This window comes from Pseudomonas sp. R4-84 (assembly GCF_054130985.1).
Genome location: NZ_CP096390.1, coordinates 567,798 through 680,425 on the forward strand (window position 1 = coordinate 567,798; position 112,628 = coordinate 680,425).

Below are 112,628 nucleotides of genomic sequence, written 5' to 3' on the forward strand. Positions count from 1 at the left end.
TTTCTGGGACACCAAGCAGTTCCCGGGCAAGCGTGGCCTGCGCAAGGGCGCGAAGTACACCTTGGAATTTGCCTTGATGGCCGACGGCGTGGCGCCCAAAGACGTCTACAAAGTGCTGGCTGGTAAAGATGGCCAGGACCGCGCCTTCAAGAAGCTGGACGAACTCAAGCCGAACATCCAATGGTGGGAAGCTGGCGCCCAACCGCCGCAATACCTCGCTTCCGGTGACGTTGTCATGAGCTCGGCCTACAACGGCCGGATCGCCGCGGTGCAGAAAGAAAGCAACCTGAAAGTGGTGTGGAACGGCGGCATCTACGACTTCGACGCCTGGGCTATTCCTCGTGGCCTGGACAAGACGCGCGCAGAAGCGGCGAAGAAATTCATCGCCTTCTCTGTGGCGCCACAGCAGCAGAAGACCTATTCGGAAAACATCGCCTACGGCCCGGCCAACACCCAGGCTGTTCCGTTGCTGGCCAAGGATGTCCTGAAAGACATGCCGACCACTCCGGAGAACATTGCCAACCAAGTGCAGATCGACGTGAGCTTCTGGGCTGACAACGGCGAGCAACTGGAACAGCGCTTCAACTCCTGGGCGGCGAAGTAACCCACGTCTTCCTGGGAGGCGAGGCTTTTTGTGGCGAGGGAGCTTGCTCCCGCTTGAGTGCGCAGCACTCACGAGATAGGCATTGCCGACATTTTTGGGGCCGCTTCGCGGCCCAGCGGGAGCAAGCTCCCTCGCCACGATCACGCGTACGTCCAGGTTGTGGTTTCAAAAGAACAGAGGCGGCCCGCCGCCCCTGTAACGATAAAAAGATTTGCGGAGTTCGCCATGGCCATCGCCGTTCCACTGAACGCGGGCACCAGCCCCACCCTAAAGCAGCGGCTCAAGCGCGCCGAGCGGGTCAACCGCTGGAAGGCCCAGGCCTTGATCGCGCCGTTGGTGCTGTTTCTGTTGCTGGTGTTCCTGGTGCCCATCGTCGCGCTGTTGTTCAAAAGCGTCAGCAACCCGGAAGTGGTCAACGCAATGCCGCGCACCGTGGCTGCGGTCGCCGCCTGGGATGGACGTGGATTGCCAGGCGAGCCTGTTTACAAGGCAGCCAGCGAGGACCTGGCCGAAGCCCGGAAAAATCAGACTTTGGGCGACCTGTCCAAACGATTGAACATGGAACTGGCCGGCTATCGCAGCCTCCTGACCAAGACTGCCAGGGCGCTGCCGTTCGCTGCCGAACCGGCTTCCTATAAAGAAGCGCTCGAAGGCCTCGACGAACGTTGGGGTGACCCGGCCTATTGGCAGGTGATCCGCCGCAACACCAGCGACGTCACGCCGTACTACCTGCTCGCGGCGGTCGACCATCGCATCGACGATCTCGGTGAACTCGCGCCGGCCACTCCCGACCAGGCGATCTACCTGGACATTTTTACCCGCACCTTCTGGATGGGCCTGGTCATTACCGCCATTTGCCTGGTGCTCGCCTATCCGTTGGCTTATCTACTGGCGAACCTACCGTCGCGCCAGAGCAATCTGTTGATGATTCTGGTGCTGTTGCCGTTCTGGACCTCGATCCTGGTGCGTGTGGCGGCGTGGATCGTGCTGCTGCAATCGGGAGGCTTGATCAACAGCGCCTTGATGGCCATGGGCATCATCGACAAACCTTTGGAACTGGTGTTCAACCGCGTCGGTGTGTACATCTCCATGGTCCACATCCTGCTGCCGTTCATGATCCTGCCGATCTACAGCGTGATGAAGGGTATCTCGCCCACCTACATGCGCGCGGCGATTTCCCTGGGTTGCCACCCGTTCGCCAGTTTCTGGCGGGTGTACTTCCCGCAGACCTACGCAGGTGTCGGTGCCGGTTGCCTGTTGGTGTTCATTCTCGCCATCGGCTACTACATCACCCCAGCGCTGCTGGGCAGCCCGAACGACCAGATGGTCAGCTACTTCGTCGCGTTCTACACCAACACCAGCATCAACTGGGGCATGGCCACGGCGCTCGGCGGCCTGCTGTTGCTGGCGACCATCGTGCTTTATCTGATTTACAGCTGGCTGGTGGGCGCCAGTCGCCTGCGCCTGAGCTAAGGGGAGATCGAAATGTTGAGTCCTTACATGTCCCCCGTCGAACGGGTGTGGTTCTACAGCTTGCGCATACTCTGCGGGCTGATCCTGTTGTTCCTGATCCTGCCGGTGCTGGTGATCATTCCGTTGTCGTTCAACTCCGGCAGCTTCCTGGTTTACCCGTTGCAGGGCTTTTCGCTGCAGTGGTACCACGACTTCTTCGCTTCGGCGGAATGGATGCGGGCCTTGAAGAACAGCATCATCGTCGCTCCGGCGGCGACGCTGTTGGCGATGGTGTTTGGCACATTGGCCGCTATCGGACTGACCCGTGGCGACTTCCCGGGCAAGGCGCTGGTGATGGCCCTGGTGATTTCGCCCATGGTGGTGCCGGTGGTGATCATCGGCGTGGCCAGCTACCTGTTCTTCGCGCCGTTGGGAATGGGTAACAGCTTCTTTTCACTGATCGTCGTCCACGCTGTGCTGGGCGTACCGTTTGTCATCATCACCGTTTCGGCGACCTTGCAGGGCTTCAACCACAACCTGGTCCGGGCTGCCGCCAGCCTCGGAGCGTCGCCATTGACGGCGTTTCGCCGGGTGACCTTGCCGTTGATCGCTCCGGGCGTCATTTCCGGCGCGCTGTTCGCCTTCGCGACGTCGTTCGATGAAGTGGTGGTGACCTTGTTCCTGGCGGGGCCGGAGCAGGCGACGTTGCCTCGGCAGATGTTCAGCGGCATCCGTGAAAACCTCAGCCCCACCATCGCGGCGGCAGCTACGCTGCTGATCGCCTTCTCGGTGATCCTGTTGCTGACCCTGGAGTGGTTGCGTGGGCGCAGCGAGAAGCTGCGTACCACCCAGATCTGAGAATTGCGGTAAAGCAGTGTGGGAGCGAGCCTGCTCGCGAATGCGGTGGCATATTCAACGTTTATGTCGGCTGACACTCCGCTTCGCGAGCAGGCTCGCTCCCACATTGGGATTCGTTGGGGCATTCACACGCTGAATAGCAGACAACCCGCCATACCGAGCTATCCTTGTGCCAGCCCACTCTCGAGCAAGAGGCCGCGCACATGAGTCTTTCCTCGTTCAAGATCGCCCACAAACTGATCACCGGTGCCGCTGCCATCGAGCAACTGGCGGCGGAACTGACGCGGTTGGATGTCGACAACCCGCTGATCGTGACCGATGCGGCGCTGGTGAAGTCCGGCACCGTGGAGTTGGCGCTGCAGCATCTTGGCGGTCGCGACTACGAGATTTTCGACCGGGTCATGCCGGACCCGGAAATCGCCATCGTCGAAGACTGCATGCAAGCCTACCGCGACGGTGGCCATGACGGCCTGATCGGCCTGGGTGGCGGCAGTGCCATCGATATCGCCAAGTGCGTGGGCGTCTATGCCGGTTATCACGGCGAACTGCAAGACATGTTCGGCGTCGATCAGGTGCCGCGCAAAGGCCCGCCGATGATCGCCATCCCCACCACGGCCGGTACCGGGTCGGAAGTCACGAACGTGGCGATCCTCTCCGACAAGGCTGCACAGCTGAAGAAAGGCATCGTCAGCGATTACCTGTTGCCGGACGTGGCGCTGGTCAGCCCGCAAATGACCCTCACCTGCCCGCGGGGGGTGACCGCCGCCAGCGGTGTCGATGCGCTGGTGCACGCGATCGAGTCCTACCTGTCGCTCAATGCTTCACCGATCACCGATGCCCTGGCCATCGGCGCAATCAAACTGATCACCCGCGCACTGCCCAAGGCCTACGCCAACCCTTCGCACCTGCAAGCCCGCGAAGACATGGCCACCGCAAGCCTGATGGCGGGCATGGCGTTCGGCAATGCCGGGGTGGGGGCCGTGCACGCGCTGGCTTATCCGCTGGGTGGGCGGTTCCATGTATCCCACGGTGTGGCCAACGCGTTGCTGCTGCCTTATGTCATGGCGTGGAACAAAATGGCCTGTGTCGAACGCATGCGAGACATCGCCGACGCCATGGGCATCAAGACTGCCCATCTGAGCGACCTCGAAGCCGCGGACGAGGCGGTGCAAGCCATGGTTGCGTTGTGTGCCGCCGTTGAAATCCCCTCAGGGCTCAGCGGCCTGGGCGTGACCGAGGATGTGATCCCGTCCATGGCAGCGGAGGCTGCGGGGATAGAGCGGCTGATGCGCAACAACCCGCGGCAACTGAGCGCCGCCGATATCGAGAAGATCTACCGCGCGGCGTATTGATCGTCTGCCACGGTGGGCGCGCCAAATCTTGAGGTATACAATGCGCGCCATCGTGATTTCGCTCAAAACAGGTGCGTCATGCAGCCCTTCGCTATTGCTCCGTCGATTCTCTCCGCCGACTTCGCCCGCTTGGGCGAAGAAGTGGACAACGTTCTGGCCGCCGGGGCCGACATCGTGCACTTCGATGTCATGGACAACCATTACGTACCCAACCTGACCATCGGCCCGATGGTCTGCGCGGCGCTGCGCAAGTACGGCATCACCGCGCCGATCGACGCGCACCTGATGGTCAGCCCGGTGGATCGCATCGTCGGTGATTTCATCGAGGCAGGCGCGACCTATATCACCTTCCACCCGGAAGCCACGTTGCATGTCGACCGCTCCTTGCAGTTGATCCGCGAAGGTGGCTGCAAGGCTGGCCTGGTGTTCAACCCGGCAACGCCCTTGGATGTACTCAAATACGTGATGGACAAGGTCGACATGGTCTTGCTGATGAGCGTCAACCCCGGCTTCGGCGGGCAGAAGTTCATCCCGGGCACCCTCGACAAGCTGCGCGAAGCCCGGGCGCTGATCGATGCCTCGGGGCGCGACATCCGGCTGGAGATCGACGGTGGCGTGAACGTGAACAACATCCGCGAAATCGCCGCGGCCGGCGCCGACACCTTTGTCGCCGGTTCGGCGATCTTCAATGCGCCCGACTACAAAGAGGTCATTGAGAAAATGCGCGCCGAATTGGCCCTGGCGCGCCCATGAGCGGTTTCGAGCAGCTGTTTCCCGGCAGCCTGCCGCGCCTGGTGATGTTCGACCTCGATGGCACGCTGGTTGATTCGGTCCCGGACCTCGCGGCAGCCGTGGACAGCATGCTGCTCAAACTTGGACGTCCCCCCGCTGGTATCGACGCGGTTCGCCAATGGGTTGGCAACGGCGCGCCCATGCTGGTGCGCCGGGCCCTGGCCAACCACATCGATGCCCAGGGCGTCGATGAAGCCGAGGCCGAGCGGGCGATGGAGCATTTCAACGAAGCCTACGAAGGCAACCACGAACTGACCGTGGTCTATCCCGGAGTGCGTTCCACGCTCAAATGGCTGCACAAGCAAGGCGTGGAAATGGCGTTGATCACCAACAAGCCGGAACGCTTCGTCGCGCCGCTGCTGGACCAGATGAAAATCGGCCGATATTTTCGCTGGATCATCGGCGGCGACACCCTGCCGCAGAAAAAGCCAGACCCGGCCGCGCTGTTCTTCGTGATGAAAATGGCCAATGTCCCGGCTTCCCAATCGCTGTTCGTCGGCGACTCGCGCAGTGATGTGCTGGCGGCAAAGGCGGCCGGAGTCAAATGCGTGGCGCTGAGTTATGGCTACAACCACGGCCGGCCGATCGCCGAAGAGTTTCCGACACTGGTGATCGATGATTTGCGCCTGTTAATTCCCGGTTGCCTGGACCCGGCCGCTGAGATAACGTTGCCCGACGCTGTTCAATCCTCTTCTGGAAACGCCATCGTGGTGGTCACTCGCAAACTCTGGATGAAAGTCATGAAGGCCTTGGCCCGCTGGCGTTGGCGCGCCTGACTTGTTCCTGGCCGGTTATCCGGCGCGTTTGCATACCTGACTGACAGCTCCTCTTGCCACGAGGCACCCCATGATCCGCGAAGAATTCCTGCGTCTAGCCGCTGCCGGCTACAACCGCATCCCGCTCGCCTGCGAAACCCTGGCCGACTTCGACACGCCGTTGTCGATCTATCTCAAGCTGGCTGACCAGCCCAACTCCTATCTGCTCGAATCGGTGCAGGGCGGTGAGAAATGGGGCCGTTATTCCATCATCGGCTTGCCGTGTCGCACCGTGTTGCGGGTGCATGGCCATCACATCAGCGTGACCCAGGACGGCGTTGAGATCGAAAGCCTCGAAGCCGAAGACCCGCTGGCGTTCGTCGAGACCTTCAAGGCTCGCTACAACGTGCCGACCATCCCCGGCCTGCCCCGTTTCAACGGCGGCCTGGTGGGTTATTTCGGCTACGACTGCGTGCGCTATGTGGAGAAGCGCCTCGGCACTTGTCCCAACCCTGATCCGTTGGGCGTACCGGACATCCTGTTGATGGTCTCCGATGCGGTTGTCGTCTTCGATAACCTGGCGAGCAAGATGCACGCGATCGTCCTGGCCGATCCGTCTCAGGAAGATGCCTACGAGCAAGGTCAGCAAAGCCTGCAGGCGCTGCTGGAAAAACTCCGCCAGCCGATCACGCCACGCCCAGGCCTGGATTTCAGCAAGCAGTCGGCGACCGACCCGGTGTTCCGCTCCAGCTTCACGCAGGACGATTACGAACGGGCCGTCGATACCATCAAGGAATACATCCTCGCCGGCGATTGCATGCAAGTCGTGCCGTCGCAACGGATGTCCATCGACTTCAAGGCCGCGCCTATCGACCTCTACCGGGCGCTGCGCTGCTTCAACCCCACACCCTATATGTACTTCTTCAATTTCGGCGACTTCCACGTCGTGGGCAGTTCGCCGGAAGTGCTGGTGCGAGTCGAAGACAACCTGATCACCGTGCGTCCGATTGCCGGCACTCGTCCTCGCGGCGCCACGGAAGAAGCGGATCGGGCTCTGGAAGAAGACCTGCTGTCGGACGACAAGGAAATTGCCGAACACCTGATGCTGATCGACCTTGGCCGCAATGACACCGGGCGGGTATCGGAAGTGGGTTCGGTGAAGCTCACCGAGAAAATGGTCATCGAGCGCTATTCCAACGTGATGCACATCGTGTCCAACGTCACCGGCCAGTTGAAGGCCGGATTGACGGCCATGGATGCGTTACGGGCGATCCTGCCGGCGGGGACCTTGTCTGGCGCGCCGAAAATCCGGGCGATGGAAATCATCGACGAGCTGGAACCGGTCAAGCGCGGTGTGTACGGCGGCGCGGTGGGTTATTTCGCCTGGAACGGCAACATGGACACGGCCATCGCCATTCGTACCGCGGTCATCAAGAACGGCGAACTGCATGTACAGGCGGGCGGTGGCATTGTCGCCGACTCTGTGCCCGCGTTGGAGTGGGAAGAAACCTTGAACAAGCGTCGGGCGATGTTCCGCGCCGTGGCGTTGGCGGAGCAGACTTCAGGCAACTGAATCGCTCCCCGACAACCTGTGGCTCGGAGCTTTTTCGCGCTCCGAGGCCGTATTTAAAGTCAGTGAATCCAAAGGTTGCTACGCCATGTTGCTGATGATCGATAATTACGACTCCTTTACCTACAACGTTGTGCAATACCTCGGCGAGCTGGGCTCCGAGGTCAAGGTGGTGCGCAACGACGAGCTGACCATCGCCGAGATCGAGGCCCTCAAGCCCGAACGTATCGTGGTCTCGCCCGGCCCGTGCACGCCGACCGAAGCGGGCGTGTCCATCGAGGCCATCAAGTATTTCGCCGGCAAATTGCCGATCCTCGGTGTCTGCCTGGGCCACCAGTCCATCGGCCAGGCGTTCGGTGGCGACGTCGTGCGCGCCCGGCAAGTCATGCATGGCAAGACCAGCCCGGTGTTCCACCAAGACAAGGGCGTATTCGAAGGCCTGAATCATCCGCTTACGGTCACTCGCTACCATTCCCTGGTCGTCAAGCGCGAAACCTTGCCTGACTGCCTGGAATTGACCGCCTGGACCCAGCGCGAAGACGGCTCGGTGGACGAGATCATGGGACTGCGACACAAGACGTTAAATATTGAGGGTGTGCAATTCCACCCCGAGTCTATCCTCACAGAGCAGGGCCACGAGCTGTTCGCCAACTTCCTCAAACAAAGCGGCGGCACGCGCTAAGGACTTTTCATGGATATCAAGGCAGCCCTGAACCGTATCGTCGGCCAGCTCGACCTGAGCACCGATGAAATGCGCGACGTGATGCGCGAAATCATGACCGGCCAATGCACGGATGCGCAGATCGGCGCGTTCATGATGGCCATGCGCATGAAGAGCGAGAGCATCGACGAGATCGTCGGTGCAGTCACGACCATGCGTGAATTGGCGGACAAAGTTGAACTCAAGACGCTGGACGGCGTGGTGGATGTCGTGGGTACGGGGGGCGATGGCGCCAACATCTTCAACGTTTCCACGGCCTCGGCGTTTGTGGTTGCGGCAGCCGGCTGCACCGTCGCCAAACACGGCAATCGCGCTGTCTCGGGTAAGAGCGGCAGTGCCGACTTGCTGGAGGCCGCCGGTATCTACCTGAACCTGACGCCAGTCCAGGTGGCCCGGTGTATCGATAGCGTCGGCATCGGTTTCATGTTTGCCCAGACCCACCACAGCGCCATGAAGCACGCGGCGGCACCGCGCCGTGAACTGGGGCTGCGCACGCTGTTCAACATGCTCGGCCCGCTTACGAATCCGGCCGGCGTGAAGCACCAGGTCGTCGGGGTATTCAGCCAGGCGCTGTGCCGCCCCTTGGCCGAGGTCCTGCAGCGCCTGGGCAGTAAACACGTATTGGTGGTCCATTCCAAGGATGGCCTGGATGAGTTCAGTCTCGCCGCGCCGACCTTCGTGGCTGAGCTGAAAAACGATCAGATCACTGAATATTGGGTCGAACCTGAAGACCTGGGCATGAAGAGCCAGAGCCTGCATGGCCTGGCGGTGGATGGACCGGCCCAGTCGCTGGAGTTGATCCGCGATGCCCTGGGACGTCGTAAAACGGAGAATGGCCAGAAAGCGGCGGAAATGATCATGCTCAACGCGGGTGCCGCGTTGTACGCCGCTGATCACGCCAGCAGCCTCAAGCAAGGCGTAGAGCTCGCCCACGATGCATTGCACACCGGGCTGGCCAGGGAAAAACTGGAAGAATTGGGCGCATTTACCGCCGTATTCAAAGTGGAGAATGAAGGATGAGCGTGCCAACGGTTCTGGAAAACATTCTGGCCCGCAAAAGGCAGGAAGTCGTCGAGCGCAGTGCCCGGGTCAGTCTGACCGAGCTTGAAGCCCTCGCACGTTTGGCGGACGCGCCACGTGGCTTTGCCCAGGCATTGATCGACCAGGCGAAGAGAAAGCAACCGGCGGTAATCGCCGAGATCAAAAAAGCTTCCCCCAGCAAGGGCGTGATCCGGGAGCATTTTGTTCCGGCCGACATTGCCAAGAGCTACGAGAAAGGCGGCGCGACCTGCCTTTCGGTGCTGACCGATATCGATTTTTTCCAAGGCGCGGACGATTACCTCAAACAGGCTCGGGCGGCGTGCAAGTTGCCGGTCATCCGCAAGGACTTCATGATCGATCCGTATCAAATCGTCGAGGCGCGAGCGTTGGGCGCCGATTGCGTGCTGTTGATCGTATCTGCCCTGGACGACGTGAAGATGGCCGAGTTGGCTGCAGTCGCCAAGGACGTTGGCCTGGATGTGCTGGTGGAAGTTCATGATGGCGACGAGCTGGAGCGTGCCCTCAAGACGTTGGACACCAAACTGGTTGGCGTGAACAACCGCAACCTGCACACCTTTGAAGTCAGCCTGGAGACGACCTTGGACCTGTTGCCACGGATCCCCCGTGATCGGCTGGTCATCACCGAGAGCGGCATCCTCAACCGGGCCGATGTCGAGTTGATGGAAGTCAGCGATGTGTATTCGTTCCTGGTGGGCGAGGCGTTCATGCGGGCTGAAAGTCCGGGCACGGAATTGCAGCGGTTGTTTTTCCCTGAGCGCGGCGTTCCGGTAAGCGGCTCGACGCTGGACTGATGATGCCTCCAGCCATAGCCTTCACCGTTGAAAACGGACTCCAAGCCGAACAGGATCTGCTGGCCAGCATCTGCGCCGGGGACGCTGAGTCCGGCTTGCTGTTCTGGCAGCCCAGCGACCGCGCGTTGGTCATGCCGCGGCGCTTGAGCCGTTTGCCTGGCTTCGAGCTGGCTTGTGAAGTATCGGCCGCCAATGGGTGGCCCGTGCTGTTGCGTGAGACCGGCGGTGAGCCGGTGCCTCAATCCGCTGCCACCGTCAATATCGCGTTGGTCTACGCCCCACCGCGAAGCGAGGGTGACCACGGTCGGATCGAAACCGCTTACCGCCGCTTGTGCGATCCCATCTGCCAGTTGCTCGATGAGTTGGGCGGGGTCGCTTCGCTGGGTGAAGTGGAGGGCGCGTTTTGTGACGGGCGCTTCAATGTCAATCTTGACGGTCGCAAGATGGTCGGCACTGCGCAGCGCTGGCGCCAGAGCAAGGGCGGGCAACGGCCTGTAGGGCTGGTGCATGGCGCGTTGTTGCTGGAAGACGAACGCGACTGCATGGTGGATGCGGTCAATCGTTTCAATGAGGCGTGTGGCCTGGAGCAGCGCGTGCGCGCCGAGAGCCACATCGCCCTCCATGAAAAATACCCGGCGCCTCACGCGCTGGAACGGCTCCAAACGCTCTATCAGAACTTGCTCGACAGCCTTTAGCGGGTTCCGAACACCACCATGGTCTTGCCTTTGACATTGACCAGGTTACGTTCTTCCAGATCCTTGAGTACCCGGCCGACCATTTCCCGCGAACAGCCCACGATCCGACCGATTTCCTGGCGGGTCACCTTGATCTGCATGCCGTCCGGATGAGTCATGGCGTCGGGTTGCTTGCACAGTTCCAGGAGGCAGCGGGCAACGCGGCCTGTTACATCAAAGAAGGCGAGGTCGCCGACCTTGCGAGTGGTGTTGCGCAAGCGCTGTGCGATTTGTCCACTTAGGACGTAAAGGATGTCCGGGTCTTGCTGCGACAGTTCCCGGAACTTGCCGTAACTGATTTCCGCAACTTCGCATTCGACCTTGGCTCTCACCCAGGCACTGCGTTCCTGCTCTTTCCCCGCCTGTTCGAACAACCCTAGCTCGCCAAAAAAATCCCCTGAATTGAGGTAGGCGATGATCATCTCTCGCCCATCGTCATCTTCAATCAGGATAGTGACCGAGCCCTTGATGATAAAAAACAGCGTGTCGGAACGATCACCTGCGCAGATGATGTTGTGCTTGGCGGGGTAACGGCGACGCTGGCAATGCATCAAGAGTTTGTCGAGATTCTTGATCTTGGACGTGGGAGTAATAGCAACCATGGTTGTGTCCCGGAAAACTGCGCTTTGTGTTGGTTTGGTGTTGTTGTGGGTGCGAATAGCTTTCGCAAAAAAAGCTGGCCATACGCCAGCGATTGGGCGCCAGCTTAACAGAGGCGTTCAAAATTGATTCGAGAATTTACTTAGCTGTATCAGCTCCAAGTAACGCCAGGCGACCGCTGCCATGACGGGGCCCTGTGCTAAGCTGGCGCCCCCTTTTTTTGACAGTGGAGTCTTGGCGATGAAGGCACGCATCCAATGGGCTGGCGAAGCCATGTTCCTCGGTGAGTCGGGCAGTGGTCATGTAGTTGTCATGGACGGCCCGCCGGATGCCGGAGGTCGGAACCTGGGTGTTCGACCAATGGAAATGCTTCTGCTGGGTGTGGGTGGCTGCAGTAATTTCGACGTGGTCAGCATCCTCAAGAAGTCGCGCCAGGCAGTGGAAAGCTGCGAAGCTTTTCTGGAAGCCGAGCGCGCGACCGAGGATCCAAAGGTGTTCACCAAGATCCATATGCATTTTGTGGTAAAGGGCCGAGGGTTGAAGGAGGCCCAGGTCAAGCGCGCCATTGAGCTGTCGGCGGAGAAATACTGCTCGGCCTCGATCATGCTCGGCGCGGCAGGCGTCGAAATCACCCATGATTATGAAATCATCGAGTTGGGTTAAATCGACATCCAACCATCACAAAAGCGGTGCAAGCTCTGGCGATCAGAAGCTGACGTCTGCATAATGCGCCACTTTTTTCAGGGCAGTGATCGGCCAGAGGCCGCTCACTTGTCTGGACAGACAACCAAAATCGCCATCGCGAAGAGGTGTTAACCGTCCTACGCAGGTGCGTCGTTCGCATCTGACGGGCATGCTTGATCACGCGGCCAGGCCGCAATACACAGAGAGTTTTCAAACGGTGAAAAGCAAACTCAAGCTCCATGGGTTCAATAACCTGACAAAGACCTTGAGCTTCAACATCTATGACATCTGCTATGCGGAAACCCCGCAAGACCAACAGGCCTACGTCGAGTACATCAATAAAGAGTACAACGCCAAGCGCCTCACGCAGATCCTCACGGAAGTTGTCGATATCATTGGTGCCAACATCCTGAACATCGCCAGTCAGGACTATGAACCCCAAGGCGCCAGCGTGACCATTCTGATCTCGGAAGAGCCGGTGACACCGACCGACAGCCAGATCGAAGAGTCGCCGGGCCCGTTGCCTGAAATTATCCTGGCCCACCTCGATAAGAGCCACATCACGGTACACACCTACCCGGAAATTCATCCGGTGGACGGTATCGCGACGTTCCGAGTGGACATTGATGTGTCGACCTGTGGCGTCATTTCACCGCTCAAGGCGCTCAACTTCCTGATTCACCAGTTCGATTCCGACATTGTGACGGTGGATTATCGTGTGCGTGGGTTTACCCGGGACGTGGAAGGGCACAAGCACTTCATCGATCATGAAATCAACTCGATCCAGAACTACCTCTCCGAAGACACCCGCGACGCGTACCAGATGACCGACGTGAACGTGTATCAGGAGAACCTGTTCCACACGAAAATGCTCCTCAAGGACTTCGAACTGGACAACTACCTGTTCGGTGACGCCACCAGCAACCTGTCCATCGAACAGCGTGGCCAGGTGGAAGAGCGCGTGAAACACGAAATGCTGGAGATCTTCTACGCGCGCAACATGCCGCGCTAAGGTTTCGGCTGAAAAAAAGGCGACTGCCCTGAATGGACAGTCGCCTTTTTTGGTTTTGAAGGTTTGGTTCCGCGTCCGCTGTCAGATCCGATAGGTGCTCTTGGTCATCACTTTGGCCAACAAGCTCATGCCGAATTTGACGGGGGCCGGGAATCGGAAGCCGCCTGCATCGAGCGCGCTTTCAGCATGATGTTCTTCGTCCTGGCGCATCTGTTCGAGAATCGCCCTGGACTTTTCGTCCTCGGCCGGCAATTGCTGCAAATGTTCGTTCAGGTGCTTGCACACTTGATGTTCGGTTGCCGCTACGAATCCGAGGCTGACCTTGTCGCTGATCAACCCGGCGACTGCGCCGATCCCGAAAGACATGCCGTAGAACAAGGGATTCAGCACGCTGGTGTGGCTTCCCAGTTGGTGGATACGTTGCTCGCACCAGACCAGGTGATCGATTTCTTCCTCGGCGGCCTGTTCCATCGCCTCCCGGACCTGCGGCAGTTTCGCCGTCAACGCCTGGCCCTGGTATAGGGCCTGGGCGCATACTTCGCCGGTGTGGTTGATGCGCATCAGCCCAGCGACATGGCGAGTCTCTTCATCGCTCATCTGCACTTCCGGCTGCACGATTGCCGGTGATGGGCGGTACGGTTGGCCACTGAAAGGCAGCAGCGTGCGCATCGCGGTATCGGCCTGCAGCAACAGACGGTCAATGGGCGAGTAGTGACGTTGGGTAGTCATGCTTACCTCCGGAAAAAATCACGGCGGCCAGTCTAACTCAATCGGCCGCTGAGGATTTGCGTTGGAACAGGGTATCAACCCGGCGGCCAGTTCATCTGGCGCTGTCCCAGCACGTGCATATGGATGTGATAGACAGTCTGCCCGCCAAGTTCATTACAGTTCATCACCACGCGGAAGCCTTCCTCGCAGCCAAGTTCGAGCGCCAGGCGCTGGGCGGTGAACAGGATGTGCCCGGCCAGTCCCTTGTCTTCCTCGGTCAGGTCGTTGAGGGTTCGGATCGGCTTTTTCGGAATGACCAGGAAGTGCACCGGAGCCTGTGGGGCAATGTCATGGAAGGCCAGGACCTGATCATCCTCGTAAATGATCCTGGCCGGGATTTCCCGGTTGATGATCTTGGTAAACAGAGTATCCACAGCTGTTTCTCCGTTGAGTTGTTTGAGCCAAGTTTACTGAAGGCTCGGTCATCGAGCCCGGGTTTTTCAGGGGAAGGGGCTTCAACGTGCGTAACAGGCTCTGTTGGATCGGCCGGCGAGGATTCGAACCAGCCAGCGCGGCCCGAGTCGTGGCAGCAGGGCAATCCAGCGATTGCGGCGCCCAGGAATGATGATGGCCCGGTTTCTTTCCAGTGCGCGGACGGCGTACAGCGCGACCTCCTCAGGGGGCATCGAGTTGTTAGTGCTGCGCAGCGTCTTCCCGTCGGGCTGGGCCTTGCTAAAAAAGGCAGTTTGGGTGGGGCCTGGGCAAAGTACGGATACGTTGATTGCATATTTCTTCAGCTCTATTCGAAGGGCTTCGGAGAAGTGCAATACATAGGCTTTGCTGGCGTGATAGGTGCTCATCCAGGGGCCAGGCTGGAACGCTGCGATAGAAGCAACGTTGAGAATCTGACCGCCTCCGTGCAACGCCATGCTATTGCCTACGGCATGACAAAGGCGGGTCAGGGCAAGGATGTTCACCTCGATCAGGTCTTGCTCGGTCATCCAGTCCTGGCCCAGGAACGGACCGCAGGTGCTGATGCCGGCGCAGTTGACCAGCAGGTCGATCTGGCGTTCACCTTCCTCCAGCTCGAGTAGGAAACCTGAAAGCCGCAGGGGCTCGCTCAGGTCGCAGGCCCGAAACAAAACCTCCACGCCAAATCGTTGGGTCAGTTCGATCGCAATGCTTTCCAGCCGATCGCGCTGTCGAGCTACCAGTAACAGGTTGCGCCCGCGCCGAGCCAGTGCTTCGGCCATGGCCAGGCCGATACCACTGGAGGCGCCAGTGATCAGAGCGTAACGGGTCATGCAGTTCTCCATCGCAACGGCTTCGCGCCGGTGGATGGGGCAGTCACCGGCACGAAGTACGCTTATTGTTCCTCTTCTTCTTGATAGTCTACAGAAGGCGAGGCGGGCTCGGCTGCCTCGACGGCGGGTTCTTCGGCGCTCTGGTCGCTGTATTCGCTGCTCTCATAGCTGCTTACGTCGCTGCTGTCGTAATCCTGGAGGGCTCCGAAGATGCCGGCAAACGTGGCCATGAAAATCAACACGATCATCACCAGCCAGAGCGACGCAAGTACTTTGACTGCCGTGGTATTGCGTGGCGGAGGTGGGCCGTATTGGTTTGCGCCGGTATTGCCCGGGGCGATGATGAGGATGAACGGGAAAATACTGCCCACGAAAGGCACGAGGTTGATCAGCCACAACCAACCTGACCAGCCGAGATCATGCAGGCGCTGGACGTTGAACTGGATACTCACGAAGGCAAAAGCCAGCACAACCACGGCAGCGACCAGGCCGCCGACGATCAGCCCCGCTATCGAATCGGAAGCGAGCAGCCAGGTCGTGGCGAGCCAGAATCCCAGGCCGACCAGCGGCAGGACGGCCAGAGTCAAAACCATGGTCCATGCCAGGTAGCGCAGGCGCCCGATACGGCCTTCGAAACTGAAGGGCTTGAGCGTGCCGTACTCGGCGAATGCTTCACCTACCTGTGCCCGAGGAGGCGCGTAGGGAGAGACTGGGTCGATGACCGACTCGGGATGACGCGCACTCGACTGGGGCGATTCCTGCACTTCGCCAAGGTTCAGTTGGAGGGACGGTTCCGTTTCGATCCGTGCATCGATCCCGGTTTTATGGAGCGCTTCCAGATACTGCTGCGCTTCATTCTGGGAGAGGTTGTGCTTCAGGGACACTTTGCGACCGCTGAACAGACGTTCTATGGCACTGACATCGCTTTTGAACAGTTCGGCGAGATTGAGCTTGGCGGTAGTTGTATCGACGCCAGGCAGCAAAGCCCCGTCGAATACAATGTTGAAGCGGTTTTCGCTCATGCCTGGCATCCTTGTCTTTCCAAGTTGTATTTGTGGTGGGTTTCAGCGGGGCCATTGGCCGCCAAGCTGTGCCGCCCGCGCTTGCGCCTGGCGGTATTCTTCATCCAGGCGTGCGATCAGTTGGTCGACGCTTGGCAAATCATCGATCTCGCCCACGCCTTGACCTGCGGACCATACGGTTTTCCAGGCCTTGGCTTCATCATTGAGCGGTTTGAGTTTCGAATCGGAGCCCGACGCACCCTTGCCTTGCAGGGCGGCCAGGTCGAAGCCGGCACTTTCCAGGCTCTGGCGCATGAAACTGGCCGGCACTCCAGATACAGCGGGAGTATGCACGATGTCCGCGGCTTTGGATGTGAGCAACATCTCTTTATAAGCGTCGGACGCGTGACTTTCGATCGTGCCGATAAAGCGCGTTCCGAAGTAGGCCAGATCCGCGCCGAGCATTTGAGCCGCCAGGATCTGATGGCCGTGGTTCAAGCATCCTGCGAGTAGCAGGGTTTTATCAAAGAATTGCCGGATTTCCGCAACCAGTGCGAACGGGCTCCAGGTCCCGGCATGCCCACCCGCACCGGCCGCGACGGCAATCAGGCCGTCGACGCCTGCTTCGGCGGCTTTTTCGGCATGGCGGCGAGTCGTCACATCGTGGAAGACCAGTCCGCCATAGCCATGGACCGCATCGACCAGTTCTTTCACTGCGCCCAGGCTGGTGATGACGATCGGCACCTTGTGTTCGATGCAGATCGCCAGGTCGGCCTGAAGCCGTGGATTACTGTTATGAACGATCAGATTGACCGCGTAGGGGGCCGGGTTTTCCAGATTGGCCAAGCCCGCTTCGATTTCTTCCAACCACGCCTTGAAGCCGCTGCTCTCGCGTTGGTTCAAGGCCGGAAAGCTGCCGACTACACCGTTGCGACAGCAGGCCAGCACCAATTGGGGGTTGGAAATGAGAAACATGGGTGCTGCCACGACGGGCAGCCGCAGACGTTGTTCAAGCAAGGCGGGCAGTGACATTGGAGGTACCCCGGGGCAGTGTGCGTTTGAAATCAGAACGGCCGGACCACGACGAGAATTACGATAGCCAGCAATATCACGACCGGTATTTCATTGAACCAGCGATAAAAGACATGGCTGCGGGTGTTTTCGCCACGGGCGAAGCGCTTCACCTGGGCTCCACACATGTGGTGATAACCGATCAGTAATACCACCAGGGTGAGCTTGGCGTGCATCCAGCCGCCTTGAGTGAAGTAGGCGCCGGCGTTAAGGCTGAGCAGCCAGATGCCAAACACCAGGGTAGCGATCATCGCCGGACCCATGATGCCGCGATACAACTTGCGTTCCATGATGCTGAAGCGTTCCTTGCTGACGCTGTCTTCGCTTTGGGCGTGATAGACAAACAGGCGAGGCAGATAGAACAGGCCGGCAAACCAGCAGACCATGCTGACGATGTGAAGTGCTTTGAGCCACAGATAGAGCATTTTTGGTTATTCCCAGATTCACGGTAGGCCGATAGTAGAGGTTAGAGCGGCCACACGTCACCTTGGCGGTTGTCGCGGCGACGCGTGCCCCCTATCATCGACGGCTTTCCAGTGGGTTCGTTGAGGGCAGGTCTATGGTCAAGGTCGGTATTGTCGGCGGCACGGGTTACACCGGTGTCGAACTGCTGCGTCTGCTGGCACAGCATCCGCAGGTTGAGGTAGTGGTCATCACCTCCCGATCCGAGGCCGGCCTGGCCGTCGCCGACCTGTATCCGAACCTGCGTGGTCATTATGATGGCCTGGCATTCAGTGTTCCGGATATCAAGACCCTTGGCGCCTGCGATGTGGTGTTCTTCGCCACCCCCCACGGCGTGGCTCACGCGCTGGCAGGCGAATTGCTCGCCGCCGGAACCAAGGTCATCGATCTGTCAGCGGACTTCCGCCTGCAGGACGCCGACGAATGGGCCAAGTGGTACGGCCAGCCTCACGGCGCGCCGGAGCTGCTTGACGAGGCGGTCTATGGGCTGCCGGAAGTCAATCGGGAGAAAATCAGGCAGGCACGGCTGATCGCTGTCCCTGGTTGCTACCCGACTGCAACGCAACTGGGGTTCCTGCCGCTGCTGGAAGCCGGCCTTGCAGATACCTCGCGGCTGATTGCCGACTGCAAGTCCGGTGTCAGCGGTGCCGGGCGTGGCGCCAGTGTCGGTTCGCTGTATTCCGAAACGTCGGAAAGCATGAAGGCCTACGCGGTGAAGGGGCACCGCCACCTGCCGGAGATTCGCCAAGGGTTGCGCCGGGCAGCGGGCCAGGATGTCGGCCTGACCTTCGTGCCGCACCTGACACCGATGATACGTGGTATCCATTCCACCCTGTATGCGACCGTCGTCGACCGTTCGGTGGACCTGCAGGCGTTGTTTGAAAAGCGTTACGCCAATGAGCCGTTTGTCGACGTAATGCCCGCCGGCAGCCACCCTGAGACCCGCAGCGTGCGTGGTGCGAACGTTTGCCGGATTGCCGTGCATCGTCCGCAGGATGGCGACCTGGTAGTGGTATTGTCGGTCATCGACAACTTGGTCAAGGGTGCGTCCGGCCAGGCAGTGCAGAACCTGAACATCCTGTTCGGCCTGGATGAACGCCTGGGCCTGTCCCACGCAGGGATGTTGCCGTAACCGCAACTGCAAGCTTCACCGCGGCAGCTATAGGCTCGGGCTTGTAGCTGCCGTTGCTTTTCTAATAGTTGACCAATTTTGTAGGAGAAGCGGATAATGCCCGCCATCACGCATTATGGCGGCGTAAGCGCCGGGAGATATTCAGCATGAGCGTCGAAACCTTCACCCCCACGGCTTTGCAATTCACCCAAGGTGCCGCGCACAAGGTGAAGAGCCTGGTCGATGAAGAGGGCAATGATCGTTTGAAGCTGCGCGTATTTGTAACGGGCGGCGGTTGTTCAGGTTTCCAGTACGGCTTCACTTTTGATGAAGAAGTGGCTGAGGATGACACTATTGTCGAGCGCGAAGGCGTGAGCCTGGTGGTCGATCCGATGAGCTTCCAGTATCTGGCCGGGGCCGAGGTGGATTACCAGGAGGGCCTGGAAGGGTCGCGTTTCGTGATCAAGAATCCAAACGCTACCACTACTTGTGGCTGCGGCTCTTCATTCTCGATCTGATAGCTTCATAAAAAAACCGCGGGTGCCTTACGGCACTGCGGTTTTTTGTTGCCTGCAATTTTGACCTCAGGCCGGGTAGATAGCGCCGAGAACGCGCAGGCCGCGGGCGCCTGTGACGCTTGGGCGATTGCCTGGAATACCGCCAAGGCAGCAATGGGCAAGCCAGGCGAAGGCCATGGCTTCGACCCAATCCGGATCAACGCCGTAAACTGCAGTACTGTTGACGGTAGCATGCGGCAGCAAGTCAGCCAGGCGCTTCATGAGCGTGTGGTTGTGCGCGCCGCCGCCGCAGACCAACAACTCTTGGGTATTTGACTGGGCATGTTGCAGTGATTCAACAATCGTCAGGGCAGTGAGTTCGAGCAGCGTGGCCTGTACGTCTTGCGGGGCGATGCCTGGCAGCTGCGACAGATGCCGGGTCAGCCAAGGCAAGTTGAAGACTTCACGCCCAGTGCTTTTCGGCCCCTTGGTGACGAAGAACGGGTCGCTGAGCAGGGTCTTCAGCAGGACTGGTTCGACTTTCCCGCTGGCGGCCCATTGGCCATCGCGATCGAAGTGCTCGCCTCGTTGTTGAAGTATCCAGGCATCGAGCAATACGTTCCCCGGACCGCAGTCGAAACCGGCTACGGGTTTCGCGGGCTCTATCAGGCTGAGATTGCTGAAGCCGCCGACGTTCAGAACGGCGCGATTTCCGACTCGCTCTTCAAACAGCGCCTCGTGAAACGCAGGAACGAGTGGGGCGCCTTGTCCGCCAGCAGCCACATCACGGCTGCGGAAATCGCTAACGACGGTGATGCCGGTCAACTCAGTCAGCAATGCTGGATTGCCGATCTGCACGGTAAATCCACGGGCCGGCTCATGGCGAATGGTCTGGCCATGGCTGCCAATTGCCGTGATGTCCGCCGGCTTGAGTTTCTGTTCGTTGAGTAAGGCGTGTATGCCCTGTGCGGCCAGCTTTACCCAGTTTTGCTGGGCAATCGCCGAGCGAGCAATCTCGTCGGGCCCGCTGGTGCACAATTCGAGCAGCTCGGTGCGCAGGTCGGTGGGCATGGGGATGTAGTGGGTGGCGATCAATTTGATCGCCGGGTCCAGTTCAACCAGTGCGATATCCAAGCCATCCAGGCTGGTCCCGGACATCACACCGATATAAAGCGCCATGACTTAGCGCTTGCTCGAGGCTAGCATCGTGGCTTTCTCTTGATCCATGCGAGCCATCAAGGGTTGGCTCTGAGCCAGGAAGCGCGTGCGCTCGGCCTTGGCAATCGGATCGGCCATCGGCAGTTTCTGGCCAAGCGGGTCGACGTGGACGCCGTTGACCTGGAACTCATAATGCAAGTGCGGACCGGTGGACAGGCCGGTGGTGCCAATATAGCCGATGACTTGGCCTTGCTTGACGGTGCCGCCCGTTTTCACGCCTTTGGCAAAGCCCTGCATGTGACCGTACAGCGTGCGATAGGTATTGCCGTGCTGGATGATCACCGTATTGCCATACCCGCCGCGACGTCCGGCCAGCAGTACCTTGCCATCACCGGCAGCCTTGATTGGCGTACCGCGAGGAGCGGCGTAATCGACACCTTTGTGGGCGCGGATTTTGTTCAGAATCGGATGCTTGCGACCGGCGGAAAACTTCGAGCTGATGCGGGCGAAATCAACCGGTGTGCGGATGAATGCCTTGCGCATGCTGTTGCCGTCGGCGGTGTAGTAACTGCTATTGCCTTGTTTGTTGGTGTAGCGCACCGCGGTGTAGGTTTTTCCACGGTTGGTGAAGCGCGCGGAAAGAATCGGGCCGTTGCCGACGCTCTTCCCATTAACCATCTTCTGTTCATAGATGACGTCAAATTCGTCACCCTGGCGAATGTCCTGGGCAAAGTCGATGTCGTAGCCAAACACATTGGCCATGTCCATGGTCAGACTATGGGAAAGGCCGGCGCGCGCTGCCGACTGAGACAACGAACTGTTGATGACCCCATGAACGTAGGCTGAGCGAACGGTAGGTTTGGCGGTGACGCGGTTGAACACATAACCCTTGTCGTTCTTGGTCAGGGTGATGGTTTCAAGATCGCTCAGCTTGGTGTGCAGGTTGGTCAGTTGGCCTTCTGGATCGAGTTCGAATTCCAGCTTCTGGCCGCGTTGCAGTTGGGCGAATTGTTTGGCTTGCTTGTCGCTGGCCAGGATTTCATGGACGGCAGTCGGGGGCAGGCCGACCTTTTCAAAAAGGGTAGAGAGCGTGTCGCCTTTCGCAACGATCACTTCGCGATGGTCCGGTCCTTTCTGTTCTTCTGCGACAGGTGCTGCAGCCTGGGCAGTATCTTCCGGGCTGTTTTCAATCTGCGCAAAAGGAGAGGCGGCCGGTTCGTTTGTGGCCTGAACGGCTTCGGCGGCGTCTTGTTCTTGTGTCAGTTGTTCAGCAGGGCTTTCCAGTTCGAGACTCAAAGTCGTCTTTTTGGCTTCAACATCGCTGGAGGGAAACACCAGGAGTGCCAGGCTAAGGAGGGCTGCGATGCCACTTGCAGCAAGCAGGTGGGTCTTCGGGTAAAGCGGCGGCGCTTTAGACGGTTCTGAGGTCATAAGTAATTTTGACTTTTAAAAAATGAATTGGAAAAGATGAATGACATGATGAAGATGAAATAACTGTATAAAATATAACCAAAACCCCTGCGAAGCAAGCCCGCGAGCCTTCTGTTCTGTTGGATGGGCTTCCTCATGCCCGGCAAACCTTGTATTTGGTGCGCGATCTTGTATGGTTGGGGCCCTTTGAATCTGAGCCTTACGGGTCTGTTATGAAGTCGGTTGAAGAGCAGCTAGCGCTGATCAAACGTGGTGCGGAAGAACTGTTGGTCGAGTCCGAGCTGATCGAAAAGCTCAAGCGCGGGCAGCCGCTGCGCATCAAGGCTGGTTTCGATCCGACGGCGCCTGACCTGCACCTTGGCCATACCGTGCTTATCAATAAGCTGCGCCAGTTCCAGGACCTTGGGCACCAGGTCATCTTTCTTATAGGTGACTTCACCGGGATGATCGGTGATCCGAGCGGGAAGAGCGCGACACGCCCACCGTTGACCCGTGAGCAGGTTCTCGACAACGCGGAAACCTACAAGACTCAGGTTTTCAAGATTCTTGACCCCGCCAAGACTGAGGTGGCTTTCAACTCTACTTGGATGGATCAGATGGGGCCGGCTGATTTCATTCGCCTGACTTCCCAATACACTGTCGCTCGCATGCTCGAGCGTGATGATTTCGACAAGCGCTACACAACCAACCAGCCAATCGCCATTCATGAGTTTCTCTACCCGCTCGTACAGGGTTATGACTCGGTCGCGTTGCGCGCGGACGTTGAGCTTGGCGGAACCGACCAGAAGTTCAACCTATTGATGGGGCGTGAGCTGCAGCGCGGTTATGGCCAAGAGGCTCAGTGCATCCTGACCATGCCTTTGCTGGAAGGGCTCGATGGCGTGAAGAAGATGTCCAAGTCCCTGGGCAACTACGTAGGCATCCAGGAAGCGCCAGGCGTCATGTATGGCAAATTGGTCTCTATTCCTGATGTTCTGATGTGGCGTTATTTCGAGCTGTTGAGTTTCCGGTCCATGGACGAGATCAATGGGTTCCGTGCGGATGTGGAGGCTGGGGCGAATCCGCGTGACATCAAGATCAAGTTGGCCGAGGAAATCGTTGCGCGTTTCCATGGTGAGGAGGCTGCGGCCAATGCTCATCGTGCAGCAGGTAATCGCATGAAAGATGGTGAGTTGCCGGATGATTTGCCTGAGGTCGAGTTGATCGCCGCTGAGGATATGCCGATCGCTGCGGTGCTTAATAAGGCAGGTTTGGTCAAGAATGCCGCAATGGCGCGGGACCTCCTGGGTTCGGGGGGTGTGCGTATAGATGGTGAGGTGGTGGATCGCACCTACATATATAAGCTGGGTTCTACTCATGTGTGCCAAGCCGGCAAGAAGGCTTTCGCACGTATTGCGCTGAAATCTGCGTAAAGCTGAAAATAACGGTTGACGGCAAATTCTGGATGTCTATAATTCGCCCCACTTCCGGCGCAGTCGAAACGGAAAACTCCTTGAGTTTCAATGAGTTAGCCAAGTTTCGGTAAGTGCTTCGCTTCAGTTCATCGAAGCACGGAAGGAGTGGGTAGGCCGGTTTGTTGGGCGCTATCGACGGTTCGATCTTCTCGGTCGAAAGCGGTAAAAAAGAGGTGTTGACAGCAGCGAGTAACGCTGTAGAATTCGCCTCCCGCTAACGAGAGATCGAAAGCGCAAGTGGTTGAAGTTGTTAAGGTTTCCAAGCGAAACTTTGAAAACTTCTTAAAATACCGCTTGACAGATACACGGGGCGCTGTAGAATGCGCGCCTCGGTTGAGACGAAAGGCTCAACCTACCGCTCTTTAACAACTGAATCAAGCAATTCGTGTGGGTGCTTGTGGAGTCAGACTGCTAGTCAACAGATTATCAGCATCACAAGTTACTCCGCGAGAAATCAAAGATGTAACCAACGATTGCTGAGCCAAGTTTAGGGTTTTCTCAAAACCCAAAGATGTTTGAACTGAAGAGTTTGATCATGGCTCAGATTGAACGCTGGCGGCAGGCCTAACACATGCAAGTCGAGCGGCAGCACGGGTACTTGTACCTGGTGGCGAGCGGCGGACGGGTGAGTAATGCCTAGGAATCTGCCTGGTAGTGGGGGATAACGCTCGGAAACGGACGCTAATACCGCATACGTCCTACGGGAGAAAGCAGGGGACCTTCGGGCCTTGCGCTATCAGATGAGCCTAGGTCGGATTAGCTAGTTGGTGAGGTAATGGCTCACCAAGGCGACGATCCGTAACTGGTCTGAGAGGATGATCAGTCACACTGGAACTGAGACACGGTCCAGACTCCTACGGGAGGCAGCAGTGGGGAATATTGGACAATGGGCGAAAGCCTGATCCAGCCATGCCGCGTGTGTGAAGAAGGTCTTCGGATTGTAAAGCACTTTAAGTTGGGAGGAAGGGCATTAACCTAATACGTTAGTGTTTTGACGTTACCGACAGAATAAGCACCGGCTAACTCTGTGCCAGCAGCCGCGGTAATACAGAGGGTGCAAGCGTTAATCGGAATTACTGGGCGTAAAGCGCGCGTAGGTGGTTCGTTAAGTTGGATGTGAAATCCCCGGGCTCAACCTGGGAACTGCATTCAAAACTGTCGAGCTAGAGTATGGTAGAGGGTGGTGGAATTTCCTGTGTAGCGGTGAAATGCGTAGATATAGGAAGGAACACCAGTGGCGAAGGCGACCACCTGGACTGATACTGACACTGAGGTGCGAAAGCGTGGGGAGCAAACAGGATTAGATACCCTGGTAGTCCACGCCGTAAACGATGTCAACTAGCCGTTGGGAGCCTTGAGCTCTTAGTGGCGCAGCTAACGCATTAAGTTGACCGCCTGGGGAGTACGGCCGCAAGGTTAAAACTCAAATGAATTGACGGGGGCCCGCACAAGCGGTGGAGCATGTGGTTTAATTCGAAGCAACGCGAAGAACCTTACCAGGCCTTGACATCCAATGAACTTTCCAGAGATGGATTGGTGCCTTCGGGAGCATTGAGACAGGTGCTGCATGGCTGTCGTCAGCTCGTGTCGTGAGATGTTGGGTTAAGTCCCGTAACGAGCGCAACCCTTGTCCTTAGTTACCAGCACGTTATGGTGGGCACTCTAAGGAGACTGCCGGTGACAAACCGGAGGAAGGTGGGGATGACGTCAAGTCATCATGGCCCTTACGGCCTGGGCTACACACGTGCTACAATGGTCGGTACAGAGGGTTGCCAAGCCGCGAGGTGGAGCTAATCCCACAAAACCGATCGTAGTCCGGATCGCAGTCTGCAACTCGACTGCGTGAAGTCGGAATCGCTAGTAATCGCGAATCAGAATGTCGCGGTGAATACGTTCCCGGGCCTTGTACACACCGCCCGTCACACCATGGGAGTGGGTTGCACCAGAAGTAGCTAGTCTAACCTTCGGGAGGACGGTTACCACGGTGTGATTCATGACTGGGGTGAAGTCGTAACAAGGTAGCCGTAGGGGAACCTGCGGCTGGATCACCTCCTTAATCGACGACAGCAGCGGCTCCATGAGCTCCCACACGAATTGCTTGATTCATTGAAGAAGACGATTGGGTCTGTAGCTCAGTTGGTTAGAGCGCACCCCTGATAAGGGTGAGGTCGGCAGTTCGAATCTGCCCAGACCCACCAATTTCATGGTGTACCCTGTAGCGATACGGGGCCATAGCTCAGCTGGGAGAGCGCCTGCCTTGCACGCAGGAGGTCAGCGGTTCGATCCCGCTTGGCTCCACCATTACAGATTGGTTCCAACGTTTAAAGCTTAGAAATGAGCATTCCATCCGCGGGATGATGAATGTTGATTTCTAGTCTTTTGATTAGATCGTTCTTTAAAAATTTGGGTATGTGATAGAAAGATAGACTGAACGTTACTTTCACTGGTAACGGATCAGGCTAAGGTAAAATTTGTGAGTGGCTCTTAGAGCCAGATCGAATTTTCGGCGAATGTCGTCTTCACAGTATAACCAGATTGCTTGGGGTTATATGGTCAAGTGAAGAAGCGCATACGGCGGATGCCTTGGCAGTCAGAGGCGATGAAAGACGTGGTAGCCTGCGAAAAGCTTCGGGGAGTCGGCAAACAGACTGTGATCCGGAGATGTCTGAATGGGGGAACCCAACCATCATAAGATGGTTATCTTGTACTGAATACATAGGTGCAAGAAGCGAACCAGGGGAACTGAAACATCTAAGTACCCTGAGGAAAAGAAATCAACCGAGATTCCCTTAGTAGTGGCGAGCGAACGGGGACTAGCCCTTAAGCTTCTTTGATTTTAGCGGAACGCTCTGGAAAGTGCGGCCATAGTGGGTGATAGCCCTGTACGCGAAAGGATCTTAGAAGTGAAATCGAGTAGGACGGAGCACGAGAAACTTTGTCTGAATATGGGGGGACCATCCTCCAAGGCTAAATACTACTGACTGACCGATAGTGAACTAGTACCGTGAGGGAAAGGCGAAAAGAACCCCGGAGAGGGGAGTGAAATAGATCCTGAAACCGTATGCGTACAAGCAGTGGGAGCCCACTTTGTTGGGTGACTGCGTACCTTTTGTATAATGGGTCAGCGACTTATTTTCAGTGGCGAGCTTAACCGAATAGGGGAGGCGTAGCGAAAGCGAGTCTTAATAGGGCGTCTAGTCGCTGGGAATAGACCCGAAACCGGGCGATCTATCCATGGGCAGGTTGAAGGTTAGGTAACACTGACTGGAGGACCGAACCGACTACCGTTGAAAAGTTAGCGGATGACCTGTGGATCGGAGTGAAAGGCTAATCAAGCTCGGAGATAGCTGGTTCTCCTCGAAAGCTATTTAGGTAGCGCCTCATGTATCACTGTAGGGGGTAGAGCACTGTTTCGGCTAGGGGGTCATCCCGACTTACCAAACCGATGCAAACTCCGAATACCTACAAGTGCCGAGCATGGGAGACACACGGCGGGTGCTAACGTCCGTCGTGAAAAGGGAAACAACCCAGACCGTCAGCTAAGGTCCCAAAGTTATGGTTAAGTGGGAAACGATGTGGGAAGGCTTAGACAGCTAGGAGGTTGGCTTAGAAGCAGCCACCCTTTAAAGAAAGCGTAATAGCTCACTAGTCGAGTCGGCCTGCGCGGAAGATGTAACGGGGCTCAAACCATACACCGAAGCTACGGGTATCACGTAAGTGATGCGGTAGAGGAGCGTTCTGTAAGCCTGTGAAGGTGAGTTGAGAAGCTTGCTGGAGGTATCAGAAGTGCGAATGCTGACATGAGTAACGACAATGGGTGTGAAAAACACCCACGCCGAAAGACCAAGGTTTCCTGCGCAACGTTAATCGACGCAGGGTTAGTCGGTCCCTAAGGCGAGGCTGAAAAGCGTAGTCGATGGAAAACAGGTTAATATTCCTGTACTTCTGGTTATTGCGATGGAGGGACGGAGAAGGCTAGGCCAGCTTGGCGTTGGTTGTCCAAGTTTAAGGTGGTAGGCTGAGATCTTAGGTAAATCCGGGATCTCAAGGCCGAGAGCTGATGACGAGTTACCCTTTGGGTGACGAAGTGGTTGATGCCATGCTTCCAAGAAAAGCTTCTAAGCTTCAGGTAACCAGGAACCGTACCCCAAACCGACACAGGTGGTTGGGTAGAGAATACCAAGGCGCTTGAGAGAACTCGGGTGAAGGAACTAGGCAAAATGGCACCGTAACTTCGGGAGAAGGTGCGCCGGTGAGGGTGAAGCACTTGCTGCGTAAGCCCACGCCGGTCGAAGATACCAGGCCGCTGCGACTGTTTATTAAAAACACAGCACTCTGCAAACACGAAAGTGGACGTATAGGGTGTGACGCCTGCCCGGTGCCGGAAGGTTAATTGATGGGGTTAGCTAACGCGAAGCTCTTGATCGAAGCCCCGGTAAACGGCGGCCGTAACTATAACGGTCCTAAGGTAGCGAAATTCCTTGTCGGGTAAGTTCCGACCTGCACGAATGGCGTAACGATGGCGGCGCTGTCTCCACCCGAGACTCAGTGAAATTGAAATCGCTGTGAAGATGCAGTGTATCCGCGGCTAGACGGAAAGACCCCGTGAACCTTTACTATAGCTTTGCACTGGACTTTGAATTTGCTTGTGTAGGATAGGTGGGAGGCTTTGAAGCGTGGACGCCAGTCTGCGTGGAGCCATCCTTGAAATACCACCCTGGCAACTTTGAGGTTCTAACTCAGGTCCGTTATCCGGATCGAGGACAGTGTATGGTGGGTAGTTTGACTGGGGCGGTCTCCTCCTAAAGAGTAACGGAGGAGTACGAAGGTGCGCTCAGACCGGTCGGAAATCGGTCGTAGAGTATAAAGGCAAAAGCGCGCTTGACTGCGAGACAGACACGTCGAGCAGGTACGAAAGTAGGTCTTAGTGATCCGGTGGTTCTGTATGGAAGGGCCATCGCTCAACGGATAAAAGGTACTCCGGGGATAACAGGCTGATACCGCCCAAGAGTTCATATCGACGGCGGTGTTTGGCACCTCGATGTCGGCTCATCACATCCTGGGGCTGAAGCCGGTCCCAAGGGTATGGCTGTTCGCCATTTAAAGTGGTACGCGAGCTGGGTTTAGAACGTCGTGAGACAGTTCGGTCCCTATCTGCCGTGGACGTTTGAGATTTGAGAGGGGCTGCTCCTAGTACGAGAGGACCGGAGTGGACGAACCTCTGGTGTTCCGGTTGTCACGCCAGTGGCATTGCCGGGTAGCTATGTTCGGAAAAGATAACCGCTGAAAGCATCTAAGCGGGAAACTTGCCTCAAGATGAGATCTCACTGGAGCCTTGAGCTCCCTGAAGGGCCGTCGAAGACTACGACGTTGATAGGCAGGGTGTGTAAGCGCTGTGAGGCGTTGAGCTAACCTGTACTAATTGCCCGTGAGGCTTGACCATATAACACCCAAGCAATTTGTAGACTCGAAAGAGGCCAGATTGCGGTGTTGTGAAGACGAAACGAACCGAAAGTTCGAGATACTCACAAAGCAACACGCTATCACATACCCATTCGCTGGAACGTGACCGCAAGGCACGCGCTGGCTACCGAATTTCTTGACGACCATAGAGCATTGGAACCACCTGATCCCATCCCGAACTCAGAAGTGAAACGATGCATCGCCGATGGTAGTGTGGGGTTTCCCCATGTGAGAGTAGGTCATCGTCAAGATTAAATTCCGAAACCCCTATCTGCTGACGCAGGTAGGGGTTTTGTTTTTGCGCCTGGTAAAGCCGTTTCGAGTTTCTATGCAACAGTCCTGTGCATGGCTATCATGCTGGCCTCGGTAATCAGGCGCGGTTCGTATGCTCACGTTGTTAAAACTTCTGAAGGATGGTCGTTTCCATTCAGGCCAGGCACTAGGTGCCGGGCTGGGCATCAGTCGCAGTGCTGTCTGGAAGCAATTGCAGCATCTGGAGGCCGAGTTGGGATTGTCTGTTCATAAAGTTAGAGGCAAGGGGTATCAGTTGGCTAGGCCGCTGTCACTTTTGGATGCTGCGAAAATCTGCGCGAAAGAAGGCCTTGAGTGGCCTGTCTATATCCATGACTCCATCGACTCTACCAATGCCGAAGCGTTGCGTTCCATAGAGCGCGGAGTGGATGCGCCATTCTTGGTCTTGGCTGAGCGGCAGCTCGCTGGCCGCGGTCGTCGTGGCCGTAAATGGGTCAGTCCGTTCGCTGCCAATCTTTATTACAGTCTGGTCTTGCGCATTGATGGCGGTATGCGGCAAATCGAAGGGCTGAGTCTCGTTGTTGGGCTCGCTGTCATGCATGCGCTTCGTGATTTTGGAATCGCTGAGGCTGGGTTGAAATGGCCCAACGATGTGTTGGTGGGCAACAAAAAAATTGCCGGTATCTTGCTCGAATTAGTGGGTGATCCGGCGGACGTCTGTCATGTCGTCCTGGGTGTCGGGGTCAACGTGAATATGCAATCAACTGACGAGGTTGATCAGCAGTGGACGTCCATGAGCCTAGAGGCAGGCCGTGTATTTGATCGTAACGATCTTGTGGTCCATATGAGCGCGAAGCTTCAACAGTACCTCGAGTTGCATCATGCGTCGGGGTTTGCGGCGATCCAGCTGGAGTGGGAAAACTATCATTTATGGCAGGGCCGTGCCGTTTCGCTAATTGCGGGTGTGAACCAGATTGACGGCGTAGTGATGGGCATTGACCACCAGGGAGCGCTGCGTTTGAAGGTGGATGGTGTGGAAAAGAGCTTTAGCGGCGGTGAGCTCAGTTTGAGGTTGCGTGATGATTCTTGAGCTCGATTGCGGCAACAGTTTTATCAAATGGCGGGTTCTTTGCTCCGACGGTGTTACGCCTGTTGAAGGTGGTGTGGTCGGTTCCGATGATGATCTGCTCGCCAGCCTGGGCGATGCCCAGAGGTTTCAGCTAAAGAAATGCCGTCTGGTCAGCGTCAGGACGCCCGAGGAAACTGACTCGTTGGTCGCTTCCTTGACACAGACCTTCGGGGTGTCCGTGGTACGTGCCGTACCGGCTCGAGAAATGGCGGGCGTGACAAATGGTTACGAAGAGTACGATCGGTTAGGTCTTGATCGTTGGCTTGCCTTGCTTGGCGGTTTCCATCTCGCTTCCGGTGCTTGCCTGGTGCTCGATTTTGGCACGGCCGTTACAGCCGACTTCGTGGCGGCGGACGGTGAGCATCTAGGGGGGTTCATTTGTCCGGGCATGCCTTTGATGCGCAACCAGTTGCGTACCCATACTCGGCGAATTCGCTACGATGACACTGCTGCCGAGCGAGCGCACGAGACTCTTGCTCCGGGAAGGGCGACGGTCGAGGCGGTTGAGCGCGGTTGTATGCTGATGCTCAGAGGTTTCGTCCTGACCCAGCTTGAATTGGCGCGGCAATATTGGGGGCAGGATTTCGAGGTGTTTTTAACGGGAGGGGACGCCAGTCTGGTTGTTGGGGTCGTACCGCAAGCCAAGGTTGCGCCTGACCTGGTTTTTGTTGGCTTGGCGATGGCTTGTCCTTTGTCTTGAGGTTTCTATGCGGTGGCTGTTTCTGTTGTTACTGGTTCTGAATGGCTTCTACTATGTCTGGCATCAGCAGGAGGCCCCGCTGCGGGCCAAGGATGTAACGCCACTGAGCTTGTATCGCGGCTCGCAGCAGGATATTCATCTTCTGAGTGAAACGGCGGATTCGCTTGTCAGGCGTGATTTCGGCAAGTCCGGAGAGGTGCGCAAGAATTGTAATTATCTAGGCGGTTTTGCTCGTGCTGAGCTGGCCAGGCAGCTGGAGCAGCGATTGGTTTCGTTGGGCGTGATGGGGCGTACATCCGTGCTGAGCTCCGAAGGTGCACCTGAGGGCGGAGGATTTTGGGTCCAGGTTGTTCCTGAAAGCGCAGGAAAGGTTAATGAAGGGTTGGTTCAAAACCTTTCTAAAGAATTCAATGAGTTAAAACATAAAATAATGCCATGCGAAGGGGTTGCGCCTGCTGGGTAGTTTGCATAGAATGGCGCCCGCTTCGCAGTGAAGACCTTTAACGGTTATCAGTGGGGAGCGATGTCAACGCAGCTAACCTCAGGTTTTTAATGAGAAAATGCTTGACAGAAGGCTGGCATGATATAGAATGCCGGCTCGCTTAGGAGGGGTTCCCGAGCGGCCAAAGGGATCAGACTGTAAATCTGACGTCTACGACTTCGAAGGTTCGAATCCTTCCCCCTCCACCAGTTTTAGCGTGAGCTGCAAGCTCCGCGGGTATAGTTTAGTGGTAGAACCTCAGCCTTCCAAGCTGATGATGCGGGTTCGATTCCCGCTACCCGCTCCAAGTTTGCAGGTTGTGCAAAATGTTTTGCTCTTGTAGCTCAGTTGGTAGAGCACACCCTTGGTAAGGGTGAGGTCAGCGGTTCAAATCCGCTCAAGAGCTCCATATTACAAGGCAGATATGAAAATATCTGCCTTTGTTTTAATGGCTCGTGTGACTTGCTAAATTCTTCTCCTAGGGGTGATTTCGATGGCTAAGGAAAAGTTCGAACGTAATAAGCCGCACGTCAACGTTGGTACCATCGGTCACGTCGACCACGGTAAAACCACGCTGACCGCTGCTCTGACCCGTGTCTGCTCCGAAGTTTTCGGTTCGGCCAAGGTTGACTTCGACAAGATCGACAGCGCCCCGGAAGAGAAAGCTCGCGGTATCACCATCAACACCGCTCACGTTGAATACGATTCGTCCGTGCGTCACTACGCACACGTTGACTGCCCAGGTCACGCCGACTACGTAAAAAACATGATCACCGGTGCTGCCCAGATGGACGGCGCGATCCTGGTTTGCTCGGCCGCTGATGGTCCGATGCCACAAACCCGTGAGCACATCCTGCTGTCCCGTCAGGTAGGCGTTCCGTACATCGTTGTCTTCCTGAACAAGGCTGACATGGTTGACGACGCTGAGCTGCTGGAACTGGTTGAGATGGAAGTGCGCGACCTGCTGAGCACTTACGACTTCCCAGGTGATGACACTCCAATCATCATCGGTTCGGCTCTGATGGCTCTGAACGGCCAAGACGACAACGAAATGGGCACCACTGCTGTCAAGAAGCTGGTGGAAACTCTGGACAGCTACATCCCAGAGCCAGAGCGTGCTATCGACAAGCCGTTCCTGATGCCAATCGAAGACGTATTCTCGATCTCCGGTCGCGGTACTGTTGTGACTGGTCGTGTTGAGCGTGGCATCGTCCGTATCCAGGAAGAAGTTGAGATCGTCGGTCTGCGCGACACTCAGAAAACTACCTGCACCGGCGTTGAAATGTTCCGCAAGCTGCTCGACGAAGGTCGTGCTGGCGAGAACTGCGGCGTACTGCTGCGTGGCACCAAGCGTGACGACGTTGAGCGTGGCCAGGTTCTGGTCAAGCCGGGCACCGTCAAGCCGCACACCAAGTTCACCGCAGAAGTCTACGTTCTGAGCAAGGAAGAAGGCGGTCGTCACACTCCGTTCTTCAAAGGCTACCGTCCACAGTTCTACTTCCGTACAACTGACGTGACTGGTAACTGCGAGCTGCCAGAAGGCGTTGAAATGGTAATGCCAGGTGACAACATTCAGATGACTGTCACTCTGATCAAGACCATCGCGATGGAAGACGGCCTGCGTTTCGCTATCCGTGAAGGCGGTCGTACCGTCGGCGCCGGCGTCGTAGCCAAAGTCATCGAGTAAATAGTTGTAATGTCTTTTTCGGGCCGGCATAATGGTCGGCCTGATTTTGTTTTAGGTCAGTAGCTCAATTGGCAGAGCGACGGTCTCCAAAACCGTAGGTTGGGGGTTCGATTCCCTCCTGACCTGCCAGATTCACTCGGTGTGTCTGGCTTTCTTTTCACAGGATCTTCATAGATGACTCCTAAAGCTGAAGCTCAAGGCTCTCGCTTCGATCTGCTCAAGTGGCTAGTGGTAGTCGCTTTGGTGGTTGTTGGCGTTGTTGGCAATCAGTATTTTTCTGCTTCGCCGATCCTGTACCGTGTACTTGCATTGCTTGCCATTGCTGCTGTAGCTGCCTTTGTAGGCCTGCAGACAGCCAAGGGCAAGTCTTTCTTTGTACTCGCTAAGGAAGCTCGCACCGAGATTCGTAAAGTCGTATGGCCGACTCGCCAGGAAACCACGCAGACCACGTTGATCGTTGTGGCTGTTGTTTTGGTGATGGCGTTGCTGCTGTGGGGGCTCGATTCCCTGCTCGGTTGGCTTGTTTCCTTGATTGTTGGCTAAGGGTGTCCCGTGGCTAAGCGTTGGTACGTTGTGCATGCTTACTCGGGTTACGAGAAGCATGTTATGCGCTCGTTGATAGAGCGTGTGAAGCTGGCAGGCATGGAAGATGGCTTTGGCGAGATTCTGGTTCCCACTGAAGAAGTGGTTGAAATGCGTAATGGCCAGAAGCGCAAAAGTGAACGTAAGTTCTTTCCAGGCTATGTGCTGGTACAGATGGATATGAACGAAGGGACTTGGCACTTGGTCAAGGATACCCCTCGGGTGATGGGCTTTATTGGCGGTACCGCCGACAAGCCGGCGCCGATCACAGATAAAGAGGCGGAAGCGATTCTGCGTCGTGTCGCTGATGGTAGCGACAAGCCGAAGCCGAAGACATTGTTTGAGCCAGGTGAGGTTGTACGCGTCACCGACGGTCCATTCGCTGACTTCAATGGCACGGTTGAAGAGGTTAACTACGAAAAGAGCCGGATCCAGGTCGCGGTGCTCATTTTCGGTCGCTCTACTCCGGTAGAGTTGGAGTTCAGTCAGGTCGAAAAGGTCTGATTGGACAGGCATCCCAACCCCGCAGCCCAAGGCTGTGGGGTTTTGTCGTCACTGGGATAAACGCGCAAGCAACCGGGGAGCCTTTCGAGGCGTTCGAACCCGTAATTGGAGTGCCTCATGGCCAAGAAGATTACCGCTTACATCAAGCTGCAAGTGAAGGCCGCTCAGGCTAACCCAAGCCCACCTGTTGGTCCTGCACTGGGTCAGCACGGCGTGAACATCATGGAATTCTGCAAGGCTTTCAACGCCCGTACTCAGGGTCTTGAGCCAGGTCTGCCGACTCCAGTGATCATCACTGTCTACAGCGACCGCAGCTTCACTTTCGAAACAAAAAGCACCCCTGCTTCGGTTCTGCTGAAGAAGGCTGCAGGTTTGACCAGCGGTTCCGCTCGTCCAAACACCGTTAAGGTTGGCACCGTTACCCGTGCTCAGCTGGAAGAAATCGCGAAAACCAAAAACGCGGATCTGACTGCAGCTGATATGGATGCAGCCGTGCGTACTATCGCCGGTTCTGCTCGTAGCATGGGCCTTAACGTGGAGGGTGTGTAATGGCTAAGCTGACCAAGCGTCAAAAGGCTATCGCCGGCAAAATCGAAGCAGGCAAGGCCTACAACTTTGTAGACGCCGCCGCTCTGCTGGCCGAGCTGTCGACTGTCAAGTTCAGCGAGTCGTTCGACGTTGCTGTTAACCTGGGCGTTGACCCACGTAAATCCGACCAGGTCGTACGTAGCGCTACCGTGCTGCCACACGGCACTGGCAAGACTGTTCGTGTTGCCGTGTTCACCCAGGGCCCAGCAGCTGAAGCTGCTCTGGCCGCTGGTGCTGATCGCGTAGGCATGGACGATCTGGCTGCTGAAATGAAAGGCGGCGACCTGAACTATGACGTCGTGATCGCATCCCCGGATGCCATGCGCGTTGTAGGCCAGTTGGGTCAGATCCTCGGTCCACGTGGTCTGATGCCTAACCCTAAAGTCGGCACCGTAACCCCAGACGTAGCCACCGCGGTTAAAAACGCCAAGGCCGGTCAGGTTCGTTATCGCACCGACAAGAACGGCATCATTCACACTTCCGTTGGCAAAATCGGCTTCGACGCCGTCAAGCTGAAGGAAAACGTTGAAGCTCTGATCGCTGATCTGAAGCGCATCAAGCCAGCTTCTTCGAAAGGTATCTACGTCAAGCGCGTTACCCTGAGCACCACTATGGGCCCAGGTCTGATCATCGATCAGAGCTCGCTCGACGCGTAAGACAAAGGTTGGCGCAAGCGATTGCGCCAATCAAATATTGGGGTCCCTGCCTGGCGGGGGCTGTCCAAGACCGTAGGCGACGAAAGTCTTAAACCACAAGCCTACGCAGATGGTGCTCCCGGTTCCTTACCGAATCAGACACCAAAACGACATTCGGTTTCGATCGGATGAAACGGTAACAAGCAGGAGTTAAACCCGTGGCAATTAAACTCGAAGACAAGAAGGCCATCGTCGCTGAAGTCAACGAGGCTGCCAAAGCTGCTCTGTCCGCTGTCGTGGCTGATGCCCGTGGCGTAACAGTAGGCGCTATGACCGGACTCCGTAAAGAGGCTCGTGAAGCTGGCGTTTACGTACGTGTAGTACGTAACACCCTGCTCAAGCGCGCTGTTGCTGACACTGAATACAGTGTCCTCAACGACGTGTTCACCGGCCCGACCTTGATCGCGTTCTCCACCCAACATCCTGGCGCTGCTGCCCGTTTGTTCAAGGAATTCGCCAAAGGTCAGGACAAGTTCGAGATTAAGGCAGCTGCGTTCGAGGGCAAGTTCCTCGCAGCTAACCAGATCGACGTACTGGCAACTCTGCCGACCCGTGACGAAGCAATCTCCCAGCTGATGAGCGTGATTCAAGGCGCTACCAGCAAGTTGGCTCGTACTCTGGCGGCACTGCGCGACCAGAAAGAAGCTGCCGCAGCCTAAGGCTCGACACTCCTTTTCGCGTTTTTTGTTTATTTCGATGGTCGCGTAGGCCGTCCCCCAATCCAGGAATTTAGAGTCATGTCTATCTCTCAAAACGATATCCTCGAAGCCGTTGGCAACATGTCCGTAATGGAAGTTGTTGAGCTGATCAAAGCTTTCGAAGAAAAATTCGGTGTTACCGCTGCTGCTGCTTCCGCTGGTCCAGCTGTTGCCGCTGCTGTTGCTGAAGAGCAAACCGAATTCAACGTCATGCTGACCGAAGCTGGCGAGAAGAAAGTAAACGTGATCAAGGCAGTACGTGAACTGACCGGTCTGGGCCTGAAAGAAGCCAAGGCTGTAGTTGACGGCGCTCCTGCCATGGTTCTGGAAGCTGTTGCCAAAGACGCAGCTGACAAAGCCAAAGCAGCACTGGAAGAAGCAGGCGCTAAAGTCGAGCTGAAGTAAGCATCGACTTTGCGTCTCCAGCCCGAGCGTTAAGCGACAGGCTGATGGCTGGTGGCTCTTGCCACCGGCCTTTTTCCGTTATTGGCAGCCGACTGGGTCGGTGCTGATCGCGAGCTGTAACCACCCGATGTGGTGGCGCAAACCATGGGGTTTGCACGATTTTCTGGCTGCTCCCGTCGGGAGGGGCCAAACAAGCAGGTGACCAAGCTGGGGAACGCTGATGGCTTACTCATATACTGAGAAAAAACGTATCCGCAAGGACTTTAGCAAGTTGCCGGACGTCATGGATGTGCCGTACCTCCTGGCCATCCAGCTGGATTCGTATCGTGAATTCTTGCAAGCGGGAGCGACTAAAGATCAGTTCCGCGACGTGGGCCTGCATGCGGCCTTCAAATCCGTTTTCCCGATCATCAGCTACTCCGGCAATGCTGCGCTGGAGTACGTCGGTTATCGCCTGGGCGAACCGGCATTTGATGTCAAAGAATGCGTATTGCGCGGTGTTACTTACGCCGTACCTTTGCGGGTAAAAGTGCGCCTGATCATTTTCGACAAAGAATCGTCGAATAAAGCGATCAAGGACATCAAAGAGCAAGAAGTCTACATGGGTGAAATCCCCCTGATGACTGAGAACGGTACCTTCGTAATCAACGGTACCGAGCGTGTAATCGTTTCCCAGCTGCACCGTTCCCCGGGCGTGTTCTTTGACCACGACCGTGGTAAGACGCACAGTTCCGGCAAACTGCTCTACTCCGCGCGCATCATTCCTTACCGCGGTTCGTGGCTGGACTTCGAGTTCGACCCGAAAGACTGCGTATTCGTGCGTATTGACCGTCGTCGCAAGCTGCCTGCATCGGTACTGCTGCGCGCGCTCGGCTATACCACCGAAGAAGTGCTGGACGCGTTCTACACCACCAACGTCTTCCATGTGCAAGGTGAGAACCTGAGCCTGGAGTTGGTGCCTCAGCGCCTGCGCGGTGAAATCGCGGTCCTGGATATCCAGGACGACAAGGGCAAGGTTATTGTCGAGCAAGGCCGTCGTATTACTGCTCGCCACATCAACCAGCTGGAAAAAGCCGGTATCAAAGAGCTGCAGGTGCCGATGGACTACGTCCTGGGTCGCACCACCGCCAAGGTCATCGTGCATCCAGCCACCGGCGAGATCATCGCTGAGTGCAATACCGAGCTCACCGTCGAGATCCTGGCGAAAATCGTCAAGGCTCAGGTCGTTCGTATCGAGACCCTGTACACCAACGACATCGACTGCGGTCCGTTCATCTCCGACACGCTGAAGATCGACTCCACTGGCAACCAGCTGGAAGCCTTGGTCGAGATCTATCGCATGATGCGTCCTGGCGAGCCGCCAACCAAGGATGCTGCCGAGACCCTGTTCAACAACCTGTTCTTCAGCCCTGAGCGCTATGACCTCTCCGCGGTCGGCCGGATGAAGTTCAACCGTCGTATCGGTCGTACCGAGATCGAAGGTTCGGGCGTGCTGAACAAGGATGACATCGTTGCGGTGCTCAAGACCTTGGTCGACATCCGTAACGGCAAAGGCATCGTCGATGACATCGACCACCTGGGTAACCGTCGCGTTCGCTGCGTAGGCGAAATGGCCGAAAACCAGTTCCGTGTTGGCCTGGTGCGCGTAGAGCGCGCGGTCAAGGAACGCCTGTCGATGGCTGAAAGCGAAGGCCTGATGCCGCAAGACCTGATCAACGCCAAGCCAGTGGCCGCGGCGGTGAAGGAATTCTTCGGCTCGAGCCAGCTGTCCCAGTTCATGGACCAGAACAACCCGCTGTCCGAGATCACCCACAAGCGTCGTGTTTCCGCACTCGGCCCAGGCGGTCTGACCCGTGAGCGTGCAGGCTTCGAAGTTCGTGACGTACACCCGACTCACTACGGTCGTGTATGCCCGATCGAAACGCCGGAAGGTCCGAACATCGGTCTGATCAACTCTTTGGCCGCCTATGCGCGCACCAACCAGTATGGCTTCCTCGAAAGCCCGTACCGTGTGGTGAAAGACGCCCTGGTCACCGACGAGATCGTGTTCCTGTCTGCCATCGAAGAGGCTGATCACGTGATCGCCCAGGCTTCGGCCACGATGAACGACAAGAAAGTCCTGACCGACGAGCTGGTAGCTGTTCGTCACTTGAACGAGTTCACCGTCAAGGCGCCGGAAGACGTCACCTTGATGGACGTATCGCCGAAGCAGGTAGTGTCGGTTGCAGCGTCGCTGATCCCGTTCCTCGAGCACGACGACGCCAACCGTGCGTTGATGGGTTCGAACATGCAGCGTCAGGCTGTACCGACCCTGCGTGCCGATAAGCCGCTGGTAGGTACTGGCATGGAGCGCAACGTTGCGCGCGACTCCGGCGTTTGCGTCGTGGCTCGTCGCGGCGGTGTGATCGATTCCGTCGACGCCAGCCGTATCGTGGTTCGTGTTGCCGATGACGAAGTAGAGCCGGGCGAAGCCGGTGTCGACATCTACAACCTGACCAAGTACACCCGCTCCAACCAGAACACCTGCATCAACCAGCGTCCGCTGGTAAGCAAAGGTGATCGGGTTCAGCGCAGCGACATCATGGCCGACGGCCCGTCCACCGACATGGGTGAACTGGCGCTGGGTCAGAACATGCGCATCGCGTTCATGGCATGGAACGGCTTCAACTTCGAAGACTCCATCTGCCTGTCCGAGCGTGTGGTCCAGGAAGACCGCTTCACCACGATCCACATCCAGGAACTGACCTGTGTGGCTCGTGACACCAAGCTTGGCCCAGAGGAAATCACTGCGGACATCCCGAACGTGGGTGAAGCTGCACTGAACAAGCTGGACGAAGCCGGTATCGTTTATGTAGGTGCTGAAGTAGGCGCGGGCGACATCCTGGTCGGCAAGGTCACTCCGAAAGGCGAGACCCAACTGACTCCGGAAGAGAAGCTGCTGCGTGCGATCTTCGGTGAAAAAGCCAGCGACGTGAAAGACACCTCCCTGCGCGTGCCTACCGGCACCAAGGGTACCGTCATCGACGTACAGGTCTTTACCCGCGACGGCGTTGAGCGTGACGCTCGCGCACTGTCGATCGAGAAGACTCAGCTCGACGAGATCCGCAAGGACCTGAACGAAGAGTTCCGTATCGTCGAAGGCGCGACTTTCGAACGTCTGCGCTCCGCCCTGGTCGGCCACAAAGCCGAAGGCGGCGCCGGCCTGAAGAAAGGTCAGGAGATCACCGACGAAGTCCTCGACGGTCTTGAGCATGGCCAGTGGTTCAAGCTGCGCATGGCTGAAGATGCTCTGAACGAGCAGCTCGAGAAGGCCCAGGCCTATATCGTTGATCGCCGCCGTCTGCTGGACGACAAGTTCGAAGACAAGAAGCGCAAACTGCAGCAGGGCGATGACCTGGCTCCAGGCGTGCTGAAAATCGTCAAGGTTTACCTGGCAATCCGTCGTCGCATCCAGCCGGGCGACAAGATGGCCGGTCGTCACGGTAACAAGGGTGTGGTCTCCGTGATCATGCCGGTTGAAGACATGCCGCACGATGCCAATGGCACCCCGGTCGATGTGGTTCTCAACCCGTTGGGCGTACCTTCGCGTATGAACGTTGGTCAGATTCTCGAAACTCACCTGGGCCTCGCGGCCAAAGGGTTGGGCGAGAAGATCAACCGCATGATCGAAGAGCAGCGCAAGGTCGCTGATCTGCGTAAGTTCCTGCACGAGATCTACAACGAGATCGGCGGGCGCAACGAAGAGCTGGATACCTTCTCCGACCAGGAAATCCTGGACTTGGCGAAGAACCTGCGCGGCGGCGTTCCAATGGCTACCCCGGTGTTCGACGGTGCCAAGGAAAGCGAAATCAAGGCCATGCTGAAACTGGCGGACCTGCCAGAAAGCGGCCAGATGCAGCTGTTCGATGGTCGTACCGGCAACAAGTTCGAGCGTCCGGTTACCGTTGGCTACATGTACATGCTGAAGCTGAACCACTTGGTAGACGACAAGATGCACGCCCGTTCTACCGGTTCTTACAGCCTGGTTACCCAGCAGCCGCTGGGTGGTAAGGCGCAGTTCGGTGGTCAGCGTTTCGGGGAGATGGAGGTCTGGGCACTGGAAGCATACGGTGCTGCATACACTCTGCAAGAAATGCTCACAGTGAAGTCGGACGATGTGAACGGCCGGACCAAGATGTACAAAAACATCGTGGACGGCGATCACCGTATGGAGCCGGGCATGCCCGAGTCCTTCAACGTGTTGATCAAGGAAATTCGTTCCCTCGGCATCGATATCGATCTGGAAACCGAATAACACGTGACGCGAATCGAGAGCGGGGCTGTTTTGCCCGCTCTCTGCTCCGCCAGGAGGAAAGGCCTTGAAAGACCTACTGAATTTGCTGAAAAACCAGGGTCAAGTCGAAGAGTTCGACGCCATCCGTATTGGATTGGCCTCGCCTGAGATGATCCGTTCGTGGTCGTTCGGTGAAGTAAAAAAACCGGAAACCATCAACTACCGTACGTTCAAACCCGAGCGTGATGGTCTGTTCTGCGCCAAGATCTTTGGCCCGGTAAAGGATTACGAGTGCCTGTGCGGTAAGTACAAGCGCTTGAAGCATCGCGGCGTGATCTGCGAGAAGTGCGGCGTTGAAGTCGCGCTGGCAAAAGTTCGTCGTGAGCGCATGGCGCACATCGAACTGGCCTCGCCGGTTGCCCACATCTGGTTCCTGAAATCGCTGCCGTCCCGTATCGGCCTGCTGATGGACATGACCCTGCGTGATATCGAACGCGTTCTCTACTTCGAGAGCTATGTCGTTATCGATCCAGGCATGACCACTCTTGAAAAAGGTCAGCTGCTCAACGACGAACAGTACTTCGAAGCGCTGGAAGAGTTCGGCGACGATTTCGATGCCCGCATGGGTGCCGAAGCTGTCCGCGAACTGCTGCACGCTATCGACCTGGAGCACGAGATTGGTCGTCTGCGTGAAGAGATTCCGCAAACCAACTCCGAAACCAAGATCAAGAAGCTGTCCAAGCGTCTGAAGTTGATGGAAGCCTTCCAGGGTTCCGGCAACCTGCCAGAGTGGATGGTGCTGACCGTTCTGCCGGTACTGCCGCCAGACCTGCGTCCGCTGGTTCCGCTCGATGGCGGTCGTTTCGCGACTTCCGACCTCAACGATCTGTATCGTCGGGTGATCAACCGTAACAACCGCTTGAAGCGCCTGCTCGATCTGTCCGCTCCGGACATCATCGTGCGCAACGAAAAGCGTATGTTGCAGGAAGCGGTGGACGCATTGCTCGACAACGGTCGTCGTGGCCGCGCTATCACCGGTTCGAACAAGCGTCCTCTGAAATCCCTGGCTGACATGATCAAGGGTAAGCAGGGTCGTTTCCGTCAGAACTTGCTCGGTAAGCGTGTTGACTACTCCGGTCGTTCGGTAATTACCGTAGGCCCGACCCTGCGTCTGCACCAGTGCGGCCTGCCAAAGAAAATGGCCCTGGAACTGTTCAAACCGTTCATCTTCGGCAAGCTGGAAATGCGTGGTCTTGCGACCACCATCAAGGCCGCCAAGAAGATGGTCGAGCGCGAGCTGCCAGAGGTCTGGGACGTTCTTGCCGAAGTGATTCGCGAACACCCAGTGCTGCTCAACCGTGCACCGACCCTTCACCGTCTGGGTATCCAGGCGTTTGAACCGGTACTGATCGAAGGTAAGGCTATCCAGCTGCACCCGCTGGTCTGTGCTGCGTACAACGCCGACTTCGACGGCGACCAAATGGCCGTGCACGTACCGCTGACGCTGGAAGCCCAGCTCGAAGCGCGTGCGTTGATGATGTCGACCAACAACATCCTGTCGCCAGCCAACGGTGAGCCAATCATCGTTCCGTCCCAGGACGTTGTATTGGGTCTGTACTACATGACTCGTGAAGCGATCAACGCCAAGGGCGAAGGTCGTGTGTTCGCGGACCTGCAGGAAGTTGACCGTGTGTTCCGTGCCGGCGAAGCCGCACTGCACGCCAAGGTCAAGGTGCGGATCAACGAAACCGTAAACGATCGTGATGGCAACAGCGTGACCAACACTCGTATCGTCGACACCACCGTCGGCCGTGCGCTGCTGTTCCAGGTCGTGCCGAAAGGCTTGTCCTTCGATGTCGTCAACCTGCCGATGAAGAAAAAGGCGATCTCCAAGCTGATCAACCAGTGCTACCGCGTGGTTGGTCTGAAAGAGACCGTGATCTTCGCTGACCAGTTGATGTACACCGGTTTTGCCTATTCGACCATCTCCGGCGTTTCCATCGGTGTTAACGACTTCGTTATCCCTGATGAAAAAGCCCGCATCATCGGTGCAGCCACCGAAGAAGTGAAAGAGATCGAAAGCCAGTACGCCTCCGGCCTGGTAACCCAGGGCGAGAAGTACAACAAGGTGATCGACCTCTGGTCCAAGGCGAACGACGAAGTATCCAAGGCCATGATGGCCAACCTCTCGAAAGAGAAGGTCATCGACCGCCATGGCAAGGAAGTCGACCAGGAATCCTTCAACTCGATGTACATGATGGCCGACTCGGGTGCGCGGGGTTCTGCTGCGCAGATCCGTCAGCTCGCCGGTATGCGTGGCCTGATGGCCAAGCCGGACGGCTCCATCATCGAGACCCCGATTACTGCGAACTTCCGTGAAGGTTTGAGCGTACTCCAGTACTTCATCTCCACTCACGGTGCTCGTAAGGGTCTTGCGGATACCGCGTTGAAAACGGCGAACTCCGGTTACCTGACTCGTCGTCTGGTAGACGTTGCCCAGGATCTGGTCGTGACCGAGATCGATTGCGGCACCGAGCATGGCCTGGTAATGACTCCGCACATCGAAGGCGGTGACGTTGTTGAGCCGCTGGGTGAGCGCGTATTGGGTCGTGTCATCGCCCGTGACGTATTCAAGCCGGGTACCGAGGACGTCATCGTTCCTGCTGGCACCCTGGTTGACGAGAAGTGGGTCGAATTCATCGAGCTCAACAGCATCGACGAAGTGATCGTGCGCTCGCCGATCAGCTGTGAAACCCGCTACGGCATCTGCGCCAAGTGCTACGGTCGCGACCTGGCACGTGGTCACCAGGTGAACATCGGTGAAGCGGTCGGCGTTATTGCTGCCCAGTCCATCGGTGAGCCGGGTACCCAGCTGACCATGCGTACGTTCCACATCGGTGGTGCGGCAAGCCGGACCTCCGCGGCCGACAGCGTTCAGGTGAAGAATGGCGGTACTGTCCGCCTGCACAACCTGAAGCATGTTGAGCGTGTCGACGGTCACCTGGTCGCCGTTTCCCGTTCCGGTGAGTTGGCGATTGCCGACGACTTCGGTCGTGAGCGCGAGCGCTACAAGCTGCCGTACGGTGCCGTGATTTCGGTGAAGGAAGGCGACAAGGTCGACGCTGGTGCCATCGTGGCCAAGTGGGATCCGCACACTCACCCAATCGTCACCGAGATGAAAGGTACCGTGACCTACGTGGGCATGGAAGAAGGCATCACGATCAAGCGTCAGACTGACGAATTGACCGGTATGACCAACATCGAAGTGCTCGACGCAAAAGATCGTCCAGCTGCAGGCAAGGACATCCGTCCGGCCGTGAAGATGGTCGACGACAACGGCAAGGATCTGTTGCTGCCAGGTACTGACGTAATCGCTCAGTACTTCCTGCCAGCCAACGCCCTGGTCGGTGTTGCGGACGGTGCGCGGATCGCGATCGGTGATGTTATCGCTCGTATCCCGCAAGAAACTTCGAAGACCCGCGACATCACCGGTGGTCTGCCGCGTGTTGCCGACTTGTTCGAAGCTCGTCGTCCGAAAGAAGCCTCGATTCTGGCTGAAGTCAGCGGCACCATCGCGTTCGGTAAAGAAACCAAGGGCAAGCGCCGCCTGGTTATCACCCCGAACGACGGTAGCGATCCGTACGAAGAGCTGATTCCTAAGTGGCGTCACCTGAACGTCTTCGAAGGCGAACAGGTAAACCGCGGCGAAGTTATCTCCGACGGTCCGAGCGATCCACATGACATCCTGCGTCTGCTGGGTGTCAGTGCGCTGGCCAAGTACATCGTGAACGAAATCCAGGACGTTTATCGTCTGCAGGGCGTGAAGATCAACGACAAGCACATCGAGACCATCCTGCGTCAGATGCTGCGTAAAGTTGAGATCTCCGAGTCTGGCGACTCCAGCTTCATCAAGGGCGACCAGATGGAACTGACTCACGTGCTGGTGGAAAACGAGCGTCTGGCGAACGAGGACAAGTTCCTTGCCAAGTTCACTCGCGTACTGCTGGGTATCACCAAGGCGTCGCTGTCCACCGAATCGTTCATCTCGGCGGCTTCCTTCCAGGAAACCACTCGCGTACTGACCGAGGCGGCGGTTACCGGCAAGCGCGACTACTTGCGCGGCCTGAAAGAAAACGTGGTCGTGGGTCGTCTGATCCCGGCCGGTACCGGTTTGGCCTATCACAGCGAACGCAAGCGTCGTCGTGATGCAGACAAGCCGCTGCGCGTGAGCGCCAGTGAAGTGGAAGCTGCACTGACCGAAGCACTGAACTCGAGCGGTAACTGAGTTCGGCGTTGATTAAGTGCCTGGCCCTGGCCATCCCGTTCGGCGGATCGAGACAAATTGTCGAGATTCGGCGGGCGGGGAGGTCGGGGCCTTGCCTTGACTGGGGACAAGATCCTCTTTAGACTCTTGATCCCCTAAATTTGGCGGGAATTCGTTCCTGCCATTTTGCTTTTCTTGTAAGACAATAGCGTCGCAAGACAACAGTGGAGCTAGTAGATGGCAACTATCAACCAGCTGGTACGTCAGCCGCGTAAGCGTATCGTCGAGAAATCCGACGTGCCTGCGCTGCAGAACTGCCCGCAACGTCGTGGCGTATGCACCCGTGTGTATACCACCACGCCGAAAAAACCTAACTCGGCACTGCGTAAAGTATGCCGTGTGCGCCTGACCAACGGTTTCGAGGTTTCCTCGTACATCGGTGGTGAAGGTCACAACCTGCAAGAGCACAGCGTGGTACTGATCCGCGGCGGTCGTGTAAAAGACTTGCCAGGTGTTCGTTACCACACCGTCCGCGGTTCTTTGGATACTTCCGGCGTTAAAGGTCGTAACCAGGGTCGCTCGAAGTACGGTACCAAGCGTCCGAAGTAATCGGTCGTTTTGCAGTTTTTCATTTTTATTGAGTCGATAAGAGTAAGGTCGGGCACGCATCCGCTGTCCCGGGCTAACCTGAAGACCGCTTGAGGGCTTATCATGCCAAGACGTCGCGTAGCAGCCAAACGTGAGATTCTGGACGATCCGAAATACGGAAGCCAGATTCTCGCCAAGTTCATGAACCACGTTATGGAAAGCGGCAAGAAAGCCGTTGCCGAACGTATCGTTTATGGCGCACTGGACAAAGTTAAGGAACGCAAGAACAGCGATCCCCTGGAAATCTTCGAGAAAGCTCTCGACGCCATCGCTCCGCTGGTCGAAGTGAAGTCGCGCCGTGTAGGCGGTGCTACTTACCAGGTTCCGGTCGAAGTTCGTCCTTCCCGTCGTAACGCCCTGGCAATGCGCTGGCTGGTAGACTTCGCCCGCAAGCGCGGCGAGAAGTCCATGGCCCTGCGTTTGGCTGGTGAACTGTTGGACGCTGCTGAAGGTAAAGGTGCTGCAGTTAAGAAGCGTGAAGACGTGCACCGTATGGCTGAAGCCAACAAGGCTTTCTCGCACTACCGCTTCTAATTTTAGCGTCACTCAATTTGCGAGGGCTTTATGGCTCGTACTACACCGATTAACCGCTACCGTAACATCGGTATCGTTGCTCACGTGGATGCTGGTAAGACCACCACCACCGAGCGCGTCCTTTTTTACACCGGCAAAAGTCACAAAATGGGCGAGGTGCATGACGGCGCCGCGACCACAGACTGGATGGTTCAGGAGCAGGAGCGTGGTATTACCATTACTTCTGCTGCTATCACCGCCTTCTGGAAAGGTTCCGAGAAGCAGTACCCGCACGAGCATCGCTTCAACGTTATCGATACCCCGGGCCACGTAGACTTCACCATTGAAGTTGAGCGTTCCCTGCGTGTACTCGACGGCGCGGTCGTTGTGTTCTGTGGTACTTCGGGCGTTGAGCCTCAGTCGGAAACCGTATGGCGTCAGGCCAACAAATACGGTGTTCCACGTCTTGTTTATGTAAACAAGATGGACCGTGCTGGTGCCAACTTCCTGCGCGTGATCGGTCAGATCAAGCAGCGTCTGGGTCACACTCCGGTGCCTATCCAGCTCGCTATCGGTTCGGAAGACAACTTCCAGGGCCAGATCGACCTGATCAACATGCAGGCCGTGTACTGGAATGACTCCGACAAGGGCATGGTCCCTGTTCGTAAGGAAATTCCTGCCGAGCTGTTGGAAGAAGCCGAGCAATGGCGCAGCAACATGGTTGAGGCTGCGGCCGAAGCCAATGAAGAGCTGATGAACAAGTACCTCGAGGGCGAAGAACTCTCCAACGAGGAAATCAAGGCCGCTCTGCGTCAGCGTACTATCGCTGGTGAGATCGTTCTGGCTGTTTGCGGTTCTTCCTTCAAGAACAAGGGCGTTCCCCTGGTTCTCGACGCCGTTATCGACTTCCTGCCTGCTCCAACCGACATTCCTGCTATCAAGGGTTCCAACCCGGATAACGAGGAAGAGGAAATGGAGCGTCACGCAAGTGACGACGAGCCGTTCGCGGCTTTGGCGTTCAAGATCGCTACTGACCCATTCGTGGGTACCTTGACCTTCGTTCGAGTTTACTCGGGCGTGTTGGCATCCGGCGACGGCGTGATCAACTCGGTAAAAGGCAAGAAAGAGCGCGTGGGTCGTATGGTGCAAATGCACGCAAACGCCCGTGAAGAAATCAAGGAAGTGCGCGCTGGCGACATCGCGGCCTTGATCGGCATGAAGGACGTCACCACCGGTGAAACCTTGTGCAACGCTGACAAGCCAATCATCCTGGTTCGCATGGACTTCCCGGAGCCGGTTATCTCGGTTGCCGTTGAGCCTAAGACCAAGGACGACCAGGAAAAAATGGGTATCGCTCTGGGCAAGCTCGCTCAGGAAGACCCTTCTTTCCGCGTCAAGACTGATGAAGAGACTGGTCAGACGATCATCTCCGGCATGGGCGAGCTGCACCTGGACATCCTGGTTGACCGGATGCGCCGTGAGTTCAACGTCGAAGCCAACATCGGTAAGCCTCAGGTTTCCTATCGTGAGCGCATCACGAAGAGCTGTGAAATCGAAGGCAAGTTCGTTCGCCAGTCCGGCGGTCGTGGCCAGTTCGGTCATTGCTGGATCCGTTTTGCACCGGCTGACGAAGGTCAGGAAGGTCTGCAATTCCTGAACGAAGTCGTTGGTGGTGTGGTTCCTAAGGAATACATCCCGGCGATCCAGAAAGGTATCGAAGAGCAGATGAAGAACGGCGTTGTTGCCGGCTATCCGCTGATCGGCCTGAAGGCGACTGTGTTCGACGGTTCTTACCACGACGTCGACTCCAACGAGATGGCGTTTAAGGTGGCTGCTTCCATGGCTACCAAGCAACTGGCCCAGAAGGGCGGTGGTGAGTTGCTTGAACCTATCATGGCGGTAGAAGTCGTTACGCCTGAAGACTACATGGGTGATGTCATGGGCGACCTTAACCGTCGTCGTGGCATGATTCTGGGTATGGAAGATACGGTTTCCGGCAAGGTTATCCGCGCCGAGGTTCCGTTGGGTGAGATGTTCGGTTACGCAACCGACGTTCGCTCCATGTCTCAGGGTCGCGCAAGCTACTCTATGGAATTCAAAAAATACAATACAGCTCCGTCGCATATCGTCGAGACTGTTACCAAAAAGCAAGGCTGATCCAGCCCCTTTAAGCTAGGAGTTAATTGTCGTGGCTAAAGAAAAATTTGAACGGAACAAACCGCACGTCAACGTTGGTACCATCGGTCACGTCGACCACGGTAAAACCACGCTGACCGCTGCTCTGACCCGTGTCTGCTCCGAAGTTTTCGGTTCGGCCAAGGTTGACTTCGACAAGATCGACAGCGCCCCGGAAGAGAAAGCTCGCGGTATCACCATCAACACCGCTCACGTTGAATACGATTCGTCCGTGCGTCACTACGCACACGTTGACTGCCCAGGTCACGCCGACTACGTAAAAAACATGATCACCGGTGCTGCCCAGATGGACGGCGCGATCCTGGTTTGCTCGGCCGCTGATGGTCCGATGCCACAAACCCGTGAGCACATCCTGCTGTCCCGTCAGGTAGGCGTTCCGTACATCGTTGTCTTCCTGAACAAGGCTGACATGGTTGACGACGCTGAGCTGCTGGAACTGGTTGAGATGGAAGTGCGCGACCTGCTGAGCACTTACGACTTCCCGGGTGATGACACTCCAATCATCATCGGTTCGGCTCTGATGGCTCTGAACGGCCAAGACGACAACGAAATGGGCACCACTGCTGTCAAGAAGCTGGTGGAAACTCTGGACAGCTACATCCCAGAGCCAGAGCGTGCTATCGACAAGCCGTTCCTGATGCCAATCGAAGACGTGTTCTCGATCTCCGGTCGCGGTACTGTTGTGACTGGTCGTGTTGAGCGTGGCATCGTCCGTATCCAGGAAGAAGTTGAGATCGTCGGTCTGCGCGACACTCAGAAAACTACCTGCACCGGCGTTGAAATGTTCCGCAAGCTGCTCGACGAAGGTCGTGCTGGCGAGAACTGCGGCGTACTGCTGCGTGGCACCAAGCGTGACGACGTTGAGCGTGGCCAGGTTCTGGTCAAGCCAGGCACCGTCAAGCCGCACACCAAGTTCACCGCAGAAGTCTACGTTCTGAGCAAGGAAGAAGGCGGTCGTCACACTCCGTTCTTCAAAGGCTACCGTCCACAGTTCTACTTCCGTACAACTGACGTGACTGGTAACTGCGAGCTGCCAGAAGGCGTTGAAATGGTAATGCCAGGTGACAACATTCAGATGACTGTCACTCTGATCAAGACCATCGCGATGGAAGACGGCCTGCGTTTCGCTATCCGTGAAGGCGGTCGTACCGTCGGCGCTGGCGTCGTAGCCAAAGTCATCGAATAAGACTCTTTCAGAGTCGACTCGATGAACAGGAAAGCCCCCGCTTAGCGGGGGCTTTTTTATTAGGTTGACACCTATCAGGGGCGTCTATAGAATTGCGCCTCCTTTTAACGGGCGTATTGCGCCCGGTGGGAATAGCAGCCGGAGTCTGAAATCCAATGCAAAATCAGCAAATCCGTATCAGGTTGAAGGCTTTTGACCATCGCCTGATCGACCAATCCACCCAGGAAATCGTGGAAACCGCGAAACGTACTGGTGCTCAAGTGCGTGGTCCAATTCCACTGCCTACCCGTAAAGAGCGGTTCACCGTTCTGGTCTCCCCGCACGTCAACAAAGACGCGCGTGACCAGTACGAGATCCGTACTCATAAGCGCGTTCTGGACATCGTCCAGCCAACGGATAAAACCGTTGATGCTCTTATGAAGCTTGATCTTGCGGCCGGTGTGGAAGTGCAGATCAGCCTCGGCTAAGACTCGGTCTTAGTCGTGTAACGCTCTGAAATGGGCGGCCATAGCGGGTGAAAGCCCCGTACACTCATGAGGTTTACAACATGACTATTGGTGTAGTCGGTCGTAAATGCGGTATGACCCGTATTTTCACCGAAGAAGGTGTCTCCATTCCGGTCACGGTCATTGAGATCGAGCCGAATCGCGTCACCCAGTTCAAAACTGAAGAAACCGATGGCTATCGTGCAGTGCAAGTCACTGTCGGCGAGCGTCGCGCTTCGCGTGTAACAGCTGCTCAAGCTGGCCACTTCGCCAAGGCGAACGTAGCCGCTGGTCGTACCGTAATGGAATTCCGCCTTGAAGAAGGCGAGTACCAGGCCGGCGATCTGATCAACGCTGAAATCTTCGCTGCTGGTCAACTGGTTGATGTAACCGGTCAGTCCAAAGGTAAAGGCTTCCAGGGTACGATCAAGCGTTGGAACTTCCGCGGGCAAGATAACACCCACGGTAACTCCGTATCCCACCGCGTTCCAGGCTCTATCGGCCAGTGCCAGACTCCTGGTCGTGTATTCAAGGGCAAAAAAATGTCCGGTCATATGGGCGCTGAGCGCGTGACCGTGCAGTCCCTCGAAGTAGTGCGCGTGGACGCTGAACGCAATCTGTTGTTGGTCAAGGGCGCTGTTCCTGGCGCTACTGGCGGCAACTTGGTTGTACGTCCAGCAGCCAAGGCTCGCGGTTAAGGGGAAGCTGACATGCAATTAAATGTAAATGACGCTCAAGCGATCGAAGTTTCCGAACTGACATTTGGCGGCGAATTCAACGAGACGCTGGTTCACCAAGCAGTCGTGGCCTACATGGCCGGCGGCCGTCAAGGTAGCAAGCAGCAAAAGACCCGTTCCGACGTTTCTGGTGGCGGTAAGCGCCCATGGCGTCAGAAAGGTACTGGCCGTGCTCGTGCCGGTACAATCCGTAGCCCAATCTGGCGTGGCGGCGGTACCACTTTCGCAGCTCGTCCTCAGGATCACTCCCAGAAGCTGAACAAGAAGATGTACCGCGCAGCAATGCGTTCCATCCTTGCTGAGCTGGTGCGTACTGATCGTCTGGTCGTGGTTCAGGACTTCGCTGTTGAAGCACCGAAAACCAAAGATCTGCTGAACAAGCTGAATGGCATGGGTCTGACTGACGTCCTGATCGTGTCTGACGCTGTTGATCAGAACCTGTACCTGGCTGCTCGCAACCTGCCACACGTCGACGTTCGTGACGTGCAGGGTTCCGATCCGGTCAGTCTGATCGCATACGACAAGGTGTTGATCACCGTGTCGGCCGTGAAGAAATTCGAGGAGCTGCTGGGATGAACCAGGAACGCGTATTTAAAGTTCTGCTTGGCCCGCACGTTTCCGAGAAGGCTACGGTTCTGGCAGACAAGAAAGGCCAGTTCGTTTTCAAGGTTGCAACCGATGCAACCAAGCTGGAAATCAAGAAGGCCGTCGAAAGCCTGTTCAGCGTCAAAGTAGAGCGCGTTACTACCCTGAATGTTCTGGGTAAGAGCAAGCGCACTGCTCGCGGTCTGGGCAAGCGTAATGACTGGAAGAAGGCAGTTATCTCCCTTCAGCCAGGCCAAGATCTCGATTTCAGCAGCAGTGCTGAGTAAGGAAGGGGTGCATCATGGCAATCGTTAAATGCAAACCGACTTCCCCTGGCCGCCGTTTTGTGGTCAAGGTGGTCAACCAGGAGCTGCATAAAGGCGCTCCTCACGCACCGCTGCTCGAGAAAAAATCGAAGTCTGGTGGTCGTAACAACAATGGCCGTATTACCACTCGTCACGTTGGTGGTGGTCATAAGCAGCATTATCGTCTGGTCGACTTCCGTCGCAACGACAAGGATGGCATCGCTGCCACCGTCGAGCGTATCGAATACGATCCAAACCGTACTGCTCACATCGCTCTGCTGCTGTACGCAGATGGCGAGCGTCGCTACATCATCGCCCCTAAAGGCGTGAGCGCTGGCGACCAGCTGATCGCAGGTGCCTTGGCGCCGATCAAGCCGGGCAACGCTCTGCAACTGCGTAACATTCCAGTTGGTAGCACCGTACACGGCATCGAATTGAAGCCAGGTAAAGGCGCGCAAATCGCTCGTTCCGCTGGTGCTTCGGCTCAGCTGATCGCTCGTGAAGGTGTCTACGTGACCCTGCGTCTGCGTTCTGGTGAGATGCGTAAAGTACTGGCTGAATGCCGTGCGACCCTGGGCGAAGTCTCGAACTCCGAGCACAGCCTGCGTTCGTTGGGTAAAGCTGGTGCCAAGCGCTGGCGTGGCGTTCGCCCAACCGTTCGTGGTGTTGCCATGAACCCGGTTGACCACCCACATGGTGGTGGTGAAGGTCGTACCTCTGGTGGTCGTCATCCGGTATCGCCATGGGGCTTCCCGACTAAGGGCGCGAAGACTCGTGGTAATAAGCGTACCGACAAAATGATCGTCCGTCGTCGCAAGTAAATAGAGGGATACGACAGTGCCACGTTCTCTGAAAAAAGGTCCTTTTATTGATCTTCACCTACTGAAGAAGATCGAAGTGGCGGCGGAAAAGAACGATCGCAAACCAGTTAAGACCTGGTCGCGCCGCTCGATGATCCTGCCACAAATGGTCGGTCTGACCATCGCTGTACACAACGGTCGCCAGCACGTCCCAGTTCTCGTGAACGAAGACATGGTCGGCCACAAACTGGGCGAGTTCGCCGGTACCCGCACATACCGTGGGCACGTGGCTGACAAGAAAGCCAAGCGTTAAGGGGTAAGGAAATGGAAGTAGCCGCTAAGTTGTCGGGCGCTCGAATCTCCGCCCAGAAAGCCCGCTTGGTCGCCGACCAGATCCGCGGGAAGAAGGTGGGCGAAGCGCTCAACCTGTTGGCTTTCAGCAGTAAGAAAGCCGCCGAGATCATGAAAAAAGTGCTGGAGTCGGCCGTAGCCAACGCCGAGCATAACGAAGGCGCAGACGTTGATGACCTGAAGGTCAGCACCGTTTTCGTCAACGAAGGGCGTTCGCTGAAGCGCATCATGCCACGTGCCAAAGGCCGTGCTGATCGCATCGTCAAGCGGTCTTGCCATATCACTGTCAAGGTTGCTGACAAGTAACGGAGTCGAAGAGATGGGTCAGAAAGTACATCCCATTGGCATTCGCCTGGGAATCGTCAAGGAGCACACCTCCGTCTGGTACGCAGACGGTCGGACTTATGCGGACTACTTGTTCGCTGATCTGAAGGTGCGTGAGTATCTCCAAGACAAACTAAAAAGCGCGTCCGTCAGCCGTATCGATATCCATCGTCCGGCTCAGACTGCACGTATCACCATCCACACCGCTCGCCCAGGTATCGTTATCGGGAAGAAAGGTGAAGATGTTGAGAAACTGCGTCAGGACCTGACCAAGCAAATGGGTGTGCCTGTGCACATCAATATCGAAGAGATCCGCAAGCCGGAACTCGACGGTATGCTGGTTGCGCAGAGCGTAGCTCAGCAGCTGGAGCGCCGTGTAATGTTCCGTCGCGCTATGAAGCGCGCTGTACAGAACGCAATGCGCATTGGTGCCAAAGGCATCAAAATCCAAGTGAGCGGTCGTCTCGGCGGTGCTGAAATCGCACGTACTGAATGGTATCGCGAAGGTCGTGTGCCACTGCACACCCTGCGTGCCGACATCGACTATGCCAACTACGAAGCTCACACCACCTACGGTGTGATCGGTGTAAAGGTTTGGATCTTCAAAGGCGAAGTAATTGGTGGTCGCCAAGAAGAACTGAAGCCACAAGCACCAGCGCCTCGTAAAAAAGCTGCTAAGTAAGGGGTACGCCAAATGTTGCAACCAAAGCGTACGAAGTTCCGCAAGCAGATGACCGGTCACAACCGTGGCCTGGCATTGCGCGGTAGCAAAGTCAGCTTCGGCGAGTTCGCGCTGAAGTCTGTTGCTCGTGGTCGTCTCACCGCTCGTCAGATCGAGTCAGCGCGTCGTGCTCTGACCCGTCACGTAAAACGTGGCGGCAAGATCTGGATCCGTGTATTCCCGGACAAGCCTGTCACCAAGAAGCCACTCGAAGTTCGGATGGGTAAAGGTAAGGGTAACGTGGAGTACTGGGTTGCCCAGATTCAGCCAGGCAAAGTCCTGTACGAAATCGAGGGTGTTTCTGAAGAGCTGGCGCGTGAGGCTTTCGCCCTGGCTGCTGCAAAGCTGCCGCTCGCCACCTCCTTTGTTAAACGGACGGTGATGTGATGAAAGCGAATGAACTTCGTGAAAAATCAGCACAGCAGCTGAACGAGCAACTGCTCGGCCTGCTGCGCGACCAGTTCAATCTGCGTATGCAGAAAGCAACTGGCCAGTTGGGGCAGTCTCATCTGCTCTCGCAAGTTAAGCGTGACATCGCTCGCGTGAAAACTGTGCTCAACCAGCAGGCAGGTAAGTAATCATGGCTGAAGCCGAAAAAACTGTCCGTACGCTGACTGGCCGTGTTGTCAGCGACAAGATGGACAAAACCATCACCGTTCTGATCGAGCGTCGCGTTAAGCACCCGATCTACGGTAAATACGTTAAGCGTTCGACTAAGCTGCACGCGCACGACGAAACCAATCAGTGCCACATCGGCGACAAGGTCACTATTCGTGAGACTCGTCCGATGGCCAAGACCAAGTCTTGGGCGCTGGTTGATGTTCTCGAACGCGCTGTGGAAGTCTAAGGGCTAGGGGTCGGAGAAATTATATGATTCAGACTCAATCCATGCTCGATGTGGCCGATAACAGCGGCGCTCGCCGTGTTATGTGCATCAAGGTGCTGGGTGGCTCCCATCGTCGTTACGCTGGTATCGGTGACATCATCAAAGTTACCGTCAAGGAAGCAATTCCTCGCGGTAAGGTGAAAAAAGGCCAAGTGATGACTGCTATCGTAGTCCGCACTCGCCACGGTGTTCGTCGTGCTGACGGCTCCATCATCCGCTTTGATGGCAACGCTGCTGTTCTGTTGAACAACAAGCAAGAGCCAATCGGCACCCGTATCTTTGGGCCAGTGACCCGTGAACTTCGTACTGAGAAGTTCATGAAGATCGTCTCGCTCGCCCCAGAAGTGCTGTAAGGAGATCCGACATGCAAAAGATTCGTCGTGACGACGAGATCATCGTGATCGCCGGCAAAGACAAGGGTAAGCGCGGTAAGGTGCTGAAGGTTCTTGCTGACAACCGTCTGGTTGTTGGTGGTCTGAACCTGGTCAAGCGTCATACCAAGCCTAACCCGATGTCGGGCGTACAAGGCGGTATCGTCGAGAAAGAAGCGCCACTGCACGCTTCCAACGTCGCCATCTTCAACGGCGAAACCAACAAGGCTGACCGCGTTGGTTTCAAAGTAGAAGACGGTAAGAAAATTCGTGTCTTCAAGTCGACCCAAAAAGCGGTTGATGCTTGAACACTGCTAGGTAGAAGACCATGGCACGACTAAAAGAGATTTACCGGAAGGAAATCGCACCGAAACTTAAGGAAGAACTTAAGCTTTCGAACGTGATGGAAGTTCCGCGCGTTACCAAAATCACCCTGAACATGGGTCTGGGCGAAGCGATCGGCGACAAAAAAGTCATCGAGCATGCCGTTGCCGACCTGGAAAAGATCACCGGTCAGAAAGTCGTTGTGACTTACGCTCGGAAATCCATCGCTGGCTTTAAAGTCCGTGAAGGTTGGCCGATCGGCGTCAAAGTGACCCTGCGCCGTGAGCGTATGTACGAGTTCCTGGATCGTCTGCTGTCGATCTCCCTGCCTCGGGTTCGCGACTTCCGCGGCCTGAATGCCAAGTCCTTCGATGGTCGTGGCAACTACAGCATGGGCGTGAAAGAGCAGATCATTTTCCCGGAAATCGATTACGACAAGATCGATGCTCTCCGCGGTCTGGACATTACCCTGACCACCACTGCTCGGACGGATGAAGAAGGTCGCGCGCTGCTGCGTGCTTTCAAATTCCCGTTCCGCAACTGATTGGAGTAGGACAATGGCCAAGAAGAGCATGAAGAACCGTGAGCTGAAGCGTCAGCTCACCGTTGCCAAGTACGCCACCAAGCGTGCAGCGCTGAAAGCTATCATCGTTGATCTGAACGCAAGTCCAGAAGCGCGTTGGGAAGCTACCGTAGCACTGCAGAAGCAGCCACGTGACGCCAGCGCCTCGCGCATGCGTAACCGCTGCCGCCTGACTGGTCGTCCGCACGGCGTGTACCGCAAGTTCGGCCTCGGCCGTAACATGCTGCGTCAAGCCGCTATGCGTGGTGACGTTCCAGGTCTGGTCAAAGCCAGCTGGTAAGCACTGTCAATGTCCTGGTGTTCGGGGTCGCGAGATCCTGACCGCCGGTGACCTTGAACTTGAATCAAGCCCCTTTTGGGGCTTGATTCATTTCTGGGGTGTGTCTAGAATACCCGGCTCGCCTGAGCCCGTGTTTTTATTGCGCGGATGCGCTCGGCGACACGTACTAGCCGAAAGGCTAATTTTTTGTGTATTAGGAGCGTCTAGCCCATGAGTATGCAGGACCCGTTAGCGGACATGCTAACTCGTATCCGTAATGCCCAGATGGCTGAAAAGTCCGTCGTAAGCATGCCATCTTCCACGTTGAAGGTAGCTGTTGCCAAAGTCCTGAAGGACGAAGGTTACATTGCGGGTTATCAGATCAGCAGCGAAATCAAGCCTCTGCTGTCCATCGAGCTGAAGTACTTCGAAGGCCGTCCGGTCATCGAGGAAGTGAAGCGCGTTAGCCGTCCTGGCCTGCGTCAGTACAAGTCCGTTGAGGATCTGCCGAAAGTTCGTGGCGGCCTGGGCGTGTCTATCGTCTCCACCAACAAAGGTGTGATGACGGATCGTGCTGCGCGCGCTGCCGGTGTCGGCGGCGAAGTTCTTTGCACTGTGTTCTAAGGGGGGATAAGCATGTCACGCGTCGCTAAGAACCCCGTTAAGCTGCCAGCCGGTGTCGAAGTCAAATTCGCAGGCCAACAGCTTTCGGTGAAGGGTGCCAAGGGCACTCTGCAACTGAACATCCATTCGTCCGTTGAGATCGTTGAAGAAGCTGGTGAGCTGCGTTTCGCTGCTCGCAATGGCGATCAACAGACTCGCGCAATGGCTGGTACCACTCGTGCGTTGGTTAACAACATGGTCCAAGGCGTAAGCCAAGGCTTCGAGCGCAAGCTCCAGCTGGTCGGTGTTGGTTACAAAGCGCAAGCAAAAGGCACAGTGCTGAACCTGGCTCTTGGCTTCTCGCACCCAGTGGATTATGAACTGCCGGAAGGCATCACCGCTGAGACTCCTAGCCAGACCGATATCCTGATCAAGGGCATCGACAAGCAGCTGGTAGGTCAAGTGGCCGCCGAGATCCGCGACTTCCGTCCACCAGAGCCGTACAAAGGCAAAGGTGTGCGCTACGCGGACGAAGTCGTCCGTCGTAAAGAAGCCAAGAAGAAGTAGGGCATAGCAAATGACCGACAAAAAAGTTACTCGACTGCGTCGCGCTCGCAAAGCACGCCTGAAAATGCACGAACTCGAAGTCGTGCGTCTCTGCGTGTTCCGCTCGTCGCAGCACATCTACGCCCAGGTCATTTCGGCCGACGGCAACAAAGTCCTGGCAAGTGCCTCGACTTTGGATAAAGAACTGCGTGATGGCGCCACTGGCAACATCGACGCGGCCACTAAGGTTGGCCAGCTGGTCGCTACGCGTGCTAAAGCCGCTGGCGTCTCGCAGGTGGCTTTCGACCGCTCTGGCTTCAAGTACCACGGCCGCGTCAAGGCGCTGGCTGATGCTGCTCGTGAAGCTGGGCTGGAGTTCTAAGTTATGTCAAATAACGACCAAAAGCGCGACGAAGGCTACATCGAGAAGCTGGTTCAAGTTAACCGCGTAGCCAAAACCGTTAAAGGCGGCCGTATCTTCACTTTCACTGCGTTGACCGTGGTAGGTGATGGTAAGGGCCGTGTTGGCTTCGGCCGTGGCAAGTCGCGTGAAGTGCCTGCTGCGATCCAGAAGGCAATGGAAGCTGCTCGCCGCAACATGATCCAGGTTGATCTGAACGGCACCACCCTGCAGTACGCAATGAAGTCTGCCCATGGCGCTTCGAAGGTGTACATGCAGCCTGCTTCTGAAGGTACCGGTATCATCGCTGGTGGCGCTATGCGTGCTGTCCTCGAAGTTGCTGGCGTTCAGAACGTTCTGGCCAAGTGCTACGGCTCGACTAACCCAGTAAACGTGGTTCACGCCACTTTCAAGGGTTTGAAAGCAATGCAGTCTCCTGAATCCATTGCCGCCAAGCGTGGCAAAAGCGTCAAGGAGATCTTCTGATCATGGCTACCGTAAAAGTTACGCTGATCAAAAGCATGACCGGCCGCATCCCTAACCACAAACTGTGCGTTAAGGGTCTGGGTCTGCGTCGCATCGGTCACACTGTAGAAGTCCAGGATACTCCCGAGAATCGCGGGATGATCAACAAGGCTTACTACATGCTGCGTGTCGAGGGTTAATCGATGAAACTCAATGATCTGAGTCCAGCGCCGGGTTCCCGTCGCGAAAAGCATCGTCCGGGCCGTGGTATCGGTAGTGGTTTGGGCAAGACCGGTGGCCGTGGCCACAAAGGTCAGACCTCCCGCTCCGGTGGCACCATCGCTCCAGGCTTTGAAGGCGGTCAACAGCCGCTGCATCGTCGCCTGCCGAAGTTCGGTTTCGTTTCCCTGAAAGCCATGGACCGCGCTGAAGTGCGTCTGTCCGAGCTGGCCAAAGTGGACGGCGACATCGTCACCGTGCAGTCCCTGAAGGATGCCAACGTGATCAACCAGAACGTACAGCGTGTGAAAATCATGCTGTCGGGCGAAGTTGCTCGTGCTGTCACCATCGGAAAGGGAATCGGCGCCACCAAAGGTGCGCGTGCGGCTATCGAAGCAGCTGGCGGCAAGTTCGAGGAATAAATGGCTAAGCAAGGTGCTCTCTCTGCGCTCGGCAAAGGCGGTATGTCTGAACTCTGGGCTCGTCTGCGTTTTCTGTTCCTGGCGATTATCGTCTACCGAATAGGCGCACACATCCCGGTTCCAGGTATCAACCCGGACCGACTCGCGGACCTGTTTCGACAGAATGAGGGGACCATTCTTAGCTTGTTCAACATGTTTTCCGGCGGCGCGCTGGAGCGGATGAGCATCTTTGCACTGGGGATCATGCCGTACATTTCGGCATCGATCATCATGCAGCTGATGTCCGCTGTCAGTCCGCAGTTGGAGCAGTTGAAGAAGGAAGGTGAAGCTGGCCGTCGCAAGATCAGCCAGTACACCCGCTACCTCACTGTCGTCCTCGCTCTCGTCCAGGCCGTTGGCATGTCCATCGGTCTGGCGGGGCAGGGCGTAGCGTTCACTGGTGACTTTGGCTTCCATTTCGTCGCGGTAACCACTTTTGTGGCGGGCGCGATGTTCATGATGTGGCTGGGTGAGCAGATTACTGAGCGTGGTGTTGGCAACGGTATCTCGATGTTGATCTTCGCAGGTATCGTCGCCGGTCTTCCGAGAGCGATCGGGCAGTCTTTCGAGTCTGCGCGTCAGGGCGATATCAACATCTTTGCTCTGGTTGCCATCGGTTTGCTGGCAGTAGCGATTATCGGTTTCGTGGTGTTCATCGAGCGTGGTCAGCGTCGTATTGCTGTTCACTACGCCAAGCGTCAGCAGGGCCGTAAGGTTTTTGCTGCGCAGACCAGCCACTTGCCGTTGAAGGTGAACATGGCCGGTGTTATCCCGGCCATTTTCGCGAGCAGCATCTTGCTGTTCCCGGCTTCGTTGGGTGCCTGGTTCGGCCAGTCTGAAGGTATGGGCTGGTTGCAGGACATCTCGCAGTCGATCGCTCCTGGTCAGCCGTTGAATATTCTGCTGTTTAGTGCAGGGATTATTTTCTTCTGCTTCTTCTATACGGCGTTGATGTTCAATCCGAAAGACGTAGCGGAAAACCTGAAGAAGTCCGGTGCCTTTATTCCGGGTATCCGTCCTGGTGAGCAGTCTGCGCGCTACATTGATGGCGTTCTGACTCGTTTGACCTTGTTCGGTGCTCTTTACATGACGGCCGTCTGCTTGCTTCCCCAGTTCCTGGTGGTTGCGGCAAACGTTCCGTTCTACCTTGGCGGGACCTCGTTGCTGATCGTGGTCGTGGTTGTGATGGACTTCATGTCCCAAGTACAATCGCACCTCGTTTCGCACCAGTACGAATCCCTGATGAAGAAAGCCAACCTGAAGGGCTACGGCAGCGGCATGTTGCGCTGAGTAGCGTCCATAAGGTTCGAGGAGTTGGTGATGAAAGTTCGTGCATCGGTGAAAAAGCTGTGCCGCAACTGCAAGATTATTCGCCGCGAAGGTGTTGTTCGGGTAATTTGCAGCGCGGAACCGCGTCACAAACAGCGCCAAGGCTGAGTGTGATTGTGCTTTAAGCCCGGCAGCTAGTGCGCTGCCGGGTTGATTATTTGTTATTACAGCGATATTATCTCGCGCCCTATTTCTTGGCTTCCGGGGCGTAGGTAGCTGTCAATTGGAGTCCCACTGAATGGCCCGTATTGCAGGCGTTAACATTCCAGATAACAAGCATACTGTTATCTCGCTGACCTACATCTATGGTGTTGGTCGCACTACTGCACAGAAAATTTGTGCAGAGACTGGGGTCAACCCAGCCGCAAAGATCAAGGATCTGAGCGACGAGCAAATTGAACAGCTGCGTGGCGAAGTGGCGAAGTTCACTACTGAAGGTGACCTGCGTCGCGAAATCAACATGAAAATCAAGCGCTTGATGGACCTCGGTTGCTATCGCGGTCTGCGTCATCGTCGTGGTCTGCCAGTACGCGGTCAGCGTACCAAGACCAACGCGCGTACCCGTAAAGGTCCGCGTAAGCCGATCCGCAAGTAATCGCCCCAGCGAATCGACAGGAATTTAATCATGGCAAAACCTGCTGCTCGTCCTCGTAAAAAAGTTAAAAAGACAGTGGTTGATGGCATCGCCCACATCCATGCTTCTTTTAACAACACCATCGTGACCATTACCGACCGTCAAGGTAACGCTCTTTCCTGGGCTACCTCCGGTGGTTCGGGTTTCCGCGGTTCCCGCAAGTCCACCCCGTTCGCTGCTCAAGTAGCTGCTGAGCGTGCTGGTCAAGCTGCGCTGGAATACGGCCTGAAAAACCTCGACGTCAACGTCAAAGGTCCAGGTCCAGGTCGTGAATCCGCAGTCCGCGCTTTGAACGGCTGTGGCTACAAGATCGCCAGCATCACCGACGTGACGCCAATCCCGCACAACGGGTGCCGTCCGCCGAAGAAGCGCCGCGTGTAATCCAGGAGATTGTAAAGAATGGCTCGTTACATTGGTCCAAAATGCAAACTCGCTCGTCGCGAAGGCACCGATCTCTTCCTGAAGAGCGGCGTGCGCGCGATCGAATCGAAGTGCAACATCGAAGCAGCACCTGGTATCCACGGCCAACGCCGCGGTCGCCAGTCCGACTACGGCACCCAACTGCGTGAAAAGCAGAAGGTCCGTCGTATCTACGGCGTTCTCGAGCGTCAATTCAGCGGCTACTACAAAGAAGCTGCTGGCAAGAAAGGCGCAACCGGCGAAAACCTGTTGCAGCTGCTCGAATGCCGCCTGGACAACGTTGTATACCGTATGGGTTTCGGTTCTACTCGTGCCGAATCCCGTCAGCTGGTATCGCACAAGTCGATCAGCGTTAACGGCCAGACCGTGAACGTTCCGTCCTACCAGGTTCGTGCTGGTGACGTGGTTGCTGTTCGCGAGAAAGCAAAGAACCAACTTCGCATTGTCCAAGCTCTCGATCTGTGTGCCCAACGTGGCCGCGTAGAATGGGTAGAAGTAGACACTGAGAAGAAGTCGGGCGTTTTCAAGAACGTTCCTGCTCGCAGTGATCTGTCCGCCGACATCAACGAAAGCCTGATTGTCGAGCTCTACTCCAAGTAAGGGCTAGAAAATAGGTGCATCCATGCAGATTTCGGTAAATGAGTTCCTGACACCCCGCCATATTGATGTGCAGGTTGTCAGTCCAACCCGCGCCAAGATCACACTCGAGCCTCTCGAGCGTGGTTTCGGCCACACCCTGGGCAACGCGCTGCGCCGCATCCTGTTGTCCTCAATGCCCGGCTGTGCAGTAGTCGAGGCCGAGATTGACGGTGTGCTCCATGAGTACAGCGCCATCGAAGGTGTACAGGAAGACGTAATTGAAATCCTGTTGAACCTTAAAGGTCTGGCTATCAAGCTGCACGGTCGTGACGAAGTTACGCTGACCTTGTCGAAGAAGGGTTCGGGGGTGGTTACCGCTGCCGATATTCAGCTGGATCATGATGTCGAGATCGTTAACCCCGATCACGTAATCGCTAACCTGGCGTCTAACGGCGCCCTGAACATGAAGCTCACCGTAGCTCGTGGTCGTGGTTATGAACCGGCAGACTCGCGTCAGAGCGATGAAGACGAAAGCCGCAGCATTGGTCGCTTGCAGCTTGACTCTTCGTTCAGCCCGGTTCGCCGTATCGCATACGTGGTGGAAAACGCCCGTGTCGAACAGCGTACCAACCTGGACAAGCTGGTTATTGATCTGGAAACCAACGGTACCCTGGATCCTGAAGAGGCAATCCGCCGCGCTGCAACCATTCTGCAACAGCAGTTGGCTGCGTTCGTCGACCTCAAGGGTGACATCGTGCCTGAGGCTATCGAGCAGGAAGACGAGATCGATCCGATCCTGCTTCGCCCGGTTGACGATCTGGAACTGACTGTACGTTCGGCTAACTGCCTTAAGGCGGAAAACATCTACTACATCGGCGACCTGATTCAGCGTACCGAAGTAGAGCTGTTGAAGACTCCGAACCTTGGCAAGAAATCCTTGACTGAAATCAAGGACGTTCTGGCCTCCCGCGGTCTGTCCCTCGGCATGCGCCTCGACAACTGGCCGCCTGCAAGTCTTAAGAAGGACGACAAGGCGACTGCCTGATCGTCGTAATCACCGAACGTTGTGTTTGGTAAGGAATGAACCATGCGTCATCGTAAAAGTGGTCGTCACCTGAGCCGCACCAGCTCGCACCGCAAGGCCATGTTCCAGAACATGGCGGTGTCGCTGTTCGAGCACGAGCTGATCAAAACTACACTGCCGAAAGCCAAAGAACTGCGCCGCGTTGCCGAGCCGCTGATCACTCTGGCCAAGACAGACAGCCTGGCTAACCGCCGCCTGGCCTTCGACCGTACTCGTTCGAAAGCCATCGTTGGTAAGCTCTTCAACGACCTGGGCAAGCGTTACGCTACCCGTGAGGGTGGCTACCTGCGCATCCTCAAGTGCGGTTTCCGCGCTGGCGACAACGCGCCTATGGCGTACGTCGAGTTGGTCGATCGTGCTACTGCTGGCGAAGCTGTAAGCGCCGAGTAAGACGACAGTCTGCAACGAAGAACCGGGCCCAGTGCCCGGTTTTTTGTGCTCGCAAGAAAAAAGCTTATTCATACAAGCTTGCTTGGGTCGCAAACGCCACTATATGGCGTTGGGGTTGTTGTTAGATAATTTCTATTGAAGCGCACAATTTAATAAATTTGTGGCGCTCATCTTGTTGATCAATACTCCTCACCAGCCGATTAGCCGGCAGTCCGAAGACCGACCTAGGAAGAATTGAGCATGAGCCAGATCAAAACGCTTACGACCGCTAGCGGCGCCCCCGCCGCCGATAACCAGAACTCTCGCTCCGCAGGTCCTCGTGGCCCGCTGCTGCTCGATGATTTCCACCTGATCGAGAAGCTTGCTCATTTCAACCGCGAAAATATTCCCGAGCGTCGCGTGCACGCTAAAGGGTCGGGCGCATACGGTACGTTTACCGTAACGCGTGACATTACCCAATACACCAGCGCCAAGCTGTTCGAATCGGTCGGTAAGCAGACGCCTACGTTCCTTCGCTTCTCTACCGTGGGCGGCGAGCGCGGTTCTGCGGATACCGAGCGCGATCCTCGAGGCTTCGCCCTTAAGTTCTACACAGAAGAAGGTAACTGGGACATCGTTGGCAACAACACCCCGGTGTTCTTCATCCGCGACCCGCTGAAATTCCCAGACTTCATCCACACTCAGAAACGCTTGCCGCAAAGCAACCTCAAGAGTGCCCAGATGATGTGGGATTTCTGGTCGCATTCCCCAGAGGCGCTGCACCAGGTCACCATTCTGTTTTCCGATCGGGGCATTCCTGACGGCTACCGTCATATGCACGGCTTCGGCAGTCACACCTACAGCCTGATCAATGGCCAAGGCGAACGTCACTGGGTTAAATGGCACTACAAGACCAAGCAAGGCATCAAGAATCTCGCGCCGGCCGAAGCCGCGCGCCTGGCGGGCACCGATCCGGATTACGCCCAGCGTGACCTGTTCAATGCGATTGAGCGCGGTGACTTTCCAAAATGGAGCGTCTGCATCCAAATCATGAGCGAAGCCCAGGCTGCAGCCCATTACGAGAATCCGTTCGACGTGACCAAGACCTGGTCGCAGAAGGAATTCCCGCTGATCGAAGTCGGCGAACTCGAGCTGAATCGTAATCCCTTGAACTACTTTGCCGAAGTGGAGCAAGCGGCGTTCGGGCCGAGCAACATGGTGCCGGGCGTGGGTCTTTCGCCTGATCGCATGTTGCAGGGCCGTGTATTCGCCTACGCCGATGCTCACCGCTACCGCGTAGGTACCAACCACCAGCAACTGCCGGTGAATGCTCCGCGCAGCCCGGTCAATACCTACCAGCGCGACGGTTCCATGGCTTTTGGCAGTAACGGCGGCGCAGCGCCAAACTATGAGCCCAACAGTTACGTGGAGGCGCCGAAGCAAGCCCCGCGTTATGCGGAACCGGCACTGGCCCTCAGCGGTGCAGCGGATCGTTATGATCATCGCGAGGACACCGACTACTACAGCCATGCAGGTGCGCTGTTCCGCTTGATGAACGAGGAACAGAAGGCGCTGTTGATCAGCAATATCGCCGGTGCAATGGCAGGCGTGTCGGCTGACGTGATTGATCGCCAACTGCAGCATTTCTTCAAGGCAGACCCTGCTTACGGAGAGGGTATCGCGAGGGCGTTGGGCGTACAGCTTAACTAAGTCTAAACGAGAAGCAGAACCGCCCTCATTTGGGCGGGTTTTGCGTTATTTAGCGCTCTTTTCTTAGATTTTCTTCGCTTTTGTTGCGCTGGGCGAGTGACCTTGCAGTCAGCTTGGTTCAAACTAGAGCCTTTCAAAGCTTGTGGAGATGTAGGGCGATGCAAGGTCACCCAGACGTAATCGATTACCTCAACACGTTGCTGACCGGCGAACTGGCGGCCCGTGATCAATATTTCATCCATTCGCGGATGTACGAGGATTGGGGTTTTACCGAGCTCTACGAACGTATCAACCATGAGATGGAAGAAGAGGCTCAGCACGCCGATGCGCTGATGCGCCGGATCCTGATGCTTGAAGGCACGCCACGCATGCGTCCGGACGACCTGGACATCGGCACTACCGTGCCTGACATGCTCGCTGCCGACTTGCGTTTGGAGTACAAGGTTCGCGCTGCTTTGTGTAAAGGTATCGAGCTGTGCGAGCAGCACAACGACTATGTAACTCGCGAGATCTTACGTGTGCAGCTCAACGACACCGAAGAAGATCACACTTACTGGCTGGAAAAACAGTTGGGCCTGATCAAGCTGATCGGGTTGGAGAATTACCTGCAATCGCAATATTGATCGTAGGCAGGCTCTCTCTGGAAAGCGAAAAGCCCCTGGCATCGATGAGATGCCAGGGGCTTTTTCGTGTCCGGGCCAATCAGTCCCGGTCACGCTCCAGCAATGGCTTGAGGTAGTGCCCAGTGTGGGACTGCTTCATTTCCGCCACTTGTTCCGGCGTACCTACCGCGATGATCTGTCCGCCCTTGGATCCGCCCTCCGGCCCCAGGTCCACCAGCCAGTCAGCGGTCTTGATCACGTCCAGGTTGTGCTCGATAACCACCACGGTGTTGCCGTGATCGCGCAGGCGGTGGAGCACGTCGAGCAACTGCTGGATATCGGCGAAATGCAGACCGGTGGTCGGCTCGTCGAGGATATACAGGGTCTTGCCGGTATCGCGCTTGGACAGCTCGCGGGATAGCTTCACCCGTTGGGCCTCCCCACCGGACAAGGTCGTCGCCGATTGCCCGAGCTTGATGTACGAAAGGCCTACATCCATCAATGTCTGGAGCTTGCGCGCCAATGCCGGCACCGCGTCGAAGAAGACCCGGGCCTCTTCGATGGTCATCTCCAGGGTTTCGTGGATGTTCTTGCCCTTGTACTTGATCTCCAGTGTTTCCCGGTTGTAGCGCTTGCTCTTGCATACGTCGCACGGCACGTAGATATCGGGCAGGAAGTGCATTTCCACCTTGATCAAGCCATCGCCCTGGCAGGCTTCGCAGCGTCCGCCCTTGACGTTGAACGAGAACCGGCCTGGCCCGTAGCCCCGTGAGCGCGATTCCGGTACGCCGGCGAACAGCTCACGGATCGGTGTGAACAATCCGGTGTATGTCGCGGGGTTGGAACGTGGCGTCCGGCCAATCGGGCTCTGGTCGATGTCAACGACTTTATCGAGATGCTCGAGGCCCTTGATGCTGTCGTGGGCGGCGGCTTCCAGGGTCGTGGCACCGTTCAAGGCCGTGGCGCTCAGCGGGAACAGCGTGTTGTTGATCAACGTCGACTTGCCGGAGCCGGATACGCCGGTGACGCAGGTCAGCAGACCAATGGGAATTTCCAGGTCGACATTGCGCAAGTTGTTGCCGCGGGCGCCCTTGAGGGTCAGCGACAACTTCTTGTTACGCGGCGTACGTTTGGCCGGCACCTTGATCTTCACTCGGCCAGACAGGTACTTGCCGGTCAACGAGTCAGGGTGCGCCATGACCTCGGCCGCCGTCCCTTGGGCGACAATGTGGCCGCCGTGCACGCCCGCGCCGGGACCGATGTCCACTACATAGTCGGCCAGGCGGATAGCGTCCTCATCGTGCTCGACCACGATGACTGTGTTGCCAATGTCCCGCAGGTGTTTCAGCGTTCCGAGCAAGCGGTCGTTGTCCCGCTGATGCAGGCCAATGGACGGTTCGTCGAGGATGTACATGACGCCCACCAGGCCGGCGCCGATCTGGCTGGCGAGGCGGATACGCTGGGCCTCGCCACCAGACAGCGTGTCAGCGCTGCGGTCGAGGGTCAGGTAGTCCAGGCCTACGTTCACGAGGAACTGCAAGCGCTCGCGGATTTCCTTGAGGATCTTGTCGGCGATTTCGCCCCGACGGCCCGTCAGCTTGAGCCCACCGAAATAATCGGTCGCATCGCCGATCGGCAGGCTGGTCACCGCCGGCAAGGTTTTCTCGCCGACCCACACGTGCCGCGCCTCCCGGCGCAAACGGGTGCCGCGGCAGTCCGGACAGGGCTGGGTGCTGAGGAACTTGGCCAGTTCCTCACGCACGCTGGCCGACTCGGTCTCGCGGTAGCGCCGCTCCAGGTTGGGTACGATGCCTTCGAACGGGTGGGAGCGCTTGACGATATCGCCACGGTCGTTCAGGTATTTGAAGTCGACGTTTTGCGAGCCGCTGCCTTGCAGGATGAACTTCTGCTGTTCGGCGGGCAGTTCGTTGAAGGGTTTGTCCAGGCTGAACTTATAGTGAGCCGCCAGCGACCCGAGCATCTGGAAGTAATAGACGTTACGCCTGTCCCAGCCGCGAATCGCGCCCTCGGCCAGGGTCAGTTCGCCATTGACCAAACGCTTGGTGTCGAAGAACTGCTTGACCCCCAGACCGTCGCAGGTCGGGCAAGCGCCGGCCGGGTTGTTGAACGAGAACAGCTTGGGCTCCAGCTCGCTGATGGCGTGGCCACAGATCGGGCAGGCAAAGCGCGCGGAAAAGATGATCTCTTCGCCGGGTTCGTCGTCCATCGGCGCAACCAACGCTATGCCGTCCGCCAGTTTCAGGGCCGTCTCGAAGGATTCGGCGAGGCGCTGTTGCAGGTCGCCCCGGACCTTGAAACGGTCCACTACCACGTCGATCGAGTGCTTCTTCTGTTTATCCAGCTTCGGCAGTTCGTCCAGCTCGCACAGCTTGCCGTTGACCCGGGCACGTACGAAGCCTTGAGCGCGCAGTTCTTCGAACACCATAAGGTGTTCGCCCTTGCGCTCGCGTATGACCGGCGCCAGGAGCATCAACTTGCTGCCTTCGGGTTGGGCCAGCACCAGGTCGACCATCTGGCTGACGGTCTGGGCTTCCAGCGGGATGTCGTGGTCGGGGCAGCGGGGCATGCCGACACGCGCATACAGCAGGCGCAGGTAGTCGTAGATCTCGGTAATGGTGCCTACCGTCGACCTCGGGTTGTGGGAGGTCGATTTCTGCTCGATGGAGATCGCCGGCGACAGGCCTTCGATGGTGTCGACGTCGGGTTTTTCCATCATCGACAAGAACTGCCGGGCATACGCCGACAGCGATTCGACATAGCGTCGCTGGCCTTCGGCGTACAAGGTATCGAAGGCCAGGGATGATTTACCGGATCCGGACAGGCCGGTGATGACGATCAGCTTGTCCCGGGGCAGGGTCAGGTCGATGTTCTTCAGGTTGTGGGTACGGGCCCCACGAATCAGGATCTTGTCCAAAGTGGCCTCGCTCGGCGGGCGTCGAAAACGTAGGAGTATACGGGTAAACACTGGATGGATACACACTATCAAGTGTCATACATGAAGACTGCGCGGCAAACGGTCGCCATATACCCCCTCAATCGATGGGACTGGTAGAATCCCCGCCGGTTCACACGAGGTTTTTCCATGCACGATCCCCACAGCGAACGCATGAGTAGCGGCGAGACCCGCGCGGCAAGCGGTCTGGCCCTGGTGTTCGCCTTCCGCATGCTGGGCATGTTCATGGTGTTGCCGGTACTGGCGACCTATGGCATGGACCTGGCGGGCGCGACCCCGGCCCTCATAGGGTTGGCGATCGGCGCCTATGGCCTGACCCAGGCCATTTTCCAGATTCCCTTCGGCATTATTTCCGACCGTATCGGGCGACGTCCCGTCATTTACCTGGGGCTCATCGTGTTTGCCCTCGGCAGTGTGCTGGCGGCGAACGCGGATTCGATCTGGGGCGTGATCGCCGGACGGATCCTGCAAGGGGCGGGGGCGATTTCCGCCGCCGTCATGGCCTTGCTGTCAGACCTGACTCGGGAACAGCATCGGACAAAAGCCATGGCCATGATCGGCATGACGATTGGTCTGTCGTTCGCGGTCGCCATGGTTGTAGGACCGTTGGTGACGCGTGCCTTTGGCTTATCGGGCCTGTTTCTGGCAACCGGTGCCATGGCATTGGTCGGTATCCTCATCGTCGCGGTCTTCGTGCCGCGCTCTACCGGGCCCTTGCAGCACCGCGAATCCGGCGTGGCCCGCCAGGCGCTGGTGCCGACACTCAGACATCCCGACCTGCTGCGCCTGGACCTGGGCATCTTCGTCCTCCACGCCATGCTGATGTCCAGCTTCGTGGCCCTGCCGCTGGCACTTGTGCAAAAGGCCGGCCTGCCCAAGGAGCAGCATTGGTGGGTCTACCTGACGGCACTGGTTATTTCGTTCTTCGCCATGGTCCCGTTCATCATCTATGGCGAGAAGCGACGCAAAATGAAACGAGTTTTACTCGGCGCCGTCGTGACCCTCATGCTCACTGAGCTATTCTTCTGGCAGTTCGGCGACAGCCTGCGGGCCCTGGTGATCGGCACCGTGGTTTTCTTTACCGCGTTCAATCTGCTGGAGGCGTCGTTACCGTCGCTGATCAGCAAGGTTTCACCGGCGGGCGGCAAGGGCACGGCGATGGGGGTGTATTCCACCAGCCAATTCCTCGGTTCGGCGTTGGGCGGGATTCTCGGCGGCTGGCTGTTCCAGCATGGCGGTTTGTCGGTTGTGTTCCTGGGTTGCGCCGCGCTGGCTGCACTTTGGTTGGCCTTTGCTGTTACCATGCGCGAACCTCCGTATGTGACGAGCCTGCGCTTGCCGTTGTCGCCCGAAGCCATTCGCGAAGCAGGCCTGGCCGAGCGCCTCAGGGCCGTCGTTGGAGTAACCGATGCAGTGGTGGTCGCCGACGAGGCGGCCGTATACATCAAACTGGACACCGAATTATTGGATCGTGCGACGCTCGAGCGCCTGGTGAACAACCCGGCCCCGGCAGCGTGCGAAGCCTAGGAGAACGTTATGGCCCGTGGGGTTAACAAAGTCATATTGGTCGGTACTTGCGGCCAGGATCCAGAAGTTCGTTACCTGCCTAACGGCAACGCCGTGACCAACCTGAGCCTGGCGACCAGCGAACAATGGACCGACAAGCAGACCGGCCAGAAGGTCGAGAAGACCGAATGGCACCGCGTGTCGATGTTCGGCAAAGTGGCCGAGATCGCCGGCGAATACCTGCGCAAGGGTTCGCAGGTGTACATCGAAGGCAAGCTGCAGACCCGCGAGTGGGAAAAGGACGGCATCAAGCGCTACACCACTGAAATCGTGGTCGACATGCAAGGCACCATGCAATTGCTTGGTGGCCGTCCGCAAGGCGACCAGCAGCAGGGTGGCAACAACTACCAGCAGTCCGCCCCGCGCCAGCAAGCCCCTCGTCCGCAGTCAGCGCCACAGCCACAACGCGAGCGCCCGGCCCCACAACAGGCCGCGCCGCAGCCGGCACCGGATTTCGACAGCTTCGATGACGATATTCCGTTCTGAGGCAGCTCTGAGCATCAAGCCCCAAGCTCCAAGCTAAAACAAAACCGCGCTTCGGTTCCCGAGGCGCGGTTTTTTTCTGCCTGAGAGTTGGCTAGGGCTTTTCGACAGCCAGTAGTTGTTCCGTACTCACCACCTTCGCATAGGCAAACCCCAGCGCTGACATGAACGCGGCATGGACATGGGCAGCAGGGACGACAAGCCCATTGAATTCCAGGTCGCGGCTGGCGCAGGCGTCGTGGACCACCGTCACCTCATAACCCATGTCAGCGGCCGCCCGCGTAATGCCGTCGATGCACATGTGGCTCATGCTACCCACGACCACCAGCCGTTCGATACCGTGATGCTCGAGTGTCGCTTGCAGCTCGGTTTCGCGAAACGCATTGACGAAGTGTTTGAGCACCACCGGTTCGTCGGCGCGGTTGGTTACCTTGGGGTGCAACTGCGCGCCTTCGGAGCCTGGCGTGAAGAAAGGGGCCTGGTCGGAAGTGAATTCGTGGCGGATGTGAATCACCTGGTTTGCGGCCTGGCGAAACGCCTCGATCAACCTGGCGGCGTTATCGGCGGCTGCTTCGGCGCCGGCCAGAGGCCATTTCCCTTGGGGGAAGTAGTCATTCTGGATATCGACTACGATGAGCGCTTGCTTGGACATGGGGTCTTCCTCGTTTAATCAGGATGTGGCGCCAGTATTGGCGTTTGTCCGGGATTCGACGATTGGCCGCAACGACAATAAGCGAGGGAAAACTGACAATGGCGCAGGAAAGGGCATTCGTCGAACTCGGCGTGCTGATCTACCCCGGCGCGCAAATGGCGGCGATGCACGGTTTGACCGACCTGTTTGCGGTGGCGGATGCCATCGCGGCGGAGCAGGCCAGTGTGCAATTGCCACGGCTGCGCGTAAGTCACTGGCAAACGGCGAACGGCGAAGTGCCGTCGCGGGTGTTTGCCAGCGATGCCGGTCCGCACGCGCCCTTGATCGCCTTGTTGATACCGCCCTCTATTGCCGGCTTCGATGAAGCTATCGCGACGCCGACACTGATGGATTGGCTACGGACGCAGCACGCAGGCGGCACCGTTTTGGGCGGGGTTTGCGTCGGCTCGATCCTGCTGGCCGAAAGCGGTTTGCTGGATGGGCGCAGCGCGACCACCCATTGGACTTCAGCCACGACCTTCGCGGCGCGTTATCCCAAGATCAAGCTGGACGCCGATAAACCCATTGTGGACGACGGCGATCTGATCACCACCGCCGGGCTCATGGCCTGGGCGGAGCTTGGGCTGCGGCTGGTGGATCGTCTGCTCGGGCCAAGCATCGCCACACGCACCGCGCAGTTCCTGGTGATCGAGCACAGCGACAGCGCGAGCCAGTGCGGCAGCAATTTCGCGCCAATCCTGGGGCATGGCGACGGTGCGATCCTGAAGGTGCAACACTGGCTGCAACGCAGCGGCGCGGTGGATGTTTCCCTTGGCGCGATGGCCGAACAGGCGGGACTGGAAGAGCGCACCTTCCTGCGCAGGTTCCGTGCGGCCACGGGCCTCAAGCCCACCGAATACTGCCAGCACCTGCGAGTTGGCAAGGCTCGGGAAATGCTGGAATTCACCAACGGCACCATCGATCACATCGCCTGGACCGTCGGCTATCAGGACCCTTCTGCCTTTCGAGCGACTTTCAAGAAAATCACCGGCTTAGCGCCGAGTGACTACCGGGCGAAATTTGGCGTGACCCCTCAGAACGCACCCAGAGGCTGACGGGGATGTGCGCAGCGGTCGTGCAAATTGCCGGACGGCCGCTTGCAGTCGTGCAGAATGAAACAGGCCCCGTGCCACATTATTCGCCCATCCCCCCGTTTCCTCGACCGTTCGTCCCCTGCCGAGCCGTTGGCCTGATCTCTGCAATCCTTATAGCTACGGCTATTGAGCGCAGTTAAAAGGACAACGCATGACGTCGATCCCTCGTGACAAATTAGTGGTGGCCCACTCGGTCAATCCCCAGGCACCCCTGCATGAAGTCGAAACCAATAGGGCCCTGGCCCGCTGGTTGGCGAATATCCTTGGCTTGGAATACGGCGGCAGTTACGACAGCCAGCAACACGCCGAGCGGGATTTGTATCTGTTGCCTACGCAAACTCTGATAGGTCCAGAGGCCGCGTTGCGTCTGGGCGTCAAGGGACCGGACGATCTTTGGGGCGGCTATGTCGATCACGATTTCATCTGCACCAAGGCGATTGCCCATGGTCTGTTGAATAAGGACGCGGTCGCGCCGAAGGGCTGGTCACCGCTGTTCGGCAAGTTGACCCGTGGCGTCGTGCTTGATGGTGTCAGCGTCTTCTCGCTCAAGGATGCGCGCCAAGCCGCCGAGCATTTGCTCTACGCCGGGCCGATTCGCTTCAAGCCAATCCATGCTTGTGCCGGACGGGGTCAGCGGGTTATCCGCAGCATCGCGCAATTCGATGAAATCGTCGCGGCTCCAGACGCCCAGGCGTTATTCAGCGAGGGGATCGTGCTGGAGCAGAACCTCAATGAGGTCAAGACCCAGAGCGTGGGCCAGAGCTTTATCAACGGCAAGGTCCTGAGCTATTGCGGCGTCCAGCACCTGACCCGCGACAACCAAGGCGAAGAGGTCTACGGCGGCTCTGACCTTCTGGTGGCTCAGGGTGGCTACATCGAGTTGCTCGGCCTGGAATTGCCGGACGATGTACGCGAAGCGGTGCGGTTGGCGCAGGTGTTCGATGACGCTGCCAACCAGGCGTATCCCACGTTCTTTGCTTCGCGGCGCAACTACGACATTGCCCAAGGGACCGACACCGGTGGCCAATTTCGCGGCGGCGTGCTGGAGCAGTCGTGGCGAATGGGCGGCGCCAGCAGCGCGGAGCTCGCGGCATTGCAGGTGTTTGTCGAGGATCCCGCGACCCGCGCGGTTCGGGTGTCCTCGGTTGAGACCTACACCGACCAACCACTGCCGGCCGGCGCTACGGAGGTTTATCGCGGCGCGGCAGAGAATGGTGATTTCCTACTCAAATACGTAACGGTCCAATCCTATGACGGCTAGAAGCGAAACCATCCAGATTGCCATTGACGATGAGCATATGAACGGGACCTTCCTCAGCCCCAAGTCGAAGGTCCCCGGCGTGTTGTTCGTACACGGTTGGGGCGGCAGCCAGGAGCGCGACCTGGAGCGGGCCAAGGGCATCGCCGGCCTGGGCTGTGTCTGCCTGACGTTCGACTTGCGCGGGCATACGGGGGGCGCCGGGATCCCGCTGTCACGGGTCACGCGGGAGGACAATCTGCGGGACCTGCTGGCGGCCTACGACCGATTGCTCGCCCATCCCGCCCTCGATACCTCGGCGATAGCCGTGGTTGGCACCAGCTACGGTGGCTACCTGGCCTCGATCCTGACCTCGTTGCGTCCGGTGCGTTGGCTCGCCTTGCGCGTGCCGGCACTTTATCGCGACGAGCAATGGCACACGCCCAAGCGCGACCTGGATAAAGCCGACCTGCTCGATTATCGCAGCACGCTCGTCCATGCCGACACCAATCGCGCCTTGCACGCGTGCTCGCAGTTCACAGGCGATGTGCTGCTGGTGGAGTCCGAGACCGACGATCATGTGCCCCATGCCACCATCATGAGCTACCGCGCCGCCTGTCAGCAGACCCATTCGCTGACCCACCGGATCATCGACGGCGCCGACCATTCCCTGAGCGACCCCGTGTCACAACAGGCCTACACCTCGATCCTGGTGAGCTGGATCACGGAGATGGTGGTGGGCGAGCGGTTGAGCATCATTCAGGAGCGGTAGACATAAGTGTCCAGGCGGGCCTGTTCGTCGGATCAGGCACCGCATCACTTGACCCCAGGCTTGACCCGCAACGCCTTGGCCTTCGCCTCGATCACCAGGTACATCACCACCGTGATCAACAACGGCAGGATGAAATAGATCGCCCGGTAGGCAATCAGCCCCGCGATCAAGCTGCCCCGCGACACCTCATGCTGCAGCAGCGCGACGAACACCGCTTCCAGCACGCCGAGCCCAGCGGGAATGTGAGTGATCACCCCGGCGATACTGCTGATCAGCAACACCCCGAGCACCACCGGGTAATCCAGTTTGCTCGGCAGCAACGTAAAGATCACCGCCGCCATCAGCGACCAGTTCAACGCCCCGAGCGCCAGTTGCAGCACGGCCATGCGCAGGGAAGGCAGGTTGATCTCCATCCCGCGAACCGTCCAGGCGCGGCGTTTTGAAAAGCGGCAGGCCAGCAGGTAGCCGGCGCTTGCCAGCAACAACAGCGCCCCGACGCCTTGCAGTGCATTGCTGCTCAGCTTCCAGCCTGGAGGCATGGTCACCAGGCCGCTGCTGAACACCACGCCGGCCAGGGTCATATAACCGAACCAGTTGGTTGCCAGGCTCAAGCCCAGGATCTTGGCGATATTGCCCGTGCTCACCCCCAGCCGCGAATAAAGTCGGTAGCGCATGGCGATGCCACCCACCCAGGCGCTGAGGTTGAGATTGAACGCATAACTGATCACCCCCACCGGGAGGATCTGCCGCCACCCAAGTTTCTGCCGGATGTAGGTACGGCCGATCAGATCGAAGCAGGCGTAGGTGACGAAACTGGTGATGGTCAGGGCGGCGGCAATGAAAAGCGTGCGCAGCTTGAAGTCCGCCAGTGTGGTGAAAACCTCGGACCAGTCGATGCGCCGAGCCAATGCGGTGAACAGCACAATCAACAGCAGGAAAAAAGCCAGGGTCAGCGGGCGTTTCCAGCGGCTCCAGCGGGACTTGGGCTTGGCCTGTTCCGGCGCATGGGCATCTCTCGGCGCGGTGTGCGCGTCAGAGTGGTTCATGGGGTTCGCTCCGGACCGCCGTCGGCGGTGAGAAAGGTTTCAGACGTGGTTTATGGGCCGGCAGCCATCCGGCCCAGGCCGGAAAATGACGCAGGAAGTGGAACACCATGAAACCGATAGTCATGCGCCAGAGCAGCCCGCGCGGGGCGTGGTTTTCTGGCATGACGGTGCAGTGATTGCGGCTCAGGTGTTCGAGACGCTCGAACAGCTCGCGGTTGAAGCCGCGGTCGCGGATCAGCACGTTGGCTTCCAGGTTCAGCGACAGGCTCAGCGGGTCGAGGTTGCTCGAACCCACGGTGGCCCAGTCCTCGTCCACCAGGGCGACCTTGCCATGCAGCGGGCGCTCGCAATATTCGTAGATCGTCACGCCGGCCTTGATCAAATGGTCATAAAGCATCCGCGCCGCGAGCTTGGCGATCATCATGTCCGGTTGCCCTTGCAGGATCAGCCGCACCTCGACGCCGCGTCGCGCGGCGTTGCGCAGCTCACGCAGCAACCGATAGCCGGGGAAGAAATAGGCGTTGGCGATCACTACCCGGCGCTGGGCGCTGCGCAGCACTTGAAGGTAGACCTCCTCGATGTCGGTCTGATGCTCGTGGTTATCGCGATAAACCAGGCGCACCTGACCGTCATGATCATTGAATGCCAGCTCGGTACGGCGGCTGCGGCGACGTTGCCACCAATACTTGGCCCGGGCCGGACGCCCGGTTTGCAGCAGCGCGAAGTGATGGATATCCACCACCGCCGGGCCTTTGATCTCCACCGAATAATCCTGCTTGGCCTCGGGGCCGAAATCGCCCAGGTGGTCAGCGGAAAAGTTGATCCCGCCGATGAATGCGATCACGCCATCCACTACCACGATCTTGCGGTGCAGGCGGCGGAACCAGTTGGTGCGGATGCCCAGGTGCCGTGGGGCAGGGTCGAACATCTGCAGGCGTACTCCGGCATCGCTCAACGACGCGAGAAACGCAGTGCTCAGCTCACCGCAACCAAAACCGTCGAGGTTGACGGTGATGCGTACGCCGCGCTTGGCCGCGTCCACCAATATGTCCCGCAGTTCGAAGCCGACCTTGTCCTCGAACAGAATGAAAGTCTCCAGGAGAACTTCTTCCTGGGCACGGCGAATCGCCTCGAAGACACGTGGGAAATACTCCTCTCCGTTTTCCAGGAGCGTGACGCGGTTGTTGCCATGCCAGCCATATTCGACGTCGGCCAGCGCCGGGTTGCGCTCGGTGGGCGGTACCTCGACCTTTTCCACCGTCGCCTTGTTCATCGTCGCGCTCATAATTCAATCTCCACCGACAGCGGTGCGTGGTCGGAAAGGTGCGACCAGGGTCGTACATTCAGTACCTGGGCGTGATGGGCCTTGAGGTTGCGCACATAGATCCGGTCCAGGCGCAAAATCGGCAGGCGTGCCGGAAAACTTCGGGCCGGTTTGCCCCACTGTTCAGCGAACACCTCCCGCAAACCGCAGGGCTCGAGCAGGTCAGTGGCCTTGCCGCGCCAATCGTTGAAATCCCCCGCGACGATCACTGGGGCCTCGGGCGGCAGCTCGCCCAGGCGTTGGCAAAGCAACTTCAATTGTTCTACGCGATGGCCTTCACGCAGCCCCAGGTGGACGCAAATGGCGTGCACGTCCCGTCCACCCTCAGCGTTCGGCAGGCGCAATACGCTGTGCAGCATGCCGCGGCTTTCATGGCCGCTGATGGACACGTCGAGGTTGTCGTGGCGGATGATCTGGAATTTCGACAGCAACGCGTTGCCATGGTCGCCCGCCGGATACACCGCGTTGCGCCCGTAGGCGAACTGCGGCCAGAGGGTGTCGGCGAGGAATTCGTATTGGGGAATGCTCGGCCAGTTGCTGTAGCGCTGGGGATGGTGCTCGTGGGTGCCATGCACTTCTTGCAGGAACACCACGTCGGCGGAAACGCTGCGCACGGCTTCGCGCAGTTCCGGCAGGATGAAACGCCGGTTCAACGCGGTGAAGCCCTTGTGCGTATTGACCGTCAGCACCGTGAATCGATTGACCTGGTCGAGCAAGCGCTGCGCGGCGTCCTGCAACGGCTCGCGGGTGGCTTCGCTGGATTCTGGCGTGCTCATGGCAATACTCCTTCTGCCGGGCGCTCACCGGGAGCGGTGGCGAGGTGCTTGTCCAGGTCGAAGCGCTCCAGCAGGTGGCGCGCGTCGTAGGGCGCGCGGACCTTGATGTCGTTGTCGAAATAGCAGAACACCTCTCGGCTCTTGCGTGCCCGAGGCTTTTTTTTCGGATCGATCAACTGGGCGTCGCTCGGCTGCGTGCCGTGGCTCCAGGCCTCGATCCGGTCGCCCCAACGCTTGAGCGCCTCGTCGGTATAGCCGCTGGCGTACAGCTCTTCGGCGCCGTGCAGGCGCAGGTAGACGAAGTCACTGGTCACGTCCTCGCGATAGGGCCATTTTCCGGCGGTATCGGCGACCACCAAGGCGACGTCGTAGCGTTTGAGCAGGGCGACGAAGCGTGGGTCGACGAAGCTTTCATGTCGGATCTCCACCGCGTGGCGCAATGGTCGCTTTTTATCGGTCTCGGTGCTGGCGTGGCCGTCCAGGCGCGACTCGTGCTCGCGTGCCAGCGCGGCGGCGGCGTGGGTGTCGTGGGGCAGCTGCTTGAGGAAGTCCTCGAACAGCTCCGGGTCGAATTTGAAGTTGGGCGGAAACTGCCAGAGGATGGCGCCGAGTTTTTCCTTGAGCTCCAGCACCCCGGAAGCGAAGAAATTCGCCAATGGCTTGTGGATATCCCGCAGGCGTTTGACATGGGTGATGAAGCGCGGCGCCTTGACGCTGAACACGAAGCCTGGCGGCGTCTCGGCGTACCACTGGGCATACCGCTCGGGACGTTGCAGGGCGTAGAACGATCCATTGATTTCGATGCTGTTGACCGCTCGAGAGGCGAATTGCAGTTCCCGTTTCTGCGCCAGCCCCTTGGGGTAGAAGTCGCCCCGCCAAGGCGTGTAGCGCCAACCGGAAATGCCAATGTGGATCGCCGTCATGTATCCCTCCCGTGCCAATGACCTCGTACCGCCTGTGTCTTTTGATGACCGCTGGGCGGGCTGGAAAGTTTCGATGGCCTTACCGACGGAAGGGGCTGAGCAGGTTTTGTGGCGAGGGAGCTTGCTCCCGCTGGCCTGCGCAGCAGGCCCATGCATTCATTCTGACGTGACGAGTATCCAGGTTTCAGGGCCGCGACGCGCCCCAGCGGGAGCAAGCTCCCTCGCCACGGGTTTTGTATTGGCCTTCCGAGCGAACTTGCCGGCCCGTTGTTGATCAGTTCCTTACCGATCCTGCGTGAAGGAGCCCTGCGTCTTGTCCCGATTGAGCACTGTGTTGCTGCTTTTCCTGCTGGCCATGGCCGGCACCAGCGCCTACGGGACCGCTGCGATCCCCGGCACCTCCAAGCCCGCCGAAGCCCCGGCCGAACCCGAGCCGCTGGTACAGGGGGGCCTGTTGGGGGCCATCAGCTCGAGCATCGACGACGTCCAGGACAAGCTCGACCTTGACCGCAGCCTGGTGGGCGCGTGGCGTCTGCGGGCGGATCGTGCGGCGGACGAGGTGGATCGCCTGGTGGATCAGACGTCCCGCTCGTCGTGGCGTGTGGCGGGGGATTTCCTGTTGCTTTCGGGCGTGTGGCTGGGGACGTTTGCGCTGATATGGAGCAGCGCGCGATTGCTGATGCGCCGTTTGAGTCGGCGCCGCTGGCTGCGCACTCGCCAACGGATGCTGGACCTGCTCGGCTACCTGCTGCCTTACACGTTACCGGCCGTGGCCTGTCTGCCGCTGACCCTCTATGTCAGCCATTTCCTGCAAGTGTCGGTCGGCCGGGCGTTGGCGTTGTGTTTCGCCTACGCCACCAGCAGCGGCATTGTTTCCACATCGGTGCTGCTCTGCGTCATCGTCATGTTCAATGGCGGCCACAAGCGGCGAGCAGTGGCGATCCTTCGTCGTTTCAGCCCGCGGCCGTTGTTCCTGATCGGCTTCCTGGCCGCGCTGAGCGATGCCTTGACCAGCCCGCAGATCGCTCGACAGTTGGGTGGCAACATCACCAGCAGCGTCGCGGTGTTCACCGGCCTGTCGGCTTCGATGATCTTCGGTTGGCTGGTGATCCACATGCGCCGGCCGGTGGCCCATCTGATCCGCAACCGGTCGCTGACCCAGCGCTTGAAGCAACCCGCATTGCAGGAGTCGCTGCGGATCTTTTCCGGCCTTTGGTACTGGCCGATCCTGCTGATGGTGCTGGTGTCGGCGGTGAGCCTGGTCGGTGTCGGCGAGGACAACCAGAAGGCCCTGCGTTGCGCCTTGCTCACCACCATTTTGCTGATCGCGACGGTGTTCCTCAGCACCGTGTTCCAGCACGTCTTCAAATCACCCAAAGCCGAGGCCATCCAGCGCCACAGCGCCTACAAAGGGCGGCTGTTGAGCCTGTTGCATGGATTGTTGCGCATCGTCATGGCCGTGGCATTCATTGAGATCCTCGGGCGGATCTGGGGCGTGTCGCTGTTCGAGTTCGCCTCGCGCAATGCCGTGGGGCGGGCGATCAGTGATTCCCTGAGCCGCATTGGCTTGATCTTCCTGGTGACGTGGTTGACGTGGGTAGTGCTCGACACGGCGATCCAGGAAGCACTGAAACCACCGCTCAACAAGCGCGGCGCTCGCCAGCCCAGCACGCGGGTCAAGACCATCCTGCCGCTGTTGCGCAACGCGTCGAAAATAATCCTGGTGGTGATTTGCGCGATCACCACCATGGCCAATCTCGGCATCAACGTCGCGCCATTGCTCGCGGGGGCCGGCGTGGTGGGGCTGGCGATTGGTTTTGGATCGCAACAATTGGTACAGGACGTGATCACCGGGCTGTTCATCATCATTGAGGACACACTGTCCATTGGCGACTGGGTGGTGCTCAGCTCCGGCCATGCCGGCACCGTCGAAGGCCTGACCATCCGCACCCTGCGCCTGCGCGACGGCAAGGGCTTCGTGCATTCGGTGCCGTTCGGGCAGATCAAGGCCGTGACCAACCAATCCCGGCAATTCGCCTTTGCGTTTTTCTCGGTGCAGTTCACCTACGACACCGACGTGGACCGCGCCATCGAGCTGATCCGCGAAGCCGGCGATTCGATCTCCGAGGACCCATTTCTCAAGTTCAACCTGCAAGGGCCGCTGGATGTATTCGGCGTGGACAAGATGGACCTCAACGGCGTGGTCCTCACCGCCCAGTTCCGCACGGTCTCGGGCGGACAATATGCCGTGAGCCGGGCGTTCAACCAGCGGTTGAAAAAGCTTGTGGATAACGAGCCGTCGGTGCACTTCGCGCAGACTTATCCACAGCAGGTGGTGTTGCCGAAGCGCTTGGTTGAGGAGCCGAAGGCAGGGGGCGAGCAGGCTGATCAAGCTCAATGATTACTTCAGGTTTGTGGTGGGGCTTATGGCTCCATCGCGAGCAGGCTCGCTCCCACAGTAGGTTTGTGGTGATTGGACAGCCCCTGTGGGAGCGAGCTTGCTCGCGATGGGGTCCAGCCAGACACCCTCAACTTTTCTGAATAAGCTTGTTCCTGACCCCAGCCATCCCTTCTGCATCCAACTCCACAAACAGATGCTGCTTGCCCGCAACCACCGCAGCCACCGGCAACCCGTCCCGATAAACCAGCCGATTACTCGCCAGCGCCGGTACTTTCGCCCCCGGCAGCAACGTGCCAGCGAGGTTCAACGGATCGACCCCGCACACCGCGACCAGGCTGCCATCGGCGGGTCGACGTCTTGCGTCGCGTAGCAACGCAATGGCTTCAGGCAGGGCGAACTGTTCGCCGGCCAGCCCGCTGACGAAACGCCCGCCCCGAATCTCGCCTCGCGCCTCCAGGCGATGAAACGTGCGCAGCAACTCACGCCAGCTCGGCAGCCAGTCGGCTTCGCGTTCCAGCAAACGCCAGAACACCACGCCATAACGGCGCAGCAGGGTCATGGCGATGTGTTCCAGGGTGTCGGGCGGTGTGGGCGCGGGCCGGTTGCCGGGTTCTGGCGCTGGCGAGCTGCGGCGCAGCAAGGCCCAGCGCCCAGCATCGTCCATGCCTCCGACAAACGCCCCGCGCCCGCGCCGGCTGCTGCGGGCCTGGCGTTTGCTGGCGGGGGTGATCAGGGCACGCAGCCCGGCGAAGCTGTCGGCATTCACCAGCCCGGCACCGACCAATTCCTGCAAGGCGGTTTCCAGTTCGCTGCGCAGCAGGTGGGCCTCGTGCAGCAATTCATCGAAAAACAACGCGCCATGTTCACTGAGGGCTTGATGGACTTTTTGCGTCTTGAGCGACAGTTCGCTGATCGGTGTCTGCTCGGCGAGGCTGCTCCACAGCGCGACCTTGGCGCGCGGCAGCAACACGATTGGCGTGCTGCGCAGGGCGCTGGCGGACAGCTTCTGGCGGGCGCTCAGGCGCGTCCAGACGAACTTGCCGCTGCGGCACAGCTCGTCAAGCCAGCTCGGCGAATAATCCTTGATCCGCGCCGGCAAAAGGTCGCTGTCCCAGGCCGAGGCGGCGGCCGGGTAGCCTTCGAACTGGCTGATGATCGATGGCAGCACGGCGCTGCCCCGGCCCTGGCTGGACGGCGACAGGTGCTGCCAGTCGAACAGGAACCGCATGAAGTCCTGCAACATTACCGGCTCGATTTCCCGGCGCAGGCGCTTGACCGTGTAGCGGTGGATCCGCGCCAGCAGATGCCGTTCGCACCATTCCTCTTGCCCGGTGCCCGGGGTAAAGCGACCGCGCAGCACATAGCCTTGCTGTTCCAGCTGGGCCAGGGCCTGGGTCGCTTGCGCCGGCGACAGCCCGAGCGGGTAGGCGATCGCAGTCAATGGCTGCGGGCCAAAGGCACTGAGACGCGCGCGCAGCACTTCCACCACGGCCTCGTCGCTGTCCCACGGCGCATCAAACCCCGGCAGCGGTGCCAGCGGCGGCTGCCATTGGGCTTGTGGATAAATTGCTTGCAAGCACGTCAGCCGCTCCAACGGCACCCACAGGCCGCGTTCATCGCTGATTCGCACATGGCTGGCGCGGCCGCGCTCGGCCAGGGTTTGCAGCCCCTCCAGCCACGACGGCTCGGCGCTGGCTTCGCTGTCGGCGATGCAGGCCAGGCCCATCAGCGCTTCGTGGATTTCATCGATACTGGTCGGCGTCGGCCAGGCCTCTTCCCGCACGGCCTGGATGGCATCGGCGTCCAATGCGCCCAGGTCATCGGTGGACTGCGGATCGCTCCAGCGTCGATTGATCACCGCTTGGGTGCGGCGTTCTTCCAGCGGCGCGTCGTCGAGAAAGGTATAGGGCCGGGCGCTGAGGATTTCTGCCGCCAGGGGCGAAGGCGCAGGCAGGTCGCGGCTGACCAAGTGTATCTCGCCCGCCTCCATCCGCCGCAGCAGGGCCAGCCAGCCTTCGCTGTCCATGGCTTCATGGAGGCAATCATTGAGGGTCTGTTCCACCAGCGGGTGGTCGGGAATCTCACGCTCGCCGGCGAGGTTTTCCAGGCACGCGATCTGGTCAGGAAATACGCTGGCGATCAAATCTTCACTTTTCATGCGCTGGATCTGCGGCGCGACTTTGCGCCCGCCCGTGTAGCGCGGCAACGCCAGGGCCACGCCGGCGTTCCAGCGCCAGCGCACGCCGAACAACGGCGCGTCCAGCACCGCCTGGACCAGGATCTGCTCGGCGCTCTGGCTGCTGAGGTAGCGCCAGACTTCGTCGAGTTCGAAGCTGTGGCTGGTGGACAGCGACAGCACGATGGCGTCCTCGCTGGCGGCGGCCTGCAATTCGAAGTTGAAGGTGCGGCAGAAACGCTTGCGCAGGGCCAGGCCCCAGGCGCGGTTGATGCGACTGCCGAAAGGCGTGTGGATGATCAGTTGGGTTCCGCCGGATTCGTCGAAAAACCGTTCCATCACCAAGGTGTCCTGGGAGGGCAGGGCGCCGAAGGCCAGGCGCGCCGGGGCCAGGTAATCGAGGATCTGTTCGGCGCTGGCGAGGTTCAGGTGCAAGGTGCCGGTCAGCCAGTCGAGGGCCGGTTGCAGGTTGCCCGGCGTGGCGCCGAGCAACTGATCCAGCTGGGCTTGCAGGCGGGCCACGGCCAGGGACAGTTCGGCGCTGCGCCCTGGGGCTTCGCCGAGCCAGAACGGAATGGTGGGCGGTTGGCCCTGGGCGTCCTCGACCCGCACGCGGCCGGTCTCGACGCGAATGATCCGGTACGAGGTATTGCCGAGTTGGAAGACGTCGCCGGCGATGCTCTCGACAGCGAAGTCTTCGTTGACGCTGCCGATGTTCAAGCCCTGCGGTTCGAGCAGCACGCTGTAGTCAGCGTTGTCCGGGATGGTGCCGCCGCTGGTCACGGCCGTCAGCTTGCTACCCCGCCGTCCACGCAAGGTCCGGGTCACGGCATCGCGGTGCAGGTAGGCACTGCGTACGCCTTGCCGGCCATTGAGGCCTTCGGCGAGCATTTGCAACAGGGCCTGGTAATGATCTTCGTCGAGCCCGGCATAGGGCGAGGCGCGGCGGAACATCTCCAGCAACGCCTGCTCATGCCATTCCTGGCAACTGACCTCGGCGACGATCTGCTGGGCCAGGACGTCCAGCGGCGCCTTGGGGATGTGCAGGATGTCCAGCTCGCCACGGCGCACACAATCGAGCAGGGCGGCGCACTCGATCAAGTCGTCGCGCGTGGTAGCGAACAGGCGCCCCTTGGGAGTGCCGCCGACCTGGTGACCGGAGCGGCCAACCCTTTGCAGGAACGCCGAGATCGAACGGGGCGAGGCGATCTGGCAGACCAGGTCGACGTCGCCGATATCGATGCCCAACTCCAGCGACGCCGTGGCGATCAGTACCTGCAGCTCGCCGCGCTTGAGGCGTTGCTCGGCGTCGAGGCGAAACTCCTTCGCCAGGCTGCCGTGGTGGGCCGCCACCGAGTCTTTGCCCAGGCGATCGCTCAAGTGACGACTCAGGCGTTCGGCCAGCCGCCGGGTGTTGACGAATACCAGTGTGGTTCGGTGCGCCCGGGCCAGCTTGGCGAGGCGGTTGTAGACCAGTTCCCAGACGTCATTGGCCATCACCGCAGAAAGCGGCACCGGCGGCACCTCGATGTCCAGGTCGCGAGGGCGGGCGTGGCCGATGTCGACAATTTCACAGGCGCGTCCTTCACCGACGAGAAACCGTGATACCGCCTCGATGGGCTTTTGCGTGGCGGACAAGCCGATGCGCACCAACGGTTCGGCGCACAGCGCTTGCAGCCGTTCCAGGCTCAAGGCCAGATGGCTGCCGCGCTTGCTGGCGGCGATGGCGTGGATTTCATCGACGATCACCGTGCGGGTGCTGGCAAGCATCTGCCGGCCGGAATCGGAGCCGAGCAGCACATAGAGCGATTCGGGCGTGGTCACGAGGATGTGCGGCGCGGTCTTGCGCATCGCCGAGCGTTCTTTTTGCGGCGTGTCGCCGGTGCGCACGGAGGTGGTGATGGGCAAGGGCGGCAGCCCCATTCGCTGCAATTGCTCGGTGATGCCGGCCAGGGGATTCTGCAGGTTGATCTGGATGTCGTTGCTCAAGGCCTTGAGCGGCGAGACGTAGACCACGAGTGTCTCGTCCGGCAGCCCGCCTTGCTCCAGGCCACGATGTACCAAGTCATCCAGGACCGCGAGAAATGCAGTAAGGGTCTTGCCCGAACCCGTGGGCGCGGCGACCAGCACCGAGCGGCGCTGGCCGATCAACGGCCACGCCCGGGCCTGGGCGGCCGTGACGGCCGGGAATGTCTGGCTGAACCAGGCGCGAACGGCGGGATGAAAGCCTGCCATGGCGTGGTCGGCTGCAAGGGGCAGATTCATGGGGGCAGTTTAGGCGGGTGGGGTGGGGAGGATGCAAGTACCGTCGGGGATCTCTATCGCCTGTTCGGGCCTCATCGCGAGCAGGCTCGCTCCCACAATGGGTCTATGGTGGTCAAAGATCCTGTGTTGAGACAGATCCCTTGTTGAGGCAAGCCTGCTCGCGATGAGGCCTTGAGCCTTGCACAGAAGTAGATCTACACATTGCGGATGACGGTTGCGCACTAAACCCGCAAAATGCAACGATTCCGGCGACGCCCTCGGGCGTTGTCGACCAAATTTTTGTGCCAACAGACTGGGCCTGCTGACTTTATGCGAATGCGCCTTATGTTACTGGGCGGCGGAAATGCCCTTGGGCAGGCGCTGATTCGCCTCGGTGCGGAAGAAGACATCGGTTTTCTCGCCCCCCGCCCCCCCGAAGACGGCTGGGATGCCGCGAGCCTCACGCAGTTGCTCGACGACACCCGGCCGGACGCCTTGATCAACCTGGCGTACTACTTCGACTGGTTCCAGGCCGAAACCGTCAGCGAGCAACGCCTGGCCAGCCAAGAGCGGGCGGTCGAGCGCCTGGCCGAACTGTGCCAGCATCACAACATTGTCTTGCTGCAACCGTCGAGCTATCGCGTGTTCGACGGCTCCCGCGCCACCGCCTACAGCGAAAAAGATGAACCGGTGCCCCTGGGCCTGCGTGGCCAGGCGTTGTGGCGCATCGAGCAAAGCGTGCGCGCCACTTGCCCGCAACATGTTCTGCTGCGTTTTGGCTGGCTGCTGGACGACAGCGCCGACGGCATCCTCGGCCGTTTCCTGGCCCGGGCCGAGCAGCCTGAAGAGCTGTTGCTGGCCGACGACCGTCGGGGTAACCCCACGCCGGTGGACGATGCCGCGCGGGTGATCATCTCGGTGCTCAAGCAACTCGATTGCGCGGCGCCGCTGTGGGGCACCTATCATTACGCCGGGCATGAGGCGACCACGCCGCTGGCTTTGGGCCAGGCGATCCTCACCGAAGCCCGCGCCCTGCACCCGCTGGCCATCGAGTCGCCGACGCCCCAGGCCCACGCCGCAAGGCCGGACGCGGCGGAAGAACCGCAGCACGCGGTATTGGCCTGCAAGAAAATTCTGCACACCTTCGGGATCAAGCCCCGCGCCTGGCGCGCCGCACTCCCGGCCCTACTGGATAGGTTCTATCGCCATGGCTGAAGGCCCAGTTCTCATCACCGGCGGCGCGGGTTTCATTGGTTCGCACCTGACCGACGCCTTGCTTGCCAAAGGGCATTCGGTGCGCATTCTCGATGACCTGTCCACTGGCAAGCGCAGCAACCTGCCGCTGGATAACCCGGCTCTGGAGCTGATCGAGGGCGATGTCGCCGACGCCGCGCTGGTCGCCCGGGCCGTGGCCGGTTGCAGCGCCGTGGCGCATCTGGCCGCCGTGGCCTCGGTGCAAGCCTCGGTGGACGACCCGGTGCGCACGCACCAGAGCAATTTCATCGGCACCCTGAACGTCTGCGAAGCCATGCGCCAGGCCGGGGTGAAGCGGGTGCTGTTCGCCTCCAGCGCCGCGGTCTACGGCAACAATGGCGAAGGCCAGTCCATCGACGAAGAGACGCCCAAGGCGCCGTTGACGCCTTATGCGGCAGACAAACTGGCCAGCGAATTCTATTTCGACTTCTATCGTCGCCAGCATGAACTGGAGCCGGTGGTGTTCCGCTTCTTCAACATCTATGGTCCGCGCCAGGATCCATCCTCGCCGTATTCAGGCGTCATCAGTATCTTCAGCGAACGGGCGCAGAAAGGCCTGCCGATCACCGTGTTCGGCGACGGCGAGCAGACTCGGGATTTCGTCTACGTTGAGGATCTGGTGGACGTGCTGGTCCAGGCCATCGAAAAACCTGAGGTGGAGGTCGGCGCGGTGAATGTCGGCTGGAACCAGGCCACGACCTTGAAGCAGATGCTCCAGGCCCTGGCCGTGGTGGTGGGCGATTTACCTACGATCAGCCATGGCCCGGCGCGCTCCGGCGATATCCGCCATTCGCGGGCAAACAATGCTCGTTTACTGGAGCGTTTCAACGTCCCGAAGCAGACGCCGATGAGCGTGGGGCTGGCGCGGTTGTTGGGGCGCTGAGTTTCGCAGCCGAAAAAAAGGCGCCTTTCGGGGCGCCTTTTTTGTAAGTCATGCATCGCTTTTGTGGCAAGTGAAACCTGTGGCGAGGGAGCTTGCTCCCGCTCGAGCGCGAAGCGGTCGCAAATTCGTCGGGCCTGCTTCGCAGTCCAGCGGGAGCAAGCTCCCTCGCCACGGGGTGTGTAGGCATGTCAATGTCGTGTGGGGTCAGAACTTGTAACCCAACCCAACCATGTAGACGAACGGGTCCACATCGACGTCCACTTTGGCCCGGGTACCGCCGGCCACGGCGTTGTTGTCGACATAGGCCGTGGTGTCGATGTCGATGTAGCGGATCTGGCCGTTGATCATGATGTTGTCTGTCAGCATGTAGTCGGCACCGACTTGCCACGCCATGCCCCAGCTGTTTTTCGCGCGAAAGTTGCTGAATCCATTGGCGCTGGCTTCGCTGCCGACGTGTTCGTCATAGATCCAGGTGTAGTTGATGCCGGCGCCGACATAGGGTTGGAATGCCGACTTGGCGTCGAGCGGGTAGTAGACCACGCTCAGGGTCGGCGGCAGGTGCTTGAGGGTGCCGAGCTTGTTGTTGGCGGCGCCGAGTGCGGTGCCCTTGAGTTTCACGTCGTGCTCGAATGGCGAGGCCGCCAGCAATTCGATTCCCCAGTTGTTGGTGAGCATGTAGGCGAAGTTCAGGCCCAACTGTGTGTCGCTGCTCAGGGTCGCCTTACCGCCCAGGTCGGCGCCGGCCAGCGGGCCACGGTCGACCTTGACGCTGGAGCTGTCGGCGTCCGGGTTGACCGTGATCGCGCCGGCGCGAACGATGATGTCGCCGGCGGTATGGGCTTGGGCAAACGGCGCAGCGAGGGCTAGCGCGATGAGGGAGGCGCTGAGCAGAGACTTGTGCATGGGGGCTCCAGAAGGCATCGAAAATTGATGTCCCATGGTACGGAGCCGTCTGGTCCGGTCTTTTGACTCAGCTCAATGAAAATGTGATGAAGCCCATCGCGAGCAAGCTATCGCAAAAACAACGCATCACTGCGGGGTTCACTCCGGCAGTTCATAGACATAAATCTTCTGCGCCTCCATCTGATACCCGGCATCGGCCAGTTCACTGGTGGACGGTTTGACCTGCATCGGCCCTTCGACCCAGTACGGTTGGTACAGCTCGTCGAGCTTGACCCCGACTTCGCTTTTCACATGCACGATCTGGTTCGACGGCGGGGGCGGCACGTGGATGCAGGCGCCGAAATACGGCACCAGCAGGAAATCGGTGGTACGGCCTTCCTCGCTGACTTCCAGCGGCACGATATAACCGGGCAAGCGGATCTGCTGGCCATCGAGGGCCTTGACCACCGGGGCATTGGGCAGGTCCTGCTTGGCCGCCGGGGCGGATTCGGCGGCCAAGGCATCGCTCATCTTCGACAGGTCGTGCAGGGGCGTCATGTTCGGCACTTCCGGCGGCGCATCTGGTGGGATCATCTCCGACCAGGCCAGGTCCCTCGGCTCGGCCGCCCACAGCGGCAGGGAAACCATCATCAACAGCGCAAGCAGGGCGCGGGGCATTTTCAACGTCCTCATAAACGGATCGACAGGCCATCGGCCAACGATTGGCGATAGGCGCGCCAGGCCGGCACGCTGCCCATCAGCAGGGCGGCGACCAGAATGCCAGCCAGCAGCGCCCATTCATACTCGCTCGGCCAGGCCAATGGCAGGTACAAACCGTAGGCCGACTGCACATAACCCTGGGCGGCGGCGATGCCGATGTACAACAAGGCCAGCCCGGCGGTGACCCCGGCCAATGCCAGCGCGAAGGCTTCGAGTACCAGCAGGCTCGCGATATGCCAGGGCCGCGCGCCCACCGAACGCAGGATCGCCATCTCCCGGCGCCGCTCGTTGAGGCTGGTGAGAATCGCCGTGAGCATGCCGATCAAGCCAGTCAGCACGACGAACAGCGAGATCACGAACAAGGCTTTTTCCGCCGTGCCCATCAGGCTCCACAGTTCTTGCAGCGCCACGCCCGGCAGGATCGCCAGCAGCGGTTCGCCACGAAACTCATTGATTTCGCGTTGCAAGGCGAACGTGGAAATCTTGCTGTTGAGGCCAAGCATGAACGCGGTAATCGCTTTTGGCGTGAGGTCCATGTTGCGGGCCTGGTCGGCGCTGATGCGCCCATTGCCCTGGGCCGGCACGCCATTTTTCCAATCGATATGGATGGCCTCCATGCCGCCGAGGCTGATGTGCAGCGTGCGATCCACCGGCGTGCCAGTGCGCTTGAGAATCCCCACCACGGTAAAGGGTTTGTCGTCGTGCTTGACCAGGCTGATCGCCGCCACACCGTGGGCCAGCACCAGCTTTTCCCCGAGTTTGTAATGCAGCGCCTCGGCCACTTCCGCGCCGAGCACCACTTCGAATGGGTCGGTGGCGAACGCGCGGCCATCGGCCAACGCCAGATGTTGCCGGCGGCCGTACTGGTAATGCTCGAAGTAGGCCTCGGTGGTGCCCATCACCCGGTAACCGCGATGGGAGTCGCCGAGGGACATGGGGATCGCCCACTTCACTTTCGGGTTGTTGGCGAACTGCTCGAAGCTGTCCCAGCGGATGTTGTTAGTGGCGTTGCCGATGCGAAACACCGAGTACAGCAACAGATTCACGGAGCCGGAGCGGGCGCCGACGATCAGGTCGGTGCCGCTGATGGTGCTGGCGAAGCTGGCCCGCGCCTCGGTGCGCACTCGCTCCACCGCGAGCAACAGGCACACCGAGAGGGCAATGGCAAAAGCGGTAAGGATCGCGGTGAAGCGACGGTTCGCCAAGCTGGCCATGGCTAGACGGAGCAAATACATCTCAGACCTCGAGTGGCTTGGCGGCGCGATTCAGATCGGCCAGCGAGAGGTGACGGTCGAACAGCGGCGCCAGGCTCTGGTCGTGGCTGACGAACAACAGGCTCGACCCGGCTTCGCGGCATTCGGCGAACAGCAGACGCAGGAAGTTTTCCCGGGCGTCGTAGTCCAGGGCTGAGGTCGGTTCGTCGGCGATCACCAGTTCCGGTTGACCGATCAGTGCCCGAGCGGCGGCGACCCGTTGTTGTTGGCCGATGGACAGCGAGTCGGCCCGGCGCTCCAGCAGGTTCGTATCGTTCAGCCCCAGGTGGGCCAACAATGTGGCGGCGGCTTGATCGACACTCCCGTGGCGCTGGATGGCCCGTTGCGCGCGCAATTTCGAGAAATGGCAAGGCAGTTCGACGTTCTCGCGCACCGAGAGAAACGGCAGCAGGTTGAACTGCTGGAAGATGTAGCCGGTGTGGTCCACGCGAAAGCGGTCGCGGCTGCCCGCGCCCAATTCGGTGAGCTCCTGGCCAAGCAGGCGGATGCTGCCGCGATCCGGCGTTTGCACACCGCCCAACAGCCCCAGCAAAGTGGTCTTGCCGCTGCCGCTCGGCCCTTTGAGGAACAAGGTTTCGCCGGCATCCAGGCGAAACGCCGGGATGTCCAGCAGTGGCGGATGCCCGGGCCAGCTGAAGCCCAGGTCGGACAGTTCGATGAGTGCTTGGGTCATATCGCCGGTTTTTCAGGTTAACGGGAATTCCTGTGGGAGCGAGCCTGCTCGCGAATGCGGTGAGTCAGTCAACATCGGTTTGGATGTGCCGGCGCCTTCGCGAGCAGGCTCGCTCCCACATGGTTTTTGCGGTGAATCAGAATTTCAGGGCTGGCGCCTTGGCCGTCACTTCCACGCCTTGCTGGCCGCTCGGGCTGATCAGTTGTACCTGAATTTTCTGTGTGGCCGGAAAGGTTTTGAACAGTGTCGCCAGGTCCAGGTTCTTCAAGGCGCCAGGGGCCGTGCAAGTGAATTGATAGTCGGCATGGATCTCGCTGTGTTCGCCATGGTGCTCGTCGCCATCTGCCTCTTCGTCGTGGTCTTCGTGGTCCGGCTCATCACCGAACAACGGGCTTTCCAATTCCTGCTGGGCCACGGTGCACTTGGCGGCGGCCGGCAGGTTGAACAACGCCAGGGGTTTATCCAGCTGCGCCCGCACGGCGGCGACCTTGGCTTTGTCGGCATCGCTGCTGGCGGCGTGTTCGAAGCCCACCAGGTTCATCGCCGGGCTTTCCAATTCCAATTCCAGGGTCTGGCCATCCAGGGCCGCATTCAACCGGGCGACGCCGTGCTCATGGGCGCCCAGGCTGCCGTGCTCGTGATCATGCTCATGATCGTGGTCATGCTCCACCGCCGCGTGAGCGACAGCCAATGGCAGCAGGGCGAATGGCAGGGCAAGAAGCAAACGACGCATGACGAATCTCCAGAAAGGTTATGTAATCTTATAACGATAGTGCGAGGAGTTTGACCATCTGCTTGGCGTCGCGCAAGGCCCATGGGAGCATGGGCAGATGAAATCTTCAGGAGCACGCTGATGTTGCGGATACGCGGGACGGTCGGTGATTGGCCGGTGGACTTGACGATAGAGATGGATGAAGGCGACTGGGCGCAGCTCGGCGCGCGGTTGCAAGTGGCCAAGTCCGAAGGCGCGGCGGCGGCGCCCGCCAAGTCGACGAATCAGGATGACGCCCAGTGGCAGATCGCCCGGGAGTTGTTGCGCAAGGCCGGGCAACTGAGCGGCCCGGACTTGCTCGAACAGCTTGAGAGCCTGACCGGCAGCGCCTCGTCAGGCAAGCGCTTGCTGGTGCGCCTGCGCCACAGCGCCGAGGTCAAGGTGCTGAGCGGCGGGGATACGCCGCTCTACAGCTGGATCGGTCAGTAAAGCGCGGCGAACAGCTTGCGACGGTAGGTCGTCACCAGCGGGTGATCGTTGCCCAGCAGTTCGAATACTTGCAGCAAGGTTTTATGGGGCTGGCCTTCGCTGTAGCTGCGATTGCGGATGAACAACTTGAGCAGCGCCTCCAGCGCTGGCTCGTACTGCCGGCGCGCCAGTTGCTGGATCGCCAGTTGATACACCGCCTCGTCGTCCTGAGGATCTTTCGCCAGCCGCGCCTTGAGGTCGGCGGCGTCCGGCAGATCCTTGGCCAGGCCGAGAAACTGGATCTGCGCCTTGGCGCCAGCCAGTGCGGCCTTATGTTCATCGCTTTTCACGGCGTCGAGCACTGTTTGTGCCTCGCCCAGCTCGCCGCGCTCGGTCAGGCAACGTGCGTAAAGGATCAGCGCCTTGGCGTTGGTGTTGTCTTCGCCCAGCAACACGGTGAGCACGGCTTCGGCATCGGCGAAGCGGCCCTCATCGAACAGCGCCTGGGCCTGTTCGAAAGGGTCGGCTGCGGCTGGAGGCGGCATCTGCACATGGGGTTCGAGCATTGCCCGCACCGCCGATTCCGGTTGAGCCCCGGCGAAGCCGTCCACCGGCTGGCCGTCCTTGAACAGCACCACGGTCGGCAGGCTGCGAATGCCGAAGCGGGCGACGATGTCTTGCTCGACGTCGCAGTTGACCTTGGCCAGCAGCAGTTCGCCCCGATAGCTCTCGGCGATACCTTGCAACATGGGCATCAGTGCCTTGCAGGGCGCACACCACTCGGCCCAGAAATCCACCAGCACCGGTTTTTGAAAAGAGTTGGCGATCACCGACTGGTCGAAATCGGCCGTGGTGGCGTCGAAGATGTAAGACGTGTCCTGGGTCATGGGGAATCTCGTAGAACGCTTGAATGGGGCAACTATACGGCTTGGTGGGGGGTGGCTGAAAGCGGGGGCTTGCGGCGCCTGATAGACCGCTATCGCGAGCAGGCTCGCTCCCACCGTGTTTTATGCTGCCTGCATTTTTCATGAACTGAACAAAGTTCTATGTGGGAGCGAGCCTGCTCGCGATGCTTTAAGACAAGCGCCGCGCGTGGTACAGGCTCACATGCCGAAACTCCTCCGGCTCAGCCAGGTCCGGCAAGGTCATGGCCTCGAGCATTTCGATGCGTCGGTACAGCGGATGCTGGAAGTCCCGCACCCGGGAATCCGCCACCAGTGCCTCGCGGCCACGGCTGAGGAACTGGTCCAGCAGCGGCAGGTTCGCCCGGTCGTAGAGCACGTCGGCGACGAGGATCAGATCGAAGCGATCAGCCTCGGCGAAAAAATCCGTCGAATAACCCAACGTCACGCCGTTAAGCGCTGCATTGGCCTGGCACGCGGCAAGCGCCAGCGGATCCAGGTCGCAGGCCACCACTTCCAGCGCCCCGGCCTTGACCGCCGCAATGCCCGCCACGCCGGAGCCGGCACCGAAATCCAGCACTCGCTTGCCCTCGACCCATTGTGGCTGTTCGGCCAGATAGCGCGCCATCGCCAGGCCGCTGGCCCAGCAGAAGCTCCAATACGGCGGCTCGTGGAGGATGCGCCGGGTTTCTTCCGGGCTGAAGGCTCGGTCCATGTTGTCGCCGTCGATCAACCACAGCTTCAAGTCTGTGTCCGGCAGCGCACAGGCCACCAAACGTGCATCGCCAAGTAACTCGTCCAGCGCTTGTTGCAGGTCCTGCGGTGGCCTCATGGCGCTTTGACGAATTGCAGGACGCCCAGCGCCTGGGTGGTCGGTTGGCTGATGCGTTGCTCCGGCAGGTGCAGGATCAACTGGCCCGACTGGCTGGCCCGGCCGCGCAGTTCCACGCGGGCGCCAACGGGGAAGGCTTCGGGGTTGAAGCGCAGGCGGAAGGGCAGTGCCTGGTTGGTGCCGATCAGGCTGGAACTGGCGAGCAGTTGCTGCGGGCGATCCTTGTCATCGATCACCAGCAGCGCCAGTTCCACCTCGGCCCCTGCCGGCACGCCTTGCAAGGTACCGCTCAGTTCTCGCTGATGCGCCGGCAGCGGCCCAAGCTCGGTGGCTTGGCGGGCCTTTTCCTGAGCCTGTTTAGGCGCGGGCGCCGGGGCTGGCGCGGCGGGTTTCGGGGCGTCGCTGCTGCACGCCATCAGCAGGCTGAAGAGACTGAGCAGAACAATGGATCGTAGCGGCATGGGTGGCTCCAGCAAGGTGAATTCGATGGATCTGGCGTTAAGCCCGTCTGTATACCGTAAACCCTATGGCTTGTCTTGCCAGTGGGATGCGCTACCATGGCCCTCCCTTTTTTTGTTGCCTGCCCACCATGCACTGTCCCTTCTGCGGTGCCAACGACACCAAAGTCATCGACTCGCGACTGGTCGCCGAGGGCGAACAGGTCCGCCGCCGCCGCGAATGCCTGGCCTGCGGCGAACGTTTCACGACGTTCGAGACCGCTGAACTGGTGTTGCCGCGCCTGATCAAGACCGACGGCAGTCGCCAGCCGTTCGATGAAGAAAAACTGCGCGCCGGCATGCAGCGCGCCCTGGAAAAACGCCCGGTAAGCGTCGAACGCCTGGAAGCCGCGCTGGTGCACATCAAGCACAAGCTGCGGGCGACCGGCGAGCGCGAGGTCAAATCCCTGGTGGTCGGCGAGCTGGTGATGGCCGAGCTGCAGAAGCTCGATGAAGTGGCCTACATCCGTTTCGCCTCGGTGTACCGGCGTTTCCAGGACCTCAATGAGTTCCGCGAGGAAATCGACCGCCTGGCCCGCGAGCCGGTGAAAGAATGACCAGCCCGGCGCAACAAGCCGTCCTCGACGCCCATTACATGGCCCGCGCCCTGGAATTGGCGCGACGCGGTCACTACACGACCCATCCCAACCCACGGGTGGGTTGCGTGATCGTGCGGGACGGCGAAGTCGTCGGCGAAGGCTGGCACATCCGCGCTGGCGAACCCCATGCCGAAGTCCATGCCCTGCGCGCCGCCGGTGAAAATGCCCGGGGCGCCACGGCCTACGTGACCCTCGAACCGTGCAGCCACCATGGGCGCACACCGCCCTGTGCCGATGCGTTGGTCACCGCCGGGGTGGCGCGGGTGGTGGCCGCGATGCAAGACCCGAACCCGGAAGTCGCCGGGCGCGGCCTGCAGCGGCTGGCCCAGGCCGGCATCGCCACAGAAAGCGGCGTGCTGGAAGGCGAAGCGCGCAAGCTCAATGAAGGTTTCCTCAAGCGCATGGAACATGGCCTGCCGTTCGTGCGGGTCAAGCTCGCCATGAGCCTTGATGGGCGCACCGCCATGGAGAGTGGCGAGAGCCAGTGGATCACCGGCCCCGCCGCGCGCTCGGCGGTACAACGCCTGCGGGCCCAGGCCAGCGTGGTGCTGACCGGCGCCGATACGGTGCTGGCGGACAGCGCCCGGCTGACCGTGCGCGCCGACGAGCTCGGGCTGGACGCCGAGCAGACCGCGCTGGCCATGAGCCGTCCGCCGCTGCGGGTGCTGGTGGACGGCCGCTTGCGAGTGCCGCTGGATGCGCCGTTTTTCAGGGCCGGCCCGGCGCTCGTCGCTACCTGCATGGCGGTGGAAGAACAGTACGCCAACGGCCCCGAATGCATGATCGTGGCGGGTGACGACGGTCAGGTCGATCTGCGCCGCCTGTTGGCGGAGTTGGCGGCCCGAGGCGTCAACGAAGTGTTGGTGGAAGCCGGCCCGCGCCTGGCGGGAGCCTTTGCCCGTCAGGGCCTGGTGGACGAGTTCCAGATTTTCATCGCCGGCAAGTTTCTGGGCTCCTCGGCGCGACCGCTGCTGGACTGGCCGCTGGCGCAGATGAAGGACGCCGCGCCGCTGAAAATCACCGAAATCCGCGCCGTGGGCGATGACTGGCGAGTCATCGCCGTTCCCGTTTCATCGGCCAGCGTATAATTCCCGGCTTTCGCTCAAGCGGCGGCCCGTTCTCGAGGAGGACTCCATGTTTACCGGCATCATCGAATCCATCGGCAGTATCCGCGCACTCACCCCCAAGGGCGGCGATGTGCGGGTGCATGTCGAAACCGGCAAGCTCGACCTGAGCGACGTCAAGTTGGGCGACAGCATCGCCGTGAACGGCGTCTGCCTGACTGCCGTCGAGCTGCCCGGCAATGGCTTCCTGGCTGACGTCAGCCGCGAAACCCTCGACTGTACCGCGATGAACGATCTCAAGAGTGGCAGCCCGGTCAACCTGGAAAAAGCCCTGACGCCGACCACGCGCCTCGGCGGGCACCTGGTCAGCGGCCACGTCGACGGTGTCGGCGAAGTGGTCTCGCGTACCGATAACGCCCGGGCCGTGGAGTTTCGTATCCGGGCCCCGAAAGAGCTGGCCAAGTACATCGCCCATAAAGGCTCGATCACCGTCGACGGCACCAGCCTGACGGTCAACGCGGTGGACGGCGCTGAGTTCATGCTGACGATCATCCCCCATACCCTGAGCGAAACCATCATGGCCTCGTACCGGCCTGGTCGTCGGGTCAACCTGGAGGTCGACCTGCTGGCCCGCTATCTGGAGCGTCTGCTGCTGGGCGACAAGGCCGCGGAGCCAGCAGCCGGCAATATCACTGAAAGCTTTCTGGCCGCTAACGGCTACCTCAAATCCTGACCCAAGGGGGTGCCGCGTGGCGCTCAATAGCATCGAAGAACTGGTTGAAGACATCCGCCAAGGCAAGATGGTCATCCTCATGGATGACGAAGACCGCGAGAACGAAGGCGACCTGATCATGGCCGCCGAATGCTGCAAGGCCGAACACATCAACTTCATGGCCAAGCACGCCCGTGGCCTGATCTGCATGCCGATGACCCGCGAACGCTGCGAGCTGCTGAAGCTGCCGCTGATGGCGCCGCGCAATGGCTCGGGCTTCGGCACCAAGTTCACCGTGTCCATCGAGGCCGCCGAGGGCGTGACCACCGGTATCTCCGCCGCTGACCGCGCGCGCACCGTACAAGCCGCCGCGGCCGCCGACGCCAAGGCCGAAGACATCGTCAGCCCCGGCCACATCTTCCCGTTGATGGCCCAGGCCGGCGGCACCCTGGCCCGCGCCGGCCATACCGAGGCGGCGTGCGACCTGGCGCGCATGGCCGGCTTCGAGCCCGCCGGCGTCATCTGCGAAGTGATGAACGACGACGGCACCATGTCCCGTCGCGCCGAGCTGGAAGCGTTCGCCGCCGAGCACAACATCAAGATCGGCACCATCGCCGACCTGATTCACTACCGAATGATCCACGAACGTACCGTTCAGCGGATTTCCGAGCAGCCGCTGGACAGCGAACTGGGCCAGTTCAACCTGGTGACCTACCGCGACTCGGTGGAAGGCGACGTGCACATGGCGCTGACCCTGGGCACTGTTTGTGCTGAAGAGCCGACTCTGGTCCGCGTGCATAACATGGACCCTCTACGCGACCTGCTGATGGTCAAGCAACCGGGCCGCTGGAGCCTGCGCGCGGCCATGGCCGCCGTGGCCGAGGCGGGCAGCGGCGTGGTGCTGTTGCTCGGGCATCCACTCGATGGTGACGTGCTGTTGGCCCACATCCGTGAGACCACCGAGCAGCAACCGGTGAAAAAACCGACCACCTACAGCATTGTCGGTGCCGGTTCGCAGATCCTGCGCGACCTGGGTGTGCGCAAGATGCGTCTGATGAGCGCGCCGATGAAATTTAATGCGATATCCGGTTTCGACCTGGAAGTTGTAGAATACGTGCCCTCCGAATAATGGCCCGGGATTTCCCGCCCTGTATTCGTGGCTAATATCACTGAGGAGCGCGTATCGAACGTGCTCCGGCTCTTTAAGAGATCTGACGAATGACCCTGAAGACCATCGAAGGTACCTTCATCGCCCCCAAGGGCCGCTACGCGCTGGTAGTCGGCCGTTTCAACAGCTTTGTGGTTGAAAGCCTGGTCGACGGCGCGGTGGATGCGCTGGTTCGCCATGGCGTGAGCGAAGGCGACATCACCATCATCCGTGCGCCTGGCGCCTTCGAAATCCCGCTGGTTGCGCAGAAAGTCGCCCAAAAGGGCGAATTTGCGGCAATCATCGCCCTCGGTGCGGTCATTCGTGGCGGTACTCCGCACTTCGAATACGTGGCCGGCGAATGCACCAAGGGCCTGGCCCAGGTGTCCATGGAGTTCGGCGTGCCGGTCGCTTTCGGCGTGCTGACCGTTGATTCCATCGAGCAAGCCATCGAACGTTCCGGCACCAAGGCCGGTAACAAAGGTGCCGAAGCTGCCTTGTCCGCCCTGGAAATGGTCAGCCTGCTGGCGCAGTTGGAGGCCAAGTGATTAGCGACGAGAGCGATCGTTTCAACCCGCGCGATCCAAAGCCTGCGGACGCCGGCAAGCCTTCGAAAAGCGTCAAGCGCCGCGAAGCCCGTCAGCTCGCGACCCAGGCCCTGTATCAGTGGCACATGGCCAAGCAATCGCTGAACGAGATCGAAGCGCAGTTTCGCGTCGATAACGATTTCAGTGATGTCGATGGTGCGTACTTCCGCGAGATCCTGCACGGCGTCCCCGCCCACAAGACTGAAATCGACAACGCCCTGGCACCTTGCCTGGACCTGACCATCGATGAGCTGGACCCAGTCGAGCTCGCGGTGTTGCGCTTGTCCACCTGGGAGCTGATGCAGCGCGTCGACGTGCCGTACCGCGTGGTGATCAACGAAGGGATCGAGCTAGCGAAAGTCTTCGGTTCCACCGACGGCCACAAGTTCGTCAACGGTGTGCTCGACAAGCTCGCCCCGCGCCTGCGTGAAGCCGAAGTGAAGGCGTTCAAGCGCTGATTGGCGTTTGTGACGACTGACTATGGGTGAATTCGAGCTGATCCGTAACTACTTCGCCGCTGCGCCATGCGCGCAGGGCGGCGAGGGCGTTGCGCTGGGGATCGGCGACGACTGCGCCTTGCTGGCCGTCCCTCCCGGGGAACAGCTGGCGGTTTCCACCGACACGCTGGTCGCCGGTGTGCATTTCCCGGATCCTTGCGATCCGTTCCTGCTCGGCCAGCGCTCGCTGGCCGTGGCGGTCAGTGACTTGGCCGCCATGGGCGCGAGCCCTTTCGCCTTTACCCTTGCCCTGACCTTGCCGATGGTTGCCGCCGATTGGCTGCAAGCCTATGCCCAGGGTTTGAGTCAGATGGCCCGGGCATGCGGCGTCGCGTTGGTGGGCGGCGATACCACGCGGGGGCCCCTGAGCCTGACCCTGACCGTGTTCGGCCGCGTCCCGTCCAGCCAGGCCTTGACCCGCGGCGGCGCGCAGCCCGGCGATCTGCTGTGTGTCGGCGGTGAGCTGGGCAATGCCGCCGGCGCGTTGCCGCTGGTCCTCGGCCAGCGCAGCGCTGAGCCTGCAGTCGCCGAGCCATTGCTGGGCCATTACTGGGCGCCGCGACCGCAGATCGACCTCGGCCTGGCACTGCGGGGCAAGGCCAGCGCGGCGATGGACATTTCCGACGGCCTGCTGGCCGACTGTGGGCATATCGCGGTGGCGTCCGGCGTGGCGTTGACGGTTGAACGTGACCGGCTTCCGCTGTCCAATGCACTTCTGGCGTTGCTCGGCCCGTCAGGCGCGCAACACGCCGCCCTGAGTGGTGGGGACGACTATGTATTGCTGTTCACCCTGCCGTCGGTCCGATTGTCGGCACTTCTGGCCGAAGGCTGGCCGATCCATGTGGTCGGCAGTGTCACGCAGGGGCAGGGCGTCATGCTGGTTGACGACCTTGGGCGCGACATCACCCCGCAAACACGGGGCTATCAACATTTTGGGGAGACACCGTGACAGATCATCCCAACCAGGTACCGGCCGAATTCGTTCCGCCCTCGGTCTGGCGCAATCCCTGGCATTTCCTGGCGTTCGGCTTCGGTTCGGGTACCTTGCCCAAGGCGCCGGGCACCTGGGGCTCGCTGGTTGCGCTACCCTTTATACCGTTGTGGCAGATGTTGCCGGATTGGGGCTACTGGCTGATGCTGGGCATCACCATGCTGTTCGGCTTCTGGCTGTGCGGCAAAGTGGCGGATGACCTGCGGGTACACGACCACGAAGGCATCGTCTGGGACGAAATGGTCGGCATGTGGATCACCTTGTGGCTGGTGCCTGAAGGTTGGCAATGGCTGTTGGCCGGTTTCCTGGTGTTCCGCTTCTTCGATATCCTCAAGCCATGGCCGATCCGCTGGATCGACCGGAAGGTACACGGGGGTGTCGGCATCATGCTCGACGACGTGTTGGCCGGCGTTTTTGCCTGGCTTGCAATGCAAGGGTTGGTGTGGTGTTTCACCTGAGGGAACGAGGCATGGGCGTAAGCCGCGCACTTTTGCTGTTGCTGTGTATCGGAGCGTTGTTCGGCGTTCGGGTGGCCGAGTCGGCGCCGCTGCCCGGCAAGATTCGCGCCGCCAGTGAAGAGTGGGCCGATTACACACAGGCCGATGGGCAGGGCATGGGGTGGGAGCTTTTGCGCGCGGTATTCGAGCCCGAAGGCGTCAAGCTGGAAACCCGTAGCGTGCCCTACACGCGCTCGATCGGGTTGGTGCAGCGCGGCGAGGTCGATGTGCAGGTCGGCGCCTATCGGAATGAGTCCGCAGGAGTGCTTTACCCAAAGTGGCACTACGATGTTGACCATATCTATGCCCTCGGACTGGCCTCCAAGCCGTCCCCAACGTTAGCCACCATCGGCAACTATCGACTGGTGTGGATGCGCGGCTACGAGTACGACAACTACCTGCCCAACGTACGACGTTTCAACGAAATTCATCGCGCCGTGGGAATCCTGCCGATGCTGGCCCATGACCGTGCCGATTTTTATATCGATGCTTCCATGGAGATCGAGGAGGTGCTCGCCAAGGCCGACGATCCCCAGCAATTCAAAATGTCGCCGCTGATCAATCTACCGCTGTACCTGGGCTTCGCCGACAACGAAAACGGTCGCGTGCTGCGTGCGCTGTTCGACCGACGCATGGAAGTGTTAGTGAAGAGCGGTGAGCTGAAACCGATTTTCGAGCGTTGGAATCAACCCTATCCCTTCGACGAGCACGGCAAACCACCGAAGTTGTGATCAAACTTTTCGATGGTTATGCGTGATAATTCAGCCTAAGCGCCCATCGGATCGTGCTGTTACAATGCCCGCCTCTGCGAATCTCCAGTACTAGATCAGGAGCACACCGGTGCCTGTCGTTTTTGTTGCCGCTTCCAAGCTGCCAACGCCTTTTGCTCAATTCACCATGCATGGTTTTCTCGATGAAGCCACCGGTCGCGAGCACGTCGTGCTGAGCCTGGGTGATTTCGCCGACGGCGCTCCGGTACTCGGTCGCCTGCACTCCGAATGCCTGACGGGCGATGCGTTGTTCAGCCAGCGCTGTGATTGCGGCTCGCAGCTTGAAGCCGCGCTGCAAGCCATCGCCCGTGAAGGTCGCGGCGTGCTGCTGTATTTGCGCCAGGAAGGGCGCGGCATTGGCCTGTTGAACAAGATCCGTGCCTATGAATTGCAAGACGGCGGGGCCGACACCGTGGAAGCCAACGAGCGCCTCGGCTTCGCCGCCGATTTGCGCGATTACAGCATCTGCCTGCCGATGCTGGAACACCTGGGCGTCAAGGCCTTGCGGTTGATGACCAACAACCCGCGCAAGGTCAAGGCACTGACCGACATGGGCATCGCGGTGGCTGAACGCGTGCCGCTGCACACCGGCCACAACCCTCACAACAAGCTCTACCTGGCGACCAAAGCCAGTAAACTCGACCACATGATGGGCAACGAGCACCAGGGCGAGGTCGACCGGGCGTGACGCGCGGCCAGGTTCGGCGGCGGCTGGCCGTCAGTTGGTGGCAGTACCTGGCGCTGGCCTTGCTGCCATTATTTGTGATCAACACGGTATTTGGTCAGGGCGAGGCGATCCTGCCGGTGCTGGCGATGCCGCTGTTCATCGCGGGCGTCGCGTCGATGTTTGTCAGCCTGCGGTTTTTCGGCGGCTATAAAAACGCCTTGATCGCCACGCAAAAATCCCTCGATACGCCTGGAGAACCCGAGGCCTGGATCACCCTGGCAGCCCGGCGTCGCGCAGCTTTCCTGGTGGCAGGCCTGCCGGCCTGGATTGGCGCGTTGGCGGTATTCGTCGGCCTCGAAGCGGTGCCGCTGATGCTGTTGGCGTTATCCACCGCCGTGCTGTTCTACCTGTATCGCATCCCGCGTCAGCTCGGTTGATGCGTCTCTGGCTGGCGGTCCTCCTGCTGGCCGCCAGCGCCTCGACCATGGCGGCTTCGCGCGTTGTCAGCCTGGCGCCCTCGCTTTCTGAAATAGTCGTTGAGCTGGACTCCGCTGACCTGCTGGTGGGTGTGTTGGACGGTGGTGAACGTCCGCCGGCCCTCAAAGAGCTGCCTTCCGTTGGGCGTTACGGCCAACTGGATATGGAGCGCCTGCTCAGCCTCAAGCCTGATCTGCTACTGCTTTGGCCAGGCAGCGTGGGGCCGGCCCAGCGCCAGCAGCTCAAGGCGTTGGGCATCCCGATCTACGTCGCCGAGCCCCACGATCTCGATCAACTCATTACGCAAATTCAAGATATAGCCACCCAACTCGGCCGCCCGGAGCGGGGCGTGCAGCGAGCGGCGCAACTGCGCCAGCGCCTGGAGGCGCTACGCCAACGCTACCGACGGGAGAGGCCTGTGCCGGTGTTCTATCAGGTCTGGGACCGGCCGCTGTATACCGTCGGCGGTGGGCAGATCATCAGTGACGCCTTGGCGATATGCGGCGCGCGCAATGTGTTCGCCGACCTGAGCGTACCGGCGCCGCAAGTGAGTGTGGAATCGGTACTGCAGCGCCAACCGCAGATGATCCTCGCCACGGATCAGGCACAGCTCGATGCCTGGAAAGCCTGGCCGGTGGCGCAGGGGCGACTTTTGCTGGTGGATGACAAAGGGCTGGAGCGGCCCAGTGGGCAGATGATCGAGGCGACAGCGCGGCTGTGTGGGTTGATTGCGCCCGACCGGTAGACCTCGGTGCCTTCAATAGCGAGCAAGCTCGCTCCCACAAGGATTCGTAGCGCCGCTGATTTTGGATTCACATCGAATCAAATTGTGGGAGCGAGCCTGCTCGCGATGGGGGCGGCCCAGGCACAACAGATTCTGGATCAAAATTCCGGGGTCCAGGTCACCCCAAACAACCACGCCCGACCCTCCTCCCGATACCCGTGCTCCAACCCCTCATGGCTATACAGCGCCCGGCTGTAACCTTTGTCCAACAGGTTATCCACCTTCATCTCCAACTTCACTTCCCGGCTCAGCGCCCAACTGCCGCGCAACCCGAGCAGGGCATAGCCGCTCAGGGCATTGCGGTTGTTTTCGTCGTCATAGCTGCTGCTCACCGCTTGCCAGGTGGCGCCGAAACCCAGGCGATCGAATTGTCGGTCCAGGTCCAGGCTCAACGTGCGACGAGCGCGGCGGGCCAGGGTGTGGCCGCTGTCACGGTCCCGTGGGTCGATGAAGGCCAGGCCCAGGTTGCCCTGCCAACCGAACAATTCCTGCCGCAAGGCCGCTTCGAAACCATTGATCCGCGCCGACGCAACGTTCTGCGGGCGTGAGCCGCTGCCGAAGATGATCGCGTCCTCCAGGTCCGTGCGGTACAGCGAAGCCTCCAGGCGGGCGCTGTCGCTAAGTTGGCTGCGCCATTGCACTTCGTAGCTCTTGGCCGTTTCGGGTTTCAGGTCTGGGTTGCTGAAGTCCGGGTAATACAAGTCGTTGAATGTGGGGGCGCGAAAGCTTTCGCTGTAGGTCAGCAATACGTCGTTGTCCGAGTTCACTGGCAAGGTGAAGGTGCCGCTCCAACTGTTCTGGCCACCAAATTGCTGGTTCTGGTCGCGGCGCAGGCCCAACTCTGTCGAGAAGGTTTCGGCCTGGTAGCGATGCTGGATAAACGCCGCGCGGTTCCAGCGGCTGTCTTCCTCGAACGGCGTGCTGCTGTTGACCCGGTCTTGATACCAGTCGCCGCCCACGATCAGGCTGTTGCGCTCGTCCAGTGTCACGTCGTTCTGCCAATTCACCGAATCGCGGTAGGTGTTGAAGACTTCGCGAACATCACTGAGCTTGTCGAACGTTTTCTCACGGTTCTCGCTGTGGCTCAGTTCGAGGCGGGACGTCCAGGCGTCGTTGATCCGAGCGTTCGCGTAACTGCTGAAACTGCTTACCGCAAACTCGCTGTACGGCTGCTGGGGCAAGGACTCGAAGGTGCTGGGGTCGAAGCGGCCGAACGGGTTGTCGTATTCACTTTTGCCACGGTTATCCAGCAGGTTCAGGCCGAGCTCCAGATCGTCGCTGGCGGCATGGCTCAAGCTCAGGCTGAAGGACCGGTTGCGGTTGGCGTCGGCGTCTCGGTCGCTGGCGTAGGACTCGTGGGTCCGATTGCTTCCTGCGGTTTCGTCCAGGCTGGCGCCGAGGTTGAAACGCGTCTGCTCGTCGCCTCCGGACATGCCCACGCTGCGCTCCCAGGTCTGGTGGCTGCCAATACCCAGGCGCAGGCGTGGTCGCAGCCCTTGATCGTTGCCGCGCCGTGTGAAGATCTGGATCACCCCGCCCACCGCATCGGCGCCGTAGATCACCGAGCGCGAGCCACGCAACACTTCTACCCGCTCGATCTGGTTGATATTCAGGCGTTGCAGGTTGCTGTCGCCAGAGGTGGCGTTGCCGATGCGCTGGCCGTCCACCAACACCAGGCTCTGGGCCGACTTGGTGCCGCGGATGTAAATCCCCGGCAGGCTGCCGCGCCCGCCCAATGGCGCCACTTGCACGCCCGGCACGCGGCTGAGCAAGTCGGTGACACTGGCCGGTTGCAGGCGGTCGATGTCGTCACGGGTGAATACCGTGTTGGCGGCGCTGCTGTCGTTGCGGGCCTCTACCTGGCGGTTGGCGCTGATGAGGATGTCGGGCAGCTTGAGGGCTTGGTCGCGTTCGAAGGTATTGGCCAGCAGGTCGGGGGTGGGGAGCAGGGAGAGGGCGAGGGCGAGGCGGCGTTTCATCGGTGTTCCATGATTTCGTGGTCCACACAGAAACCAATGTGGGAGCGAGCCTGCTCGCGATAGCGGTAGGTCAGTCAGCACGGCATCGACTGGTCTACCGCTACCGCGAGCAGGCTCGCTCCCACAGGGGGGCCGTGTGGTCTGAAGAGTTACAGGCCCAACAGCTGCAACCGCAGTCGCACCGCCGCTTCGATCCCCGCCTCGTCCAGCCCGCATTCGGCCAGCATTTGCGCAGGCTTGGCGTGTTCGACGTAGAGATCCGGCAGCCCAAGGTGCAGTACCGACTTGAGGATGTTTTCCCGCGCCAGGAATTCGCTGACCGCGGCGCCGGCACCACCCATGATGGCGTTTTCCTCGATGGTCACCAGCAGTTCGTGGCTGTCGGCCATCTCGCGCACCAGGTCTTCGTCGAGGGGTTTGACAAAGCGCATGTCCACCACGGTGGCATCAAGCTTTTCGGCGGCTTTCAGGGCTTCGGCCAACTGCACGCCAAACACCAACAGGGCCGCTTGCTTGCCTCGACGGCGGATCACGCCCTTGCCGATCTCGATGGGCTCAAGGTCAGCCTCGATCGTCGCGTTCGGGCCGGTGCCGCGAGGGTAGCGCACTGCCGCCGGGCCATTGAACAGGTGGCCGGTGGTGAGCATCTTGCGCAATTCGTTTTCATCGCTCGGCGTCATCACCAACATGCCGGGGATGCAGCGCAAGTAGGACAAGTCGAAGCTGCCGGCGTGGGTCGGGCCGTCTTCGCCCACCAGCCCGGCGCGGTCGATGGCGAACAGCACATCGAGGTTCTGCACAGCCACGTCGTGGACGAGTTGGTCATAGCCGCGCTGAAGGAAAGTCGAATAGATTGCCACCACCGGCTTGGCGCCTTCGCAGGCCATGCCGGCCGCAAGGGTCACGGCATGTTGTTCGGCAATCGCTACGTCGAAATAACGCTGCGGGTAGCGTTCGCTGAACGCCACCAGGTCGGAGCCTTCCTTCATCGCCGGGGTAATGCCCACCAGGCGCGGGTCGGCGGCGGCCATGTCGCACAGCCATTGGCCGAACACGCCGGAATATTTCGGCCCACCGATCTTTTTCGGCGCGGCGGCCGGGGCATCCAGGGGTTCAAGCTTGGTGATGGCGTGGTAACCGATCGGGTCGACTTCCGCCGGGGCGAAGCCTTTGCCTTTCTTGGTGACCACGTGCAGGAACTGCGGGCCTTTGAGATCGCGCATATTGCGCAGGGTGGCGATCAGCGTGGGCAGGTCATGGCCGTCGATGGGGCCGATGTAGTTCCAGCCCAGCTCCTCGAACAGCGTGCCGGGCACCAGCATGCCCTTGGCATATTCTTCGGTGCGTCGGGCGATTTCCCAGGCGCCCGGCAGGCGCGACAGGACCTTCTTGCTGCCTTCGCGCATGCTGGCGTAGGTGCGGCTCGAGAGGATCTTCGCCAGGTAATTGGACAATCCGCCAACGTTGCGCGAGATCGACATGTCATTGTCGTTCAGTATCACCAGCATGTTGGCGTTGACCTCCGGCGCATGGTTCAGCGCCTCGAAGGCCATGCCTGCGGTCAGTGCACCGTCGCCGATCACGGCAATCGCCTTGCGCTCGCTGTTTTGCAGGCGGGCGGCAATCGCCATGCCCAGGGCGGCGCTGATGGAGGTGCTGGAGTGACCGACGCCAAAGGTGTCGTATTCGCTCTCGGAGCGGCGCGGAAAGGCGGCGACACCGTCCTTCTGGCGCAACGTGCCCATGCGGTCGCGACGACCGGTGAGGATCTTGTGCGGATACGCCTGGTGCCCGACGTCCCACACCAACCGGTCGTCCGGTGTGTCGAAGACGTAGTGCAACGCGATGGTCAGCTCGATGACACCCAGGCCCGCGCCAAAGTGCCCACCGGTCTGGCCGACCGTGTAGAGCAGTTCCAGGCGCAACTCATCGGCCAGGGTCTCCAGCTCGGCTTCACCCAGTCGACGCAGGCCGTCCGGCGTGTTGGCGCGGTCCAGCAGGGGCGTGGTCGGGCGTGTGCGGGGGATCTCTTGAAACGTCGTGGGCATCAGGCGAATCGTTATAGGTATAGAAAGAGGCGGCAGTTTACCTTATGCATCGCAAGCTGCCCACGCGTCGGCCGGAACTTGGCCGATACGCACTTAAATGGGTTGACCGTGGATCAGCTGCGTCGTTCGACGATATAACGCGCCAGATCGCGCAACGGTTCGGCCGCCGCGTCAAAGGGTCGCAGCGCGGCCAGGGCCTGGTCGCGCAGTTCCAGGGCGTAGGCCTTGGCTGCATCGAGGCCGAGCAAGGCCGGATAGGTCGGCTTGTCGCGCGCAATGTCGGCGCCCTGGCGCTTGCCCAGGGTCTGGGTATCGCTTTCGACGTCGAGGATATCGTCCTGAACCTGGAACGCCAGGCCGATGGCCCGGGCGTAGGTCTGCAAGGCTTGCAGTTGTTCCGGCGTGGCCCGGCCGCTGGCCAGGGCGCCGAGCCGGACGCTGGCCTCGATCAGAGCGCCGGTCTTGTGCCGGTGCATGTATTCCAGCGCGCTCTGATCCAGCTTCAGGCCCACCGAACCCAAGTCGATGGCCTGGCCACCCACCATGCCGGCCGGGCCCGCCGCCAACGCCAGGGCGCTGACCATGTCCAGGCGAACCTGCGCCGGGCATTCGCTCAGGGTCGGGTCCAGCAGGGCGCTGAAAGCGAGGCTCTGCAAACCGTCGCCCGCAAGAATTGCGCAGGCTTCGTCGAATTTCTTGTGGGTTGTCGGCTGGCCGCGACGCAGGTCGTCGTCGTCCATGGCGGGCAGGTCGTCATGCACCAGGGAATAGGCATGGATCAGCTCGACCGCGCAGGCCGCGCCGTTGGCCTGCTCGGCCACGCCGCCAAGGGCTTCGCACGCGGCATAGGCCAGCAGCGGGCGCACACGCTTGCCGCCGTTCATCACGCTGTAGCGCATGGCTTCGTACAGGCGCGCCAGTTCCGGGCTCGGGGCGCTGAACAGGGTCTCCAGTGCAGCATTGACCCGGGCCTGGCTGCTGGCCTGATAGGCGCCGATCATTCAGGCTGTTCCGCGTCGAAAGGTTCTTCGGTCAGCTCGCCGTCGCGTTCGAGCAGCAATTGTACCTTCTGCTCGGCCTGGGCCAGCGCTGCCTGGCAGTCGCGAGTCAAGCCGATACCTTGCTCGAAAGCAGTCAGCGAGTCTTCCAGCGACAGTTCGCCGTTCTCCAGGCGTTCGACCAGCGTCTGCAGGTCGGCCAGAGATTGTTCGAAATCCAATGCAGCTTTTTTGCGGGCCATGGCGGCTATTCCGGTTGACTGTTAAACCGGCGCGACACTAGCAGACAAGGGGTGCTCGGGCAAATCAGGGCGGGGTAATGCGGGCTATGATCCAGTGCTTTTGTGGCGAGGGAGCCTGCTCCCGCTCGAGCGCGCAGCGGTCGCAAACTGGATCAACCCGGCGGGTTTGGGGCTGCTGCGCAGCCCAGCGGGAGCAAGCTCCCTCGCCACGGGATTTCGTCAGAAGTGACGTCGGGTTCCGTATTCGGCTCATTTCGTGAGCCGAATAAATTCCCTATTCGGCTCACATCAGCTTCGATACGTGATTTCCCACACAGAATCGCGCGTCCCCCGATTGTGAAAAATCCGTCAAATGGCTACTCTTCGCGCCATCTACGGCCCTCTTGCGACGGGGCCTTCAGACGAAACCCGAACAATGACAAGCAGCGCCGAGGAAGGGCGCCGGGTTGCGTCGTGCATGGCAGGAGGCATAGTGCGTTTTCTTTCATTGTTGATCGTGCTGCTCGGCGCGCCGCTGGCGTGGGCCGGGCCTTCGGCTGAAATGTCGGAGCCGGTCGGCGGCTGGCGTTACCACGGCTTGCTCGATCGCACGCAAAACCCGCAAGTCGCCTACCCCACGCCACCGATCGATCGGGGCGTGCAGCGCAACCGCACGATGATCGAAGGCCGGATCAAGGACATGGGCACGGCGCGCCAGCCCCATAGCCTGTCGGTCAACGGCAACCCGCTGAATCTCTACACCGATGACGAGGGGCGTTTCGCCCGGCCGTACGCGTTTGGCGCCGGTTCCAACAGCGTCGAGGTGCGCAGCTCCGAAGGCCAGTCCCTCAAGCGCGTGCAATTCTATGAAGCCAACAACTTGCGCACTCCGGCGCAAATCCGCGTGGTGCTGGGCTGGGACGATCCGAAAGCCGAACTCGACCTGCATATCGTCACACCCGACGGCCAACATGCTTTTTTCGGCCGGCCGGCCCTGACCAACGGCGGCGGCCTCGACCCGGACGGCGTCGACGGCCCCGGCCCCGAGATGTTCACCATGACCGCACCCATGCACGGCACTTACCTGGTGTACGTGAACTATTGGGGCAACTACGGCAGCGGCGGCTACAACTTCGACGAAGCCAGCAACCAGAACGAGGTAATCACCTCGCAGATCAACCTGGTGCTCAACGAAAACACCGTCGATGAAAAACGCGAAACCTTTGTCGTGCCCCTGCGCGCCATTGGCGATCTGCTGCTGGTCAAGACGTTCAACTACTAAGTACTCCGCTCCACGGATGAATAGGCCCTTGTGAATATGAGCGACAACACTGCTTCCCCGACCACGCCGACACCTGTCGCCAAACCTGGGCGCCGTTGGCCGGCGATTCTGATCGGGCTGTGCCTGGTGGCCGGCGCTGCCGCCGGGTTGGGCTGGTTCATGACCAAGCCCAAGGCCCCGCCCATGGCGCTGGCGTTGGAAAAACTCGGCGTGAGTCGTCCCGACGGCTTGATCGAGGCGCATTCCCTGAGTCAGTTGCCCAAGGACCTGTTAACGGTGCCGTTTCTCAAGGCCACGCTCACCGAAGATTTTGTCTTCTATTACGAAGCCCACGCCGACCGTCTCGGCCTGATCGGCAGCCTGCGCCGGATCATCTACGAGCATGACCTCAAGCTGCAGGACAGCCTGATCGAGCAGCTTTTCGACCAGCCGGCGGACGTGGCCTTGTGGCGCGGGGCGGACGGTCGTCTCAAGGATTTCCTGCTGGTGATGGATCGCGGCGGGTTGGCCAAGGTCCTGGAACCGCTGGCGAAAGTCGCCCTGGATGACACCCAGTTGAGCAAGCTCGGCGACCTGAAGGTGAGCGGCGATGAGGTCGCGCTCTATCAGCTGAGCTATAACGCCAGCAAATCCCTGGTTTTCGCCTCCCACGGCGACAAACTCGTCGTGCTCTCCAACCCGAGCAAGCTGTACGACCAAGGCCATGGCCCTACCGATGAAGCCGGCATGGTTTCGACCCAGGCCTTAGAAGCCCTGCTGGCGGGGGAAAAACTCTTCCCCGAAGCATTCGGCCTGGCGGCCAAGGCACCCGAGGTCAAGCAGCGCATCTCAGTCAACGCCAGTGTGCTTGCCATGGGCTACCAGCGTTTCATCCCGAACTTCGCCGGCTTGCGCTTCGACATGGACGACAAGGGCTGGCACAGCTTTTTGGCCATGGACGAACTGGAAAACCAGCCGGACTTCGATTTCAAACCGATCTGGCAAGCCATGCCCATGGGCGCCAGCGCCTGCGTAGCGTTGCCCCTGGCCGCCGAGCAGCAGAAACCGTTGCTGGTGAAACTGGGCGCCGAGGAAAAAGCCGCCCAGGCCATGGTTGATCATGTGGCGGGCGCGGCGGGCCTGTGCTGGTACGCCGATTCTCGCCTGTACACGCCATTGCTGGTGGCGAGCCTGAACGAAGACGATGGCAAGCTCGACGCCGATTTGGGCAACCTGTTTGGTTCGATGGTGGGGGCATATGAAAACAATGTCGCTGAACACGCGTTCCCGGTGGTAGAGAAACAACAAGGTTCGATGCACCAATGGCAACGCCAGGTCAGCACCAACTTCGGCCCTTACGCGGCCAAAGAGGCGGAGCAGCCTGAAGCGATCACCGGCAAGGCGTTCATGCGCGTGAGCCTGGCGCGCCACGGTTCGACGTTGCTGTTCTCCCTTGATGACAAGCTGGTCGACAAAGCCCTCGGTACCCTCGACAAGCGCTTCCCGCCCATGGCCGACGTGGTGCCCAAGGACTTGCTGATGCCGGTCTACTTCGGCCCGGATTCCATGGCGCAACTGATGCAACGCGAAACCCTCGACAGCCTGCCTCAAGACATGGAGCCGGTGTTCTACAACGCGGCGCAAACCTATCTGATCCCTAAACTGCGCACCCTCGGCGGCTACGGCAAATACGCTCTGACATTGCCTGAAGGCAGCGAGCCGGACGGTCGCTGGCAGTGGTTGCCGCTGGAATGGAAAGCGCTGTGACGGGATTGATCCGCAACCGCGCATGGGCGTTGCTGCTGGCTTTGCTGCTCGGCGGGCCGGCGCTTGCCGTCGAGGCGCCGGCGCTGGATGCACAGCAATCCCAGGTCTTTCGCGCCTGGTTCGTGCGCATCGCCCAGGAACAGCTGACCAAAGGCCCGAGCCCGCGCTGGTACCAGCAGGACTGCGCCGGACTGGTGCGTTTCGCGGCCAACGAAGCGCTAAAGGTCCACGATGAAAAATGGCTGCGCAGCAATGGCTTGTCCAATCGCTACCTGCCGCCGGAACTGCCCCTCAGCGATGCGCAACGGCGTCTCGCCCAGCAATGGCAACAGGGCGGCGGCAAGATCGGGCCCTACGTCAATGCGATCAAGCTGATCCAGTTCAACAGCCGCCTGGTGGGCCGGGATGTCACCCAGGCCCGCCCCGGCGACCTGATGTTCTTCGATCAGGGCGACGACCAACACTTGATGATCTGGATGGGCCGCTACATCGCCTATCACACCGGCACCACCACCCCAACCGACAACGGCATGCGCTCCGCAAGCCTGCAACAACTCATGAACTGGAAGGACACCCGATGGATACCCGACGCAGCCAACCCCAACTTCATCGGCGTCTATCGACTCAACTTTCTCACCCAATGACCGGTGCCCGCATGCTGCGCTTGTGTTCGAAACTGCCCCTGCTGTTTGCTCTGTTGTTGGCGCCCCTCGTGAATGCCGAAGACACCGTGGAGCCCAGTGGCTATACGCCGGTGTCCGGTGAAAGCTTTTTCCTGCTGGCCGACAGCAGCTTCGCCAGCGACGAGCAGGCGATGGTCCGCCTCGAAGCCCCGGGGCGTGATTACCGACGGTTTCGCATGGAGCCCTACGGCGGTGCTGATATCCGGGTCTATCGGATCGAAAAGCCGTTGGAGTTCCTCAAGCGCCAAAAGAACCTGCACCGGGTGGTCAGCGACGGCCAGTTCAAGGGTGAAGGCCTGTCCAACACCCTCGCGTACCTGTGGGACAACTGGTACCGCAAATCCCGTCGCGTGATGCAGCGGGCGTTCTCCTACGAATCCCGCCAGCAGGTTACCGAAGAGGTGCCGGAGCTGAAGATCGGCAACGCCCTGATCGCGCCGACGCCATACGATGCGCCGGCACAATTCGCCTTGAT

General features: G+C 59.3%; 115 protein-coding genes, 6 tRNA genes and 3 rRNA genes (2 of these 124 cut by a window edge). 96 read left to right on the forward strand and 28 right to left on the reverse strand.

The window, feature by feature from the left end:
* The 11 genes from M1D68_RS02545 to M1D68_RS02595 form a co-directional block, all read left to right on the forward strand.
* Positions 1–604, forward strand: partial view of an ABC transporter substrate-binding protein gene (locus M1D68_RS02545; RefSeq protein WP_042730717.1) — the 3' portion only. 440 nt of this gene lie to the left of the window's left edge; 604 of the gene's 1,044 nt are visible here — the last part of the coding sequence; the start codon falls outside the window, past its left edge; its stop codon occupies positions 602–604.
* A gap of 225 nt (positions 605–829) precedes the next feature.
* Positions 830–2,077: an ABC transporter permease gene (locus tag M1D68_RS02550; protein WP_420764863.1), complete on the forward strand. Its 1,248-nt coding sequence runs from the start codon at positions 830–832 to the stop codon at positions 2,075–2,077.
* 12 nt (positions 2,078–2,089) lie between these two features.
* The gene (locus M1D68_RS02555; protein ID WP_457969199.1) at positions 2,090–2,914 is read left to right on the forward strand and encodes an ABC transporter permease; all 825 of its coding nucleotides are present in this window, start codon (positions 2,090–2,092) and stop codon (positions 2,912–2,914) included.
* A 203-nt stretch (positions 2,915–3,117) separates the two neighbouring features.
* Positions 3,118–4,266: an iron-containing alcohol dehydrogenase gene (locus M1D68_RS02560; RefSeq protein WP_434562012.1), complete on the forward strand. Its 1,149-nt coding sequence runs from the start codon at positions 3,118–3,120 to the stop codon at positions 4,264–4,266.
* A gap of 78 nt (positions 4,267–4,344) precedes the next feature.
* Positions 4,345–5,019 (forward strand): ribulose-phosphate 3-epimerase, encoded by a 675-nt coding sequence (gene rpe, locus M1D68_RS02565; RefSeq protein ID WP_457969201.1) that lies wholly within the window; start codon positions 4,345–4,347, stop codon positions 5,017–5,019.
* Complete coding sequence (locus tag M1D68_RS02570) at positions 5,016–5,834, forward strand: phosphoglycolate phosphatase (RefSeq protein WP_457969203.1); 819 nt, start codon at positions 5,016–5,018, stop codon at positions 5,832–5,834. The genes rpe and M1D68_RS02570 overlap by 4 nt, the downstream gene beginning before the upstream one ends.
* A gap of 70 nt (positions 5,835–5,904) precedes the next feature.
* Positions 5,905–7,386, forward strand: coding sequence for an anthranilate synthase component I (gene trpE, locus M1D68_RS02575; protein WP_457969205.1), 1,482 nt, complete (start codon positions 5,905–5,907; stop codon positions 7,384–7,386).
* A gap of 85 nt (positions 7,387–7,471) precedes the next feature.
* Positions 7,472–8,065 (forward strand): aminodeoxychorismate/anthranilate synthase component II, encoded by a 594-nt coding sequence (locus M1D68_RS02580; protein WP_420764857.1) that lies wholly within the window; start codon positions 7,472–7,474, stop codon positions 8,063–8,065.
* A gap of 9 nt (positions 8,066–8,074) precedes the next feature.
* Positions 8,075–9,124, forward strand: a complete 1,050-nt coding sequence (trpD, locus tag M1D68_RS02585; RefSeq protein ID WP_420764856.1) for an anthranilate phosphoribosyltransferase — start codon at positions 8,075–8,077, stop codon at positions 9,122–9,124.
* The gene (gene trpC, locus M1D68_RS02590; protein WP_434609230.1) at positions 9,121–9,957 is read left to right on the forward strand and encodes an indole-3-glycerol phosphate synthase TrpC; all 837 of its coding nucleotides are present in this window, start codon (positions 9,121–9,123) and stop codon (positions 9,955–9,957) included. The genes trpD and trpC overlap by 4 nt, the downstream gene beginning before the upstream one ends.
* Before the next feature lie 2 nt (positions 9,958–9,959).
* A complete protein-coding gene (locus M1D68_RS02595) occupies positions 9,960–10,652 on the forward strand; it encodes a lipoate--protein ligase family protein (protein ID WP_434609231.1) in 693 nt (230 codons plus the stop codon).
* Here the strand turns inward: M1D68_RS02595 and crp are convergent.
* Positions 10,649–11,293: a cAMP-activated global transcriptional regulator CRP gene (gene crp, locus M1D68_RS02600; protein WP_420764853.1), complete on the reverse strand. Its 645-nt coding sequence runs from the start codon at positions 11,291–11,293 to the stop codon at positions 10,649–10,651. The genes M1D68_RS02595 and crp overlap by 4 nt on opposite strands.
* 238 nt (positions 11,294–11,531) lie before the next feature.
* Here crp and M1D68_RS02605 point away from each other — a divergent pair, with 238 nt between their 5' ends.
* Positions 11,532–11,954 (forward strand): OsmC family protein, encoded by a 423-nt coding sequence (locus M1D68_RS02605; RefSeq protein WP_008061600.1) that lies wholly within the window; start codon positions 11,532–11,534, stop codon positions 11,952–11,954.
* A gap of 238 nt (positions 11,955–12,192) precedes the next feature.
* A complete protein-coding gene (gene speD / locus M1D68_RS02610) occupies positions 12,193–12,987 on the forward strand; it encodes an adenosylmethionine decarboxylase (protein ID WP_039590886.1) in 795 nt (264 codons plus the stop codon).
* Positions 12,988–13,068: 81 nt separating this feature from the next.
* On the opposite strand, the gene coq7 is transcribed toward speD, so the two are convergent.
* The 6 genes from coq7 to hemJ form a co-directional block, all read right to left on the reverse strand.
* Entirely contained in the window at positions 13,069–13,716 is a 648-nt protein-coding gene (coq7, locus tag M1D68_RS02615; RefSeq protein WP_420764852.1) for a 2-polyprenyl-3-methyl-6-methoxy-1,4-benzoquinone monooxygenase, read from the reverse strand.
* Positions 13,717–13,790: 74 nt separating this feature from the next.
* Positions 13,791–14,129 (reverse strand): histidine triad nucleotide-binding protein, encoded by a 339-nt coding sequence (locus tag M1D68_RS02620; RefSeq protein ID WP_305498431.1) that lies wholly within the window; start codon positions 14,127–14,129, stop codon positions 13,791–13,793.
* Positions 14,130–14,210: 81 nt separating this feature from the next.
* On the reverse strand, positions 14,211–14,999 hold the full coding sequence (locus M1D68_RS02625; RefSeq protein ID WP_457969209.1) for an SDR family NAD(P)-dependent oxidoreductase: 789 nt from the start codon (positions 14,997–14,999) through the stop codon (positions 14,211–14,213).
* Positions 15,000–15,061: 62 nt separating this feature from the next.
* Positions 15,062–16,021: a DUF805 domain-containing protein gene (locus tag M1D68_RS02630; protein ID WP_420764849.1), complete on the reverse strand. Its 960-nt coding sequence runs from the start codon at positions 16,019–16,021 to the stop codon at positions 15,062–15,064.
* Positions 16,022–16,063: 42 nt separating this feature from the next.
* Positions 16,064–17,032 (reverse strand): NAD(P)H-dependent flavin oxidoreductase, encoded by a 969-nt coding sequence (locus tag M1D68_RS02635; protein WP_434675457.1) that lies wholly within the window; start codon positions 17,030–17,032, stop codon positions 16,064–16,066.
* A gap of 32 nt (positions 17,033–17,064) precedes the next feature.
* Positions 17,065–17,496 carry a protoporphyrinogen oxidase HemJ gene (hemJ, locus tag M1D68_RS02640; protein WP_434562028.1) on the reverse strand — a complete coding sequence of 144 codons (432 nt, stop codon included), beginning with the start codon at positions 17,494–17,496 and terminating at the stop codon, positions 17,065–17,067.
* 134 nt (positions 17,497–17,630) lie between these two features.
* Here hemJ and argC point away from each other — a divergent pair, with 134 nt between their 5' ends.
* Both argC and erpA read left to right on the forward strand, forming a co-directional pair.
* Positions 17,631–18,665 carry an N-acetyl-gamma-glutamyl-phosphate reductase gene (gene argC, locus M1D68_RS02645; RefSeq protein ID WP_457969211.1) on the forward strand — a complete coding sequence of 345 codons (1,035 nt, stop codon included), beginning with the start codon at positions 17,631–17,633 and terminating at the stop codon, positions 18,663–18,665.
* Between the two features lie 146 nt (positions 18,666–18,811).
* Positions 18,812–19,162, forward strand: coding sequence for an iron-sulfur cluster insertion protein ErpA (gene erpA, locus M1D68_RS02650; protein WP_420764845.1), 351 nt, complete (start codon positions 18,812–18,814; stop codon positions 19,160–19,162).
* 66 nt (positions 19,163–19,228) lie between these two features.
* On the opposite strand, the gene M1D68_RS02655 is transcribed toward erpA, so the two are convergent.
* Positions 19,229–20,320 carry an anhydro-N-acetylmuramic acid kinase gene (locus M1D68_RS02655; RefSeq protein WP_457969213.1) on the reverse strand — a complete coding sequence of 364 codons (1,092 nt, stop codon included), beginning with the start codon at positions 20,318–20,320 and terminating at the stop codon, positions 19,229–19,231.
* Positions 20,321–20,323: 3 nt separating this feature from the next.
* Positions 20,324–21,730 (reverse strand): peptidoglycan DD-metalloendopeptidase family protein, encoded by a 1,407-nt coding sequence (locus M1D68_RS02660; RefSeq protein ID WP_434701272.1) that lies wholly within the window; start codon positions 21,728–21,730, stop codon positions 20,324–20,326.
* 212 nt (positions 21,731–21,942) lie between these two features.
* Between M1D68_RS02660 and tyrS the strand changes: the two genes are divergently transcribed.
* The 56 genes from tyrS to bfr all read left to right on the forward strand — a co-directional run bounded on the left by tyrS (position 21,943) and on the right by bfr (position 65,621).
* Entirely contained in the window at positions 21,943–23,142 is a 1,200-nt protein-coding gene (tyrS, locus tag M1D68_RS02665; RefSeq protein ID WP_457969215.1) for a tyrosine--tRNA ligase, read from the forward strand.
* Between the two features lie 559 nt (positions 23,143–23,701).
* Positions 23,702–25,240 (forward strand): 16S ribosomal RNA (locus tag M1D68_RS02670).
* Positions 25,241–25,305: 65 nt separating this feature from the next.
* Positions 25,306–25,382: transfer RNA gene (locus tag M1D68_RS02675), tRNA-Ile, on the forward strand.
* 27 nt (positions 25,383–25,409) lie between these two features.
* Positions 25,410–25,485, forward strand: a tRNA-Ala gene (locus tag M1D68_RS02680).
* Positions 25,486–25,735: 250 nt separating this feature from the next.
* Positions 25,736–28,627: ribosomal RNA gene (locus M1D68_RS02685) — 23S ribosomal RNA — on the forward strand.
* A 155-nt stretch (positions 28,628–28,782) separates the two neighbouring features.
* A 5S ribosomal RNA gene (rrf, locus tag M1D68_RS02690) occupies positions 28,783–28,898 on the forward strand.
* Together the 16S, 23S and 5S rRNA genes with 2 tRNA genes alongside form the textbook arrangement of a ribosomal RNA operon.
* A 134-nt stretch (positions 28,899–29,032) precedes the next feature.
* The gene (gene birA / locus M1D68_RS02695; protein WP_434562036.1) at positions 29,033–29,989 is read left to right on the forward strand and encodes a bifunctional biotin--[acetyl-CoA-carboxylase] ligase/biotin operon repressor BirA; all 957 of its coding nucleotides are present in this window, start codon (positions 29,033–29,035) and stop codon (positions 29,987–29,989) included.
* Positions 29,979–30,728 carry a pantothenate kinase gene (locus tag M1D68_RS02700; protein ID WP_434562038.1) on the forward strand — a complete coding sequence of 250 codons (750 nt, stop codon included), beginning with the start codon at positions 29,979–29,981 and terminating at the stop codon, positions 30,726–30,728. Before birA ends, M1D68_RS02700 begins: the two co-directional genes overlap by 11 nt.
* Positions 30,729–30,735: 7 nt before the next feature.
* Positions 30,736–31,191 carry a hypothetical protein gene (locus M1D68_RS02705; protein ID WP_434562040.1) on the forward strand — a complete coding sequence of 152 codons (456 nt, stop codon included), beginning with the start codon at positions 30,736–30,738 and terminating at the stop codon, positions 31,189–31,191.
* 142 nt (positions 31,192–31,333) lie between these two features.
* Positions 31,334–31,418: transfer RNA gene (locus M1D68_RS02710), tRNA-Tyr, on the forward strand.
* A 24-nt stretch (positions 31,419–31,442) separates the two neighbouring features.
* A tRNA-Gly gene (locus M1D68_RS02715) sits at positions 31,443–31,516 on the forward strand.
* 26 nt (positions 31,517–31,542) lie between these two features.
* Positions 31,543–31,618, forward strand: a tRNA-Thr gene (locus M1D68_RS02720).
* 84 nt (positions 31,619–31,702) lie between these two features.
* On the forward strand, positions 31,703–32,896 hold the full coding sequence (gene tuf / locus M1D68_RS02725) for an elongation factor Tu (RefSeq protein ID WP_339481469.1): 1,194 nt from the start codon (positions 31,703–31,705) through the stop codon (positions 32,894–32,896).
* A 53-nt stretch (positions 32,897–32,949) separates the two neighbouring features.
* A tRNA-Trp gene (locus M1D68_RS02730) sits at positions 32,950–33,025 on the forward strand.
* Between the two features lie 45 nt (positions 33,026–33,070).
* Positions 33,071–33,439: a preprotein translocase subunit SecE gene (gene secE, locus M1D68_RS02735; RefSeq protein ID WP_024776457.1), complete on the forward strand. Its 369-nt coding sequence runs from the start codon at positions 33,071–33,073 to the stop codon at positions 33,437–33,439.
* 9 nt (positions 33,440–33,448) lie between these two features.
* Positions 33,449–33,982: a transcription termination/antitermination protein NusG gene (gene nusG, locus M1D68_RS02740; RefSeq protein ID WP_010443972.1), complete on the forward strand. Its 534-nt coding sequence runs from the start codon at positions 33,449–33,451 to the stop codon at positions 33,980–33,982.
* A 117-nt stretch (positions 33,983–34,099) separates the two neighbouring features.
* Entirely contained in the window at positions 34,100–34,531 is a 432-nt protein-coding gene (gene rplK, locus M1D68_RS02745; protein WP_003176435.1) for a 50S ribosomal protein L11, read from the forward strand.
* Entirely contained in the window at positions 34,531–35,226 is a 696-nt protein-coding gene (gene rplA, locus M1D68_RS02750; RefSeq protein WP_030138521.1) for a 50S ribosomal protein L1, read from the forward strand. The genes rplK and rplA overlap by 1 nt, the downstream gene beginning before the upstream one ends.
* Positions 35,227–35,423: 197 nt before the next feature.
* Positions 35,424–35,924: a 50S ribosomal protein L10 gene (gene rplJ / locus M1D68_RS02755; RefSeq protein ID WP_003206099.1), complete on the forward strand. Its 501-nt coding sequence runs from the start codon at positions 35,424–35,426 to the stop codon at positions 35,922–35,924.
* 78 nt (positions 35,925–36,002) lie between these two features.
* Positions 36,003–36,368: a 50S ribosomal protein L7/L12 gene (rplL, locus tag M1D68_RS02760; protein WP_007970414.1), complete on the forward strand. Its 366-nt coding sequence runs from the start codon at positions 36,003–36,005 to the stop codon at positions 36,366–36,368.
* Positions 36,369–36,588: 220 nt separating this feature from the next.
* Complete coding sequence (gene rpoB / locus M1D68_RS02765) at positions 36,589–40,662, forward strand: DNA-directed RNA polymerase subunit beta (protein ID WP_420767524.1); 4,074 nt, start codon at positions 36,589–36,591, stop codon at positions 40,660–40,662.
* A gap of 64 nt (positions 40,663–40,726) precedes the next feature.
* Complete coding sequence (gene rpoC / locus M1D68_RS02770; RefSeq protein WP_420767525.1) at positions 40,727–44,926, forward strand: DNA-directed RNA polymerase subunit beta'; 4,200 nt, start codon at positions 40,727–40,729, stop codon at positions 44,924–44,926.
* A gap of 216 nt (positions 44,927–45,142) precedes the next feature.
* Positions 45,143–45,514 (forward strand): 30S ribosomal protein S12, encoded by a 372-nt coding sequence (gene rpsL / locus M1D68_RS02775; protein ID WP_003186084.1) that lies wholly within the window; start codon positions 45,143–45,145, stop codon positions 45,512–45,514.
* A 102-nt stretch (positions 45,515–45,616) separates the two neighbouring features.
* Positions 45,617–46,087: a 30S ribosomal protein S7 gene (gene rpsG, locus M1D68_RS02780; protein ID WP_003186074.1), complete on the forward strand. Its 471-nt coding sequence runs from the start codon at positions 45,617–45,619 to the stop codon at positions 46,085–46,087.
* Between the two features lie 30 nt (positions 46,088–46,117).
* Positions 46,118–48,223, forward strand: coding sequence for an elongation factor G (gene fusA / locus M1D68_RS02785; RefSeq protein ID WP_434562044.1), 2,106 nt, complete (start codon positions 46,118–46,120; stop codon positions 48,221–48,223).
* A 31-nt stretch (positions 48,224–48,254) separates the two neighbouring features.
* On the forward strand, positions 48,255–49,448 hold the full coding sequence (gene tuf, locus M1D68_RS02790) for an elongation factor Tu (RefSeq protein ID WP_339481469.1): 1,194 nt from the start codon (positions 48,255–48,257) through the stop codon (positions 49,446–49,448).
* 155 nt (positions 49,449–49,603) lie between these two features.
* The gene (rpsJ, locus tag M1D68_RS02795) at positions 49,604–49,915 is read left to right on the forward strand and encodes a 30S ribosomal protein S10 (protein WP_003186070.1); all 312 of its coding nucleotides are present in this window, start codon (positions 49,604–49,606) and stop codon (positions 49,913–49,915) included.
* 80 nt (positions 49,916–49,995) lie between these two features.
* The gene (gene rplC / locus M1D68_RS02800) at positions 49,996–50,631 is read left to right on the forward strand and encodes a 50S ribosomal protein L3 (RefSeq protein WP_003186059.1); all 636 of its coding nucleotides are present in this window, start codon (positions 49,996–49,998) and stop codon (positions 50,629–50,631) included.
* Between the two features lie 12 nt (positions 50,632–50,643).
* Positions 50,644–51,246, forward strand: a complete 603-nt coding sequence (gene rplD / locus M1D68_RS02805) for a 50S ribosomal protein L4 (protein ID WP_003186057.1) — start codon at positions 50,644–50,646, stop codon at positions 51,244–51,246.
* Entirely contained in the window at positions 51,243–51,542 is a 300-nt protein-coding gene (gene rplW / locus M1D68_RS02810; RefSeq protein WP_002555488.1) for a 50S ribosomal protein L23, read from the forward strand. Before rplD ends, rplW begins: the two co-directional genes overlap by 4 nt.
* A 14-nt stretch (positions 51,543–51,556) precedes the next feature.
* A complete protein-coding gene (gene rplB / locus M1D68_RS02815) occupies positions 51,557–52,381 on the forward strand; it encodes a 50S ribosomal protein L2 (RefSeq protein WP_007924198.1) in 825 nt (274 codons plus the stop codon).
* Positions 52,382–52,397: 16 nt separating this feature from the next.
* A complete protein-coding gene (gene rpsS, locus M1D68_RS02820) occupies positions 52,398–52,673 on the forward strand; it encodes a 30S ribosomal protein S19 (RefSeq protein ID WP_002555486.1) in 276 nt (91 codons plus the stop codon).
* Positions 52,674–52,684: 11 nt separating this feature from the next.
* Positions 52,685–53,017, forward strand: coding sequence for a 50S ribosomal protein L22 (rplV, locus tag M1D68_RS02825; RefSeq protein ID WP_003103908.1), 333 nt, complete (start codon positions 52,685–52,687; stop codon positions 53,015–53,017).
* Between the two features lie 13 nt (positions 53,018–53,030).
* A complete protein-coding gene (gene rpsC / locus M1D68_RS02830) occupies positions 53,031–53,717 on the forward strand; it encodes a 30S ribosomal protein S3 (protein ID WP_003176422.1) in 687 nt (228 codons plus the stop codon).
* Between the two features lie 12 nt (positions 53,718–53,729).
* A complete protein-coding gene (rplP, locus tag M1D68_RS02835; protein ID WP_003186052.1) occupies positions 53,730–54,143 on the forward strand; it encodes a 50S ribosomal protein L16 in 414 nt (137 codons plus the stop codon).
* Positions 54,143–54,334: a 50S ribosomal protein L29 gene (gene rpmC / locus M1D68_RS02840; RefSeq protein WP_002555481.1), complete on the forward strand. Its 192-nt coding sequence runs from the start codon at positions 54,143–54,145 to the stop codon at positions 54,332–54,334. The genes rplP and rpmC overlap by 1 nt, the downstream gene beginning before the upstream one ends.
* A 2-nt stretch (positions 54,335–54,336) precedes the next feature.
* Entirely contained in the window at positions 54,337–54,603 is a 267-nt protein-coding gene (gene rpsQ / locus M1D68_RS02845) for a 30S ribosomal protein S17 (protein ID WP_003194644.1), read from the forward strand.
* A gap of 23 nt (positions 54,604–54,626) precedes the next feature.
* Positions 54,627–54,995, forward strand: a complete 369-nt coding sequence (rplN, locus tag M1D68_RS02850; protein WP_420767526.1) for a 50S ribosomal protein L14 — start codon at positions 54,627–54,629, stop codon at positions 54,993–54,995.
* Between the two features lie 11 nt (positions 54,996–55,006).
* Positions 55,007–55,321 carry a 50S ribosomal protein L24 gene (gene rplX, locus M1D68_RS02855; RefSeq protein ID WP_003186046.1) on the forward strand — a complete coding sequence of 105 codons (315 nt, stop codon included), beginning with the start codon at positions 55,007–55,009 and terminating at the stop codon, positions 55,319–55,321.
* A gap of 20 nt (positions 55,322–55,341) precedes the next feature.
* Positions 55,342–55,881 carry a 50S ribosomal protein L5 gene (rplE, locus tag M1D68_RS02860; RefSeq protein WP_030140492.1) on the forward strand — a complete coding sequence of 180 codons (540 nt, stop codon included), beginning with the start codon at positions 55,342–55,344 and terminating at the stop codon, positions 55,879–55,881.
* Between the two features lie 13 nt (positions 55,882–55,894).
* On the forward strand, positions 55,895–56,200 hold the full coding sequence (gene rpsN, locus M1D68_RS02865) for a 30S ribosomal protein S14 (protein ID WP_003186042.1): 306 nt from the start codon (positions 55,895–55,897) through the stop codon (positions 56,198–56,200).
* 210 nt (positions 56,201–56,410) lie between these two features.
* Positions 56,411–56,803 (forward strand): 30S ribosomal protein S8, encoded by a 393-nt coding sequence (gene rpsH / locus M1D68_RS02870; RefSeq protein ID WP_017848802.1) that lies wholly within the window; start codon positions 56,411–56,413, stop codon positions 56,801–56,803.
* A 12-nt stretch (positions 56,804–56,815) separates the two neighbouring features.
* Positions 56,816–57,349 carry a 50S ribosomal protein L6 gene (gene rplF, locus M1D68_RS02875; RefSeq protein ID WP_003186039.1) on the forward strand — a complete coding sequence of 178 codons (534 nt, stop codon included), beginning with the start codon at positions 56,816–56,818 and terminating at the stop codon, positions 57,347–57,349.
* A 10-nt stretch (positions 57,350–57,359) separates the two neighbouring features.
* Complete coding sequence (rplR, locus tag M1D68_RS02880) at positions 57,360–57,710, forward strand: 50S ribosomal protein L18 (RefSeq protein ID WP_003186037.1); 351 nt, start codon at positions 57,360–57,362, stop codon at positions 57,708–57,710.
* 3 nt (positions 57,711–57,713) lie between these two features.
* Positions 57,714–58,214 carry a 30S ribosomal protein S5 gene (gene rpsE, locus M1D68_RS02885; protein WP_003186035.1) on the forward strand — a complete coding sequence of 167 codons (501 nt, stop codon included), beginning with the start codon at positions 57,714–57,716 and terminating at the stop codon, positions 58,212–58,214.
* A 2-nt stretch (positions 58,215–58,216) separates the two neighbouring features.
* Positions 58,217–58,393 (forward strand): 50S ribosomal protein L30, encoded by a 177-nt coding sequence (rpmD, locus tag M1D68_RS02890; RefSeq protein WP_003176408.1) that lies wholly within the window; start codon positions 58,217–58,219, stop codon positions 58,391–58,393.
* Between the two features lie 3 nt (positions 58,394–58,396).
* Positions 58,397–58,834: a 50S ribosomal protein L15 gene (gene rplO / locus M1D68_RS02895; RefSeq protein ID WP_003186032.1), complete on the forward strand. Its 438-nt coding sequence runs from the start codon at positions 58,397–58,399 to the stop codon at positions 58,832–58,834.
* On the forward strand, positions 58,835–60,163 hold the full coding sequence (secY, locus tag M1D68_RS02900; RefSeq protein WP_018612224.1) for a preprotein translocase subunit SecY: 1,329 nt from the start codon (positions 58,835–58,837) through the stop codon (positions 60,161–60,163).
* Between the two features lie 30 nt (positions 60,164–60,193).
* Entirely contained in the window at positions 60,194–60,310 is a 117-nt protein-coding gene (gene rpmJ / locus M1D68_RS02905) for a 50S ribosomal protein L36 (RefSeq protein ID WP_002555468.1), read from the forward strand.
* A 130-nt stretch (positions 60,311–60,440) separates the two neighbouring features.
* Positions 60,441–60,797, forward strand: a complete 357-nt coding sequence (rpsM, locus tag M1D68_RS02910) for a 30S ribosomal protein S13 (protein ID WP_009045849.1) — start codon at positions 60,441–60,443, stop codon at positions 60,795–60,797.
* Positions 60,798–60,827: 30 nt separating this feature from the next.
* Positions 60,828–61,217 carry a 30S ribosomal protein S11 gene (gene rpsK, locus M1D68_RS02915; protein WP_002555466.1) on the forward strand — a complete coding sequence of 130 codons (390 nt, stop codon included), beginning with the start codon at positions 60,828–60,830 and terminating at the stop codon, positions 61,215–61,217.
* 18 nt (positions 61,218–61,235) lie between these two features.
* The gene (rpsD, locus tag M1D68_RS02920; protein ID WP_003176404.1) at positions 61,236–61,856 is read left to right on the forward strand and encodes a 30S ribosomal protein S4; all 621 of its coding nucleotides are present in this window, start codon (positions 61,236–61,238) and stop codon (positions 61,854–61,856) included.
* 22 nt (positions 61,857–61,878) lie between these two features.
* On the forward strand, positions 61,879–62,880 hold the full coding sequence (locus M1D68_RS02925) for a DNA-directed RNA polymerase subunit alpha (RefSeq protein ID WP_420767527.1): 1,002 nt from the start codon (positions 61,879–61,881) through the stop codon (positions 62,878–62,880).
* 42 nt (positions 62,881–62,922) lie between these two features.
* On the forward strand, positions 62,923–63,309 hold the full coding sequence (gene rplQ / locus M1D68_RS02930) for a 50S ribosomal protein L17 (RefSeq protein WP_003176402.1): 387 nt from the start codon (positions 62,923–62,925) through the stop codon (positions 63,307–63,309).
* A gap of 240 nt (positions 63,310–63,549) precedes the next feature.
* Complete coding sequence (locus M1D68_RS02935; RefSeq protein ID WP_457969229.1) at positions 63,550–64,998, forward strand: catalase; 1,449 nt, start codon at positions 63,550–63,552, stop codon at positions 64,996–64,998.
* Positions 64,999–65,156: 158 nt separating this feature from the next.
* On the forward strand, positions 65,157–65,621 hold the full coding sequence (bfr, locus tag M1D68_RS02940; RefSeq protein ID WP_420767529.1) for a bacterioferritin: 465 nt from the start codon (positions 65,157–65,159) through the stop codon (positions 65,619–65,621).
* Between the two features lie 79 nt (positions 65,622–65,700).
* Here the strand turns inward: bfr and uvrA are convergent, their stop codons facing one another.
* Positions 65,701–68,535: an excinuclease ABC subunit UvrA gene (uvrA, locus tag M1D68_RS02945; protein WP_420767530.1), complete on the reverse strand. Its 2,835-nt coding sequence runs from the start codon at positions 68,533–68,535 to the stop codon at positions 65,701–65,703.
* Between the two features lie 168 nt (positions 68,536–68,703).
* Between uvrA and M1D68_RS02950 the strand changes: the two genes are divergently transcribed.
* Entirely contained in the window at positions 68,704–70,101 is a 1,398-nt protein-coding gene (locus tag M1D68_RS02950; protein ID WP_434609258.1) for an MFS transporter, read from the forward strand.
* A 9-nt stretch (positions 70,102–70,110) separates the two neighbouring features.
* Positions 70,111–70,626, forward strand: a complete 516-nt coding sequence (locus tag M1D68_RS02955; protein ID WP_024778338.1) for a single-stranded DNA-binding protein — start codon at positions 70,111–70,113, stop codon at positions 70,624–70,626.
* Positions 70,627–70,717: 91 nt separating this feature from the next.
* Here the strand turns inward: M1D68_RS02955 and M1D68_RS02960 are convergent, their stop codons facing one another.
* Positions 70,718–71,275 carry a cysteine hydrolase family protein gene (locus tag M1D68_RS02960; protein ID WP_420767532.1) on the reverse strand — a complete coding sequence of 186 codons (558 nt, stop codon included), beginning with the start codon at positions 71,273–71,275 and terminating at the stop codon, positions 70,718–70,720.
* A gap of 98 nt (positions 71,276–71,373) precedes the next feature.
* Here M1D68_RS02960 and M1D68_RS02965 point away from each other — a divergent pair, with 98 nt between their 5' ends.
* From M1D68_RS02965 to M1D68_RS02975, 3 genes are all read left to right on the forward strand, one after another.
* Positions 71,374–72,369, forward strand: coding sequence for a GlxA family transcriptional regulator (locus tag M1D68_RS02965; protein ID WP_457969232.1), 996 nt, complete (start codon positions 71,374–71,376; stop codon positions 72,367–72,369).
* Positions 72,370–72,559: 190 nt separating this feature from the next.
* Positions 72,560–73,669 (forward strand): DUF3182 family protein, encoded by a 1,110-nt coding sequence (locus M1D68_RS02970; protein WP_420767534.1) that lies wholly within the window; start codon positions 72,560–72,562, stop codon positions 73,667–73,669.
* Positions 73,659–74,417, forward strand: a complete 759-nt coding sequence (locus M1D68_RS02975; RefSeq protein WP_305498458.1) for an alpha/beta hydrolase family protein — start codon at positions 73,659–73,661, stop codon at positions 74,415–74,417. The genes M1D68_RS02970 and M1D68_RS02975 overlap by 11 nt, the downstream gene beginning before the upstream one ends.
* 44 nt (positions 74,418–74,461) lie before the next feature.
* Here M1D68_RS02975 and M1D68_RS02980 read toward each other — a convergent pair whose 3' ends face one another.
* Genes M1D68_RS02980 through M1D68_RS02995 form a run of 4 tightly spaced genes read right to left on the reverse strand, consistent with a single transcriptional unit; the run spans position 74,462 to position 78,486 of the window.
* Positions 74,462–75,463, reverse strand: a complete 1,002-nt coding sequence (locus tag M1D68_RS02980; RefSeq protein WP_420767535.1) for a lysylphosphatidylglycerol synthase domain-containing protein — start codon at positions 75,461–75,463, stop codon at positions 74,462–74,464.
* Positions 75,450–76,748: a cardiolipin synthase ClsB gene (gene clsB / locus M1D68_RS02985; protein WP_420767536.1), complete on the reverse strand. Its 1,299-nt coding sequence runs from the start codon at positions 76,746–76,748 to the stop codon at positions 75,450–75,452. The genes M1D68_RS02980 and clsB overlap by 14 nt, the downstream gene beginning before the upstream one ends.
* Positions 76,745–77,563, reverse strand: a complete 819-nt coding sequence (locus M1D68_RS02990; RefSeq protein ID WP_420767537.1) for an endonuclease/exonuclease/phosphatase family protein — start codon at positions 77,561–77,563, stop codon at positions 76,745–76,747. Before M1D68_RS02990 ends, clsB begins: the two co-directional genes overlap by 4 nt.
* On the reverse strand, positions 77,560–78,486 hold the full coding sequence (locus M1D68_RS02995) for a DUF72 domain-containing protein (RefSeq protein ID WP_420767538.1): 927 nt from the start codon (positions 78,484–78,486) through the stop codon (positions 77,560–77,562). The genes M1D68_RS02990 and M1D68_RS02995 overlap by 4 nt, the downstream gene beginning before the upstream one ends.
* Positions 78,487–78,799: 313 nt before the next feature.
* Between M1D68_RS02995 and M1D68_RS03000 the strand changes: the two genes are divergently transcribed.
* On the forward strand, positions 78,800–80,887 hold the full coding sequence (locus M1D68_RS03000) for a mechanosensitive ion channel family protein (RefSeq protein WP_457969234.1): 2,088 nt from the start codon (positions 78,800–78,802) through the stop codon (positions 80,885–80,887).
* Between the two features lie 127 nt (positions 80,888–81,014).
* Here the strand turns inward: M1D68_RS03000 and M1D68_RS03005 are convergent, their stop codons facing one another.
* Entirely contained in the window at positions 81,015–85,328 is a 4,314-nt protein-coding gene (locus M1D68_RS03005) for an Lhr family helicase (protein ID WP_457969236.1), read from the reverse strand.
* Between the two features lie 309 nt (positions 85,329–85,637).
* Here M1D68_RS03005 and M1D68_RS03010 point away from each other — a divergent pair, with 309 nt between their 5' ends.
* Both M1D68_RS03010 and M1D68_RS03015 read left to right on the forward strand, forming a co-directional pair.
* Positions 85,638–86,522: a sugar nucleotide-binding protein gene (locus M1D68_RS03010; RefSeq protein WP_420767540.1), complete on the forward strand. Its 885-nt coding sequence runs from the start codon at positions 85,638–85,640 to the stop codon at positions 86,520–86,522.
* Positions 86,515–87,444, forward strand: coding sequence for an NAD-dependent epimerase/dehydratase family protein (locus M1D68_RS03015; RefSeq protein ID WP_420767541.1), 930 nt, complete (start codon positions 86,515–86,517; stop codon positions 87,442–87,444). Before M1D68_RS03010 ends, M1D68_RS03015 begins: the two co-directional genes overlap by 8 nt.
* A 204-nt stretch (positions 87,445–87,648) precedes the next feature.
* Here the strand turns inward: M1D68_RS03015 and M1D68_RS03020 are convergent, their stop codons facing one another.
* From M1D68_RS03020 to M1D68_RS03040, 5 genes are all read right to left on the reverse strand, one after another.
* A complete protein-coding gene (locus M1D68_RS03020) occupies positions 87,649–88,347 on the reverse strand; it encodes an OmpW/AlkL family protein (RefSeq protein ID WP_434562060.1) in 699 nt (232 codons plus the stop codon).
* Positions 88,348–88,485: 138 nt separating this feature from the next.
* Complete coding sequence (locus M1D68_RS03025; RefSeq protein ID WP_420767543.1) at positions 88,486–89,004, reverse strand: DUF3299 domain-containing protein; 519 nt, start codon at positions 89,002–89,004, stop codon at positions 88,486–88,488.
* Positions 89,005–89,015: 11 nt separating this feature from the next.
* Entirely contained in the window at positions 89,016–90,281 is a 1,266-nt protein-coding gene (locus tag M1D68_RS03030; protein ID WP_434609273.1) for an ABC transporter permease, read from the reverse strand.
* A gap of 1 nt (position 90,282) precedes the next feature.
* Positions 90,283–90,993: an ABC transporter ATP-binding protein gene (locus M1D68_RS03035; protein WP_434562066.1), complete on the reverse strand. Its 711-nt coding sequence runs from the start codon at positions 90,991–90,993 to the stop codon at positions 90,283–90,285.
* A gap of 136 nt (positions 90,994–91,129) precedes the next feature.
* Positions 91,130–91,726, reverse strand: a complete 597-nt coding sequence (locus M1D68_RS03040) for a DUF2796 domain-containing protein (protein ID WP_434562068.1) — start codon at positions 91,724–91,726, stop codon at positions 91,130–91,132.
* Between the two features lie 120 nt (positions 91,727–91,846).
* Here M1D68_RS03040 and M1D68_RS03045 point away from each other — a divergent pair, with 120 nt between their 5' ends.
* Positions 91,847–92,194: a hypothetical protein gene (locus M1D68_RS03045; RefSeq protein WP_434675447.1), complete on the forward strand. Its 348-nt coding sequence runs from the start codon at positions 91,847–91,849 to the stop codon at positions 92,192–92,194.
* On the opposite strand, the gene trxA is transcribed toward M1D68_RS03045, so the two are convergent.
* The 3 genes from trxA to M1D68_RS03060 form a co-directional block, all read right to left on the reverse strand.
* Positions 92,188–93,060 (reverse strand): thioredoxin, encoded by an 873-nt coding sequence (gene trxA / locus M1D68_RS03050; RefSeq protein ID WP_457969239.1) that lies wholly within the window; start codon positions 93,058–93,060, stop codon positions 92,188–92,190. The genes M1D68_RS03045 and trxA overlap by 7 nt on opposite strands.
* Positions 93,061–93,247: 187 nt before the next feature.
* Positions 93,248–93,907 carry a class I SAM-dependent methyltransferase gene (locus M1D68_RS03055; RefSeq protein ID WP_457969241.1) on the reverse strand — a complete coding sequence of 220 codons (660 nt, stop codon included), beginning with the start codon at positions 93,905–93,907 and terminating at the stop codon, positions 93,248–93,250.
* On the reverse strand, positions 93,904–94,368 hold the full coding sequence (locus M1D68_RS03060; RefSeq protein ID WP_420767550.1) for a YbaY family lipoprotein: 465 nt from the start codon (positions 94,366–94,368) through the stop codon (positions 93,904–93,906). Before M1D68_RS03060 ends, M1D68_RS03055 begins: the two co-directional genes overlap by 4 nt.
* 128 nt (positions 94,369–94,496) lie before the next feature.
* On the opposite strand from M1D68_RS03060, the gene nrdR reads away from it, so the two are divergent.
* The 12 genes from nrdR (at position 94,497) to M1D68_RS03120 (ending at position 103,157) form a co-directional block, all read left to right on the forward strand.
* Entirely contained in the window at positions 94,497–94,961 is a 465-nt protein-coding gene (nrdR, locus tag M1D68_RS03065) for a transcriptional regulator NrdR (RefSeq protein ID WP_013694316.1), read from the forward strand.
* Entirely contained in the window at positions 94,958–96,091 is a 1,134-nt protein-coding gene (gene ribD / locus M1D68_RS03070) for a bifunctional diaminohydroxyphosphoribosylaminopyrimidine deaminase/5-amino-6-(5-phosphoribosylamino)uracil reductase RibD (protein ID WP_457969243.1), read from the forward strand. Before nrdR ends, ribD begins: the two co-directional genes overlap by 4 nt.
* A gap of 46 nt (positions 96,092–96,137) precedes the next feature.
* On the forward strand, positions 96,138–96,800 hold the full coding sequence (locus M1D68_RS03075; protein WP_420767552.1) for a riboflavin synthase: 663 nt from the start codon (positions 96,138–96,140) through the stop codon (positions 96,798–96,800).
* A 16-nt stretch (positions 96,801–96,816) separates the two neighbouring features.
* Entirely contained in the window at positions 96,817–97,908 is a 1,092-nt protein-coding gene (ribBA, locus tag M1D68_RS03080) for a bifunctional 3,4-dihydroxy-2-butanone-4-phosphate synthase/GTP cyclohydrolase II (protein ID WP_420767553.1), read from the forward strand.
* Positions 97,909–97,997: 89 nt separating this feature from the next.
* Entirely contained in the window at positions 97,998–98,474 is a 477-nt protein-coding gene (gene ribH, locus M1D68_RS03085) for a 6,7-dimethyl-8-ribityllumazine synthase (RefSeq protein WP_039594266.1), read from the forward strand.
* Positions 98,471–98,971 carry a transcription antitermination factor NusB gene (gene nusB, locus M1D68_RS03090; RefSeq protein WP_039594265.1) on the forward strand — a complete coding sequence of 167 codons (501 nt, stop codon included), beginning with the start codon at positions 98,471–98,473 and terminating at the stop codon, positions 98,969–98,971. Before ribH ends, nusB begins: the two co-directional genes overlap by 4 nt.
* Before the next feature lie 22 nt (positions 98,972–98,993).
* Positions 98,994–99,959, forward strand: coding sequence for a thiamine-phosphate kinase (gene thiL / locus M1D68_RS03095; protein ID WP_434562076.1), 966 nt, complete (start codon positions 98,994–98,996; stop codon positions 99,957–99,959).
* Positions 99,956–100,459, forward strand: a complete 504-nt coding sequence (locus M1D68_RS03100) for a phosphatidylglycerophosphatase A family protein (RefSeq protein WP_420767555.1) — start codon at positions 99,956–99,958, stop codon at positions 100,457–100,459. Before thiL ends, M1D68_RS03100 begins: the two co-directional genes overlap by 4 nt.
* Before the next feature lie 11 nt (positions 100,460–100,470).
* Complete coding sequence (locus tag M1D68_RS03105) at positions 100,471–101,229, forward strand: substrate-binding periplasmic protein (protein ID WP_420767556.1); 759 nt, start codon at positions 100,471–100,473, stop codon at positions 101,227–101,229.
* Between the two features lie 109 nt (positions 101,230–101,338).
* Positions 101,339–101,956 (forward strand): GTP cyclohydrolase II, encoded by a 618-nt coding sequence (gene ribA, locus M1D68_RS03110; RefSeq protein ID WP_420767557.1) that lies wholly within the window; start codon positions 101,339–101,341, stop codon positions 101,954–101,956.
* Entirely contained in the window at positions 101,953–102,372 is a 420-nt protein-coding gene (locus tag M1D68_RS03115) for an MFS transporter (protein ID WP_457969246.1), read from the forward strand. Before ribA ends, M1D68_RS03115 begins: the two co-directional genes overlap by 4 nt.
* Positions 102,372–103,157, forward strand: coding sequence for a cobalamin-binding protein (locus M1D68_RS03120; RefSeq protein ID WP_420767559.1), 786 nt, complete (start codon positions 102,372–102,374; stop codon positions 103,155–103,157). The genes M1D68_RS03115 and M1D68_RS03120 overlap by 1 nt, the downstream gene beginning before the upstream one ends.
* Before the next feature lie 137 nt (positions 103,158–103,294).
* Here the strand turns inward: M1D68_RS03120 and M1D68_RS03125 are convergent, their stop codons facing one another.
* The 4 genes from M1D68_RS03125 to M1D68_RS03140 all read right to left on the reverse strand — a co-directional run bounded on the left by M1D68_RS03125 (position 103,295) and on the right by M1D68_RS03140 (position 108,463).
* Complete coding sequence (locus tag M1D68_RS03125) at positions 103,295–105,175, reverse strand: TonB-dependent receptor domain-containing protein (RefSeq protein ID WP_457969248.1); 1,881 nt, start codon at positions 105,173–105,175, stop codon at positions 103,295–103,297.
* 149 nt (positions 105,176–105,324) lie between these two features.
* Positions 105,325–107,223, reverse strand: coding sequence for a 1-deoxy-D-xylulose-5-phosphate synthase (gene dxs, locus M1D68_RS03130; protein WP_457969249.1), 1,899 nt, complete (start codon positions 107,221–107,223; stop codon positions 105,325–105,327).
* 113 nt (positions 107,224–107,336) lie between these two features.
* A complete protein-coding gene (gene ispA / locus M1D68_RS03135) occupies positions 107,337–108,224 on the reverse strand; it encodes a (2E,6E)-farnesyl diphosphate synthase (protein WP_420767562.1) in 888 nt (295 codons plus the stop codon).
* Positions 108,221–108,463, reverse strand: a complete 243-nt coding sequence (locus M1D68_RS03140; protein WP_003185917.1) for an exodeoxyribonuclease VII small subunit — start codon at positions 108,461–108,463, stop codon at positions 108,221–108,223. The genes ispA and M1D68_RS03140 overlap by 4 nt, the downstream gene beginning before the upstream one ends.
* Positions 108,464–108,932: 469 nt before the next feature.
* Between M1D68_RS03140 and M1D68_RS03145 the strand changes: the two genes are divergently transcribed.
* The 4 genes in view from M1D68_RS03145 to M1D68_RS03160 are tightly spaced (at most 36 nt apart) and all read left to right on the forward strand, a layout consistent with a single transcriptional unit that may run on beyond the window.
* A complete protein-coding gene (locus M1D68_RS03145) occupies positions 108,933–109,724 on the forward strand; it encodes a YfaP family protein (RefSeq protein WP_420767584.1) in 792 nt (263 codons plus the stop codon).
* Positions 109,725–109,760: 36 nt separating this feature from the next.
* Positions 109,761–111,470 carry a DUF2138 domain-containing protein gene (locus tag M1D68_RS03150; RefSeq protein WP_457969251.1) on the forward strand — a complete coding sequence of 570 codons (1,710 nt, stop codon included), beginning with the start codon at positions 109,761–109,763 and terminating at the stop codon, positions 111,468–111,470.
* The gene (locus tag M1D68_RS03155) at positions 111,455–112,114 is read left to right on the forward strand and encodes a DUF1175 domain-containing protein (protein WP_420767564.1); all 660 of its coding nucleotides are present in this window, start codon (positions 111,455–111,457) and stop codon (positions 112,112–112,114) included. The genes M1D68_RS03150 and M1D68_RS03155 overlap by 16 nt, the downstream gene beginning before the upstream one ends.
* On the forward strand, positions 112,111–112,628 hold the 5' portion of the coding sequence (locus M1D68_RS03160; protein WP_457970675.1) for an alpha-2-macroglobulin family protein. It continues 4,051 nt past the right edge of the window; the window shows 518 of its 4,569 coding nt (coding positions 1–518); it begins with the start codon at positions 112,111–112,113; its stop codon lies beyond the right edge, outside the window. Before M1D68_RS03155 ends, M1D68_RS03160 begins: the two co-directional genes overlap by 4 nt.

Coding starts and splice junctions, on each gene's coding strand:
- M1D68_RS02975 (WP_305498458.1), top strand. CDS start 73,659: ATGACGGCTAGAAGCGAAACCATCCAGATTGCCATTGACGATGAGCAT.
- rpsH (WP_017848802.1), top strand. CDS start 56,411: ATGAGTATGCAGGACCCGTTAGCGGACATGCTAACTCGTATCCGTAAT.
- rpmD (WP_003176408.1), top strand. CDS start 58,217: ATGGCTACCGTAAAAGTTACGCTGATCAAAAGCATGACCGGCCGCATC.
- M1D68_RS03055 (WP_457969241.1), bottom strand. CDS start 93,907: ATGAGGCCACCGCAGGACCTGCAACAAGCGCTGGACGAGTTACTTGGC.
- tyrS (WP_457969215.1), top strand. CDS start 21,943: ATGAAGTCGGTTGAAGAGCAGCTAGCGCTGATCAAACGTGGTGCGGAA.
- rpoB (WP_420767524.1), top strand. CDS start 36,589: ATGGCTTACTCATATACTGAGAAAAAACGTATCCGCAAGGACTTTAGC.
- rpsD (WP_003176404.1), top strand. CDS start 61,236: ATGGCTCGTTACATTGGTCCAAAATGCAAACTCGCTCGTCGCGAAGGC.
- ribD (WP_457969243.1), top strand. CDS start 94,958: ATGACCAGCCCGGCGCAACAAGCCGTCCTCGACGCCCATTACATGGCC.
- fusA (WP_434562044.1), top strand. CDS start 46,118: ATGGCTCGTACTACACCGATTAACCGCTACCGTAACATCGGTATCGTT.
- M1D68_RS03015 (WP_420767541.1), top strand. CDS start 86,515: ATGGCTGAAGGCCCAGTTCTCATCACCGGCGGCGCGGGTTTCATTGGT.
- M1D68_RS02955 (WP_024778338.1), top strand. CDS start 70,111: ATGGCCCGTGGGGTTAACAAAGTCATATTGGTCGGTACTTGCGGCCAG.
- rpsK (WP_002555466.1), top strand. CDS start 60,828: ATGGCAAAACCTGCTGCTCGTCCTCGTAAAAAAGTTAAAAAGACAGTG.
- M1D68_RS03005 (WP_457969236.1), bottom strand. CDS start 85,328: ATGAATCTGCCCCTTGCAGCCGACCACGCCATGGCAGGCTTTCATCCC.
- ribH (WP_039594266.1), top strand. CDS start 97,998: ATGACCCTGAAGACCATCGAAGGTACCTTCATCGCCCCCAAGGGCCGC.
- M1D68_RS02655 (WP_457969213.1), bottom strand. CDS start 20,320: ATGGCGCTTTATATCGGTGTGATGTCCGGGACCAGCCTGGATGGCTTG.
- M1D68_RS02960 (WP_420767532.1), bottom strand. CDS start 71,275: ATGTCCAAGCAAGCGCTCATCGTAGTCGATATCCAGAATGACTACTTC.
- thiL (WP_434562076.1), top strand. CDS start 98,994: ATGGGTGAATTCGAGCTGATCCGTAACTACTTCGCCGCTGCGCCATGC.
- M1D68_RS03010 (WP_420767540.1), top strand. CDS start 85,638: ATGCGAATGCGCCTTATGTTACTGGGCGGCGGAAATGCCCTTGGGCAG.
- ispA (WP_420767562.1), bottom strand. CDS start 108,224: ATGATCGGCGCCTATCAGGCCAGCAGCCAGGCCCGGGTCAATGCTGCA.
- rpmJ (WP_002555468.1), top strand. CDS start 60,194: ATGAAAGTTCGTGCATCGGTGAAAAAGCTGTGCCGCAACTGCAAGATT.
- rplX (WP_003186046.1), top strand. CDS start 55,007: ATGCAAAAGATTCGTCGTGACGACGAGATCATCGTGATCGCCGGCAAA.
- rplK (WP_003176435.1), top strand. CDS start 34,100: ATGGCCAAGAAGATTACCGCTTACATCAAGCTGCAAGTGAAGGCCGCT.
- M1D68_RS02560 (WP_434562012.1), top strand. CDS start 3,118: ATGAGTCTTTCCTCGTTCAAGATCGCCCACAAACTGATCACCGGTGCC.
- rplE (WP_030140492.1), top strand. CDS start 55,342: ATGGCACGACTAAAAGAGATTTACCGGAAGGAAATCGCACCGAAACTT.
- M1D68_RS02595 (WP_434609231.1), top strand. CDS start 9,960: ATGCCTCCAGCCATAGCCTTCACCGTTGAAAACGGACTCCAAGCCGAA.
- rpe (WP_457969201.1), top strand. CDS start 4,345: ATGCAGCCCTTCGCTATTGCTCCGTCGATTCTCTCCGCCGACTTCGCC.
- birA (WP_434562036.1), top strand. CDS start 29,033: ATGCTCACGTTGTTAAAACTTCTGAAGGATGGTCGTTTCCATTCAGGC.
- rplQ (WP_003176402.1), top strand. CDS start 62,923: ATGCGTCATCGTAAAAGTGGTCGTCACCTGAGCCGCACCAGCTCGCAC.
- rplR (WP_003186037.1), top strand. CDS start 57,360: ATGACCGACAAAAAAGTTACTCGACTGCGTCGCGCTCGCAAAGCACGC.
- M1D68_RS02570 (WP_457969203.1), top strand. CDS start 5,016: ATGAGCGGTTTCGAGCAGCTGTTTCCCGGCAGCCTGCCGCGCCTGGTG.
- rplW (WP_002555488.1), top strand. CDS start 51,243: ATGAACCAGGAACGCGTATTTAAAGTTCTGCTTGGCCCGCACGTTTCC.
- M1D68_RS02555 (WP_457969199.1), top strand. CDS start 2,090: ATGTTGAGTCCTTACATGTCCCCCGTCGAACGGGTGTGGTTCTACAGC.
- clsB (WP_420767536.1), bottom strand. CDS start 76,748: ATGAGCGCGACGATGAACAAGGCGACGGTGGAAAAGGTCGAGGTACCG.
- rplL (WP_007970414.1), top strand. CDS start 36,003: ATGTCTATCTCTCAAAACGATATCCTCGAAGCCGTTGGCAACATGTCC.
- M1D68_RS03105 (WP_420767556.1), top strand. CDS start 100,471: ATGGGCGTAAGCCGCGCACTTTTGCTGTTGCTGTGTATCGGAGCGTTG.
- M1D68_RS02550 (WP_420764863.1), top strand. CDS start 830: ATGGCCATCGCCGTTCCACTGAACGCGGGCACCAGCCCCACCCTAAAG.
- tuf (WP_339481469.1), top strand. CDS start 31,703: ATGGCTAAGGAAAAGTTCGAACGTAATAAGCCGCACGTCAACGTTGGT.
- M1D68_RS03150 (WP_457969251.1), top strand. CDS start 109,761: ATGAGCGACAACACTGCTTCCCCGACCACGCCGACACCTGTCGCCAAA.
- M1D68_RS03140 (WP_003185917.1), bottom strand. CDS start 108,463: ATGGCCCGCAAAAAAGCTGCATTGGATTTCGAACAATCTCTGGCCGAC.
- dxs (WP_457969249.1), bottom strand. CDS start 107,223: ATGCCCACGACGTTTCAAGAGATCCCCCGCACACGCCCGACCACGCCC.
- rplP (WP_003186052.1), top strand. CDS start 53,730: ATGTTGCAACCAAAGCGTACGAAGTTCCGCAAGCAGATGACCGGTCAC.
- rplF (WP_003186039.1), top strand. CDS start 56,816: ATGTCACGCGTCGCTAAGAACCCCGTTAAGCTGCCAGCCGGTGTCGAA.
- secE (WP_024776457.1), top strand. CDS start 33,071: ATGACTCCTAAAGCTGAAGCTCAAGGCTCTCGCTTCGATCTGCTCAAG.
- M1D68_RS02635 (WP_434675457.1), bottom strand. CDS start 17,032: ATGTCACTGCCCGCCTTGCTTGAACAACGTCTGCGGCTGCCCGTCGTG.
- M1D68_RS03030 (WP_434609273.1), bottom strand. CDS start 90,281: ATGTATTTGCTCCGTCTAGCCATGGCCAGCTTGGCGAACCGTCGCTTC.
- rpsC (WP_003176422.1), top strand. CDS start 53,031: ATGGGTCAGAAAGTACATCCCATTGGCATTCGCCTGGGAATCGTCAAG.
- rplV (WP_003103908.1), top strand. CDS start 52,685: ATGGAAGTAGCCGCTAAGTTGTCGGGCGCTCGAATCTCCGCCCAGAAA.
- M1D68_RS02580 (WP_420764857.1), top strand. CDS start 7,472: ATGTTGCTGATGATCGATAATTACGACTCCTTTACCTACAACGTTGTG.
- nrdR (WP_013694316.1), top strand. CDS start 94,497: ATGCACTGTCCCTTCTGCGGTGCCAACGACACCAAAGTCATCGACTCG.
- trpD (WP_420764856.1), top strand. CDS start 8,075: ATGGATATCAAGGCAGCCCTGAACCGTATCGTCGGCCAGCTCGACCTG.
- M1D68_RS03035 (WP_434562066.1), bottom strand. CDS start 90,993: ATGACCCAAGCACTCATCGAACTGTCCGACCTGGGCTTCAGCTGGCCC.
- secY (WP_018612224.1), top strand. CDS start 58,835: ATGGCTAAGCAAGGTGCTCTCTCTGCGCTCGGCAAAGGCGGTATGTCT.
- M1D68_RS03075 (WP_420767552.1), top strand. CDS start 96,138: ATGTTTACCGGCATCATCGAATCCATCGGCAGTATCCGCGCACTCACC.
- rpmC (WP_002555481.1), top strand. CDS start 54,143: ATGAAAGCGAATGAACTTCGTGAAAAATCAGCACAGCAGCTGAACGAG.
- M1D68_RS02980 (WP_420767535.1), bottom strand. CDS start 75,463: ATGAACCACTCTGACGCGCACACCGCGCCGAGAGATGCCCATGCGCCG.
- M1D68_RS03020 (WP_434562060.1), bottom strand. CDS start 88,347: ATGCACAAGTCTCTGCTCAGCGCCTCCCTCATCGCGCTAGCCCTCGCT.
- M1D68_RS02965 (WP_457969232.1), top strand. CDS start 71,374: ATGGCGCAGGAAAGGGCATTCGTCGAACTCGGCGTGCTGATCTACCCC.
- M1D68_RS03060 (WP_420767550.1), bottom strand. CDS start 94,368: ATGCCGCTACGATCCATTGTTCTGCTCAGTCTCTTCAGCCTGCTGATG.
- rpsE (WP_003186035.1), top strand. CDS start 57,714: ATGTCAAATAACGACCAAAAGCGCGACGAAGGCTACATCGAGAAGCTG.
- M1D68_RS03025 (WP_420767543.1), bottom strand. CDS start 89,004: ATGCCCCGCGCCCTGCTTGCGCTGTTGATGATGGTTTCCCTGCCGCTG.
- trpE (WP_457969205.1), top strand. CDS start 5,905: ATGATCCGCGAAGAATTCCTGCGTCTAGCCGCTGCCGGCTACAACCGC.
- rplA (WP_030138521.1), top strand. CDS start 34,531: ATGGCTAAGCTGACCAAGCGTCAAAAGGCTATCGCCGGCAAAATCGAA.
- hemJ (WP_434562028.1), bottom strand. CDS start 17,496: ATGCTCTATCTGTGGCTCAAAGCACTTCACATCGTCAGCATGGTCTGC.
- M1D68_RS02705 (WP_434562040.1), top strand. CDS start 30,736: ATGCGGTGGCTGTTTCTGTTGTTACTGGTTCTGAATGGCTTCTACTAT.
- M1D68_RS02605 (WP_008061600.1), top strand. CDS start 11,532: ATGAAGGCACGCATCCAATGGGCTGGCGAAGCCATGTTCCTCGGTGAG.
- M1D68_RS02660 (WP_434701272.1), bottom strand. CDS start 21,730: ATGACCTCAGAACCGTCTAAAGCGCCGCCGCTTTACCCGAAGACCCAC.
- M1D68_RS02700 (WP_434562038.1), top strand. CDS start 29,979: ATGATTCTTGAGCTCGATTGCGGCAACAGTTTTATCAAATGGCGGGTT.
- rpsG (WP_003186074.1), top strand. CDS start 45,617: ATGCCAAGACGTCGCGTAGCAGCCAAACGTGAGATTCTGGACGATCCG.
- rpsJ (WP_003186070.1), top strand. CDS start 49,604: ATGCAAAATCAGCAAATCCGTATCAGGTTGAAGGCTTTTGACCATCGC.
- M1D68_RS02995 (WP_420767538.1), bottom strand. CDS start 78,486: ATGACGGCGATCCACATTGGCATTTCCGGTTGGCGCTACACGCCTTGG.
- rpsQ (WP_003194644.1), top strand. CDS start 54,337: ATGGCTGAAGCCGAAAAAACTGTCCGTACGCTGACTGGCCGTGTTGTC.
- trxA (WP_457969239.1), bottom strand. CDS start 93,060: ATGACCCAGGACACGTCTTACATCTTCGACGCCACCACGGCCGATTTC.
- erpA (WP_420764845.1), top strand. CDS start 18,812: ATGAGCGTCGAAACCTTCACCCCCACGGCTTTGCAATTCACCCAAGGT.
- trpC (WP_434609230.1), top strand. CDS start 9,121: ATGAGCGTGCCAACGGTTCTGGAAAACATTCTGGCCCGCAAAAGGCAG.
- M1D68_RS02990 (WP_420767537.1), bottom strand. CDS start 77,563: ATGAGCACGCCAGAATCCAGCGAAGCCACCCGCGAGCCGTTGCAGGAC.
- crp (WP_420764853.1), bottom strand. CDS start 11,293: ATGGTTGCTATTACTCCCACGTCCAAGATCAAGAATCTCGACAAACTC.
- rplB (WP_007924198.1), top strand. CDS start 51,557: ATGGCAATCGTTAAATGCAAACCGACTTCCCCTGGCCGCCGTTTTGTG.
- rplO (WP_003186032.1), top strand. CDS start 58,397: ATGAAACTCAATGATCTGAGTCCAGCGCCGGGTTCCCGTCGCGAAAAG.
- M1D68_RS03120 (WP_420767559.1), top strand. CDS start 102,372: ATGCGTCTCTGGCTGGCGGTCCTCCTGCTGGCCGCCAGCGCCTCGACC.
- rplC (WP_003186059.1), top strand. CDS start 49,996: ATGACTATTGGTGTAGTCGGTCGTAAATGCGGTATGACCCGTATTTTC.
- bfr (WP_420767529.1), top strand. CDS start 65,157: ATGCAAGGTCACCCAGACGTAATCGATTACCTCAACACGTTGCTGACC.
- M1D68_RS02630 (WP_420764849.1), bottom strand. CDS start 16,021: ATGAGCGAAAACCGCTTCAACATTGTATTCGACGGGGCTTTGCTGCCT.
- M1D68_RS02970 (WP_420767534.1), top strand. CDS start 72,560: ATGACGTCGATCCCTCGTGACAAATTAGTGGTGGCCCACTCGGTCAAT.
- rpsM (WP_009045849.1), top strand. CDS start 60,441: ATGGCCCGTATTGCAGGCGTTAACATTCCAGATAACAAGCATACTGTT.
- M1D68_RS03045 (WP_434675447.1), top strand. CDS start 91,847: ATGTTGCGGATACGCGGGACGGTCGGTGATTGGCCGGTGGACTTGACG.
- rpsL (WP_003186084.1), top strand. CDS start 45,143: ATGGCAACTATCAACCAGCTGGTACGTCAGCCGCGTAAGCGTATCGTC.
- argC (WP_457969211.1), top strand. CDS start 17,631: ATGGTCAAGGTCGGTATTGTCGGCGGCACGGGTTACACCGGTGTCGAA.
- M1D68_RS03125 (WP_457969248.1), bottom strand. CDS start 105,175: ATGAAACGCCGCCTCGCCCTCGCCCTCTCCCTGCTCCCCACCCCCGAC.
- M1D68_RS03155 (WP_420767564.1), top strand. CDS start 111,455: ATGGAAAGCGCTGTGACGGGATTGATCCGCAACCGCGCATGGGCGTTG.
- M1D68_RS03040 (WP_434562068.1), bottom strand. CDS start 91,726: ATGCGTCGTTTGCTTCTTGCCCTGCCATTCGCCCTGCTGCCATTGGCT.
- coq7 (WP_420764852.1), bottom strand. CDS start 13,716: ATGACTACCCAACGTCACTACTCGCCCATTGACCGTCTGTTGCTGCAG.
- M1D68_RS02950 (WP_434609258.1), top strand. CDS start 68,704: ATGCACGATCCCCACAGCGAACGCATGAGTAGCGGCGAGACCCGCGCG.
- rplD (WP_003186057.1), top strand. CDS start 50,644: ATGCAATTAAATGTAAATGACGCTCAAGCGATCGAAGTTTCCGAACTG.
- rpsN (WP_003186042.1), top strand. CDS start 55,895: ATGGCCAAGAAGAGCATGAAGAACCGTGAGCTGAAGCGTCAGCTCACC.
- rplN (WP_420767526.1), top strand. CDS start 54,627: ATGATTCAGACTCAATCCATGCTCGATGTGGCCGATAACAGCGGCGCT.
- M1D68_RS02925 (WP_420767527.1), top strand. CDS start 61,879: ATGCAGATTTCGGTAAATGAGTTCCTGACACCCCGCCATATTGATGTG.
- M1D68_RS02935 (WP_457969229.1), top strand. CDS start 63,550: ATGAGCCAGATCAAAACGCTTACGACCGCTAGCGGCGCCCCCGCCGCC.
- M1D68_RS02625 (WP_457969209.1), bottom strand. CDS start 14,999: ATGACCCGTTACGCTCTGATCACTGGCGCCTCCAGTGGTATCGGCCTG.